Origin of the sequence: Bacteroides sp. LFL-34 (assembly GCF_027257075.1) — a bacterium.
GTDB lineage: Bacteria > Bacteroidota > Bacteroidia > Bacteroidales > Bacteroidaceae > Bacteroides > Bacteroides ovatus.
Map to the genome: position 1 here is coordinate 1 of NZ_JAPQKZ010000025.1, position 100,169 is coordinate 100,169.

The window sequence follows — 100,169 nt, forward strand, 5'->3', positions numbered from 1 at the left end:
TGATGTGGTGTCTTTAAAGTTACTAAAAAGCAAACATATCTACAACTTTTAATAGGATTAAGAAAGAAGAAGACAGTTGAAATAAAAAAGAGATTACCACCAAATTTGACGAAGAACCAGAAAAATGATTTTCATTTCTCATATTCTCATAATTATTTTATAATAATCTTATAACCAGATAATTACTGAATGGGAAACGTTTTGAGAAAGCCTATTTCTCATAGTTTCTTTAGTGAAATAGGCCTCAAAACAGTTATTTCTCATCTATTTTCGGGGTATTTCTCATACTGTTATCCTCTTCGTTCGACTATTTTTTCTTTATATATACCCTGTGTGCTCCTCTTCCTGTGATTTCTATTCCAGAATCCGGTTGATGTCCCCACTGTCTTAGTTCGTTGGTTGCTGCTGTTTGCAACAATCCTGTTAGTTTGCGATATTCCCAAACGGTCAGGAAGGGATGTTCATCCAGATACTTTAGAGCTAATGCCAGTCGTTGTTCCGATGTGAATTTATTAGAGGATCGTTGCTTTTTCCAGGGTGCTCTTTCCAGTTGGCATCTTTCGCTGATATTTCTCACCATTTCTCGGTCTACCCGGAAATTTACACCTCCTATAAAAATACTTTGTGCGTTGCGATGACTCCCCCCTTCTTCCGGATCTTCCCGCTCCTTGTCTCTGCCTAAAGTAAGAGAGGGAGTAAACGTTCCTATTCCGTCTATCTTTACCGAGCGTCCTTCTGCCATCAAATGCGCCATTTCAATGGCGGTCTGAAGTAGTACGCCTTCTATGTCTCCTGCACTGAATCCACTGACGTCACCTACTCGTTGCGCCAACTCTTTTATGCTTGTATTATCTATCCGCGCAAATTTAGGATAAGTAATTCTTTTGCCTGTTTTCTGAAGATCGGGCATCTCCTCTATGATATATCTTGCCATATCATCTATTGTTTAAAGTATTAATAGATAAGTTCTTTTGTATTAGAGGCAAACTTCCTTTCTTCTAATAGTAAAGTTCCTTTTGATTAATTATAAACTATAAATGCAACTTTTGTTTTTATAATTGAAGCTTGCGTTTATAAAAACAAAGCTTTCATTTTTATAATCAAAGCTTGCATTTATAGTTTACTCTTATACAAAGATAAGTTTTCTATTTGACAAAAAGAAGTTTATCCTTAATAAAGAAGAAGTTTTCTATTAATAGTTTGGGAGGGAATGAAGATGATTAAAGAGAAAGGATATAACGGGATTTAATGCTTAATATATTATTTCCTAAAAAGTGGATGCAATGCTTCTGTTAGTTTTTAGAAAAGTGTATATTTGTAATATTATGAGTCATACTAATATCATGCAAGCTGAAGAAAATGATTTGGTAAACATTTTATCTTTGCAAAAGAAATCTTTTATGGTGGTGGCCGAACGAATGAATAAATTCGATCTTCCCCCTTTGTTGCAAAATCAGGATGAGATTTGTGATGAGTATCAGACAGGCATTATTCTAAAATACGTATCAGATGATGGACAGATTGTAGGTTCTGTCAGGGGACGTATGGATGAAAATAGAGTATGTCATATTGGTAAATTGATAGTGCATCCCGATTTTCAGAATAAAGGTATAGGTAGAGAACTTATGACTGAAATAGAACGGTTATTTCCCCACTGTCATACGTTTTCTCTTTTTACAGGCGAAGAGACACCCAATACTTTGCATCTATATAGCAAAGTCGGTTATAATATTGTATGTAGAAAAGAAATGGAGGGTATCAGCATGATTATTATGGAAAAAGAAAAACTTACTTATAGAGATTTTACGTTTGACGATTTAGAAACTGTTTGTAAATTACCTCGAAACAAGCAGGAACTGTTTTTTATGTTTCCTAAAGCTGATTTTCCTTTAACAATCGATCAATTAAAGAATACAATAAAAGATAGATTTGATTCGACTGTTGTTTTATTTAATAATGAAGTAGTAGGGTTTGCAAATTTCTATGAGGTAAGAGAATCTCAATATTGTGCTATTGGAAATGTAATAGTAAGTCCTTGTTTTCGTAATCGTGGCGTTGGCACATTTCTGATAAATGCTATGGAAGATATTGGGAAAAAGAAATATAATGTATCGGAGCTTCATTTGTCTTGTTTTGATGCTAATACGAGTGGGCTTCTGTTATATACTAAATTAGGATATAAACCCTATGAAATAGAGAAGTACATTAATAAGGAAAACGAAGTCTCGGCTTTAATAGAATTGAAAAAAGTGCTGTGATTCGAAATAAATCACTTATTTGATTCTGTTATCTCCTGAAAGTATGATAACTTAAAAAAATGCGAGAAGTATCTATGACTGACTATAACTTACAACGATTTTTAGATGCCCAGCGAGGTGATTATGAACAAGCCCTTGCAGAAGTTAGAAACGGGCGGAAATATTCCCATTGGATTTGGTATATATTTCCTCAACTGAAAGGATTGGGCATGAGTTATAATTCACAGTATTATGGCCTTAGCGGCAAAGAAGAGGCTGAAGCATATCTTGCCCATCCAATTTTGGGAGAAAGACTTCGTGAAATAACGTCTGTTTTTCTTCATTTGAAAAATAAAACGGCGCAGGAAGTTTTCGGTTCGTTAGATGCGATGAAAGTATTGTCATGCATGACGCTTTTTAATGAAGTTGCTTCGGATGATTTGTTTCAGCAAGTGATCGACCATTATTATCAGGGTAAAGTGGATGAGACAACAAAAAGAAAATTGGAATAATAACTAATACTATTTTATATGTGCTGTTTAATGAATCTATTGTGGTTGCTGCTTGGTGGTATCTTTACTGCTGTCGAATACCTCATTTCGAGTTTATTGATGATGCTGACCATTATCGGCATTCCTTTTGGGATGCAAACATTGAAGTTGGCCGGACTTGCTTTATGGCCTTTCGGTAAAGAAGTCAGAAGTGGGAACCGTTCCGGTGGCTGCCTCTATATATTGATGAATATCCTGTGGATATTTCTGGGTGGCATTTGGATCTGTCTGTCACATTTGGTTTTCGGGGCTATATTGTGCATTACCATTATCGGAATCCCTTTTGGATTGCAACACTTCAAGTTGGCATCTTTGGCATTATCGCCTTTTGGGAAAGACATTGTAACAGTGTAAGAGTAGTTGGGAGAGAGTATGCCTATAATTAAAAGTTATAATGCATAATTAGAAACTATTGGTGGGTCTTGATTGTTTACCGTACCTTTGCACCCGGAAAACAATTAAAGATAAAAAGATATGATTTCAACAGCTACAAAAACTTTGCAGGCAAATAATAAGATGATTTATGTTGCACTGCTTTCTACTCTGACTTTCTTTCTTTTTTTAGACTATATTCCGGGATTGGAAGCATGGTCGGCTTGGGTAACTCCTCCGGTTGCTTTGTTCCTCGGACTTATTTTTGCATTGACTTGTGGACAAGCGCATCCTAAGTTTAATAAGAAAACCTCTAAATATCTGTTGCAATATTCAGTTGTAGGATTGGGATTTGGTATGAATCTTCATTCTGCTTTAGCTTCCGGTAAGGAAGGTATGGAGTTTACAGTCATTTCAGTGATCGGAACCTTGGTAATAGGTTGGTTTATCGGACGTAAGTTGTTCAAGATTGACCGTAATACAGCTTATCTTATCAGTTCGGGAACTGCTATCTGTGGTGGTAGTGCCATTGCGGCTGTGGGACCGGTATTGAAAGCGAAAGATAGTGAAATGTCTGTAGCATTGGGTACTATCTTTATCTTGAATGCTATCGCACTTTTCATTTTCCCCGCCATTGGTCATGCATTAAATATGGATCAGCAACAATTCGGAACATGGGCGGCCATTGCCATTCATGATACCAGTTCTGTAGTAGGTGCAGGAGCTGCTTATGGCGAAGAAGCATTGAAAGTGGCAACCACTATTAAACTGACCCGTGCGCTTTGGATTATCCCGATGGCTTTTGCTACTTCCTTTATTTTCAAGAGCAAAGGACAAAAGATAAGTATTCCATGGTTTATCTTCTTCTTCGTGTTGGCATTGGTAGTAAACACTTATTTGCTGGATGGAGTACCACAATTGGGAGCGGCTATTAACGGTATTGCCCGTAAAACTCTGACGATTACCATGTTTTTCATCGGTGCTTCTCTTTCTATTGATGTATTGAAAGCAGTTGGAATAAAGCCTTTGGTTCAAGGGATTTTGCTTTGGGTAATAATCAGCTTGAGCACATTGGCATACATTTATTTTGTATAAGAGGAAAAAAGAGAGAATTATATAAAAGAGAAAAAGGTGGGAGAATGATCGTAGTAAACGATTTTCTCCCACCTTTGTTTATTCAGTTTTAGCCTGTGGATAAAGCAGAATTAAAGCAAATTATTTCTTCTTCAATTCTTCGAAGATCAATCCTTCCAGTTCTTCAGCCAGTTCAGGATTATCCATAATACATTGTTTGGCGGCATCACGTCCTTGTCCTAACTTAGTGTCGTTGTAGCTATACCATGAACCGCTCTTCTTGATGATTCCCAGGTCAGCACCCAAGTCGATGATTTCTCCGGAATGGGAGATGCCTTCACCGAACATGATGTCAAATTCTGCTTTGCGGAAAGGAGGTGCTACTTTATTCTTCACCACTTTCACCTTAGTCAGTTTACCGAGAATTTCTTCGCCATCTTTGATCGGTTGGCTACCACGGATATCCAAACGTACAGAAGCGTAGAACTTCAAAGCGTTACCACCGGTTGTTGTTTCCGGGTTACCGAACATAACACCGATCTTCTCACGCAACTGGTTGATGAAAATACAAGTAGTACGTGTCTTGCTCACAGCAGCTGTCAACTTACGAAGTGCCTGCGACATCAAACGTGCCTGAAGGCCTACTTTGTTGTCACCCATGTCTCCTTCGATTTCCGCTTTAGGAGTCAGTGCAGCTACAGAGTCAATAACGATGATGTCGATAGCAGAAGAACGAATCAGTTGTTCCGCAATCTCCAACGCTTGCTCGCCGTTATCCGGTTGAGAGATATAAAGATCATCGATATTTACGCCCAGTTTAGATGCGTAGAAACGGTCGAAAGCGTGTTCGGCATCAATAAAAGCAGCGATACCGCCGGCCTTTTGTGCTTCAGCAATGGCGTGGATAGCCAATGTTGTTTTACCGGAAGACTCCGGGCCATAGATTTCGATGATTCTACCTCTAGGGTAACCTCCAACGCCAAGTGCCACGTTCAGGGCAATAGAGCCTGTCGGGATCACTTCTACTTGTTCAACACTATCATCACCCATTTTCATGATAGAACCTTTACCGAAGCTCTTTTCTATCTTTTCCATGGCAGCCTGTAAGGCTTTTAGTTTTTCGCTTGATGCCATTTTATTATCTGTTTCAAAATTAAGTTCGTCTTTTTTTGCCATACCTTATTCTTATATAATTAATGGAGTTATTGATTTAAAATCTGTGAGGCATGTTCTTTGGTCTTCACTTCTTTGGGAGTGATAATCCGTTCTACGATTCCCTCTTCATTAATGAGGAAAGTAGTGCGGAAAGTACCCATGTAAGCACGTCCGTACAGTTTCTTTTCTCCCCATACTCCAAATTCTTCTACTAACTTTTTGTCAGTGTCAGCAATCAGAGTGAAAGGAAGATTGTTCTTTTCGATGAATTTCTGGTGCGACTTTTCATTGTCTACGCTGACACCGATTACTTCATAGCCGGCTTTACGTAGTTCGGAATAGTTGTCGCGCAGGTTACACGCTTGTGCGGTGCAACCTGATGTACTGTCCTTTGGGTAGAAGTACAACACAATTTTTTTCCCTTTATAAGCACTTAAACGGATTTCTTCGCCTTTCTCATTGATACCTAAGACTTCCGGTGCTTTATCTCCTACGTTTATCATAACTTTCTTTTAATGAATAGGTGTACGCTTATAATTCCAAATCCTTGTCGAACTCTTCATGCCAGGGAAGACCTTGTTTATTGAGTTGTTCCATGAACGGATCCGGATTGAATTCTTCTACATTGTTTACACCCGGACGATTCCATTCGCCTTTGAAGAACATCATGGCTCCAATCATTGCCGGAACTCCGGTGGTGTAGCTTACTCCCTGCATACCGGTTTCCTGATAAGCTTCCTGGTGACTACAGTTGTTGTATACATAGTAAGTACGTTCCTTACCGTCTTTCAGACCACGGATACGGCAACCGATAGAAGTTTCTCCTTCGTAGTTTTCTCCTAAATCCTGCGGGTTAGGCAATACAGCCTTCAAGAATTGCAATGGTACAATTTTCATTCCGTTGTAATCAACCTCGTCGATTCGTGCCATACCGATGTTTTGGATAACGCGTAAATGAGTTAAATACTCCTGTCCGAAAGTCATCCAGAAACGTGCACGTTTGATAGTCGGATAATGTTTCACTAAAGATTCCAGTTCTTCGTGATAAAGAAGATAAGAGTCACGCGGACCGATGTTCGGGTATGTCAGGTCTTTGTGGATTTCCAGCGGACCGGTAGTCACCCATTTGCCATTTTCATAATAGCGTCCGTTCTGCGTAATCTCGCGAATGTTGATCTCCGGATTGAAGTTTGTAGCAAAAGCCTTATGATGGTTACCTGCATTGCAGTCTACAATGTCCAGATATTGAATCTCATCAAAATAATGTTTAGCTGCATAAGCAGTATAGATACCGCTTACTCCCGGGTCGAATCCGCAGCCGAGGATAGCTGTCAGACCTGCTTCTTTGAAACGATCGTGATAAGCCCACTGCCAGCTGTATTCAAAATGAGCTTCATCTTTCGGCTCATAGTTGGCGGTGTCCAGATAGTTCACTCCGGCTTTCAGACAAGCTTCCATAATCGTCAGATCCTGATAAGGGAGAGCCACATTAATCACCATTTCGGGTTTGAAATCGTTGAATAAGGCTACCAGCTCCTCTACATTGTCTGCGTCAACTTTTGCTGTTTTTATATTGGGGTTACCTATTGCCTCGACGATTTTATCGCATTTCTCTTTCGTACGACTGGCAATCATGATATCTGTAAATACATCGGCATTTTGTGCCACTTTGTGTGCAACGACAGTGCCAACACCGCCTGCACCAATAATAAGAACTCTACCCATTTCTGTATTTAATGAATTATAATTTATGATTTATTGGTTTGGCAAATATACGTGATTATTTTCAGATAATCATTGCGCAGCTACTCCTTTTTATTTGTAACGTTGCAAGGTTCCGTTTTCGAATTCCAGCGTTTTGCCATTGTAGAACCAAGTTTCGAAACGACTGTCTTTTTTCAACTCGATTTCTATCGGATCACCAATGGATAAACGACATTCTACCGTACTCATCCCTGCCTCTAAATCTCCCCGGGAGATAATCTGCCAACGGCTTTCTGTAATGCCCGGATATTTTTTATGTATATCCTCGAATCCGAAAAAGTCCTCGATATAATTATCATTTTTGACAATCACGTCATATTTCAGATCTGTTTCCAATTCGTAGATTGCCCCGTCCCTGTCCGTTAATGACAGAGTAGCCAGGCTGCCGGGAGGAGATAATTTAATCTCTTTTATTTGCAGAACCGTATATCGGGGCAAGTGAACACGTGATTCGGTCTGCTTATCTTCAAAAGATACGATTCTTTTGGCCGACAGCATCTTTTTAGGATAAACGGTCATTCCCAAGTATTTATTTTTCAGGCTTTCAATAGTACCCAGACTCTTATTAGTGAAACTGAATGCATTTGAAAAATATTTCATTCTCTTTTCGCCTTGAAAATCATTCAGGTCCATGCCGGAGTTTGTTCGCGAGAGAGCGACTTCCAGATAATAAGAATGTCCCTGTGTATCTTTGAATACGATTTTCACTGGATATGCCTGACTGCCGACTCCAATAGCGGTAATTGTAGCTTCCGTATTGACAGGAATTGCTATATCCCGATAGCCGGAATAATTGTTGGCATCGTCTACCCGGGCACTTTCAGATTGTATATAGACTGTTTTTCCTACTAACAACTCTTTGGCAGTATCTACATCTTTCAGATAAACCAATCCATTGATACCGGCACGGGGAGCCTTCTCGCAAATCTCGTCCAGCCTCATGTTCTTTATGTCATAATAATATTTTTCTCCCTCACATTCGAATACGAAGCGAGTGGAATAGTTGGTCCCGGTTGATATATTTTGAGCCTTCTCTTCTGTTCCCGTGAAAGTGAGAATCTTGTGCTTCAGCAGGCTGTTGTCTATTCCTTTGTCGGTGTCGTAGCTGGAAAGAGTAGGAAGGAACATGTTCCGTGTAGAAGGAACAAACATAAACTTCATTCCGGGTGTCCATTTACACAGCGGTTGCAGTGGAAAGTTATTCTTGATGAATTGTTCTTCTTCACCTACAGGGATTTCCTGCGTGGAAGGAGTAGTGACAATGTAATCACTTTGAGCTGTGATAGGACACGTGCCACAACAGAATAGAATTAAAGACAGGACAATTATTCTCATATTTGTTTACTTTAAGTGAACTATGTAAATTGTTCGTTTGTTGTATATCTATTGGCAAATGTATATATTTTATGTTGTATTGGATGTTATTTTCCAATCTTTTTGATATCTTTGCCCCCGATTTTAACTTAAACGTTATAACAATATGAAGAAAGTATTTGTTTCAATTTGCATGGCTGGTGCAGCACTTGCAATGTCTTCGTGCCGTTCGGTTGAGAAGGCAATCCCCCTGTCATCTATCAATGGTGAATGGAATATTATAGAAGTCAACGGCTCGAAAATTGCTCCGGGCGAAAGTAGAACCCTTCCTTTTATCGCTTTTGATACAGCGACCGGTCGTGTGTCCGGCAATAGCGGATGTAATCGTATGATGGGCAGTTTCGATGTAAATGCGAAGCCGGGAAGCCTTGAACTTACAGGGATGGCTAGTACCCGAATGATGTGTCCGGATATGACTACTGAAAATAATGTATTGAATGCTTTTGCGCAAGTAAAAGGGTATAAAAAGGCAGGTAAGGACAAAGTGTATCTTTGCAATTCGTCCAACCGTCCGGTTGTCGTTCTACAAAAGAAGGAGGCTGATGTGAAACTTTCGGTTTTGAATGGAGAATGGAAAATAAAAGAAGTGAATGGTGAAGCAATTCCTTCCGGAATGGAAAAACAACCTTTCATTGCTTTTGATGTGAAGAAAAAGACAATTCATGGCAATGCCGGATGTAATTTGATTAATGGCGGTTTTGAAACCAGTACCAGTAATGCCAAATCAATTTCTTTCCCGGGAGTAGCAAGTACAATGATGGCTTGTCCGGACATGGAAACAGAAGGTAAGGTGCTGAAAGCTATCAATGAGGTGAAGTCATTCGATGTGTTGTCCAGTGGCGGCATTGGCTTGTATGATGCAAATGGTGCATTGGTCATCGTGCTGGAAAAGTAATAAATAGATCGATCTATATAATAGGATATGCCTGTGTCTCACATGACGACACAGGCATATTTTTTTCCTTTCATCGAACCAGAGCCGTCTGCATTTGTTTAAAGAAACAGTTGCTGACTGGCTTTGAATATGACTATGTCAGCAGTGTTTATTTATTAAAACTGTCTTTTTGGCAGATATTATGTCATGCATTCGTATAATTTCTTTTTGGCACACGGTTTGCTTTTTAGTAAGCGTCCGTTCGCGACGAGGCTCCTTGATAAGAGCCGGAGAAACAACCGGACAAAAAGAAATCAATGAATAAATAATAAATAAAAAAATAACGATCATGGGAAAAATTATTGGTATTGACTTAGGAACTACAAACTCTTGTGTTGCCGTATTCGAAGGTAACGAACCTGTAGTAATTGCAAACAGTGAAGGTAAACGTACGACTCCTTCTGTTGTCGCTTTCGTAGATGGCGGTGAACGTAAGGTGGGTGATCCTGCAAAACGTCAGGCTATTACGAACCCTACACGTACAATCTTCTCTATCAAACGTTTCATGGGTGAAACTTGGGATCAGGTACAGAAGGAGGTAACTCGTGTTCCTTATAAAGTAGTGAAAGGTGATAATAACACTCCGCGTGTTGACATCGACGGACGTCTGTACACTCCGCAGGAAATTTCTGCAATGATTCTTCAGAAAATGAAGAAAACTGCCGAAGACTATCTCGGTCAGGAAGTAACAGAAGCAGTTATCACCGTTCCTGCATATTTTTCCGACTCTCAACGTCAGGCTACTAAGGAAGCCGGACAGATTGCTGGTCTGGAAGTAAAACGTATTGTAAACGAACCGACAGCCGCAGCTCTTGCTTACGGTCTGGATAAGGCTCACAAAGATATGAAGATTGCTGTATTCGACCTTGGTGGTGGTACATTCGATATCTCTATCCTCGAATTTGGTGGTGGTGTGTTTGAAGTACTTTCTACAAATGGTGACACTCACCTGGGTGGTGATGACTTCGACCAGGTAATCATCAATTGGTTGGTACAGGAATTCAAGAACGACGAAGGTGCTGACTTGACTCAGGATCCGATGGCTTTGCAACGTCTGAAAGAAGCTGCTGAAAAAGCTAAGATTGAGCTTTCCTCTTCTACAAGTACAGAAATCAACTTGCCGTATATCATGCCGGTGGGTGGTGTGCCTAAGCACTTGGTGAAGACTTTGACTCGTGCAAAATTCGAATCTTTGGCTCACGAATTGATTCAGGCTTGTCTTGAACCATGTAAGAAGGCAATGAGCGATGCAGGTTTGAACAATGCTGATATTGATGAAGTAATCCTTGTTGGTGGTTCTTCACGTATTCCGGCTGTTCAGAAATTGGTAGAGGATTTCTTCGGCAAGGCTCCTTCTAAAGGTGTGAATCCGGATGAAGTGGTAGCAATTGGTGCTGCTGTACAAGGTGCTGTTTTGACAGACGAAATCAAAGGTGTGGTATTGTTGGATGTTACTCCGTTGTCAATGGGTATCGAAACACTGGGTGGTGTAATGACTAAGTTGATCGATGCTAACACTACCATTCCGGCTCGTAAGAGTGAAACATTCTCTACTGCTGCTGATAATCAAAGTGAAGTTACGATTCATGTATTGCAGGGAGAACGTCCGATGGCTGCCCAGAATAAATCAATCGGTCAGTTCAATTTGTCTGGTATTGCTCCGGCTCGTCGTGGTGTTCCTCAAATTGAGGTTACATTCGATATCGATGCGAACGGTATCTTGAAAGTATCTGCTAAAGATAAGGCTACCGGTAAAGAACAAGCTATCCGTATCGAAGCATCCAGCGGTTTGAGCAAGGAAGAAATCGAAAAGATGAAGGCTGAAGCTGAAGCTAATGCTGAAGCAGATAAGAAAGAACGTGAAAAAATCGATAAACTGAACCAGGCTGACAGCGTAATCTTCCAGACTGAAAATCAGTTGAAGGAATTAGGTGATAAGTTGCCTGCTGATAAGAAAGCTCCGATTGAAGCTGCTTTGCAGAAATTGAAAGATGCTCACAAGGCACAAGATTTGGCTGCTATTGATACTGCTATGGCAGAAATCAATACTGCTTTCCAGGCTGCAAGTGCTGAAATGTATGCACAGAGCGGTGCGCAAGGTGGAGCACAGGCTGGTCCTGATATGAATGGTGGTGCTGGCCAGCAAGATAACAGCAAGCACGGAGATAACGTTCAGGATGCTGACTTCGAGGAAGTGAAATAAAATCGCTGAATAAGACGATTGAAATAATAGAAAAGGGGCTGAAAGTCATAGACTTTCAACCCCTTTTTATTTTTGAATGACTATTATTCTATATCGGAAAGTTCAAAAAAAAGTCCGTACGTCTTTTTTTTAGGGCGATTTGTCGAATAAATTTTCTGGTAATGAAAATGTAGCTTATCTTTGGTATAACAAAATAACATGTAATGGGTATGAGAACAATTTATTTTCTATTATTTCCCTTGTTTTTGTTTTTTATAGTATCCTGTACTGAAGATGAAGTAGATCCTAACTTCTCGATAGAGAATGTCGGAGATGTCGTGATGGGTTCGGCTAAAGGTTCGCAGGTAACAATCAGTTTTACGAGTACCCGTGAATGGAAGGCGAGTACAGTTGCGGATTGGTTTACAATCGCTCCGGTTTCGGGAGAAGCGGGTACGTGCAATATTACGCTTACTGCTATCAGTGAGAATATAACAGGAAGTGTACGTACGGCAACGCTTACATTAACTTCCGGGACATTGACACAAAACATAATCATAGAGCAGGAGCCGGCAGAATTTGTGAATCTTGAGCAGAATATATATAATGTATCTGTTGAAGGTGGGGAATTGGATATTAGATTCTCTACGAATATAGCTGAAGATGAATTGTTGATTTATGGTTCTTTGGGTACTGGCACTTGGCTGACACAGGAGACAAAGACTCGTGCATCCTCTTCCTACATGCTTAATCTGACTGTATTGCCTAATACTGATGGTGTTTCCCGTACTGCCTATATCTACTTTGTGAAAGTAACTGATATGGAATCAATCGTAGTAGAGATAGTTACTATCATACAAAGGGGGGAAGTGGCTAGTGAATCTACTGATTATTCGTCAGATAAAAAAGTACGTGTTCTGCAAACAGCAAAGTTGGGAAAAGGGCTTCCTATTGTGCTTATGGGCGATGGATTTATAGATACTGAAATTAACGATGGAACTTATGATGCGGTTATGGACAAAACTTTTGAGAATCTTTTTACGGAAGAACCCATCAAGTCACTTCGAGATTATTTTAATGTATATGCAGTAACTGCGGTTTCGAAACACAATATTTTTGGTACAGGATATGAAACAGCGCTTGGTTGTGAACTGGCGGGTGGAAACAGTACGGGGATTTCCGGTGAAGATAATGCTGTACAACGTTATGTACAATGCGTGGATAATATAGATATGAGTGAAACATTGGCTGTTGTAATTCTAAATTCTCCTGCGTATGCAGGAACTACTTATTTTGGTTATACTAATCAGACGAAAGTGGTTGAGTTTGCTATTGCTTATTGCCCGGTGATATACGATTTGCAAAGTGAAAGTTTCAGGCAGGTACTTGTACACGAGGCTGTTGGACATGGTTTTGCCAAATTGGAAGATGAGTATGCTTATCAGGAAAATGGGACTATTTCTTCTAAAGAAATAAAAAATGTACAGTATCTGCAGACATTAGGATGGGCGCAGAATGTTGATTTTACATCCGATCCATCTCAGGTACTTTGGTCTGCTTTCTTGAATGATAATCGGTATGTGTCAGAAAAACTGGGAGTATTTGAAGGGGCATGTACTTATATAAAAGGGGCGTATCGTCCTTCGGAAGAGAGTATGATGAATAGTAATACCGAGGGATTTAATGCTCCTTCCCGTAAAGCGATATATGATAAAATAATGGAAAGAAGTTTGGGTACACAAATGTCTTATGAGGAGTTTGCCGTATTTGATTTGCAGAATAAATCACAAACGCGCAGTGCTAAACCAACTGTAGGACCAAGTAAACCATTCACACGTCCTCACTTTGTAAATAGAATGTTAGATAAGTAAAGCAGATGAGGCTGAACTTCAAATTTAGTTTTGAGTTCAGCCTCATCTGGACTTTATATGTAACGTATTTATTTTGAATCAGAACTTTATTGCAGTATACAGCCTATACAGAAACATTAAAGCTGTTGTATAGTGGGTACTATACTTTTGTATTCCATTCTGGCTTAGATACAAATTACGTTAAGTACAGTATTTCTCTAATCTTTTCCCGGTTGCCTACAATCCAGACGAGATCCCCTAATTGGAAAGTTGTGTCTTTATCCAAGGTAATCAGTTCGTCATTTCGTTCAATGGCTACAACAATACTGTCATGCTTCTCTCCTAAATGAGACTGCGCGATAGTCTGATTTAAAAAGCGGAATTCTTCGTCTACCGTGAAAGAGTGGAGAGTTATCTTTTTATCCACTGCATCTGTATCTGATGTGCTTTTTACATCTTCTATTCTATTTCTAAATTCCTGTAATTGTGTATCTGTACCAACTACTGTCAATTTATCCTGCGGATAGATGTGTTCAGAGCTTTTCGGTATATATATGTTCAGATCGCCACGAGTGATTGCGACGACATTTACTCCAAAATTTTGCCTGAATGAAAGTTCTCCTAAAGACTTGCCGATGTAATCGGAATAAGGCGATACTAGGATAGATGTCAAGTCAAGGTCTTTATCATTGAATTCGCTATTGAAACTTGTTTTTAGCGGGTGCCGTTTTTTAGCTACCTCTTCTCGTCGGTTAAGATTGGCAAGGAATCTTGTTTCCAATCGTGAATATTGCGTGAGGTCTTCCCTAAGAATAAGAATCAATGCTACTACGGCTATGGCAATAATCACACTTATTCCCCAGTTGAGTTTAAAGTAGCTGATGACTACACTAGTGATAAAGAAAAGAGCAACAGATACACGTCCCAGAACCAGGGAAACCAGGCGTCCGTGATTGTAATTCTCGTCTCTCCATAGCTTCAGGAATAATTCCGAAGAGTTGTATTTGTTGGAGATGAGCGCCCATAAAAAAGGAGTCATAAGCAGAAGAGTACCCAGACACATCACCAATTTGATCCATATAGTGATAGGAGTAAACATTTCGCTGATGGCGGGATAAATGATTTGTATCGACAGCAGCCAAATAGCAGTGAGCAGTACGCTATAGATGACAACTCTCCCAATCATGTTTTTTAGTAATTTCTTCCAGTCACTATCGTGGTTCATGGTCTTCTTGCCGGAAGCATAACGATCTAATGTCTCCTGTACTTTAGTAGGCAATATTTTGTAAAGCCATTCGGCAAAAGGATTGGCTAAACGGATAAAGTAAGGAGTCGTGAAAGTGGTAATAACAGATACAGCCACAATGATAGGTGAAATAAACGGATCAAGCACTTTGAGCGAAACACCCAGTCCGGCAATAATGAAAGCAAACTCTCCGATTTGTGCCAGGCTGAATCCGGATTTGATGGAAGTGTTCAGTGGTTCTCCGGATAAGAGTACGCCAAACGAAGAGAAAATGGCTTTGCCGATAATGGTAACCAGTGTAATGATGATGACAGGCCAGGCGTATTCTACCAATACAGCCGGATTCACCAGCATACCGACCGAAACGAAAAAGATAGCTCCGAAGAGATCTTTTACCGGTTGTATGATATGTTCGATATGTTCGGCCTCGATGGTTTCGGCAAGGATAGATCCCATGATAAATGCTCCTAGCGCTGTTGAAAAACCTGTGTAAGTAGCCAATACCACCATTCCCAGACAAAGACCGAGAGAGACAATCAGAAGAGTTTCGTTATTCATCAACTTCTTTGCTTTTTTGAGAAAGGCCGGAATAACGAAGATACCTATGAGAAACCACAGGATTAAAAAGAAAACGACCTTGAGCACACTTATCAGCAAATCTTCACCCACAAAGTCCTGACTCACTGCCATTGTGGAAAGAAGCACCATCATTAAGATAGCAATCAGGTCTTCCACTACCAGAGTACCGAATACGATACCGGTAAAACGTTGGTTACGCAATTCCAGATCATTGAAGGCTTTGATAATGATTGTAGTGGACGACATAGACAACATTCCCCCCAGGAAAATGGAATTCATAGTGCCCCATCCTAATAACTGTCCCACCAAATATCCAATGAGCAACATACTGATTACTTCGGTGATAGCCGTTATAAAAGCTGTGGAACCTACATTCATGAGCTTCTTAAAACTAAACTCCAGTCCGAGTGCAAAGAGCAGGAATATAACACCTATTTCTGCCCATATATTGATATTCTCAATATCTCCTACTGTAGGGAAAATATTAATATAAGGACCTGCCAGCAATCCGGCAATAATGTAACCTAAGACTAAAGGCTGTTTTAGCCATTTGAACAACAAGGTTATGATACTGGCCGATATTAATATCAGCGCAAGGTCGGCAATCAAAGTTGGCAAGTGTGACATTAGATGTGGGTTTATTTATTATAACATTCCTGATAGATAATATGTTTCCATCTATAAAAAGATGGAAACAATATAATAAATAGCTGCAGCTAAGAGTCCACTGACTGGAATTGTAAGAATCCAGGCAGTCATGAGGCTTTTGGTTACTCCCCAACGAACGGCAGAGAGGCGTTTAGTTGCACCTACTCCAATAATCGCTCCTGTGATAGTATGTGTAGTACTAACGGGGATTTTCAACATTTCCGTAATGTAGAGAGTGAAAGCACCTGCTGTTTCGGCAATCACTCCTTCCAATGGGGTTACTTTGGTAATTTTTGTTCCCATTGTTTTCACTATTTTCCAGCCACCGGACATCGTACCGAGTGAAATTGCTGTGAAGCACGAAAAAGCAACCCAGTCGGGAAGGTCATTGATGCTGTTGATACCCATGCCCAATCCCATTGAATGGCCGGCTATCATGGCAGCGGCAATAATACCCATTACTTTCTGTGAATCGTTCAGGCCATGTCCGACGCTGAAGAGGGCGGAGGATACGAGCTGTAACCTCTTGAACCATTGCTCGGCTGTGTGGGGATGTGCGCGTCGGCAGATGTAGAGGACAAACAGAGTGAAACCGAAAGCAATGACCATTCCGATAAAAGGAGCCAGAAAGATAAAGGCTGCAATTTTAAGAATGATGTTAAGCTGAATTGCTTCAAATCCGTTTGCCATAATGGCAGCTCCTGCAAAACCTCCGATAAGGGTGTGTGAGGAAGAAGACGGAATCCCTTTCCACCAGGTAACCAGGTTCCAAGTGATAGCCGCTATAATTCCTGCTAATATAATGGGCAGGGTGATATATTGCTCTACCACAGTCTTGGATACTGTATTGGCGATACCGAATCCACCTATTATATATTTGGCAATGAAAAAGGCTACGAAGTTGAAGAAAGCAGCCCATATTACAGCTTGAAAGGGAGTAAGCACCCTGGTAGATACGATGGTAGCTATTGAGTTTGCTGCATCGTGAAAGCCGTTGATATAATCGAATATCAGAGCCAGAATGATGATAGTCACTAATAATTCCATGTGTTCCGGCTTGCTTTATGCGTACTTTACAATCAGGTTTTTGAGAATCTTACCTACATGCTCTGCGGCATCGGTCGTTTTTTCCAGTTCATGCATGATCTCCTTTATTTTGATAAGTTCAATGCAATCTTTTTCCTCTTCGAAAAGTTTGGTGATAAAGAATTCGTATACATCATCCGCCTGGTTCTCGATTTCATGCAGTTTGGAACAGTATTCACGGAGAAGAGTCGGTTTCTTACGGAATGTTTCGAGTTCGTCCATGGCTTTGCATATATAGATCGCTTCCTCCTGAATCAAACGGCTCAACTCTTTGCCATTCTCTGAAATAGGACGGGGATTGTAAATAGAGATTCGTTTGGCACAACTGTTTATTCCGTCAATGACGTCATCCATGCAGGAAGCTAAGTCATGAATATCTTCGCGGTCGAAAGGAGTGATAAAGGTAGTACCTAATTCATCAAAAATCAGGTGTGTCAGTCTGTCGCCTTCCCGTTCCAGGTCTTTGATTTTTTTGTAGTAGTCCGAACGTTCTGTAGGTGAGTCATGTTGCAAGCTTTCTATTAAAACAACTGATGCTTCGCAGAGCACTTCTGATAGCTGTTTCAGTAAAGGGAAAAATTTGGGCTCCTTTGGAGTAAACCGGCTAAAAAAAGAATTTTTCATAAGTGTAAAAACTTTAAATTGTTTTTTCTTCTCTATTTATATTAGTAACAAATGAATACAGATTATAGTTTGCTGTTTTTAAGATTTTAGTTTGGCACGTACTACCTCTATAATGGCAGGCAATACAGAGATAAATATGATGGCTACAATCAGTAACTTCAGGTTTTCCTGCACAAACGGAAGGTCGCCGAAGAAATAACCAGCATAACAGAATACGGCAACCCAGAGCGCACCACCAACTAAATTATACATCATAAAATAGTAGTAATTCATCTTTCCCATTCCTGCTACGAAAGGTGCAAATGTGCGTACTATCGGGACAAATCTGGCTAGAATAATTGTTTTCCCACCATATTTTTTATAGAACTCGTGTGTTTTCTCCAGATAACTTTGTTTGAATATCCTGGAGTTGGGATTATTAAACAGCTTTCGACCGAAGAAATGTCCTATCATGTAATTGCAGGAATCGCCTAATACGGCAGCGGCAAATAAGATAATGACAAGTATATGCACGCTGATGGGCATATCGGGTAATGTTGAAATGGCTCCTGCAACGAAGAGTAAAGAATCACCGGGAAGAAAAGGAGTGGTCACTAATCCGGTTTCACAGAAGATGATAAAAAACAAGATGGCGTATGTCCAGGCATGATAATCACGCACAATCATCACCATATATTGATCGATATGAAGTATAAAATCCAATAAAAAGTCCATTTTATATACTTTGGTTATTATTGTAATGAAAGAATGTTATAGGCTTCCAGACCATAGTGAATTCTCTTTTCACTCAAATGGTGGAGGCAAACAGAAAGTGGGGCATAAAAGACTTGAATTGTCCTATGCCGAAAAAAGATATAAAATGGCTAAATGAGTATGTGTCCTAATGAATAGATATGATATCTATCGGAATATTTAAAAAGATTGGTATAATATGAAAAACCTGTCCATTGATTTTGAGGAAGTTGAATCTTTAGCGAGCTTAGTATGCGGATAGTGACAGAAGGAATATTGAATCTTAGTATTTTTAAGGGAGAGAGGTGGCGGAAGGAAAATGGATTTAAAACGCCGTTATCGTTATTGTAATTTTGCTTTCCGGCGTATTCTTTTGTCTTGACTAGTTTCTGTTCTTGATCCAGTTGTATAATGCTAGCTTTAGAGGTATATGAATTGGAATAGGTTTGTATGCCGTTACTACCGGCTTCTAACCGGTATGCCTCTTGTGCTTCGTTGAAAATCAGATGGAATCCCCAACACAGAAATACGCCTAATAGTATACAAAATATGTACTTCATCATAACGGCCGCAAAGGTAGAAACTATTTTTATATGAAATACATATTCACAAGCATAATTAACAATTATATCAGTGATTACCGGGAATTATTCTTTGAAGTTGCTTATCGTAAATTTCATCGGAGTATATGTTATCCCATTGGTACATTGTTTCTTATTAATTCTCGGATATAACATTGGAATATGATTTCTTTTTCTTTTTTTTGTAAAAGCTGTAGGGTATTTCCAGTCTGAGCGCTCTTATAAATAGAAACGTAATTTATTTACCTTTAAAAAGCATCAGTATGAAGAATGTAGAAAAACACTTGGTTGGATGGCTGTCAATTTGTTTGCTGCTTTGTAGCTTTCCTGTGTGGGCGCAAGGAGATGCCGGAGATTATCTAACAATCGTTGGTATGGTGAAAGACAAGCAAAATAAAAAAGCTCTGGAGAACGTAAATGTATCTGTGCATGGCAGTAATATCGGCACTGTGACGAATGCGGAAGGAGAATTTGCTTTGAAAATCAAAAAAACAGAAGCGCCGCGCGAACTAGAGATTTCACATATAGGTTATGTAAATAATCATATCTCTCTGGAGAAAGAAACACCCTCTAAGTTGACGGTTTGGCTGACACCTCATGCCAACCTGCTGAATGAAGTGGTGGTGTTTGCTGAAAATCCACGTATGATTGTAGAGAAGGCAATCAGTAAGATTCCTCTAAATTATAGTGATAAGCGTGATATGCTGACGGGATTTTATCGGGAGACTGTACAGAAAGGGCGTCGGTATATCGGTATATCGGAGGCTGTAATTGATGTGTCCAAAACAGCCTACACTAATAGAAATACTAATTATGACAAAGTAAGGGTGGTGAAGGGACGTCGCCTGCTTAGCCAGAAAGCGAGTGATACATTAGCTGTCAAGGTTGTTGGCGGCCCTAACTTGAGCATCACTTTGGATGTTGTGAAGAACAAGGGAGCATTACTCGATATGGAAGAATTGAATAATTATGAGTTCTGGATGGCGGAATCCATGCTTATAGATAACCGTATGCAGTATGTTATTAATTTCCGCCCGAAGGTAATCCTTATGTATGCTCTCTTGTATGGCAAATTATATATCGATCGTGAACGCTTGTCATTTACCCGTATAGAGATGAGTCTGGACATGCAGGATAAATCGAAGGCAACCACTGCCATTCTATATAAAAAGCCTCTCGGTTTAAGATTCAAGCCGCAAGAGCTGTCCTACCTGGTCACTTATAAAGATGTGGATGGAAAAACTTATCTGAATTACATTAGCAACACAATCCGTTTCAAATGTGACTGGAAGAAGAAACTGTTTTCCACAAGCTATACAGTAGCTTCCGAAATGGTCGTGACCGACAAGAGAGAAGGAATGTTGGAGACTATTCCCAACAAAGAAGCCTTCAGCTTGAATCAAATATTCTATGATAAAGTAGACGAATATTGGAGTCCGGACTTTTGGGGAAACTACAATATCATCGAACCTACGGAATCTTTGGAGCACGCAGTGGATAAATTAAAAAAGCAATCGAATTGAAACAGGGATAGTTTTCTTATATTTGAGGTCAATCATAAAGAAAAGCAAGTATGCTGGATGAACTGCTCATACTAAAAAAGATAAAGGGAGGTGACATAAAAGCGTTTGAGGAACTCTTTCGCCGTTACTATTTTCCTCTTTGCTGTTATGCGGCAGGCATTACCGGGCAAATGGAAGTGGCTGAAGAGATTGTGGAGGAACTTTTTTATGTACTTTGGAAAGAAAGGGAGCGCTTACAGATCTTTCAGTCCGTTAAAAGTTACTTGTATAGAGCGACTCGTAATCAATCTTTGCAGTATTGCGAACACGAGGAAGTTCGGAACAGATACCGTGAAACTGTATTGACTACTTCCAACCCAGAGCAGTCAACAGATCCTCATCAACAGATGGAGTATGAGGAATTGGAGAGATTCATAAATGGAACCCTTGAAAAGCTGCCGGTTCGCAGACGGAGGATTTTCGAGATGCATCGTCTGGAAGGGCGGAAATATGTCGAGATAGCGACGCAGCTTTCGCTTTCTGTTAAGACAGTAGAGGCTGAAATGACAAAAGCCCTCCGGACATTACGAGAAGAAGTAGAAATTTATATTCACATGAAGTGATGAAAACAGATATTTATAAAATAAAGACAGATCAGGCGTGGAATCGATTGTATAATCGCTTGGACAATGACCGTTTACTTGCGAAAGTGGATGAAGGCCACCATACACGCAAATATTCACAATGGATCAGGTACGGAGCAGTTGCCGCCGTTTTGATAGGCGTCATTTGGGGAACTTTGTATTGGGTGACCGGTTCTGATAAAGAACTGGTACAGCATCTTCTTACACAGGAAAATCAAGGTGTTTCCACTTTGGCAACGACTCTCGAAGACGGTTCTGTCGTACTCTTGGCAAAAGAAACTTCCCTGTTATATCCGAAACATTTTATTGCTGATAAACGGGAAGTGAGTCTACAGGGAAATGCGTTCTTTGACGTAGCAAAGAAGCAGGGACAACCCTTTTGGATTGACACGGAGCAAGCTAAGATTGAAGTGCTAGGTACTGCTTTTAGTGTGCAAAGTGATGAAAATGCTCCGTTCCGTTTATCCGTACAAAGAGGGATAGTGAAGGTTACTCTAAAAAAAGGAAATCAGGAGTGTTATGTAAAAGCGGGGGAAATGGTAGTAGTGCGATCACAACGATTAGTCGTTTTGGATACAGATAAGGAGAATGAAGAGTGGGGGAGCTTCTTTAAGCATATACGATTTAAAGATGAATCGTTAGCGAACATTCTGAAAGTCATGAATTTGAATTCGGATAGTTTGCAAATACAAGTTGTCTCACCGGCATTGGAGGAACGTCGGCTGACTGTCGAATTCTCTGACGAATCTTCTGAAGTTATAGCTAATCTGATAGCTAATGCGCTCGGTCTGCAATGTATCCGGCAAGGAGATATTCTTTTATTATCGGAATAGAACTCATTAAAGTTGGGAAAAATGAAACAGTCTTATCATTATCTGTCCGTTCTGCTGATACTCTTCTTCTTCGTCGATATGATGAGAGCGGATGGAAGTGATGTGCTGGAACGTATAGTCAGACTTCCCAAGATAAAAGGTACTGTTTATTCATTGTTGAGTGATGTCTCTCAACAGTCGGGATATATGTTTATTTATGATAGTAAAGTCATTGATAATGATGCAGTAGTGAAGATAAAGGGAGGCGAACGTTCCATTCGTCAGGCAGTGTATGACATCGTAGGAAATACCAGTCTGGAGTTTCAAGTGATGGGCACTCACATCCTGATTACTCTCCCTTCGGAGAAAAAGGTACGTGTGCAACAAGATTTTGTTCCGGAACAGATAACAAACTTTGTCATTATCGGTACTTTGCTGGATAAGGAGACAGGAATACCTATCTCTTCTGCTACTGTTGGAGTGCGAGGAACATCTATTGGCAGTATAACGAATCAGAATGGAGATTTTAAACTGTCTTTACCCGATTCTTTGAAAAATGATTCGATTACTTTTTCTCATATAGGTTATCTTTCACAGGACATAGAGTTTGCTTTGCTGATTGGACGGCACAATATACTTAGTCTCGAACCTAAAGTTGTCCCTTTGCAGGAAGTGGTGATTCGTCGAAGTGATCCAAAGAAACTTTTGCGTGAAATGATTGAGCGGCGGAATAAGAATTATTCGCATACTCCGGTATATCTGACTACTTTTTATCGTGAAGGAGTTCAGTTGAAAAACAAATTTCAAAACTTGTCGGAAGCTGTGTTTAAGGTTTATAAGACATCCTCATATTCTTCTGTACCGGATCAGGTGAAGCTGTTGAAGATGAGTCGGCTAAGTAATGTAGAAGCAAAAGACAGCTTGCTTGTAAAAGTAAAATCCGGAATTCAGGCTTGTATCCAGATGGATATCATCAAAGATATGCCCGAGTTCCTGACTCCTAGTGTAGAGAAGGGTATTTATGACTATACTTCAGAAGGAGTAACATTTTTAGAGGACCGATTTGTAAATGTGGTGCATTTTGAGCAGAAAAAGGGAATCAGCGAACCTCTTTTTTGTGGAGAGCTATTTCTTGATTCCGAGACAAGTGCTCTATTGCAAGCCCGTCTGGAAGTTCATCCTGTATATGTGAAGAATGCGGCAGGTATGTTTGTCGAAAGGCGTACGCGTAACGTGCGAATGATTTCTCAAAAGGTGGTATATACAATTTCTTATAAACCGTGGCAAGGGACTTATTACATACACCATATCCGTGGAGATCTTCATTTCAAAGTGAAACGGGTAAAAATGCTGTTCGGCAGCCGGGATCTTCATATCTGGTTTGAGATGATTACTTGCAAGGTGGATACCGAGCAAGTGGTCGTATTTCCCCGTACAGACAGATTGCCCACCCGTACCATCTTCTCTGACACCTATTTCAAATATGATGAGAACTTCTGGAGGGACTTCAACGTGATCCCATTGGAAGAGGAAATCAGTAAACTGATAGAAAAGATCTCTTTGAAGATAGAAGAAATAGGTGATTGATTTGTTTTGTCATTCAATGAGATTGCTGTACCTTTGCATCCGGTTTAAAAGATTGTATGTTATGGAATTACCAAAAGATCCGATGATGTTGTTCAGCGTCATCAATATGAAGTTACGTGATTGTTATTCTTCACTTGACGAACTTTGTGAAGATATGAATGTGGACAAGGATGAATTAGTGAATCAGTTGAAAGCCGTGGGCTTTGAATATAGTGTGGAACACAATAAGTTCTGGTAATCATTTTCTTGTTTACAACTTATAGATAAACTACTAAAAGTGCCTTCATCGCCTTTACAAAGGATATGGAGGCACTTTTTATATCTTATGCGCAGCTTCTCTCTTACTCTTTCTTGTTAATAAAAGCAAAATGCGGATTCCCGTATTTAACTTCCCCGCTCTTCTTCGTTCTAACTAATAAAGCTCAGAAAAAGAATTGATGATAAACGAGAATAAAATTCGTGAAGCTTGTGCCTCGAATCGCGAACGGGGATTCAAGATGTTGATGGACTCTTTTCAGGTACCGATATATAATTATATCCGTAGACTGGTCGTATCTCATGAAGATGCGGAGGATGTGCTTCAGGAAGTCTTTATCCGGGTGTTCCGGTATATCGATCAGTTTCGCGAAGAAAGTTCACTGTCAACCTGGATTTACCGGATTGCCACGAATGAGAGTTTACGCTTGCTGAACGGTCGTAAAGATGAGGGAGTTGTTTCTGCAGAAGATGTTCAGGAAGAGTTGATGGGCAAGTTGAAGGCTTCCGATTATATTGATTATGAAAATGAGCTGGCAGTGAAGTTTCAGGAGGCCATTCTAAGTTTGCCTGAAAAGCAACGGCTTGTATTCAACTTATGTTATTACGATGAACTTGAATATGAAGAGATTGCCCGTGTACTGGATAGCAAAGTGGATACACTAAAAGTGAATTACCACTATGCGAAAGAGAAGATTAAGGAATATATATTAAACAGATAGAATGATGAAAAAGGATTTTGATTTTGACGATATTGGTAAACGGACACCTTACCGTACCCCCGATGGATTCTTCGAGGATGTGCAACGAAAGGTGATGGAACGCGCCGGAGTGAAGCAACAGCGGAAATCTCACATGAAGCTGATTATTTCTACGGTGATTACCATGGCGGCAGTATTGATCGGATTTTTGTTTGTTCCATCTTTGAGACAAACAGATGAGGTGAAAACGTCTTCTTCGAAAGTATTAGCTAATGGTACAGAATCTGTAGATAAATGGATTAAAGAACTATCGGATGAGGAGTTGGAAGAGCTCGTCAGCTTCTCTGAAAATGATATATTTTTGAATTAAGTAACTCAATCAATTATTTTAAACGTGAAGATTATGAAGACTAAATTTATTTATGTAATTATGGCCGTCCTCCTGATGGGAAGCCAGATGACTTTGTCTGCACAGAATACGGATAACAAACAAAAAAAACAGCGTCCTACACCAGAACAAATGGTGCAGATGCAGACTAAACAAATAGTAAAAACATTGATGTTGGATGATGCAACGGCAGCTAAGTTTACTCCGGTATACGAGAAGTATCTGAAAGAATTGCGTGAATGTCGTATGATGACTCATAAGGCGAGAACAGAGAAAACTAAAGGACAAGGCACAGACGCTAAGAAAGAACGGCCGTCCATGACTGATGACGAGATTGCGACCATGTTACGGAACCAGTTTACTCAAAGCCGTAAAATGCTGGATGTTCGTGAAAAGTATTACAATGAATTCAGCAAGATACTTTCGCAGAAGCAGATTTTGAAGATTTATCAGCAGGAGAAGATGAATGCTAATAAGTTTAAGAAAGAGTTTGATCGAAGAAAAGGACAGAAACCGGGACAGGGACATCACCAGGGGCAAAGATCTCGCGCTCCACGTCCGGACCAGAAATAAATATTAGGTTTATTTTATTATAGTTTTATTTTACTAAATCAACACAATTTGAACATAGACAGCCATATTTATTCTTTTCAGTACCGTTTGATTACTTGTTATGTCTTGTTACTGATTAGTTTGACTGTTTTTGCTCAGTCCGGTAAAGAGCGTTTTTCCGGTCGTGTGATTGATACTGAAACCTATCAGCCGGTACCGTTTGCTACGGTCCGGCTTTTAGCTTTACCGGATAGTACATTGTTGGGCGGCGGCGCTACGGATGCTATCGGTAAATTTCAACTTTCCGTTTCCATTCCTAATCATGCAATTAAAGCGAAGTCTTTATTATTACAGGTGTCATATGTCGGATATAAGCAGGTTTTTCATCCCATTTCCAGCAAAAGCTCTTCTTACGAATTGGGGGATATAAATCTGACTCAGGAAAGTTATGCTTTGGATGAAGCAGTGGTAGTAGGGCAGGCTCCAATGGCGGTGACAGAGGGGGATACAACGGTATTCAACGCTTCTGCCTATCGTACTCCCGAAGGCTCAATGCTTGAAGAATTGGTAAAACAGCTTCCGGGAGGTGAAATAGATGCAGACGGTAAGTTGCTAATACATGGCAAGGAAGTAAAAAAGATTTTGGTGGACGGTAAAGAGTTTTTCTCTGATGATCCGAAAGCTGCTCTTAAAAATCTTCCTGTGGAGATGGTGGAGAAGTTAAAAGCGTATGAACGTCAATCGGATTTGGCACGTCTTACGGGAATAGATGACGGAGAGGAAGAGATGATTCTGGACTTGTCTGTGAAAAAAAATATGAAACGGGGCTGGATGGAGAATTTTATGGGAGGATATGGAAGTAAAGACCGTTATGAATTAGCCAATACCTTGAACCGTTTTCGTGAAAACTCTCAATTAACCATTATCGGGAATCTGAATAATACCAATAACCAGGGATTCTCGGAATTACAGAATGAATCTTCCAGTTCAACAGGCAATATCCGTAGCCGGATGGGACTGACTACCTCCCGCTCATTGGGGCTTAATGCGACTTATGATTGGAAGCGCGTTAAATTACGTTCAAATATTCAATATGTCGGCACCGATCGTTTGGAAGATAGCCGTACCACAGTCGACAACTTTCTCCGGGAAGATAAATCAATCAATCTGGGCACGAGTCATAGCCGACAACAGAATCACGAACTGGTAGCCAATGCTTCTCTTGAATGGAAAATGGATTCTGTTACTACATTGATTTTCCGTCCTCAATATCGTTTCTCAGCCAATGACAGAGAGAATAGTGGCTTTCAGGAAGGGTGGGGGAATGATGTCTTGTTGAATGAAAGAGAGTCCTCCGGCACCAATCATAATTCCCGGTATAATCTGACGATGATGTTGCAACTTAGCCGGAAATTGAGTCGTTTGGGGAGAAATGTTGCTTTGAAGGTAGACTATGGTACTAATGCTTCAGCTACAGACCGAAAGAGCCTTTCCACCACCCGGTACTTCAAAAATAATACGAAGAAGATTCAGAATCAGAAAATAGAGGATGATGTTGACGGCTATAATTACCGGGTGCAACTGGTGTATGTAGAACCATTGCCGTGGCGGCATTTCCTGCAACTTCGTTACAGCTATCAGTATAGAGTGAACAATTCGGATCGTTTTGTCTATGACTGGGATAAGGAACTGGAAGAGTTTGCTCCTGACTTTGATGAAGACTCTAGTAACCGTTTTGAAAATCAATACAGTAATCACTTAGTGAACCTTGCCATACGTACTTCACAAAAGAAGTATAATTATAATATTGGTGTTGATTTTGAACCTCAAAAGTCTGTTAGCCATTCATTGTTGAGTGATGCTCCCGAAGATCAGTTGGAAAGATCGGTCATGAATTTTTCGCCTACTGTCAATTTCCGCTATAAGTTTTCAAAACGCACCCGTTTGCAAATTGTGTATAGGGGAAAAGGGAAACAGCCTAATATACGTGATCTCCAACCTGTGACCGACCGTACCAACCCTTTGAATATCCGTGTCGGAAACCCTTCGTTGAAGCCTTCATATATGAATACTTTTACGCTGAATTTCAATTCTTATAATACCAAATATCAGCGAAATATGGTAGCTACCGCTTTGTTCGAGAATACCATTAACAATGTAACTAATCAGGTGACTTATGATAGTGAAACCGGTGTACGAACTACATCTCCGGTCAATATGAATGGTAATTGGCGGGCCATGGGTTCTTTTTCTCTCAATACCCCTTTTAAGAATCGTAACTGGATATTTCGTACTTACTCCTATCTGCAATATCGGAATCAGAATGGCTATACAACCTTGAATAAAGAAGAACCGGTGAAAACTTCCGTACAGCATTTAACGGGACGTGAACGTCTACGGATTACTTATCGTACCCGCCAAATGGAACTTACAGGGCTTGTTGGCCTGACTTATAACAATTCTTATAATGACGTACGGGAGAAACGTACTGAAACTTTTGATTATCAGGCAGGAACCGAATTGCAGCTTTATCTTCCCTGGGGGATGGAGTTATATAATGACCTGACTTATTTTCTTCGTACCGGATATGGTTATGAGGGTTATGCCAAAGCAAATTTCATGTGGAACTGCCAACTGTCAAAAGCCTTTTTGAAGAGGAAACAGTTACTAATCCGCTTCAAAATATATGATATTCTTCATCAGGACATTTCTATGATACGCACGATAACCGCTACTGCCATTCGTGACACTGATTATAATGCGCTAGGTTCTTACTTTATGGTGCATGCTATACTTCGTTTGAATTTGATGGGAAAATAATTAGAAATTAAATCTTCATTAGTTTGAAAACCACAGCAGGGTTTTGATTGTTGTATGTCCTACGTATAAAAACAATGTAAGGCTGGCTGAATGTTTCGACTGATAAAAATGATAAAAGATAAAGGTCGTTGGCGCATTTTTAAACTGAAGTTGATTGATGCCCGACTGTACTTTGTCAGTATCTTCGTAGGATTACTGACAGGACTTGTGGCTGTGCCTTATCATTACCTATTACAGTTTTTCTTTAATCTCCGTCACGATTTCTTTGATTCTCGTCCCAAATGGTATTGGTACATACCTCTTTTTCTTTTGATGTGGGGAATACTTGTATTCGTATCCTGGTTGGTAAAGAAAATGCCGCTTATTACCGGTGGGGGTATTCCGCAAACACGTGGAGTTATCAATGGTAGGGTTGATTATAAACATCCTTTTCTGGAATTGGTGGCAAAGTTTGTAGGTGGAATACTTGCATTAAGTACCGGATTGTCTTTGGGGCGTGAAGGTCCCTCCGTGCAAATAGGTTCGTATGTTGGATATTTGGTATCCAAATGGGGGAGGGTGCTTAGTGGTGAACGGAAACAACTATTGTCTGCCGGCGCCGGTGCCGGGTTAGCTGCTGCTTTTGCTGCCCCATTGGCTTCATCATTGTTGGTGATCGAATCTATCGAGCGGTTCGATGCACCTAAAACAGCTATTACCACTCTTTTGGCAGGAGTAGTGGCAGGTGGAGTTGCCAGTTGGATTTTCCCGATCAATCCTTATTTTCATATTGATGCTATTGTACCGGAGATGACTTTCTGGGGGCAAGTGAAATTGTTTCTTTTGCTGGCAGCAGTGGTTTCTGTCTTTGGAAAGTTCTTTTCTGTCACCACTCTTCAGGTGAAACGTATTTACCCTGCTATTAAGCATCCGGAATACGTGAAGATGTTGTATTTGCTTTTTATCGCTTTTCTGATTTCTATGGCCGAGTTTAATCTGACCGGAGGAGGGGAACAGTTCTTGTTATCACAAGCTATGCATCCGGACACGCATATTCTCTGGATTGTCGGCATGATGTTGTTGCATTTTGTTTTTAGCACTTTTTCTTTTTCTTCGGGTTTACCGGGAGGAAGTTTTATCCCGACGCTGGTGACGGGAGGACTTCTTGGACAAATAGTGGGATTAATTATGGTTCAACAGGGTGTTATTGCTTATGAGAATATTAGTTATATCATGTTGATTTGTATGTCTGCATTCCTTGTTGCAGTAATCCGTACCCCTTTGACAGCTATTGTACTAATAACCGAGATTACGGGGCATTTGGAAGTCTTTTATCCTTCTATTGTTGTAGGAGGATTAACTTATTATTTTACGGAAATGCTTCAAATCAAACCGTTCAATGTTATTTTGTATGACGATATGATTCATTCGCCTGCATTTAAGGAAGAACCGCGTTACACATTGTCTGTAGAAATAATGAGCGGCTCTTATTTAGACGGGAAAATAGTAGATGAACTTCGTTTACCGGAGCGTTGTGTGATAATTAATGTTCATCGTGACCGGAAGAATTTGCCTCCTAAAGGGCAGATATTAATGCCCGGCGATCAGGTGCAAATAGAGATGGATTCGCAGGATATAGAGAAACTGTATGAACCTTTAGTCAGTATGGCGAATATTTATTAATTGTCTGACTCTTATCCTTTGATATATACAAGAATAGCTGAAAGAATCTCTCTTTCAGCTATTCTTGTATTAGTATATTAAGTATTTATTTTTTCTTATACCAATCGGAGTTTGTACCATATTTAGCCCAATCTATAAATTTAGGATAGATTTCATTGATAGGCTTTTTCTCATTTTTATTGAAATTCTTTAATTCTGCAATATCATCAGCGTTGGCATTTGCCAAATAGAATGCAAAAGGATAAATATTCTCTTGATTAGATACATAATAAATACCTTCATTGGGCTTGGAACGGTCATCGTTTTGTCCAAAGAAAGAAGTGTCGACTTTGGAAGTCGGTTTTTGCATTGGGCAATGAATTTCCAAGCGATTACCTTCTTTGCTGGGACGATAAATGAATGCGTCGATTGATGTTTCCTGTTTTTTATTTGAATTTTTATCTCCGTATTTGAACGTTACCTTATATTCGGCATTCGGGTTTGTTTTGACATTATCAGTCAATATGATTGCATTACTTTCACGGGTAAATTTATCAGTTCCCGAAGCTACAGTGAACCCTTTTTCACCTTCTTTCTTAATTAAGTATTCGGTTGACTGTGCATTTCCTGCATTTGAAAGGGTGAAACCTAATCCGTTAGTGAATACTGTATACTTATTATATAAAGTTTTAAACGTAAATGACTCGCTTAAGATTTCATTGTATATATTGAAAACTTTTTGATAAGTATACTGAACCAATACGTCATTCATGTCATAATCACCAGCTTTAGGCCATTCATCTTCAAATGCGTATACACCGGTTTTTTCGATGGTTGTATTCAAGTCTTCATCTACAGGAGGAACATTGGTTATTTCAGGATTAGCTTTTAATGAGAACACAACATCTGTAAAGTTTTGGTCGTCCATGAAATCTTCAAAAGCAATAGCAATGTTGTTGTTTTTATCTCTAAACATAGCTGTACGTACATCTATACCGCTATTAACTTTTGTGCTGAATCCTTTTGTGGAGCAAGCATAAAATCCATAGGTTAGAGTATGGCTATTGAAACCTGTAAAATAAGTGTTCCATGCGTTGCATGCGAGAACAAAACCGATACTATATCCTTTGGGAAAGTTCGTCCCCTCCGGGTGTTCAGGATCATCAAAATATTTTAGTTGTACAGCTGTACCTTCTTCTATACCTTGAGGAGAAGCTTTGAGGCTCCCGTTATTCCACGTCATTTGGGTATTGGGGAATATAGCATATACCTTTACGTCTTTCAGGCTAGTAGGAAGCTGATCAGCTCGGTAATAGTAGTAGCCTAATGAGCTGTTCCAACATGTCCAACCTTTCAATGCTGTTAATACTACGGCTGTTTCATCTTTCTCTACATATAAATCTGCTTGAGTACGATAATCTTCAGGACAATCTTTAAAAGTATTCAATACTTTATTTACAGTAGTACGTAATTCATTCATTTCAGATTTACTCAATGTGAGTTTAGGGTCCTTACCTTTATAAGCGTAATAAATGACTCCACTGTACTCATCGTATTTACCTAGATTCGTCTTCCATCCTAGATTATCAAATCTATTCTCATCAAATTTTGTGGATTCTCTGTAGGATGCTCTAGTCGTAGGTTGCTCATCTGTGTCTGATACTTTCAAAACACCATTAACAATTTTCCCAGGTATTGCTCGTCTGGCGAAAGGTGATGTAGAAACGATATATACATCAGATACATAAGCTGGCAAATCAACCGTTGCGGTAAATTTACCTTGTTCGTCTGTCCATGCACCGTCTAATGCCTGAACATTTTCTTTTAAGGCAATAGTGTTTTCACCTTCAATTAATGGATTTCCATCATAAATGGAGAAAGGGACTCTTGATTCAGAATCGGAATAGTCAATTTCTACTTGTACTTTTTGTACGGTAGAGAAACTAGAGGGATTAGTACCAGTTCCTGGATCTTCCTGGTATAAGTCTTTGTCACTGTCTACACAACTGCTTACACCCATTGCAATAATCATTGTACATGCTAACCAAAACTTCTTCATATGCGTTGTTTTTTGTTTATGCGATAATTTAAGTCTGTTTTGTGTTTTAAAATAAACCCGTAAGTTCTTTGGAGGTCAAAGGCTTACGGGCACAAAGATATATATATTATTCAACACAATCATCGAAAAGTTGAATAATTTTTCGAAAATGTATTCTATAACTTGTATTTTTTATTCTTTTGTCTCATTATTCCATACTTCTTAGCCATGTAATTTCTTCTTTCCATTTACTTTCATCCGGAGTTTCGAGTATCAACGGTATATTATCAAATCTGGAATCTTGCATTAATCTTTCAAAAAAAGCTTTGCCAATCAATCCTTTACCAATGCTGTCGTGGCGGTCAACATGGGTGCCTAATGCTTTTTTAGAATCATTCAAGTGCATACCACGGAGGTAGTTGAATCCGACTTCTTTATCAAATTCATCAAATACTTTATCATATTCATTGACAATATCGTAACCAGCGGTATAGGTATGGCAGGTATCGAGACAAACACCTACCCGGTTCTTATCGTTTACCCGATCAATGATATATTTCAATTGCCAGAATTCGCTTCCTAAATTACTGCCTTGCCCGGCTGTGTTTTCAATAACAGCTGTTACTCCTTTTGTTTTTTCTAAAGCGAGATTAATGCTTTCTGCAATAAGCGACAGGCAATCTTCTGTTGATATTTTATTGAGAGAGCTACCGGGGTGGAAATTTAAAAGCTTCAATCCAAGTTGCTCACAACGTTGCATTTCATCCAGAAAAGCGGCACGACTTTTTTGAAGTCCCTCTTCCTCCGGATGCCCCAGATTGATAAGGTAACTGTCATGTGGAAGGATATATTCCGGTTGGAAAACATATTTCTCACAATTCTCTTTGAAGAGACTGATACTTTCTTCTGTTAGAGGTTTACTTACCCATTGACGTTGATTCTTGGTGAATAACGCAAAAGCATTTGCTCCTATTTCGTGCGCATTAATGGGTGCGAACTCTACGCCACCAGAGGCGCTAACATGTGCTCCGATATATTTCATTGTTCTTTCTTAATTTATTTTACTCTGCAAATATAACGTTTTTAAAGGAGTATATGTTTGTAGAGAGAACTCTTCTTGGTTACAATTCATAGGATCATGTACTTTATACTCTGTTCTTTATCTTTTATTCTCTATAAAAAATATCCCGTTATTCAATTTTCTATAAATTGAATAACGGGACAGTTTTTTGGGGGGAGAGATTAAATCTCAAAATCCGGTAAATAGTCTGTCAGGACTTTATTAACCTGTTTCCCTTTTACCTGATCTGTTACCGTCGTTGCACCTTCCTTTTTACCGGCATCGTAGTTTAAGGAAACTTTCTCCACTTTATTACTAACGTGAATAGCGGCTTTTCCTTTTTCCGTAAGGTTGCAAGTGATAGTCCAGTCACCTACTTGAATGATATTGCCTTTGCGAACTACCTGCATATCCGGACGGTTGTCTCCATGTGTATCCATCACAGTCAGGAAACGGGCGGTTTTGCAAGGAACAGTTGTAGAAGAGAAATGCCAGTGATTAGGATATTTCACTGCTTTTCCTTGTGCATTCGTCACATTTTTCCAGTTGGTCGGAGCACAGAAGAAAGTATCTACCATTGCCTGTTCCGTTTTTGCCGAACTGAAAAGATGGGCAACAGAGATACCGCCAGCTTTATTCCTTCCGGTTACTTTCACCTCATCGGTCAGTTCCTGTATTTCCATCGGTAATTCTACAGTATGTAAAAGGTAACTCCATGTAACAGCCTCCTTTCCTTCCAGTTCATCATAAATCACGAAAACTCCGGTACTTCCCAGTTGGATGATATGACGGCGGAACATATTCAGTTTGTTCTCATCCCATCCTTTTTCAGGCGTATATTGCGTACCGGATAGTTCTCCACGTTTCAGCCATAGGGGAGAAGTCACTTTACCATAAGCATTGGAAGCATCTCCTACCATATAAGCGATTTTTTCTCCTTCATACCAACGCGGAATCCAGCCATATCCTTCCGTTCCAATCTTTTGAGTCATTCCATTTACCAAAATGCTGTTGTGTGCACGGGTGTTACGGTAAGAATACATACAATGATCGTCCGTAAAACCTGTACGATGTCCGCTGCTGTAAAAAATGGCTTTACCTCCATAGAATGTATTAAAAGCATTCTGATTGGCCAGTGCATGGGAAGTGGAACCATAAGAACTGGAGCGGAACGATAACATGGCATTCTTATCTATATCTCCCAAAGAGGTATTCATCGTACCGATTCCCGTTTCATTGAATACTTTCGCCATGGGTAGTTCGGCAAGAGTATGTCCTTCTTTGGGGAGAACTTTCTTGGTTGTACAACGATACCAGGTCAAGTCTCCAGATTTTCCGAGGAAAGTTTTTTCCATGATATCCGGTTCCTTTTGCAGAATGGTACGTACATAAGCAGCCGCCCACGGATTATTACATTCACGTGCCAAGGCATCCGCATAACCTACTCGTGTACCGTTCGGCTTCATTTTGCTTTCATGTGAATTGCCTTGTCCTGCAGATTTTGAGAATGGAGGCTGCTGGTAGATGACGTAAAATGCATTGTTGTTATACCACGGATCGGCGAAGAAATCGAATCCGCTGATACGGGAGTAGAAAGCGGGAACTTCAATCAATGTGCGAAGATTGACCTGGAAATAAGAATCACCATTGTGCCATCCTCCATCCGCGTTGAGGCCCGGCAGACGGGATACCCATTCATTGTAGCAATAATCCACCCAGGTGGAAGCCATCGGGAGTTCGCCATACGTAGCAAATGCCGCCATATTCAAGATACGGAAAGTCATTTGCCAGACATGATTATCAGCAATGCGGTTTTCCAAGTGATTGACATATTCATGATAGAACTTCTTTCCATTGTCACGAATCGTTCTTAGGAGTAGTTTTCTCTCATTCGGAGTCAACAGATTGTACCATGCATCATACGCTGAAGTGCTCATGGACAGAATAGTAGAACGATTGAAATCTCCAGCAAAGTACTTACTTTTTTTCCAGGAAAGAATTTCGGAAAGACGCTTAATGCCTTCTTTGTAGTATACCTCATCTTTCGTTAGCAGGTAAGCGCGTACCATGGCTTCGATATTTGCTTCTTCACGGTCTACAATCTTACGACTTTCCCGAATCAGGGCAGAACGATATTGAACAATATTTGTCAACTTGACAACCTGGGTTGTATCAATTTCTTCTTCCAGATGTTTCAGCGGGTGGTTCAGGCATTTATCGGCTTTTCGGATATAAGCCTGTGCCTCCGGATTGTTTTTATTCCGTTCGATGATATTATCCCAATCTTCGGCATCAAGCAAGATGCGGGGATGAGTCTTGGGCAATTTGGTTAATACTTCCTGTAGAGAAGGAGGGTTGAATGTACGTATGTGTTCGTCTATATAAAAATGATAAACAGGTGACCATTCTTCTTTTCCTTCTTTGTTAACGTAGGCATGTTGCCAATACCATTTCCCTTTTTCAAAGAGTTTGAATGGGTTGAAAAATGCCCATTTTCTTTCGGCGGTAATCACTTCCGATTTAAATTCGGGGTCGCGTGCAATACGGATGCGGTAGGTTACTTCGGGTTTGTAGTCCTCTTCTTCAACTCCGTCCAATACAGCACCGAGGTGCGGGAACTTATCCGGCCACATAAAACGTGGGGGATTGACAGTAATATGCTGTCCGTTCAGGGGCGAAGGCGTTTCGCGGACCTCGTGCATCAATGTCTGTTGAGTCAGACGCATGATTCCTTTTTGCGCATACCCATTGGTGGATAGCAGAATACCGAGCAAAAGAGAAAATATAGACGTTCGTTGTTTCATCATCTTATTTTAATATTTATTATTCATCATGTATCATTCAGCGTTTATCGCTGTTTGAACAATTCTTTCAGACGGATGGTCTTGTTATTAATTAGTGGACGTGCCCAAAAACCGATAAAGGTTATGTAGCCTACGAAAACCAAGATAAATAACATTCCTGTGCGGAGCGATGTAGCATCTGCCAGTGTACTCACAATCATCGGACCACCCGCACCACCTACTATTGCAGAACATAGAATACCCGCAAAGGAGCCGTGATGTTGTGAGGCGGAGTTCAGTGCCAATGAGAATACGATGGAATACATCATTGAGATGCTGAATCCGACAGCGGGAAAGGCAATGATAGATACTTCTTTGCTTCCGAACAAAGCAGATAATAGTAGGATGATGGTCAATATTCCGGAGATTTGTAACAACCGTTTGCTGTCAATCAGCTTGAGTAGAATCATACCTACCAGACAACCGGCTGTCATCAGCCCCCAGAAGTAGCTTACAGCTTGTGCACCTTCAGTTTGCGGATTTACTCCATGATATTGTTCGAGGAATGTACTCATAAAAATAGAAGTTCCCTGTTCCGTACTTACATAACAGAAGATTCCCAAGAAAAACAACCATACATATTTCTGTTTAAACAAAGCGAGGTATGAATCTTTTGACCCGCTTTTTTCATCTTCTTTCAGTTCGATCTTGGGAAAGCGGGAGACACCGACGGCAATCAGCATTACTAATAATAGGATGGTGAATACCCAGTAAAGAGATACCCACGGCATTTCCCGTGGAGTGACATCGGCCAACAGGTCGATAAAGAAACCTTTACCTGCTGTATATGTTGCCGGATCAAGTTCACGAATCAGATAAGTATATACCAGAGGACTTAGGAAAGAAGCAATGCCAAACATGAACTGTGCCAGTTCGGCGATAAATGCATAGTTTTCTTCTCCTCCTACGGTACGTTGGAGCGGATTCAATACCGTTTGTAACATGGCCATTCCCAGTCCGATGATGAAAGAAGAAGCCAATAACATCGGATACGTGTGCATGCAGGCAAATAAGATGGTGCCGATGAACGGCATCAGAAATCCACCGAATAATACCGGCTTTTCACCGAAACGGTCGATGAGCAATCCGGCAGGGATAGACATGATAGCATAGGCCAGGAAAAAAGAGGTCGGGATAAATCCCGCCATTGCCAGGTCACTTAGATTGAAGTTGTGGATAATGTCCGGAATGAGTGGTCCCAGAATATTAGTAATAAAAGAGATGGTGAACCAAAACGCCATAATCAGCGTCAGCATTCCTAAATTCTTTTTCATAATTTAATCAGGTTTGGAGCAGATAATTGAGTAAATACAAGTGACGCAGCTCCAATACTTCCAGCCTTGTTTCCAAGAGCGGCAGCTATGATTTGGGTATTCACGGCACAGTCGGGGATGGCATAACTACGCGCTTTTTCGCTTACTTTCTGAATGTAAAAATCTCCGGCTTCGGAGAGTCCTCCGCCGATCACAATCTTTTGAGGACTAAAGATATTGATAAAGCCTGCAATTCCATGTCCTAAAAAGTCACAGTGTTCTTCCAGTGATACTTTTGCAATCTGATCCCCTTGTTTGTAAAGGCGGACAATCAATTCTCCGTTAATCTCCTCATTCGGGTAGGAGATACCTGCGTCTGCTATTCGTTGACTGAAGCGGCGTACCAAAGCGGAAGTGGAAGCATAGTGTTCCAGGCAGCCGACAGAACCGCAAGCACAAGGTTCACCATTGGCAATGAGAGGTACGTGTCCCAGTTCCGTTCCCCGGTTGGCATAACCGTTGAACAATTTGCCGTCGATGACTACTGCACCGCCAATACCCGTTCCTACTGTCAGGAAGACAACATGAGTAGCTCCCTGACCGGCCCCATACATTGTTTCTCCCAGTCCCATTAGATTGGCATCATTTCCCAATAAAGCAGAAAGTCCGGTTTCTGTTTCAATGTGGTCTGCCAAGTGAATGTTTTCCCAACCGTTGATGTTTTCCGCACCTCCTAAAACAACACGGTTCGTACAATCTACGATACCCGGTGTTCCGATTCCTATACCATCAATTTTGTAGCCTTTTTCTTGTGCAAAGGCTTTCGCTTCATTGATAGCAGTAACCAACTGTCCGATGACAGCTTCTGCTGATTCATCGGCTTTCGACGGTAACTTTCCTTGAAAGTAAAATACGCCTTCATTATCAATAAGGGCGTATTTTACTGAAGTTCCGCCAAGGTCAATTCCTATAGCGTATTCTTTTTCCATTTCTATTTAAGTACTAGATTATTCATTGCTTTTACTGTTTAACTACACTCTTTCCGCCCAAATCGGTGAACTCCAAGCCCATTGTCCGTCACGTTGGCGAACGCGTACATAGTAGTAATCCGTATCACGTTGCGGGTCTTTATCTTCCATGTAGTGTTCCAGAGTGAAACAGCTTTCCGGCATAGCACGATTGAAAAGGATCGCCTCGCTCAACCAACCGATCATGAAGTGTGAACGTGAACCTTCGAGCAACTCGCCCAACGTATGTTCAAACTTCTTGCCATTGAATTCGGCAATGATCTTACCGTCTTTGGGCATTTCCACATCCAGAATGACGGCTTGCATGGCTGCTGTAGTCGTATTCGGATTTTTGCTGCTATACATATCCAGTTCGGTTTCCTTGTTGCCAACGGATACGATACGGTTGACATGCGTGTGGAATTCAGTTTCACCTTCTTGCGGAGAAGTGAACGCTGCGCCACGGAAACAAGGAGTTACACTATGGATCTGTCCTTTGTCCACGGACAGTTTACCCTGCCAATGTACGTATTTCTCTTCACGATTCCAACCAAAATCAACTTTAACTTTGCAACGTACCGTATCACCTTCCGGGGCAATCGGAGTCAGCGGGCCATTCATGCGAGCTAAAATCTGTCCGTTCTTGACAATATCTACATAGTCGATACAGCTTTCACCTGTAACGTTCAGATAGATACGGCGGCTGTTACCGCGAACCACGTCACCCATGAAAGCGTCGTTGAGGCGGAAGTCGATAATAATTTTATCACCGGTTGCGGCACATACATGGCGGGTGCGGAGAGCTTCCCAAATAGCGTCGCGAGTCAATGACGGAGCCATGACACCGATACGACCGTCGCCATAGCTTCCCGGATAACCGGAATGTTGATCGGTAGAAGCCATGATACCGAATTTGTTGCCTAATTCAAGACCATATTGAATGGTTCCTTCCCATTGGCGCGGACCCATATCGTGTAGATAAGGATAATCTCCCTGATCGCTTTCTGCCAGACCATGACGGGAATACATTTCTACGAATGGGGTAATATCTCCTTCGGTAAAGCATTTCCAGTTGTAACCGCGATAGCCGCCCTGGTAACCCATGTGATGTGGAGTAATAAATACTTTGTGTCCTTTTGCCTTCTGTTTCCAGTCTTCGATAGAAGTACATTCTACAAGCGGTGCGTCAAGATCATAATTCAATGCAACATGGTCACCATGTTCCATACTGTGGGCCTCGTATCCGACAAAAGTAAGGAACTCACCTTCTTTATTATATTCATTCGTCATTTTTACGTACTTCTCATAACCGCCTTCACGCAAACGTTTGAAAGCTCCTGTGTGATAATCAATCACCCATTTCAGGCGGGGATCATCTGCTCCGGGAATATCCGGCCACATAGCATGAGGAGTGACACTGACAAAATCTAATTGTCCTTTCGCTGCTTCAAAAGCGTCGCGCATGTCGCCGTGTCCGTATGTGATGTTGCAATGGTTATGTAAGTCGCCCCAGTACATTTTGAGGTTACTGGCTGACGGCATAATCTTTTTTGCTTCTTTGCTTCCAGCTGCGCAAGAACCCAGCAAACTGCCTGAAGCTGCCAATCCGAGGAAAGACCAGCCTGTGTTTTTTAAAAACTTTCTTCTATCCATGGTTTTATCTAATTTATTCGGTTATTAGGCACGGATTACACGGATTTCACGGTTTTTAGAATGATGATGGGTAAAGCAACAGCGTTCATCCGTGTAATCCGTGCCTAATTTTATTATATAACTAACTATAAAGCATATTGGGGACACCTTGCCCTCTTAGCGGTTTTGCATTTGCCGGCGATCACCTTTAAAGAGGACTTTTTCCTTTTCATCCGGGTCAGTATCTTTGTACTGTTTTTGAGTGTCCTGAAGTAGCTCCATCAGTTCTTTTTGTACTTTAGCATACTCCGGTTTGCCGAAGACGCTGTTCATTTCTCTCGGATCAGCTTTCATGTCATACATTTCCCATTCGTCAATATCGTTGTAGAAATGAATCAGTTTGAAATCTTGTGTACGGATACCATAGTGACGTTTTACAGAGTGTTCTGCAGGGTACTCGTAATAATGGTAATAAGCAGCTTTACGCCAGTCGGCCGGGGTTTTGCCTTCGTTGACCAATATCGGTTTCAAAGAAGCTCCTTGAATATCTGACGGGATATCTACTCCGGCAAAGTCGAGGAAGGTAGGAGCAAAGTCTACATTCATGCTGATTGCATTACTGGTACTTCCTGCTTTGATTGCTTTCGGGTAACGGATGATAAGAGGCATGCGCTGACATTCTTCATACATGAAGCGTTTGTCAAACCAGCCATGTTCGCCAAGGAAGAAACCCTGGTCGGAGGTGTAGACAATGATTGTATTGTCCAGTTCACCAATCTTTTCGAGATAATTCAGTAGTCGGCCGATATTTTCGTCTACTGCCAGAACCGTAGCCAGATAATCGCGCATATATTGTTGATATTTCCAGCTGATTAAAGATTTGCCTTTCAAGTCACCTTTGCGGTATTCGGCAATGCGCCCGGCGTATACAGAATCCCATTTATCCTGAACTTCAATAGGCATACGTTTATATACACTATAAAGACGGTTGGTTGTATCTTTCAGCATCTCTTCACGAGTCATCAATTTGAGATCCCAGTCGTTTGTCAACGTGTGCTCGATAGACATATCCTGCTCGCGAGCAGCTCTTCCACGACCTTCGTAGTCGTCGAACAGATTAGCCGGTTCTGGGAAAGTTGTATTATTGAATATGCCTAAATGACGGGGAGCGGGCATCCAGTTACGGTGTGGGGCTTTCTGGTGATACATCATGCAGAACGGTTTGTTCTTGTCCCGTCCTTCAAGGAATTTAATTGCTTTGTCGGTAATAATATCCGTAGCATATCCTTTTTCTACGATATGTTTTCCGTCTTCCCAGAAATCAGGATCGTAATAGTCACCTTGCTCATGTTGGCCGCTAAGGATACTCCAATGGTCGAAACCTTGCGGTTCGCTGATGAGATGCCATTTGCCAATCATGGCAGTCTGGTATCCGGCTTGCTGAAGAAGTTTGGGGAATGTCTGCTGATCGCCGTTGAATGTACTTGCATTATCGGTAAAACCATTCTCGTGACTGAACTTGCCGGTGAGGATGCAAGCGCGTGAAGGTCCCGAAAGAGCATTGACAGCGTAACAATTATCAAAGCGAATACCTTCATTGGCAATCCGGTCCATATTAGGAGTTTGGATCAGATTTCCTCCATAACAGGACATTGCTTGAGTGGTGTGATCATCCGTCATCATGAAGATGATGTTCGGCTGTCTGACTTCTTCTTTCTTTTGGCTGTTGCAAGAAACGAGGCTTAGTGCTGCCAATGGGAGGAGTAGGGTAGAGGAGGTGTAATAGTTTTCCATAATGATAAGAAGCCTCTCCCAAGAAAAGGGGCAGGGAGAGGCTTTGAGGCTTTTTATAGTTTGTATTTTAATGACTGTTTCTTTCCGTTTACTTTCACTTCTACTTCCAGACCGTTTTCATCGAACGCTTTGTTCTTGAATTTAGCGTCAAATTTAGGGGCATCTGCGCTTTTCTTAACCGGGTAGATAACAGTGATGTAACGTACAGCTTCTTCGCCGTCTTTTCTCACGTTGAACGATACATTCATACGTTTGTAGCGTTTGCGATAAGCTGTTGAACACCATCCTGGTTCTTTTTTCATACTCATGCCAGCAGGGCCAAAGCATTGCAGTTTCATATTGCTTCCATCCTCAAACTGTGTCAGGAACGTCATGTCTTCGCGGCTGTTGGCAATTTCTCCTTTCGGCATCTGATAGTGAAGATTGATAGAACCTTTACCGCTACCTGCCATTTCATCTACAATGACAAAGTAAGTGTTATCAACGAAGAAAACAGAACGACGGTGTTTCAGATTCTTGTAACTCGGATTTTCAGTCACTAAAGTCTGGATAGCACCTTCCGGTTGCCATAACTTAGTAACAGATTCTGTTGTCTCGAGATTTTTGTTGTCCAAGGTTACTGTGTTGTGAACACAAGTCTGACGGTGCCAGTTGCGTTGTTCCATTACTTCGCCTTCACCGGCGTATACATACGAACCTGAATCCGGGAACAAATTCTTGCCGTTGAACCAAAGTTCAAATGTACCATTATCCGGCTGACAGTGCCAAAAAGCTTTCGGACCTGCCTTTACTACCATTTGGGTAGCATCCATTCCCCATGAATTACGGAATACAAAGAAGCCTGATTTCAGGAAACCTTTAGACATATAATCCGGCAATGCACCTTCTTTTCCTTCTGTGGCAAAGTATTTGATTGCCTGGTTCTTTGGGAACAGTTTGCTCCATGCTTTGTAGTTTTTCACCATTTCTTTCTTTGTTGTCAACTTGGCATCGCTGAAACATGGATTGGTGTAATCAGGGAAAGAAATGTTTGCGTAGAACATAATCATGCTTTCGATTGTATCCAGATAATCTTGAGGGAATTCCTTACGGAATCCGTTGGCATCTGCGATACCTAAAGCTTTACAGAAAATGTTAATAGCTGCCAGATGATAATGTGGGTCAAGTTCGAACTGTCCGCCATCTTCGTATACCTGTACGTGGATTTCACGGTTCAGAATGTCGATACCACTTTTTCTCCAAGCCGGAGCATCTTTGAATTCAGGGAAAAAGGCACCTGCATAAATCATGCGTTGAGCTTCAAACAGTAAATGGTTGCCTTGATCCGAGTAATTAGCAAGGATATGTACAGCATGTTTGTAATAGTTCACCAGGAATTCTGTCAGGAAGTCCGGAGTGAAAGAAGGGGAGGGAAGGAATAACTGGAACTGTGAAGTCTGGTCTTGCAGACGATTACTAACTTCCAGCGGGCGCCATGCAAAACGTACGTTTTCTACTTCGCCTTTGATTTTTCCATCACTAACCAGCTCATATTCTTTCTTGTCCATCTTCACCAACGGATTCTTTTTAATCCAGTCGATATACTGATGTGCCCATTCTTTAGCATATTTCTCGTCACCGGATATGCGATAAGCCTTTCCCATCGGAGTGAACCATTTGTGACGGTGCAACTGCCAGCGGAGCTCATTGTCTTTCACCGGCCAGTATTGCCAGTTGATGTCTTCTCCGTAGTTGTAAGAAGGCTGATAACCTTTATGTACGAAGAATGTATGTTTCAATCCGTCATCGGCCCATTGCTGTTCTTCTTTGCTGATAGTCACTTTGTTCAGATTGATATCCGGAGTTTTTACGTTGGTACGTGCACGGTAATAGTCCAGTAATGCTTTGGCAGCATCCTCATCTTTACCCTCCTGATGCAAAGCTTTTACTTTCTCCAGTCCCGGATAGTCCAGGTTAAGAAGAGAAAAGACTTCGCTTTTCAGTTCTTGGGCGTAACCCTTGCTTACGAAACATGCGATTGCAAGCAAAATGATGTACTTTAAAGTTTTATTCATGATATAATTTACGATTTTACGATTTACTATTTACGATTGAAAAGACTCTTGCTTTTGTATTATTGGATCACTCTCAACTCTCCATTCTCAACTTTCAACTTCTTCAATTCCATGAATCTCTTCAATGCTTCCAGATAATAGTAGTCAGCATAGTTCAGTGGAGTATCGATTTCAGAGCCGTTAGGCAGTGAACCGACAGAATGCATCAGAATGAAGCCCTGATTGTCACCCACTTTTGCAAGATATGCGTCGCTTGACAAACTCTTCAGAATCTTTTCCGCATAATCCAGATATTTCTGTCCGTCGGGAACCATGGTGCTTAGTTCGATCATGGCAGAAGCAGTGACAGAGGCAGCAGATACATCGCGCGGAGTTTCTTTAGTTACAGGAGCATCATAATCCCAGTAAGGAATGGCATCCTCCGTTTTTACGCGGTCCATAATCATATTGGCTATATCCTTTGCAAAGTTCAGGAAAATGCTGTCATTTGTTTCACGGAAGCAAGCGGTATATCCATATATAGCCCATGCTTGTCCGCGTGCCCATGAAGAATCATCGTTCTTTCCTTGGAAAGTTTGTTTGCTTTCCACTGTACCGTCGTTGTTATAGCTTATTACATGCCAGCAGGTATAATCCGGACGGAAGTGATTATGCATGGTGGTCATAGCATGTTTGATAGCAATGTCTTTGTATTTATTGTCACCTGTCGCTTTTGCTACATTAAACAGAAGATCGAGGTTCATCATATTGTCGATAATAACCGGGAAGTTCCATGTTCCGAAATCCCATGAACGGATAGCACCGATAGAGTCGTTGAAACGACCGCAGAGGTTATCGGCAGTTTCTCTCATCACAGCAGCGATGGTATCGTTAGGTGAAAGACGTTCTGCATTGCCATAGCTGCAGTTGACCATGAATCCCAAATCATGCGTACCTTTATAATAGCGTACCGGATTCAGAAGATTGGTATATTCGATTGCTTGAGTTTTCAGTGTATCGTTTCCTGTCAGTTCGTATGCATACCATAATGAACCGGGGAAGAAACCACTTGTCCAGTCATAAACGTTGCAGAGACGGCGTTTGCCTAGCTGGTCAGCAGTAGGTTGTGCGCGTAGCGAATCTTTGAATGTTAATGAATCTCTTTCCAACTGACGGCAAAGGAAATCCATGTCATAACCTGTACGGATGGAGCGTGGCAGCATTCCTGTACCACTAACTTCTTCAGCAGAAAGTTGTAATTGGGCGGAAGCTACATCCAGTCCTTTTTTTATCCAACTGTAGTCTTCCTTTGGAGCTGTCTGGCACGACGCGAGTGCAATACTAACCGAAGCAAAGAGAACAAGTTTCATTTTCATGTTATTCATTTTAAGTGATTGTTTTTAGAAGTTTTGTAACTGATGCAAAAGTAACCGAAAGGCAAAACTTTCCGTTGCAGGATTGTCCAAAAGGAGTTCGAACTCTGCTTTTCAAGTTTTGATTTTGTTGAAAAAGGTTTTAATTTTCTCCAATATGCCCTAATTAAGGCATATTGGAGAGAATGAGGACTATTCCCAATTCGGATTTTGATTAAATTTAATCATCAAGTCCATGTCTCTTTGTGGAATGGGAAATAGTTCATGCTTACCTTTTACAGTATGTCTGTAAACAACATAATTAAATTCAGTTTCCGCAGTCCACCAGTTAAGCAAATCATTGTATGTTTTTTGAATAGTTTCATAATATATTCCCCAGCGGATTAAATCCATGCGGCGGTGTCCTTCAAAAGCCAGCTCATAAGCTCTTTCTTGATAGACTGCTTTACGAAAATCTTCTTCATTTAAATCTTTTAAATCACAAATACTCGTCTTACTAGGATTACCAAATCCACGACGGCGCACCATATTGATCGCTTCATAAGCTTCATCAGTAGGTCCATGTTTCCATTCATTCAAAGCCTCTGCGTAAAGTAAAAGTACATCTGCATAACGTAGGAAATACCAATTAACATTCGATTTATCGTTATTGATTAATTTACTGGTGGTTACATATTTTTCAATGTCCCATTTAGCAGGTGTATAATTTTGTTTTTCTTTTTGTCCTTTACTGGGGTCTTTGTCTTTTTCTTTAGCAGAATAATCTGTATCATTTTTTCCTTTTGTCCAAAGTACTTTATCATCATCGTATTTATAATTGGCAACGGAAAGATCGCAACGCAAGTCTTGAGGATGTTCACGCCATTCTGTTACGAAAGTATGCACCACTTTCACATTTCCTGCGCAACTTCCACGCTGTCCTGCGATTGATGTGGTTTTAACTCCATTCCATTTTCCAATACGGCCTACAGGATCACTGTTTCCTGAAACGGTAGGGGAGTAAAATGATATTTCGATCAAGCTTTCTGTTGGGTCCCAAACCCCGTTACAAGTGTTTTTCCATAATTGTTCGTAATCAGATAGAAGAGCATGTTTGCCGGATTCTATTAAAGTACGGGCGGTTTTAGCGGCTTCTTCCCATTTTGACTCATCATATATAGGATATCCTGCCCATGTGGCGTAAACTTTTGATAATAAGCCTAGAGCAGCTCCCCTGGAAAAACGATAGCTGTTATCGATGCGGTATTGGTCATCTTGTGCATAGGGCAGTATTCTACTAGCGTAAAGCAGGTCATCTTCGATGAATTCATACACTTTTTCCGGTTTTACTTGAACAAATGTTCTTGGATCTTGTTTCGACATTTCTGTATTGGTCATAAGAGCAATATTACCATATCTGCGCACTAATTCAAAGTAAAACATAGCTCTTAAAGCTCTTGCTTCAGCTATATATAAAGTGGCCAATTGCCGGTCGGTATCTGAGTATGTATTTATTTTGCTTGAGATTCTTTCTAGAAAATCATTCGCATTATAAACACCGGCATACAAAGATGACCAGGTAGTTTGTACTTCCGATTGAGTGGTAGGAAATGCATTGGCTGGTATGATACGATAGTTTTCCGTACTATTTCCTTCTGCCTGCTCCATATCTGTTCCTAAATTGAACAATATAGATAAATGATAGCCATATTGTCCATCTTCTATGGTTGAACGATAAACGCCTTGTAATACAATCTCTGCCTCTTTAGCATCTCGCATAAAGTTTTTCTTTTCTACATCGGTGCTGGTTTCTTCGTCTAATGTGCAAGAATTAAAAGGTAATGCACATATTACTGATATTGCTATATAGTATAGAATCTTTTTCATTGTACTTAATTTATTATTAAAATTGAATATCAAGCCCAAAAGTAAATACTTTACTCTTTGGATATGCACCCCAATCTAGTCCAGGAGTCATCGGATTGCTCCCTGCTGTACTTACTTCCGGATCATAACCACTATATCCTGTAACACAGAATAAGTTTTGTCCTGTAGCATAAACACGAAGTCTGGATACATAGAATTTACTTGTCCATTTTTTAGGTAAAGTATAACCTAATGTTATATTTTTCAAACGAAGGAATGAACCGTCTTCTACAAAACGTGAATAGACATCATTGGTAATGTATCCATTATATAAAGGTACTTTATTGGATGCATTGGTCGGACTCCAGCGATCCGCTACTTCAGCCAGCATATTTCTACGTCCGCTTCTTGATTGAGTTGAATATAGACGGGTTGCATTATAAACGTCATTGCCGTAATTGAATTGTAGCATGAAACTGAAGTCAATCCCTTTATAATTTAGTGTATTGGTGATACCTCCATACCATTTGGGGATTGCAGAACCGATGACAGTACGGTCTTTGGTTGTAATTTTACCATCTCCGTCTTGATCTTTATATTTTACTACACCCGGTCTTAAAGGCTCTTTTGTACTATAGCGCGGGTCATTAACGACTCCGTCTTTTAAATACAATGTAGGATCGCCTGGTTTTGTGTAAAAATCAGAACTTTGGTAGATCCCATCAAACTCATATCCATAGATCAATCCTAAAGATTCACCGACTTTGGCTATGTAATCATATGCGGTGAAGTTGCTGTCGAATCCGGAACGTGCATACATCGCATCTACACCGGAAGCAAGTGACTTTAATGTATTTTTGATAAATGATATATTAAAGTTCGTATTCCAAGTAAAATCTCTTGTTTGTATGTTAATACTGTTCACATTTAATTCAAATCCTTTATTTTGGATCTTACCAATGTTCTGCATTTGTGAGTTAAAACCTGTAATGTGTGCAAGTGACTGAGCTAGCAAGAGGTCTTTTGTGTTTTTGATAAAGAAGTCTGCTGTAATATTTAGGCGACTATCAAAGAACCCAAGATCTACACCTAAGTTCACAGTATTGGAACCTTCCCATTTCAGGTTAGCGTTTTTGAGTTGTTTCGGTGTCAATACCGTTACTGTATTATTACCTACTCCATATTTACTGGCTTCATATAAATCTAATGATAAATAGTTTGAAATACGGTCATTACCGACAGTACCCCAACCGAAGCGAACTTTAAAGTTTGACAACCATTTTATATCTTTCATGAATGCTTCTTCAGAAACACGCCAAGCAGCTGAGAAAGAGGGAAAGTAACCCCATTTATTCTTTTGGGAGAATACAGTAGAACCATCTGCACGTATTGTCGCTGTTAATAAATAGCGATTGTCATAATTATAGTTACCACGGGCGAAGAAGGATAGTAGCATCTTGTCACTATAGCTGGAGCTCACTTTACTAGGAGTAGCTCCGATGCCTAAATTGTCATTGCCCAGATTATCAAATGGGAAATCCATCGCTTCTCCTAATAGATATTCGCTGCTTTTGAATGAAACTTCATGGCCTAACATCACATCATAAGTATGTTTTTTAATTTTTTGTTTCCATGTGATGTTATTATAATTAGTCCAACGTACGTCGCGTCCCATTTGAGTTCGGCCATACGGTTTTTCTCCATTACGATATGCTTCTTTAGAACCAGTTTTGTAAAAAATGTCAGTTCTGCTGTCAGTTGTATTATAAGTACCAGCTGTCTTAAATGTTAATCCTTTAATAATTTGCCAGGTAACAGATGCATTGGCTGACCACATTTCTCCACGTTTATCATTAGTAACGGATTCGGTTTGCATGACAGGATTGACTTGCGCAAGGCTTTCTCCAGTCTCTAGCATTTCAGGGTCAATAGCAGAATTTAATAATTCTTCATCTGTCAGCTTCAGACCACCTGTTGGACGTGCACTTAGAATTTGTGCTAACATATTAAAACGTCCGGAGTCTGCGGAAGTTCCCACGCCTTTACGGTTCGTTTGTGCGTAATTAACAGTTGTATCAAAAGTGATGTTTTTTGTTATCTTTTGATTAAAGCGAATTTTACCTGTCGTTTTATCAAATCCACTATTCTTAAAAATACCATTTTCAATATAACGGGAAAATGAAGCTGTATATTTGGTATTATCACTACCGCCTGAGATGGATAGATTATGGTCTTGTGACCATGTCGGATTGAAAGTCTCTTCTTGCCAGTCTACTCCTTTCATTCCGATATAATCTTCCGCTGATTGATAAAGATAAGGAATTCCATTATCATCATTTCCTGATTTATAGTAGGAATTTGCATATTCGGGTTTTATTTCTCCTTGCAATTTAACGAATTCATAAGGAGAAAGTACATCTAACATTTTTGAAATCTTACGATAACTTGCAGAGCCGTTGTAGTTAATTACAGGGCGTCCTACTTTACCTGACTTGGTGGAAACCATAACCACTCCATTGGCTGCGCGCGCACCGTAGATAGCGGCAGAAGAGGCATCTTTTAAAACTTCTATAGATTCAATATCGGAGTTCGATAAATAATCGATATTATCTACTTGAAAACCATCTACGATATAAAGTGGAGAAGCATCTCCTGTTAAAGTACCTACACCACGGATGTTGATATTAAATCCAGCTCCCGGTGTACCGTCGGTTTGGGTAATTTGTACTCCGGCAATTTGTCCTCCTAAAGCTCCCATAACAGAACTGCTTTTATAGCCTTCAATGTCTTTGGAAGCGACGGATGCAACAGAACCTGTCAAATCACCTCGCTTCATGGAACCATATCCGACAACAACAACTTCGTCTAAAGTTTTATTATCTGGTACCATTTTAACATTCATAGGAGATTGTCCGGTATATTTAATCTCCTGGGTTTTATATCCAATATATGAGAAAGATATTATTGAACCTTTTGAAGTTGTTAACGTAAAGTTTCCGTCGAAGTCAGTAATAGCACCAGTAGATGCACCTTTTACCATAACTGTTGCTCCGATAAGCGGAGTGTCTGTTTCATCTACAACAACACCTTTTACAGTTATGTTCTGGGCTTGTAAGCTGATTGTGAAAATCAGTGCTAAGAGGGTGATATACCCTCTTAGTTTTATTGATTTAGTGATTGTATTATACATAGTTAATGATGTTTTGCTCATTATTTAATAAATTTTTTGTCAAACCATATGATGATAGGTGCTATTTTCTTTCCATTTTTTAATGATTCTCCGGTTTCTGTTGTATCAACGGTGACATTTGTAAGGAAAGTCATTTCTCCAACCATAATTCCATTAGCATATTCTCCATTACTATTTTTCCAGATATTCGGACTGATATGTATAGTCAGGTCATTAGGAACTACATAGGCTAATGCTACGGATAGTCTATCCGATTGATTAGGTAATTTCTTACTATGGCTCATGTCGTATACGCTGCCGTAATATGACATCGGATTCCTAGACCCGGTTGATAGTTTTATATCCATAGCTTTATAATATGTAGTCCATAGTTCATTTAAGAATGAACCGGCAGTTCCGGGTGCTCCTTTTACTAAAGTGCCTTCTGTGGGATAGTAGTTAAATGAACGGCGGTAATCTAATGCGAAATTAGAAGTTGTAGTTATTCCGTTAACTGTAACCAACGGAACTGTTGAATTACCACCATTTTTCGGATCAGCTTGGAAGACAAAAGGATTATAATGGATATGTACTCCATTATTTGCTTTTAAGTCATAATGAATAAATACAAGAGTTGTTTGAGATATCTGGCTATCTTTATCTGTTCCGGCTGTTGCTGTAACATAACAAAATCCTATTGTATTTGCTTTGACTTCATTTTTATCTGCGGGCCATGTAGCTTCTTGATTGAAACTGATTTTTCCTGTATTGCTATCGATTGTTAAGTTGTCACAATTATTTCCGTTCTTGATGCTCCATGCGACCGATACATTCCCTTTAAGCCCTGTTTGTGGACTTGGGAAAGTGAAGCTTTTTAATGTAGCATCCGCATTAGCTTCATTATCTTCTGTAATTCTAAATTGATTAGCATTATTTTCTTCTGGTACATCAATGTTGTTTCCATAACGAATATCAGTGAAGTAATTAGGATTCTCAATGATATTCAGAGTAAATGTTGCATCTGCAGGATTTTCTGCGTTTTTAGAGTTAGTCGCTCTCACGGTAAGAGGATAATTTCCTTGTGGAATAGTATTCCCTTTTTCTACAGAAATTGTTCCGGTTTGGGCGTCAAATTCTATCTGCCCCTTTAATGCATCCGGTTCATTAATCAAGCTGAATTGGATATTATCTCCTTTCAACCCTTCCTTAGGACTAATGGTGAACTTTGAATATTGATATTTATCAATACTTGTTTCATATTCGAATCCTGAAATTGGCTCAATGTATTCTACGACTTGTAGTGTAAATGCATTATTGAAATCTTCTTCTCCAAAATTGTTTTTAACATGTATTGAGATGACATAGTTATTTCCACTTTGCAATCCGTGGTCTTTGTCAACGGAAAGAACTCCGGTAGTTGGATCTATTTTAATTTTATCTGTTGTAGGGGTAATATTTTTTATAGAATATTCTATTCCTTCTAATGAACCTTTAAGTGCAGGCGCATTACTCTGAAATGAGGTCTTTCCACTTTTGTCGTTTTCAGCTTCTAGCATATCTTCGTTAGGAGTGTACTCCAAACCAAAAGGTGCTGACGTGACATTTATTTCTAGTGCATTCTCAAATATTCCTTCATCTTCAGAAGAAGCTCCGGTTGTTAGTTTTAATGAGATGTTATAAATACCGGGAAGAAGTGCTGTGCTACCTTTGATAATACTTATTTTTCCACTTTTAGTGATGTCGAAGTATTTTGAATAGTCACTTTTGGCAATCTCATATTTGGTAATGGTTACATGATCTCCATCTGTCTTGACTTGCGCTGTTGGTAGTTCTACTTCACTTGTTTCATCAATAATATCATTATATTTGACTTGGAGTTTGTTGGGTTCCACTGTAATTCCATCGGGGACGGCCTTCAAAAAGTTTATTTCTACAATATCTTTAAATTCATAATAATTCCCTCCGGATATGCATGATATGGATAATTTATATAGGCCAACTTGCATATCTTTGGTGCTATTTATAGATATGAATCCATCATTCGGGTCGATAGTAAAACAATCTCCGGAATAGGCTTCACCTTTTAAAGTAACTTTGGTTATAGCAAAGTCAGAAGGTGTATTTCCTTTATAAGTTGGGCTACTAATTCTTCCACTCATCGAAGGACCTATATCAGTCATGCCTGAGTAGAATATTGTGAATTTAGTAGAATCGGTAGTTTCTGTATCATCACAAGATGTATAAACTACACCCATTATAACTATCATCAGACTCATTATAAGCCTTGATTTGGTTTTTAATAATGTATGTTTCATTTCTTAGATATATTAATTAAGTGTGTATGACAAATTATATTCTTTATTATCAATAATTACTTTTACTGATGTTCCATTTGCATGGAATGTTCCAGCGACCTCATCATCTGCTATATCTGTAAATGTGGCTGTCATATTGATGTTTGCTGCTTCCGTACCTTCATTAATTGGGTATATTATACTGATGAATCTTGCAGCACCATTTTCTATTTTAGGTTTGCGTATGGTAACTTGATAACCTTTACGTTCGGTTTTTTGTCCTATATCATTAGAAGTATTAGTCGTTTTTACGGATGCGCTATAATTGTTGGCTGTTTCAACAAAGGTTCTAAGCATGATATTATTATTGTCGCTAAAAGCCGTATGTGCACCGTAAATATGGCTGTCTTTTTGTCCTTCGTCTATTACAACATCGCTTGATGCGTTTTCAATAGGACATAAATGAAAATTCACATTGATGTTACTGTTATGGTCTGCTGTGGTATCATATCCTTCATCTACTATAACAAAGAACTTTTGATTAACAAAAAATACAGAACGGCGATGGGTCAAATTCAGATGTTTTTCAGCTGAAACAGTATATGTCGGATTTTCAGTAACCAAGACATCATAGGATGTTGATTCATCCGTCTTTGTTGTTAATTGAAGCAATTTTCCTTTCATACTATCGTCAGGTATTGTTTTACTCATTATGGTTAACGTGTTATGTCTGGCTGTTTCGCGATAGCTCTCTCTATCGCTCCCACTGTATGCGTATGACCCTGCGTCAGGGAAGAAATTACGTCCTCCTTTATATAAACTAAATGTACCGTTATCTGGTTGACAGTGATATTTTTTATTAGTATTGTTGTTTTTTAGTATCATCATCATAGATTGGTCATCCCATTTATTACGCAGAATATAATACCCTCCATTCGTATAAGCTTTTTGTAAATAAGTAGGTGTGGATCCACTTAGTCTTTCTGAAGCCACCCATTGTATTTCTTGATCATCTGGGAACATTTCTGCATACTTTTTGAAATTTTTAATGAGTACACTTTTTCCTAAACGACTGGAACGGGTATCATTAAAGTTTTCTACACTGTAATTGGGATAAGTGATATCCATGACAAAATGAGCTGGTAATTTTAACTTCTCAAGGTATCCTGCCGGAAATCCGCCGGCTTTATTATTTAATTGAGCTATTCTGTAAGTTTCATAAAAATCAGAGATGGCACCAACGTGGTAGCTAATATCAAATTCGTAATGTACTCCATCTGCAAGGAACTGTTTATCTATTTGTTCTCCTAGTTTCTGAGAACCTTCTGATAGCCATTCATTAGCATTCTTGAACTCAGGCATGAGTATGCCTGCCATTGCTACAGCTTGTGCTTGGGTAACCAGAATGTTACCTTCTTTATAATAATTCAAACGAATACATTCTACTTCTTTGGCAAATGCTGTCAAGAAGACAGAGAGCCATTCTGGCGTGAAATTTTTAGATTGAATGAAATAAGTCATGATATCTATTTGTGAGATAACTCTTTCAGCTACCTGTAAACCTTTCCATTGATAATCAACATCATTCTCTTGTCCTCCTTCTTCGGGGAATGTTGTTCCTTCTTCATAAGGAAAAGTCTTAAGCCAATCCGAGTAAACATTGATCCATGATTCTGCATATTTTTCATCACGACTTGTGCGATAGGCTTTTGCTTGTGGGAGCATCCATTGATGGCGATGAATCTGATATTTAAATTCTTGGTCAGTGACTTTACTGGGAATGAACGACCAGTCTATTTTATTATCTTTAGTAAAAGAATAATAGATCTCTTTTCCATCTTCGACTCGCTCTGCAAAACCTCTAACATAAAATCTGTTTTCTAATGCTTGGTCAGCTATATTTAGTTCAGATGCCGTAATTGGTGTGTTCATCAGTTGGATATTAGGGTTGATGACACTTGTTCGATTTCTGTAATACTCTAATAATTCATTTACTGCATAGTAGTATTTCCCTGAATTATAAAATTCTTTGGCTTTTTCCAGTCCTGGATAATCAAGATTGATAACTGCAAATAGTTTTTCATCGATCACATCATTAGGCTGATTAGGAGGAAGCATATCTATGTCTATATTGCCTCCGGTCAATATTTCCTCCTCGTTGTCTGAGCATCCGGCAAATGCTAGCAGACCGAACACACAAATAAAGAAGATGTTCTTCATACTTTATTAGGTTTTAATTATTAAAAGTTATATTTTACTGTTTGCAAATGTAATCTGTTTATTTAGAAATGATGATTTGTCTTGTTCACACTTTGTTCAAAAAATGATTTTTTGATATTAATATTGTTGAATCATATATTAATAATGTTTAGAAGAACGGTTTTTAGGCTGATATTAAGCTTTTTATACATCATAATGTAACTTTCATCCTATTCTTTTATGAAATGAACTAATTCATTTTGATACGGAAGGGAAACGGTACGGAGACGAACTAAACGCTAGTTGTCAATAAGAGATAAGCTGTCTTAATACTGTGTTTAGTTTCCTATCTTCTATAAATAATAATTAGCTCTACATTCTAGTTTGTGTTCCACTTAAGTCGAACTATCGCTCTACTTAAGTGGAACGCAAATTTATTAGGGAACGAAGAAAATAATAGCTCCAAGAAGAATTATTAAAAAGACTATTGTGCTAGATTAATCCTTGTAACTATGAATTTAGCTCAAAACCCTACTGAAAAAAAGAAAAGTACTGTTTTATACATTGGGGTTGTTTGTTATGTATAAACTCTCTTCCAATCCAAAAATATTATGATTTTTATGGATTGGATTCCGTAAAAATCATAATATTTTTGGATTTACCTCTCTAGTTGTTTATCCCTTTGCCTTCTTAATATACTCTGTAGGCAAACATCCGAAATACTTTTTGAAACTCGTAGCAAAGTAAGACGGCGTATTAAATCCTACCATTGTGCTGACTTCTGCTATTGTATAACGGCCATCCTTCAGTAATTTTGCCGCTTCATTGAAACGAATCTTGCGTATAAAGTCGATAGTCGATTCACCTGTGATAGCTTTCAATTTGAGGTGCAGATTAGAACGGCTCATATTCATTTCTCTGGCGAACTCGTCGGTAGAGAATTCAATATTATCCATATTCTTTTCTACGATGGCAACGGCACGTTTCAACAAAGCTTCATCCATGGCATTGAACGTAATCTTTTCCGGTTCCACTTCCAGAGATTTGGAATACCGTTCAAGCATACGCCTGCGGGTACGCATCATATTCTGTATCTTCGTAGTCAGGATAGCCAGCGAGAATGGTTTCGGGATATAATCATCTGCGCCCATTTGCAGGCCTTCCATCTGATCTTTGGTTTCGCTTTTGGCAGACAGGATAATCACAGGAATGTGACAGGTACGGATATTCTGCTTCACATTCTTGCATAGCTTGATACCATCCATCACAGGCATCATGACATCAGTCACAATAATGTCCACTTCATTCTCTTTCAGCTTTTCCAGGGCTTCTTCACCATTTCCGGCTTCCAGTGTATTGAAAAGTTCGGCAAGTCCGCTACTTAGATAATGGCGAATTTCATTATTGTCTTCTACGATAAGAATCGTACCACGTTTCTTGTCACCGGTTTCGATCGTTTCGTTTTCTACTTTTTCCGTATCAATGAAATACATCTCTTTCGAGTTGGTAGAATAAACTTGGTCCTCCTCATTTTTAGCGTCATTAGAAGCTAATTCGGAAGATTTATAGATGTTTATATCCTGTGGCAGATAAACAGAGAAAGTACTGCCTTTGCCTTCTTCACTGTCTAACTCAATACGTCCGTGATGCAGTTCCACCAAACGTTGTACCAATGACAGCCCGATGCCACTTCCTACGTGCTCACTCTCTATCTGATAGAAACGTTCGAATATTTTTCCCTGCTTGTTGATAGGAATACCAATACCGGTGTCACTAACTTGCAGTACCAGCCAATTGTTTTCCTCTTTCAACGTAACAGTAATGCTTTGCCCGCTTTCTGTATATTTGAAAGCATTTGAAAGCAGGTTATTAACGATCAGTTCCAGATAATTCGGATCGAAAAGTTCCTCTTTTTCTTCCAGTTCGGAGTGGAGAGTATAAGTAATCTTCTTGTGGCGTGCCAGTTTATCGTAGAACAAGAAATTATCCTGTATCAGTTGATGCGCATTCTCTTTCTTTACTTTCAGCTCAAAAACTCCCAATTCGGCACGGCGATAATCCATCAACTGGTTGACAAGATGCAACAGACGATTGGCGTTGCGTTGGATATATTCCAGTTGGTTACGAGTCCAGCGATCACTAATCTTATTGATTATTTCTTGTAAAGGAGCTAAGATGAGAGTTAACGGCGTGCGAAGCTCGTGCGAAATATTGATGAAGAAACGCATCTTCATCTGGTTGATTTCTTCTTGATGCTCCTTGTCCCTGCGTTCAAGTTCCAGTTCCGCTTCCATACTCTTACGCATCCAGAAGAAGCGGAAGACGAAAGTGATAAACCCGATAAAAGTGGCGAGGAAAATCATGATTGCCCACCAGGTCTTGTACCAGATAGGGAGAACTATGATTTCCAACATTGTAGGTACAGTATTCCATTTTCCGTCACTATTGGCAGCTTTTACCAAAAAGTGATAAGTGCCTTGTGGCAGGTTGGAGTAGGAGACAGTACGTTTATCTGTCAGATAATACCACTCTTTGTCATATCCTTCCAGTTTATAAGCGAAAGTATTATGTTGTCCGGAAATATAATTGGATACTACAAATTCAATCGTGAAAGCAGTTTGCCATGATTTCAGGGTGATACTTTCTGTCTCATTGATATTCTTAGTCAGGATACCGGTTTCATCATCCGGGCGAACTGTCTTGTTAAACAGTTGAAGTTTAGTGATAACTACCGGAGGCGTATAAGGGTTATCCAGCAACAGTTCCGGGCGGAAAGTAGTGATCCCGTTGATACCTCCGAAATACATCTGACCGCTCGAAGTACGGCAGAACGAAGAAGTATTAAACTGATTACTCTGTAATCCGTCGGATTCCGTAAAATTACGGAACCTCTCTGTTTCCGGATTGAAACAGGAAATACCACGGTTGGTACTTACCCAAAGACGTCCGAAAGTATCTTCCAGAATACCATATACCACATTGTTAGGCAAACCGTTAGCCGTAGTATATCGTTTGATTTTCTTTTCTTTTTCATTAAAACAGTAGAAGCCTTCACGCGTACCTACCCAGATGATACCGTTGGCAGCCTCGTAAATGCAATTGGTAAACGTCTTTGTTACAGATGATTCCGGCAGAATAGGCACCTTTTCTATCTCGATTCCTTCCTGCTGAAAGACAGATATACCTTCCTCACCCCCGACCCAAAGCCGTTTATGGGAATCTCTGAACAGGATTGTGATTCGTTGTGAAGTAAATGGAGTACCGTCCTTTTCCTTATCAATGGTGGTAAAACTCTTTTTTTCCGGGTTAAAACTAACCAGAGCACTTAATGTCCCCAATAAGAGATTTCCCCCTTTATCAGGAAGAATTGCATATACATTCTCATTCACCAACTGGCTGTTCAGCTGATTGAAACTTTCCATTTTTCCACTGTTTCGATGGAGAACAGTCAGTCCGCCGGCATGTGTCCCTATATATACAAGTGATTTTTGTTCATCTACATATACGGCTTTGATATTGTTGGAACCAATACCGATTTCCCGTTCGTCTTCCTGTAAGATATAGTGCGTAAACTGTTGTGTCTTTGTATTATACAGATTCAAACCACCATCATTCGTTCCTATCCATAAGTTCTTATCCTTATCTTCCGTAATGCAGCTGACTACGTTATCGCTTAGAGAATTCTTATAGGGAATACGCTGGATATTCTTGAATCTGTTGCGGATAGGATGGTAATAGTTCAATCCCCCGAAATAGGTTCCAAGCCACATACCTCCTTGCGAATCCATAAAGATACTGCGAACCGAACGTTGTGACAAACTGCCGTTTTCTACCGGACTGCTACTGTAGGAAACGAAAGAATCGCTTCCTTCATGATAAATGTTTAGATCATTGAACGTTCCTATCCATAAGCGATTTTGCGAATCCAGTGCCAGAGAGCGGATATAATTGGAACTGATACTTTTAGGATTGGAAGAAGAATGATGATAAGCCTTGACCTCTTTCGTTTTCGGATTGAGCAGAAGCAGACCGGCTCCTTCGGTAGCTACCCATATACGGGTAGGAGATTGCTGCAAAATGGCTTGAATCTGTTTTGTTTCCGTTATCGGAGTAATCTTTTCCAGTTTCTTTTGAGGAATGGAATAGCTGTAAAGCCCGTCGACCGGGGTACCGATATAGATAATATCCCCCTGTCTGTAAAGAGCTGAAGCTATAAGCTTGTGCATAGCGGTACTAAAAGAATCATCAACGAATCGTGATTCTTTAATATCGAACATAGTCAGACCTTCTTGTGTGCTTATAAGCAACTGTTCCGGTGAGATTTCTGCAATACCATTGATTTGTTGCCGTTTGCCTTTTTTCTCGTAGAAGAAATTTCTGAATTTGTCTTTTTCTTCGTCATAATATGACAAACCATCCCGCGTACCGATCCAGACACGTCCCTGACTGTCAGTTTTTACGATTCGTGAAATGTCATTAGCAATACTGTTCGGATCCTCTTCATTATGTTGATAAACTGTAAATGAATACCCGTCATACTTGTTTACTCCATCATAGGTCGCGAACCACATATTACCTCTTTGGTCCTGATCGATAGAAAATACGGTGCTTTGTGACAATCCTTCGTTAATAGAAATATAAGAGAAGTTAATTTGCTCCGGAACTTCAGAAAAAACGCAATTAACCCCTATACATAGAAAGAGTAGACAGATTGTTGTTTTTTTAAGGCTGTTCATTATTAGTTCATAAGATTAATAATGGCATCAAAGATAGCAAAATCTTTTATATGGAGGTATTCAATAGAGAGAAAGTAAATATAGGGAATGAAAAAATACCACCGATTATACAGATTAGCACGGATTTTTATATCGACAATCTTCGAATTACAATTAAATCTGTGTTAATCTGTGTAATCGGTGGTGAAACTTGAAACTGGTAGGTAATTTATTTAGCTAAATCTCCTATCTCGTCTAAATTCTTCTGAATATCTTCGTCATTCAATGTATAATTCACCAGATCACCGGCCAAATACTTATCATAAGAAGCCATATCGATCAGACCATGACCCGAAAGATTGAAAAGAATCACTTTCTCTTCTCCTGTCTCCTTACATTTGTTAGCTTCGCGGATAGCCGCCGCAATAGCGTGGCTGGATTCGGGAGCCGGAATAATACCTTCAGACTGCGCAAACAGACAACCGGCTTCGAAAGACTCCAATTGCTGTATATCTACCGCTTCCATCAGATTATCTTTGAGTAACTGTGAAACGATTACACCTGCGCCGTGATAACGAAGTCCACCGGCATGGATATGAGCAGGAGCAAAATTATGTCCCAAAGTAAACATAGGTAGCAACGGGGTATATCCGGCTTCATCACCGAAGTCATACTGGAACTTACCACGTGTCAGTTTCGGACAAGAAGCAGGTTCGGCAGCAACGAAACGAGTCTTTTTCCCTTCCTGTATGGTGTGGCGCATGAACGGGAAAGAGATACCTCCGAAGTTGGAACCACCTCCGAAACAACCGATCACGATATCCGGATATTCGCCTGCCATTTCCATTTGTTTTTCAGCTTCCAGTCCGATAATAGTCTGGTGGAGAGTCACGTGGCTAAGTACGGAACCGAGCGTATATTTACAGTTGGGAGTCATTTGTGCCAGTTCGATAGCTTCCGAAATAGCAGTTCCCAATGAACCTTGATAAGTGGGGTGTTTCGTCAGAATATCCTTACCGGCACGGGTAGACATAGATGGAGAAGGAGTGACCTGTGCTCCGAAAGTCTGCATGATGCTGCGGCGGTATGGTTTTTGTTCATAACTGATTTTTACCTGATAAACGGCAGCTTCCAGGCCGAAAACCTTGGCTGCGTAAGAAAGAGCGGCTCCCCATTGTCCGGCACCAGTTTCAGTGGTAATGTTGGTAACTCCTTCTTCTTTACAATAATAAGCTTGTGCCAATGCAGAGTTCAACTTATGCGAACCGATAGGGCTTACGCTTTCGTTCTTAAAATAGATATGAGCCGGAGTGCCGAGTGCTTTTTCCAAACCATAAGCACGAACCAGCGGAGTGCTGCGGTAGTACTTGTACATTTCACGCACTTCTTCCGGTATTTCGATCCATGCATCCGTCTGATTTAGCTCCTGATGACACAGCTTTTTTGCGAAAATCGGATATAAATCTTCTGCTTTCAGCGGTTGTTTGGTTCCCGGGTGCAACGGAGGCATAGGCTTGTTCACCATATCGGCCTGAATGTTGTACCAGTAATGTGGAATTTCTTCTTCCGGTAGAATATACCGTTTTCTTTTTTCACTCATAATATTGTAGTTTTTTAGTTTTCTGTTGCCAAAAGTAGTCAAATTTTTAATATTCAGAAAATTTTGTCAACAAAGAATCGTGTTTGATCGTTATTTTAGTTAAGTTTGCACGACCCTGTTAAAAAAGATGATATGAAGATTTATCATAAGTTTTTATTGTATCAGAATAAACTCCTAAAACCCTATGTGCGTATCTTGTTAGGGCTGGTAGAAGCACTCACCTATCTGGCGTCATTATTATTGATTGTCGGAGTAGTATATGAACATGGCTTTCCCTTGTCTATTGATGAAGTGGCGAATTTACAGACATTGTATAAAACTGTCTGGATCATCTTTCTGATTGATGTAACTTTACATATCTCGCTGGAATACCGGAATACCAAAAAACAATACCGGCGATTAGCTTGGATCTTGAGTGGATTGTTATATTTCACGTTAGTACCTGTTATATTCCATCGTCCGGAAGAAGAAGGAGCTATTTTGCATATTTGGGAATTCTTACATGGGAAGTTTTATCATCTTTTGTTATTGTTAGTCCTTTCTTTCCTCAATCTGTCCAATGGGCTGGTGCGTCTGTTAGGACGGCGTACCAATCCGTCTTTGATATTGGCAGTCAGTTTTATGGCTATTATTCTGATTGGAGCAGGCTTGTTGATGCTTCCGCGCTGCACGGTAAATGGTATCACCTGGGTAGACTCTTTATTTACCGCTACCAGTGCCGTATGCGTTACAGGCTTGGTACCGGTAGACGTGTCTACTACATTCACCACTTCAGGATTAGTTGTCATTATCCTGCTGATTCAGATTGGCGGATTGGGAGTGATGACATTAACCAGTTTCTTCGCCATGTTCTTCATGGGGAATACCTCCATTTACAACCAGCTTGTTGTGCGTGATATGGTTAGTTCCAATTCATTAGGTTCTTTGCTGTCTACTTTATTATATATATTAGGCTTCACTTTAGTGATTGAAGGGATCGGTATGGTTTCGATTTGGTTTAGTATTCACGGAACGTTGGGAATGACTCTGGAAGGAGAGTTGGGTTTTGCTGCTTTCCATTCTATTTCAGCTTTTTGCAATGCGGGCTTTTCTACGCTTTCCGGCAATTTAGGAAATCCGATGGTGATGACTAACCACAATTGGCTGTTTATTACCGTTTCTCTATTGATTATATTTGGTGGTATCGGTTTCCCCATCCTTGTCAATTTCAAGGATATTGTATTGTATCACCTCCGTCGTTTCTGGAAATTGATTCGTACCCGCAAACTGGATCGGCATAAAATGCAGCACCTCTATAACCTGAATACGAAAATCGTGTTAATCATGACTTTTCTGCTTTTATTAATCGGCACATTGGCTATTGCTGCTTTTGAGTGGAATGGTTCTTTTGCCGGTATGCCTGTGGCAGATAAGTGGACACAAGCTTTCTTTAATGCCACTTGTCCGCGAACAGCCGGTTTCAGCAGTGTCGACCTGGCATCATTGAGCGTGCAGACATTGTTGGTTTATCTATTCCTGATGTGGGTGGGCGGTGGATCACAGTCCACGGCAGGTGGTGTGAAAGTGAATGCTTTTGCGGTCGTAGTTCTGAATCTTGTAGCCGTATTGCGTGGCACTGAACGAGTGGAAGTGTTCGGCAGGGAATTGTCTTACGATTCAATCCGGCGTTCCAATGCAACAGTAGTCATGTCATTGGGAGTCTTATTCATTTTTATTTTCACATTGAGCATACTCGAACCGGGTGTTTCCATTATGGCATTGACTTTCGAATGTGTCTCTGCGCTTAGTACCGTGGGTTCCAGTTTGAACCTGACCCCTCATTTGTGTGACGCGAGCAAACTATTGGTGTCTTTGTTGATGTTTATTGGTCGTGTGGGGTTAATAACATTGATGTTGGGAATCGTCAAACAGAAAAAGAATACAAAATACCGTTATCCAAGTGATAACATCATAATAAACTAAAGCTATGAAGTATATTATTATTGGTTTAGGAAATTACGGCCATGTGTTGGCGGAAGAACTGTCCGCCTTGGGACACGAAATTATAGGTGCGGATATAAGCGAAAGTCGTGTAGACTCCATCAAAGATAAGGTTGCTACAGCTTTTGTCATTGATGCCACTGACGAACAATCATTATCAGTGTTGCCATTGAATAGTGTGGATATAGTTATTGTAGCGATTGGAGAGAATTTTGGTGCGTCGATACGAGTCGTTGCCCTGTTGAAGCAGAAAAAGGTTCCCCGTATTTTTGCCCGTGCTATTGATGCCGTGCATAAAGCGGTGCTTGAGGCCTTTGATCTGGAAAGAATCCTGACTCCGGAAGAAGACGCAGCCCGTAGTCTGGTGCAACTGCTCGACTTCGGCACAAACATGGAAGGGTTCCGCATCGATCAGGATTATTATGTTGTGAAGTTTACGGTTCCGAAGAAATTTGTAGGATATTTTGTAAATGAGTTAAACTTGGATGAAGAGTTTCATTTAAAAATGATAGGCTTGAAACGGGCGAATAAGATCACCAACTGCCTGGGTATTTCTCTGACCGAGCTTCATGTGAAGAATGAATTACCGGAGAATGAGAAAGTGGAAGAAGGAGATGAACTGGTTTGTTACGGCAGATACCGAGATTTCCAAACTTTCTGGAAAGCTATTTAATTTATTGGATTTCCGGTTTGCATTGATGGATCGTTACGGGATGCGCTTTAACTTTGCATGCCGTAGATGTAAAATTGAGTTGCACAATCTGGCTTTGTGATGTTTCCGGTTTTCGTTGGTCGAATACAAAGTTGCCCAGACTATAAAAGATGGGCTTACCATTGAAATATTCCTCTTTCTGAATGACGTGCGGATGATGTCCGATGATAGCATCCGCACCTGCACGAACGAGTCGGTGTGCTCCCTTTCTTTGGTTCATAGTAGGAGAGGATTGGTACTCGATTCCCCAATGGAGAATAACGACCACATAACTTTCGGGATTCTCTTGCTTGAAGTTCTTAATTTCCTCTTCTATTTCTTCCGTGGTTTGCTGGCAAATACCGGGATCATTTTCTAAATATACCCAATTCTCCAAAGGAAGTGTAACTGAATTGAAGAGTGCTACTTTAATTTTTCCTTTCTTTATCACTACGGGTTGGCAACTCTCGGAAGAAGTATTACCATATCCTATCGGAGTGATTCCTGCCGATAAGAGATGCTGATAAGTATCTGTCAATCCGCTTCGTCCCTGATCCATAGTATGATTATTCGCTAAAGCCGCATGACTGATGCCGGCTTTAACCAATTCTTCCATCCATCTTGGTTCCGCGTGAAAAATATATTTCTTGTGTAGCGGCGAACGAACGGAAGTGACGGGACATTCCAGATTGATTACCGTAGCGTCCATTTGATGAAAGAGAGGAGCTACTGACGCAAATAAATCTTCGACACCTCCCCGTTGAATCTGTTGGCGTACCCCTCTGTCCAGAAGAACATCTCCGGTGAAAGCGATAGAGAGACATTCTTCTGACGGGTGCTGGCAGGCAGTAAGCAGTAACAGACCTATACTACCTATAATCCGGTTAATTCGGGAAAAGGATATTAGCATCCTGAACTATAAAAAACTCTGTCATCTACTTTCGGTTCTTTCTCCAGCAGGATCTTTTTCATCCATTCCGGGACGGCAGGTGCTTTCTTTTCTTCCAGCATTTTCTGCCACTCTTCGTCCGTGAGCCGGGTATCCAGTGGCTGGACAAACTCGTAGTAACTAAATGTGGCACCACGGGTAAGATAGAGATTACCCTCTATTTCTACTACCACATAGATATTGTTGGCATTTCCTGTTGCCACATGCAGTACTCCATTCTTATCACATCCACTCACGTTGCGGGTATAAATATCAGCCACTACAGCTATCGACTTGTCCGGACCTTGCACTAATGACCAGTTATCCAGATGTAAATCCGGATCGAGCACAGACAGAGTGAAATATTCTATACTACTTCCCATATACTCAAGAGTGCGATATTCCTGTTCGGTCAGTTTTTCTCCCCGCAGTTCCTTTTCAGTTACTTGAATCAGAAAGCTGACATAGTCTTGCAACTGCTCTGTTTTTCCTTTCAAGTCATCCGTCAGGCAATTGCTTTGTTGCAGAACCAGTTGGGTGGCTTGCAGAATTCCTGACATTTTCTTCCAGAAAGGAAGATTCGGTTCTACATATCCCACTACGATCGGATCAGGAGGGCCGGCACCTCCACATTCTGCAGCCATGGGCTGTTCTCCGTAAAGGATCGCGTCATGCTTCAATTCAGCCCAAGATGCCAAAGCTGTATTCAGGTTCTTGTATCCCCATTCGGGTGTTTGCATAAATCCCGGCTGGCTCTTATCCGTTTTCTGCATGGTGAACAGACTTTTCATCCATAATTCGTAGACAGATACTTGCGCAGGCTGGGAAGCTTTGAATTTATCTTTCAGTTTTTGTAATTCTCCGGTATACTGGTTCCAGTTGCCCGGTTCTTTGTAAAAATCAGTCAGTAAAGTCTCGGCGGAGTTTACTCCGAAAGCGGCAAAGACATCCAATCCTTTCGGATAAGCACGTTTGCTGTTTGGGGTGACGTCTACCAATTCCTGAAGAACTTCATTATCTGCCAGATATCTTTGTGGCATAAAGTTGATTTTGTCCCGGCAGGAGATTTCTATTTTAGGTTTGATCCTGTTCTTGCTTTTTGCCAGTTCAATGAGCGCTTGATTCACCTTTTCTATTTGAACCGGAGTCAATGCATCTTCAGTATATTCTGCTTTATTTTTCTTCAGAATCTGTGCAATATCGAGAAGAGAAAGATTATCAGTCTCACCCATCAGGAAGGTAAGTGGTGTATAGACGCGTTGGTATAGTTCCATTAGTGGTGTCTCGGCCATATCCTTATAAGTGGATAGTACGGTAGCTTGAAAGATTGCTTGTTTGAGCTGTTCTTGTTGTTCTCTGCAAAAGCAGGCAGTTTGAAGCCACATCATAGCCTGAAAGTATGCCTGTAATTGGGGTTCACGGGTATAATGTCCGCGTGGTTTGAAAAGACTGTATGGGAAGTATGCCTCTTTGTATGAAAGAAATTCCGAGAAATCATCTTCTTGTGCATTAATATGTTCTATTTCCTGTTGATATGCTTTTTGATACTTAGCAGGGAGATTGGGCGTTTCCTTTGTCAGCAAATAATAAGGGATAGCATAGAAAGTAGCGGCATATTCTGCCATATCTTTCAGAGATTCGTCTTCTGTCTGGCGGGAGATGCTTATGCAAGTTGCGTTGAGTGATAGACATAGTCTTTCCAAAGTAGGAATGATGTGTTGTTTCTCCAGACTTTTCAGTACATAAGAGAAATACATGTGAAATGCCTGTAAATATAAGTCAGTGGTGATGAAATTGGGCACTTGGCGATAATCATTCTCTTCGTAAGCATGAAACAACTGTAAGTTACTTCCCTCTGTAATGGCAAAGTTGTTCTGTTGCAACTTGGCTAGTAATGCCTCGTCTATATCTTTGAATTGGAACAGGTTGACTATATTATTTGCATTTCCTAAATAATAAGAGTCTCGTTGAGTAAACTGTTGCTGACGCATTTCTGCCATGCGAGCATCGATGCGTTCTACAAAAGCCTTTTCTTCAGCCGTCAGTTTGACTTCATCATAGTTTTCCGGAAATTTATTCTCTCCGTTTGCCTCCGATTCTTCCCATAACTTCCAGACAAGATCATTATACCATTTCGTATTGGCCGAGAAGAAAGCATTGATGTCCGCTTCCATAAAATGATAACCGTGTATAGCGTATGGATAACTACGTAATAAACGTAACTCCTGAAAAGAGTAACGACTGATATCCTGCTTCAAATCAATAGATTGAGGTAGAACCGTATCGGTCAATAATGAAGTGGCAGTCGTAACAGTATCTTGTGCCAATGCCGTTGAGGTGTTTTTATTCTTGTTCTTGCATCCGCAAAGAATAAGAACTAGTGTACAGGACAGTAATAATAGTCGTCTCATGTTTTTCATTATTCTATAAATTGCCATATATAAATGATAGTATCTAACGTTAACGTTCAAGAATGCGTTTGGCCTCCTTTTCTTCTGTCTCGCGTTTCAGATATCCCTTAAAATCCAGACCAAAACCTCTCCATGCATATTCCGCTATCAGATATTTTCCACTTCGTTCCCGTTCCATGGTGCGTATCAACACAGAAGTATGTTCACGAATCACTCTGAAATCTTCCAAAGGTTGTGCTACCCTCGAACCTAACCAAAGTGGGCGGATATACGCTTCATCTGCAATCCGGTAAATGAATAACCGCTTGTCAGGTTTGGGATCGAATCGGGTAGGCTTGATAACCCCCACAATGATTTCCGGCATCCCGTCTCCTGTAACATCTCCATAATCAAACTGATAGACTGGATAAGGCAATTTCCAAACAGAGTGGGAGGGTTGGTCTGTATTCAAATGAATGACATAGAGCGAATCAGATTCTTTGTTCAGAGATACTTCCATGTGTCTTTGATTAACTTGCCATTCAAACCTGTTTTCTTTCCGGCATGAACAGAACATCAGTGAAAGACCTGTAAAAATAAGGAAGTGAATCCTGTGTGACATATCTGTAACGTTTTCTTTGGCAAAGATAGATATTAACCTGTATTTACCTGCTTCTTTTCTCGTAAAAAATGAACAGTTCATTATTAGTTATAGATGCATTATTCATAGGATAACGCTTCCACCAATTTTAACCGCATAGCCAGATGGGCCGGATACCATATTCCTGATATAATCATAATTGCCATGAGTAGATAAGTGACAAATATACTGGTCAGAAAACGAACGGCTGTAAAGTCCATCCAATATGTGTCGATCAGTTCTGCCAGACAAATGTTGAAACACATGATGGTAGCAGGAATAGTTATAATCGTAAGCAGAAGGACCCCTTCACCAATTAATAAGATGTGTAAATTGTTACGATTAGCTCCAAAAGCCATCAGGATTCCTAATTCTTCGTGACGATGTTGTGTGCGATGCCAGAATACTCCGGAGATTCCCAAAAAGATATTTACTAACAGAAAAAACAACATCAGTAGCCGGGGGCGGAATTTACTAGTCATCGGACTGATAATTGTTTTTCGTATAACAGAGGTAGGAAGTACATCAATGACATATAAATTTCCAATATTAGTTTGCCATGTCAAATCATTTAGAAAGCAGGACGGAAATTCTGCATTGTCTTTTTCCGGTTTTACCCGTATGCATAGTTCCATCTCTCCCAGATTATTTGAATTTAGTTCAGAAGCAATATGTTCGTCTTGCAAAAGTATATAAAAACAAGGCTCCGCTTTGAAATATTCAGTATTACGTATCGGCGAACAAATGGCGGTGATTTGTCGGGATAAAGCATCCTTGTCAATATTTACCCATTTCCCAATGCCGGATGAACCTGGAATCAATCTTTTTTCTCCTTCTTGTGACAATATAATAGTTTGCGGAGACAGATTCTTTTCTAATTTTTCGATGCTTCCGGCTTGGGCACTTATCCTGAATACTCTGAAAAACGATGGTGAAATTTCGTATCGTTGCATAAATACCGACGAATCATTCAGGTGAATCTGACTGAATTTTCTTTTATTAGTATATTGTGTAGCAGCGTATGGTTGTGAATATTTAGAGATGGAAACGGCTTCTATATCCGGATGGAGACGGATATTCTTTTGTAAATTAAGTAAATCTTCACCGATAGTAGTATGCTTATTTTCAGATGAGATGTATTGTGCATTATCCGATGTATATTCATTTAGTGTCAGCTTATATGTATGCTCGATGTTGAATCCCACAGGTTGTCGGCGGATATACAGGTAAGTCCCCGTATAGTCTACTATGTACCATAGGCAAATAAATACAACTAATAGCTCAATGAGGATCCAAAGATAATTTTTGCGCTGATTTTTTATAATTGTGAGTATATGTTTTACCATGTTTTTATCTTTAAGTGTTTTTTAATGACTCGACAATAGGTTGGGATGTGATTCTCCATGCTGGTATTGCAGTACTCAACAGATTCAGAAGGGTGCAAAATAGAAAAGCAATGATGAATGTTCCCGGGTTGATGAGGACTTTAGTAGGGATATCTGGGTCAATATTCAAGCTAAAATAAGTAGTAGAGGTGAATACCCACTCTCTCACTATATACATGCCGAAATAGGATATGATCAGTCCGATCAACCCTCCTATCAGTGAAAGAATCATGTTTTCAAGAAGAATTTGTTTGATAATATTCCATCGAGTTCCACCAAATGCTTTTCGTATACCTAATTCTCCCATGCGATCTTTCAGACGGGAGGACGTCAGACCTGAAAGGTTAAGGGCCGGCACTAATAAAATAACCATTAGGGTGACAGCTAACTCAATATATTTCTCGCGCATGTGGGGATATCCTGATCCGAAACGCATTTCTTCTACATATTTTGTGTCCGGTTGGCGGTATAAAGTTATTTCATTTTCAGTAAGAGATGAGTTGTGCCTGTTTATTTGTTGTTGTACTTCCTTTCGTATTTTTTCAAAATCATTGGAAGAGTGAGCGACAATCATACATTTATAATTACCGGTTATGTTTTCCGGGTCAGTGGGGGGCGCCGGAGGAACTGAAGTGAAAGGAACCCAGGCATTGGCAAATGAATAGGTGGCTCGAGTGGTTACATCTTTCACTATACCGCATATTGTATAGGGAATATGGTTGAACTCAATCGTGCTGCCTACAATGTTTTCCACAGTCCCGAAAAGGCTTAAGCAAAGACTCTCTCCAATAACTGTTTTTCGAATACCTGCATCAAATTCGGCTTTTGTATAAGGGATTCCATCTATGAACTTAAAATCCATAATTTTCCAGAACACATCATCTGTGAATAATATAAAACTTTTTTTTTGGAGGCCATTCTTGATAGAGCTTAATTCTAGCTTGATAGGAGAGATTATGCATATATTCTCGGCTGTTTTCAAAGATTGGAAACACTCACGTATTGTTTTCAGCGATAAATAACCATCTCCGACATGATGACCAGTTTCTTTGTTTATCATACCCACCCATTTTACATAAAGAGTACGCTCTCTGTTTACTTCAGGCTCGATATTGATCATAAAAGAACGATGTGCCATTACATACATCATGATCAGTGTTATGGCAAATGCCGTACCAAATATAGATACAAAACATAAATATGGTTTTGTTTTACATTCTTGAAAAAATTGCCTGATGTAAGTTGTATTCATAGCTTATCCAACGTTTGTTTTATTATTTATTTGCTGATGTTGTCACAAATAATATGCCAAAGGACTAATTGGTTGATAATTAGTAGTATATGCTACAATTACTTTGTCCGGTATCGAACAGGTTGTTCGTTTATATGATGAATTGGCAGTTCATTAAAATAAAATGCACTGTGACGACATAGCTGCCGTTACAGTGCAATCACGTTTTTAAATCTTATGACTTAATTACTATAATATGATTATATCTTTTATAATAGTAATAATTCCTATATGTCTTGATATAGAAGCCTTATTTCGTCTGAATACGGATATTTCCGGCTTTCACTCCGTTTGCTTTTGCTGTAAATACAATCTCTCCGGCAGTTTCACCGGCTTGCAGGATAGCTGTCAACATACCGTTGAAAGCATGCATTTTCGGAAGATGGAATTGTTCAAGGTTCGTCGGATCGCCATTGGCGGCGGCACGATATTTACCCGTTCCCTTTACCGAGAAATTTATCTGACGATTATCGGCTGGGCAGAGGTTACCGTCTTTGTCTACTACTTTAACAGTCACATAAGCCAGGTCTTTTCCGTCTGCAGTCAGTTCGTTACGGTTGCTTACCAGTTCGATGTGATGAGGCTTTCCGGCAGTACGGACTACTTTTTCAGCTACCGCTTTTCCGTTTTTGTCGTAGGCTACTACTTTCACTTCACCCGGTTCGTACTTTGTATCCATCCACATCAGGCGATAGCGGTTCTTTAGCGAACTATTATTCTTGCTTTGTTTTCCATAACTTTTGCCATTGATAAACAATTCGGCAGTAGGATAATTAGTGTACACAAAAATGGGAGTCACTTCACCTTCACGTCCCGGCCAGGTCCAGTGAGGCAGGATATGCAAGGTTTCCGCTTCCTTGTTCCATACGCTACGGTAAAGATAATAGCGGTCTTTTGGTAAACTGGCAAGGTCGATGATACCAAACATTGAACTGTGGTTAGGCCATGAATCCGTATCGTATGGTGACGGTTCGCCCAGATAATCGAATCCGGTCCATACGAACTGTCCGATGGTCCAATGATGATCGTCAGCTAATGCAAAATCCTCGTCCGGAATATTCGACCAGGGACAAACCTCCACATCGTATGAAGAGCATTGATGATCTTCATATTTTGCCCCTTTCTTATCCTCCACCGGGAACTTGTATACGCCACGTGAACTGACAGTAGAAGCCGTTTCGCTTCCCAGAATCAGATTCTGCGGGAGTTGGTCGTATGACTCCTTATAGCGTTGCGTACGGTAATTGAGTCCCAGAATGTCAATCATTGCTGCAAATCCGTTGGCAAGTACACAAGTCACCTGATCCATTCCGCAAGTGACAGGGCGGGTCGGATCTTCACGATGGCAGATATCCTGCAGGAATTTGGCCACTTTATAACCGACAGGACTGCATTGAGTCGGTACTTCGTTACCGATACTCCACATCACGACGCAAGGGTTATTCCGGTAATTATGAAGCATATTTTTCATATCACGTTCCGCCCATTCATCGAAGTAGCGGTGATAACCATTTTCACATTTGGCGATGTCCCATTCGTCGAACGGTTCGATCATCATCATAAATCCCATTTCGTCACACAACGCAACGAGTTCGGGAGTCGGCATATTATGAGAAGTACGGATCGCGTCGCATCCCATATCTTTCAATAGCGTAAGCTGATGACGCAGTGCTGCTACATTGATAGCGGCGCCCAACGGACCTAAATCGTGGTGATTACATACACCCTGGAATTTGCGGTGCTCCCCGTTCAGGTAGAACCCTTTGTCGGCAATGTATTCAATGCTGCGGATACCGAAACGTGTGGTGTAAGTATCTACCAGTTTATCATCCGCATAAATTTTAGAGACAGCCTTGTAAAGCGACGGACTTTCCGGCGACCAGAGTTCGGGCGCGTTTACAATAAAGTTTTGTTCGAAAGGCTGTTCGTGATTGATGCGGCTTGTATTCTCTTTGCGGGTCACAACTTTACCTTCCGGAGAAAGAATTTCCGTCTCTACACGGATGGCTGTTTTCTCATCGGCGTTGTCTATCTTCGTTTGGAGACGTACTGCTGCAAAATCCTTGCTGACGTGAGGAGTCGTGATTTGCGTTCCCCATACAGGCACATGGATTTTGTCGGTCACAATCAGGTGTACATTGCGATACAAACCTGCACCCGGATACCAGCGCGAAGATTGCGGACGGTTTTCCAAACGCACGGCAAGCGTATTGTTTTTACCGTCTTTATTCAATAAAGAAGTCACATTACAGTGAAAAGAATTGTAGCCGAAAGGCCAGAAACAAGCTTCTTTTCCGTTGATGTAGACACGCGCTTCACTCATGGCACCGTCAAAAAGTAGTGTCACTTCTTTGTCGGCAGGAGCATCAAAACTGGTTCGATACCATCCAGTGCCTACATAAGGGAGCCCACCGGTACGTCCTGTCTTTAAGGAAGCTTTTTTCTCAAAGTTCTGTGTCACTGCCACGTTTTGGAGGTCATTGTTCATGTCGAATGGACCGAAAATCGCCCAGTCGTGTGGAATAACAACCGACTCCCATTGATTGTCATTAAACTCCGGCTGGCTAGCCTCTTTAAAATCTCCTTTACTGAATTTCCAGTTTTTCTCCAGCAGTGTCTCACTGCGTTGCGCTTGCATGGTGCAGGCGGCACCCATCAAAAGTACAGCTAATAACTGTTTTTGGTGTTTCATGTTCATTTTTACTTTTCAGGTATAAAATATTTTGGATTCGGCGTAAAGTTATAAAAAAGGATTCAATAATCTTATCTCTTGAAAGCATTAAATGCGCTGGTGGGTTTACCACTATCGTCAAACATGCCCTTTCCATAGTTCTTCCAACCACCATAACTCTGCGGTTCCCAGGAGAATACACCAAGACATTGTTCCACTTGTTTGGCTTTCGTCATAAAGTCTGTGAAAAAGTCTTCAGCTTCGGAATAGTCCCAGGGAATACCAATTTCGCACATCATCACCGGAGTGTTGTATTTGGCAATCAGACTTTTCATATTGGCAATACATTTGTTGTTCATATCTTCCCAATCATCGGCTGCTCCCTCTGTCGGGTACATATCCGGATAAAGAGACATACCGATGACGTCCCATTTGGCATTGTTGTCATGCAAATAACCGAAAATCCGGTTGTATAGATTGGCATCATTTCCCTGGTCGAGGTGTACAATCACTTTCGCATTCGGATAAATCTCTTTAACAGCATTGTAGCCGGAGTTAATGAATTTCGCAAAGTTTTTAATACCGTCACTACTCGTTGTTTGTCCAGTGGGGAATAGCATTCCCTGATGAGTTTCATTGCCTACTTGCACCCATTCCACATCAATGCCCATCTCTTTGATTGCACCGAGTACATCTTTGGTATGGTCGGCAATCGCCTGCTCCAGTTCTTCTACCGTATAGTTTTCCCAGGCTTTGGGTTTGGCTTGCTGAACAGGATCGGCCCATCTGTCACTGTAATGGAAGTCGATCATCAGGCGATAGCCCAAATTATGCGCTCTCCATGCTTTGAGCAATACGTCACCCTTATTGCACCAGCCTTTTACATCTTCCGTGTCATTTTCCGGGTTCACCCATACACGTAGACGAATTGCATTTATACCCAGGTCGCGAAGCAGAGACATACATTCCTGTTCTTTTCCATCGGAGGTATAGAATTTATATCCGGAACTTTCCATTTCCGACAGCCAACTGACATCAGCTCCCCGGGCGAAGCCGGACATATCATAAGTGGTTTCCGTCTTTTCCGGAAAAGTCGGAGTATCATTATCATCATCACAAGCGGTGAAGATGCTTCCGCAAAGTAGTGCGGAAGCTATCATTATATATTTTCGTATCATAGTGATTCTGTTGAAATTAATAATCATGTTGTTGAACTTAGAATGTTATTCAGTGATTTCAGTCATTGTAAATTCCATCTTGTTGAGATCCAGCGTAATGCGATATTTACCCTCCTTGGCGGGTTTAATGTTATCACCATTCTGATCACTTAGATAGAGCCCACTTTCAGAAGTATAGTACAATCTCCAGTCCCAGTTAATCTGATCGGGATCCGTATTCATGAGGAAGTAGAATCCGTCACCGATGGTGGTGATATCGCATTCTGCGCTCCATATTCCGGTTTCCTCATCATATATCATCAGGTCTTTAGCCGTTGACCAGCCATTGAAAGTTCCATATACATTGATTTGTTTGATTTCAGTAGGCTTCCAGGTTAAGTTGACATAATCTACTTCGATTGTATAACTTTTCTTGCCGGAACCATCGAACCAGATGTTGTAATGCTCTCCTGTTGTAAGAGCAAGGCTATAAAGATTGTTGGGATCAGAGCCATACCATGTGTCTGTTGATGGGTCTACTATCTGGAAGTTTTCATTGCTGACGGTTTGGAATACAGTGCGATAAGTTCCCGCAGTTTTACCGGGTTCAAGTTTGCGGTATAACTTTCCCCACCATGAGTCGGCACCTTGCATTTCCAGATAAGAGGGATAAGTCGGTTCTACACTTCCTCCTTCCGTCACTTCCACTTTCCATGCTTGCGGGTCGTTCAGGTCAATAATCAATGTACATTCTCCGGCTGCTGGTACGTTTACTGTAATATTTCCGGCAGAAACATTTGTTCCGGTATTGAATGTCAATTCATTAGCAGAACCATTAAAGGCGAAAGGAGTATCTTTGGCTTTCGTATCATCAATGCTGTTATCAGCTCCGCTGACGCTGGTGTTATCATATAGTTTACCTGTTCCATTCATCTGAATATTGATAGTGCCGGCTCCTGTAGCAGTAAATATGCCCTGCCATTGATTCTTGTCACGTTTGTATTCCATTGTGATACCTCCGTCGATGCCACTTACATTGAGTGTTGGCATCCATAAAGCAGTCCATAGTTTTTTGGTGGTATTGACATTCGTATAGTAACAGCCTGATTGACCGGGGAACCACAAATCCCACGTTCCTTCAGCAGCATCAGTTGTCAGGAAGAACGGAGTAGCCGTACTGCCTGATTTGGCTGTGTGCCAAACAGTACCATCGGCTTCCTGTAGATAGAAACCCTCCCAAGAAGTGGCTCCCATAAAGCCGATATAGTTGCCATCCGCATTGGCTGCATACAGATCTTTTCCTGAATCCTTACCGTCTCCCTTATTGATAATATTGGCAAATCGCATATCAATTTCATAAGGAGTAACCATGACTTTTACCACATTACTGTATACAGGAGCGATGTTACTTCCGTTTCTTCCGGCAAGCCGGAAATAGAGCGGTGCTTCTTCTTCGGGAGTAGCTTTCAACTGATAAGCGACGATATTTAAAGCGGAGACAGAGTACGTCTTTGATACTCCACTTTCGGTCGTTTCCAGAATCTGCCCGGAGAAATCTTCCGTGCGTGAAACCTGTACGGAAGTTTGTACACCGGTGGTAGGCTGGTATCTTGAATCGCTCACTTGCAGCGTCTGGTCAGTCCAGGCAAGCGACAGAGCATAAAACTTAGCTGTCTCCTTTGTCAGTACGACAGAATTGGCAGAAGCTATCAATTCGTTCTCTTCCGGGCTGGAGAGAAAATAGGTATCCCCATCTTTCTCGCAAGCACCTAGTAATAGGAGGGCGGAAAGTAAAGTGAATAGATTATTTAGTTTTTTCATATCGTTGTTCCGTATTAATATGATTAATAGTTTTCATTGTATAAGTTTGGATTGGCCGTCAGTTCGGTAGCAGGTATCGGATAGATATTGTATTTGCTCTCTACTGCCTTACCGTCTTTTACGCCACCTTTCCATTGCCATACATAGCTGTTGGTTGTAAATTGATTGAAGCGGATCAAGTCCGTACGGCGATACCCCTCCCAATACAGCTCACGGGCACGTTCGTTGATGATAAACAGTTCGTTGATTTCAGACTCGCTTTTGTTATGAGTGTTGTCGCCGAAAGCACGTTCCTGTAGCTCATTGATATAAGGCAGTACATTTGCCAGAGTTGCTTCCGTTCCTCCACGTACCACAGCTTCTGCCATCATTAAATATACATCGGCCAGACGGAATAGGGGATAATCTGTATTTACACCACCGTCTGCGGTGTTGGAAGCAGTCTGTCCGGCATCAGTCAGGTTAGTCCATTTTTCTACGAAATAGCCATTGCTTTGGTCATCTATCTTTTCCAGGTCCCGGGTTTGTCCGTCGGTAAAGAACATATATCGCTGGTCGGCTTCTTCGTTACCTGAGAAAAGTTGAGGAATTTCTCCGCGTACACGGAACATACCCCATCCTGATTTTACACCGTAATCTTCCGGTATCTGTTTTTCGGACGTGTTGCTCACTGCGCCACAAACAATGTAAGTGGATGATCCCCATGACACGAGATTGGTTGCGTCTACCGGGAGGGTGAAGATTATTTCGTTCGTACGTTTGTCATTGTCGGCATTAAACAGCTTGTAATAATCGCTTTCCAGTTGATAACCCTGTTCGATAACCTTTTTACAGGCTTTGATACATTCGTTGTATTTGGAAGTCTGGGTATAAACTTCCGCATTCAGATATAATTTGGCAAGTAATGTATATGCAGCTCCTTGGGAAGCGCGTCCGTAAGGACAGTTCGCTTTATTTAGCATTTCATCTTTAATGGCATTCAGTTCACTTTCAATATAATCGAAAATCTGTTGGGCTGTATAGCGGGGAGGTAGATATCCGACTAGCGGGTCATTTTCCGTCACAAACGGGATATTGCGGAACAGATCGAGTGCGTGATAGTAGAATAAAGCACGCATGAAACGGGCTTCGGCACGATAAATACGAATTTCAGTCTGCTCCTGGTCCGTGAACTGTGCTATCTTTTCATCGGTGGCATTGCGGAGAAACTCATTACATAAAGCAATGTTGTAATAGATACGGTAATACATATCCGATACCCAAGGATCATTAGCATCCCAACTCAAATACGTCAGTCCCGTCACGTTGTCACCGGACAGCCAGGTAGAAGCCACTTCATCCGTTCCACATTCCTGCAAGTTGAAGAAACAGCGCATATAATCCTGTCCGCTGTTACTACTCAAATCGTTGTCACCATTCTTTTCCTGTCCGGTGGTCACCATGGCTGCATAGATTTTTCCCAGAACGGCTTTATAGTTTGCAGCACTGGTATATATGGTAGAAGATGTTTCTTCTTCGTGTGGATATTGGTCCAAGTCGCCTATGCAGGAACTCATCAGGAGTGCGCTGCAAAAATAAAGGGCTGTATAAAATATCTTTTTCATAATCGATGCTTTTAGTAATTAGAAGTTAATACCTATGTTGAGAGAGAAAGTACGTGGGCGTGGATAAAACGAATTGTCCACACCGTCGGGAACTTCCGGGTCAACACCGCTGTATTTGGTGATACAGAATACATTTTGCACCATGGCACTCACATTCAGACTGCATCCTTTATAAATAGTGCCGAAGTTGTAACCCAATGAGAGATTATCCATTTTCAGGAAAGAAGCATTCTCTACATAGTAGTCAGAGAGATATTGACGTGTCTGGAATCCTGTTTTCAGATAGGTTGATGACAGGTTGTTTAGCTGATAAGAGTTATAGCTGACAGTTTCCCAGGCACCGCTGTTCATAGCCATCGCATTATAGACATAGTTTCCGATATTGGCACGCAGGCTGGTGCTCAATGTCCACTTCTTGTAACGCAATGAGGTACTGAAACCGAGGATATAGTCGGGAGCCGGAGAGTGGTAGCGGTACAAGTCGTTCGAGTTGATTTGTCCGTCTCCGTCAAGGTCTACGTAAGCTCCTTCTATCGGTTTGCCGGTTTTTTCATCATACAGCTGATGGTAAACGTAGAACATATAAGGAGCATATCCCTCGCTCAATGTCTGTACCTGATAACTGTCGATATACGGACCTACAGAAGTGTTGGTGGCAGGCGTACCGACTGTCAGTGATAAGTTTTTCACTTTCATCTTCTGCCATGTCATGTTGAAACTCAAGTCCCAGTTCCAGTCCTTGGTCTGTATGGGCGTTGCGTTCAGACTGAATTCCACACCCTGACTGTCCACATTTCCGACATTGGTCGTGATGTTACGATCGAATGTAGTACCGGCAGCAGCAGGTACGGTGGCAATCAGGTCTTTGGTCTGACGGGTGTAGTAGTCGAAACTACCAGTGATGCGGTCTTTGAGAAAACCGAAGTCAAAACCCACATTCCATGAAGTGGTTGTTTCCCATTTCAGGTTGGGTACATACGCTTTGGGGCGGTAAGTAGGAGTCGGAGTGCCACCGATAAGAGAGCCGGCACCACTTTGACTGATCGTATAGATAGGGAGGTAGTTGTAGTTGCCTATACCGTCTTGCTGCCCGGTGACACCATAACTGGCACGCACTTTCAGCGTACTGATGACTTTATTGTCTTTCAGGAATGATTCTTCTGTCACTCTCCATCCTAATGCTACTGACGGGAACGTACCCCAACGTACATTTTTAGCGAAGCGCGAAGTGGCATCGCGACGTACAGTAGTAGTCAGCATATAGCGGGAGTTGAACGAGTAGTTCAAACGGCCATAATAAGAGAGTAATACATGGCGTTCGTCAGAGGCTTTCGATGTTTTCTGTATTTCTCCCAACGTGTTCATTTCGCTATAAAGCGGAGTCGTGGATTTCCAGTACTGATAATCGTAACCGGCTGTTACATCAAAACTACTCTTAATGGATTCCACCAATTTGTTGTAGTTGGCATACAGAGTCAACAGACGGTTTTCTTTTTTCTGTGGGCCATAGCTGTAATCCAAACCGGAAGTGGTGTAATTCTGTGCAGCTTCTGCCGGAACATATACACTTCCTTTACCTTGTGCATAGTCATAACCTAACGTAGCATGCAACTTCAAATCGGGGAAGAAGTGAAGACGATAGTCTGCATCAATGTTTCCGATAAAACGTTTTACTGTACTTTGTGAGTCATTCATATTGAGAAGTCCCACCGGATTCATGACTGCTCCGTTCACAGGAGCACCGGTGTTGTCAATCGCTTCCGTATATCCGCCGAATGTGTCTAGACCCGAATATACTGGAATGGTAGGATTCATGGTCGAAGCAGCCCAAATGGCACTTGTATTGGCAAATGTGTTCTTATTGATAGAACCTTTAGCATTGATATTCAGTTTTAAGTGGTCTTTAAAGAAAGACGGATTCAATGTAATGCTTCCGGTGTAACGCTCCGCGTTGTCAGTACGTAATAAACCACTCTGGTTGTAGTAACCGATAGATGCACGGAAAGGTAAGTTTTTGGTAATCTTTCCAGCAACACTTAGATTATTATCCGTACCGAAGGCATTTTGATAAATCTCATCGTTCCAGTCCGTATGTGTCGTGCCGAGTAACGCCCGTTGTGCATCGGTTCCTTTGCTTTGGATGGTATTGACAAATTCATCGTAACTCAACATATCTGCCAATTTGGTGCGGGTTTGTACAGAGTTGGTCGTACTGAAAGTAAATTTCAGTTTATCCGAACTACCTTTCTTGGTAGTAATCAGAATAACCCCGTTGGATGCACGCGAACCGTAAATGGCAGTCGAAGAAGCATCTTTCAGAATGGTCATACTTTCGATATCGTTCGGGTTGATGAGGCTAAGGAAGTTCCCGTCATTACCGCTGATGCCTCCCTGTTCCAAAGGAACACCGTCCAGTACGATCAAAGGGTCATTACTAGCGTTCAGTGAAGCACCACCACGCACACGGATCGTACTTCCCGCAGTGGGAGAACCACTGTTGGACATGATTTGCACACCGGAAATCTTACCATTAATCAGTTGCTCGGGAGAGCTGACCAACCCCATGTTGAAGTCCTTGCTGCTGACGTTAGTTACCGAACCTGTCAGGTCGCTTTTACGCTGCGTACCATAGCCGATTACTACAACGTCGCTCAATACCTGTGAATCACTTTTCAACTGGACATTCAAAGTAGTACTGTTGGCAGGAACTGGTACTACCTTTGTTTCATATCCTACATAAGAGAATTGCAACTCTTTGCTGCCCTGTGGCACATTGAGTGTATAATTACCGTCGAAATCGGTCACTGTTCCGGTAGAAGTACCGACAATGAGGATACTTACTCCGATCATCGGTTCCTTGTTCTCGTCAATCACTTGTCCGGTGATTTTCTTGCCTCCTTGTTGGGCGAAGGCAGGAATGGTGCCTCCTAAAAAGGCTGTACACAACATAAGTAGTACAGTCAGATGGCGTAGATTTAAGATATTCCTGTTCATAATTACTGTGTTATTGATAATAGATTTATTTTTACTTTTTATTTAAAAATCAGCAGCTTTTCCCTTTCTGTCTCTTCCGTTTGCTACCCCCTTTCAGAAGGCTTCAGACGTGGTTCAGACGAAAGATTTGTTCCTCACCGAGGAAGACCTTGTTCCTCACCGATGAACGACCCTTTCCTCACCGAGGAACGAAGGCTTCGACAACGGGGAACTTTAAGAACGATTATTCCAGCCAGATATTTCCTAGTTCAATCTCAACTAAACCTTTCTTGTTTCCTGACATTGATAGCTCCAGCTTTTCAATCCTTTCCGGTAAAAATGCGATTTCCGTTTCCGGATGGAAATACTGTTTCAAGAAGGTCGGATAAGCTATCGGCAGCAGTGCCGTGTCTGTCTGGCGTAAATCTTTCAACGGTATCCGTATGATTCCCTCCGATGATGGAGCAGGACAAGGGCTTTTATAAGTATATCCGTCTGACGTTACGAAACCGGCACTGAATCCTTCCGGAAGTGTTTTCGTGCGATTTACCCGGATACAGAGAACGCTACAATCCTTTACTCTTTCTTTTCTTTCTTCAATCAGGTTCTTTACGAACGTGCGGAGGAAATAGTGCGGATTTTCTCCTTTAGGAGTAAACCGGAACCGGAGCAAAGGTTTTTCCACCGGAGAAGAATCAACCAAAGTACGTTGGAGATCATTCCATTCGGGAAGCGTGTATGCTTCTATCCGGCTATCTGCGTCCGTAATAGTCAATAGTGGTATCGCACTATCTGGGGCAACAACACGAGTAGTCCAATAGGCTCCGGAAGTATAATTCCAGTCCAGTGGATTTCCCTTTATTCCCGATGATGAATTCCTGTAACCGGAATTTCCTGTGGGATAAGTGCGAGTGCTGTTGCCCCGGCATACGATGATGTTATACCTGAAACAATCATCCTTTATTTCTGTAGCGGGTATCGTTGCTTGATAGGTATATCCGCCTGTACGTTTCATCTTGATATATGGATTATGCTCATTCCAAAAAGATATCTTATCGGTGTAGATAATCACAGAATCCGGGAATTCGGTTCCTACCACCTGTGCACTAATCGTCAAATCCTTATTTGCTTCAGTGGTTGCCGATGGAGTATGAACGACTTTATAATCCGTCACACGTGGAGCAGGAGCCACATACTCTCCGATGCGGATGGAATTCCATTGAGAGTCTGCCTGCCAGTTCTGTTTGGGCGTACAGTTTTTATGTTTCAGCAGATAGGTACCCGGACGAAGTCCGCGGATAATCCCGTCTGTCACATCTCCTTTCTGCTGATTTCCTTGATTGAGGGCCGTAAAGGTAAATTCCATCCCTAAATCAGGTATTTGCAAAGCCATGTCCCAAGCACCATAAGCGATGGTAACCACTTCTTTATCGAGTGACGGTTTGGCAAACGGATCGTTCACTACTACCGCGTCCGGCATCACTTCCAGTCTCCAGACTCCCGGTTCGAGGCAATCCATGAAATAAGCACCTGTTCCCTCATAATGAATGATCGGAGAACTGCCACAACCGGCAATGGAAACAAGTTGTGACGCATCTTTGGGCTGGGTGTTGGTATGATTGGAATAATAGAATTTCTTTCCATTATTTAATTCGCTCAAGTCCTCTGTATAACTGACACGAAAACCGTCACCAAATAAAGTGTCCTGTGGATAACTGCCGTATGATTCACCTCTTTTCAGACTGCGTGCAGCTTCGGCAGCTATCTTCATACTGATGGCTTTATGAGGCGTATAGGCAAGATTCAAGAAATGAGTCTGATATTCCGTATTGGCATAAGCGATATCCATCGGATCATACGCAAACTGGGTAATCCATTGAAAACCTGCTGTACGGAAAGTGCGTACCATGGCCGGATACATATAAGAATACATGATATCTGCCGGATCGAACTCATATACCATCCGTGTTTTCTTATCGAATCCTTTCACTTTATCGGAAAAGGGAATATCATAGCGGTCTATATAGGGAAGGAAATTTCCCTGCTGTGTCTGTCCGGATACCAGTCCGATGGGATACCATTGATAAGTAGTTCCCTGAATGGCAGTTTTGTAATAAGCCTCTACTACATATCCGTTGTGGCTTACATTATAGAATACAGGTTTGCGGTTTCCTGTTTTATTGATCGCTTTCAGCATCCGGTTGATATAGGCTTTTACCTCTTTCTTCGTACCGGAATGACAAGGTTCATTATTGATTTCGAACCCAACAATGGAGGGATCGTCTTTATAAGCTAACCCCGTATATGGATTGACGTGCTTCACCAAACCATGAAGATAGGTTTCTTGTGCAGCGATAGCTTCCGGGTGAGAGTGCATATCGCATTTATCATATTTATAGGAGAAGCCGCCCGTCTGTATGTTTCGTTCGGGATATCCGTTCCCGAAGTTGGTCTGCGCGGTAATCACAATATGAATATTGCGTTCTTTGAGTTTGGCAATCAGGTAGTCCATCAAGTCGAGATGCTCGTTTTCGAGGAGATTTCCCTGTCCGTCTGTCAGTTCCACATCCCATAAATGAATACGGTAAGCATTCAGTCCCAGACGGGAGATATGATATACATCTTTGTCTATAGCAGCTTTGCGGTCCAGTTCCAAATATCCAATGGCACGGTAAGCATGGGCGAAAGGCAGCGTATAATTAACACCGAAAAAGGAAGCCTCCCGGCGGGTGTCACTCCAACGCATCACCCCATTTCCATCTATATATATAATAGGTGTAGAGGATGATTTGCCTTGCACTTTGACAAAGGCAGATATCAAACAAATAAAGGTAAGGATCAACAGTCTTTTCATGCTATCAAATTTATCGGTTTATTGACAGCAACAAAAGTAATTTATTGGTCATTTCAATAAAAGCACAGATTGGACATATAAGGATAAAAATAGGACGAAATGCCCCAAAATGCCTCTACAGGTCTTCATTAAGGTACTGGCGTGGCGTTTTTCCGAATTCTGCCTGAAAACATTTGGAGAAGTAAGAGTGATTGGAAAAGCCTACCATGTACATCACTTCGGCAATGGTAAATTTCTTTTGTTGCAACAACATGGCCGCCTTTTTCATCCGGATCGATTTGATGTATTCCACTGGAGACATTCCGGTCAGCTGTTTGATTTTCCGGTAAATCTGCTTATTGCTGATACCGGATAATTCACAAAGTGCATTTACATTCAATTCCGATTCAGAAAGATGGTCCTCAATCAGGCGGATAATGTTCGACAGAAATTTCTCATCTTGAGATTCTGCTTCGATTGGTTTAAGAACAGGCAACGATTCCAACTGCTTTTTCACCTGTGTTGCCGGAATCTCTTCTTTCTCTACGGCGATGACAGGGATATTCAGGCCAATGGAAGTTCCTTTTCCTTCGTTCGAGGTGACTCCGTTGATGTGACCGCCATGAAGTTCCGTATAAGTCTTGACCAGATAAAGTCCGATACCTGTACCTTCCTTATTGCCGGAATGTGGAGACTGGAAAAAGCGCTGGAAGATATATGGAATATCTTGTTGCGGGATTCCGCTTCCTGTATCTGAAACACAGATATCCAACAATCCCGTTTCTTCACGATAGAAAAGAGACAGACGGACGCTTCCGCCATCCGGGGTGAATTTGACGGCATTTGAAAGCAGATTATCTAAAATCACTCCAAGTTTGATGGCATCCATATCAGCATAAATCTTGGCTTTATTCGTCTCGAAATGGAATGTGATCTGTTTGTTTTCCTCATAGACAGAAAACAGGCTACGGCTGAATGACACAAGTTCGATACGCGACAAAATCAGCAGCGAATCTTTATTATCCTCTATCCGGTTGAAGTTTAATACCTGATGAATCAATGAGTTTATTTTCATTGCATTACGCTGCACCTCCTCCAGTGTCTGTTTCTCATGCACTTCTTCTGCAACGGGGAGCAATTGACTGACAGGAGCGATGATCCGGCTAAGCGGTGTCTTTAATTCATTAGACAAATGGGTAAAGAAAGCCATTTTCTGGCGTGATTGCTCCAGAATCTTCTCTTTTTCCATCCGTTCCATTTTCAGACGGTTCTTGACACGGAAAAAGTTGATAACCCAGGCAATGAGGCTCAAGAATAAAAGAATGTAGGCTATCTTTGCCCAAAGTGTGTAATACCATGGAGGGAGAATTTTAATATTCAGGATATATGGATGCTCGGAAGGAGAACCGCTCTTTTCTACTTTGCTGATTACTAGCTGATAATCCCCATAACCCAAATTACTGTACGTAATGCGATTCGTGTTGGATTGCAGGAAATTCCATTCTTTGTCCATACCTTCCAGCCGGTAGACGAATTCATGTTTTTCTTCCAGCGAGTAGGGCAGGTCTGAAAGTTCGAAAGCCAGGTTGTTCTGGTCGTATTTTAGTTCGATAGCATCGGTATAGCGGATGTTGGGAATATCCTCTCCGGTATGCGGAGACATCAGTTGATTGTTGATATATAAGGCAGTCAGTAAAATGGAGTGTTCCGGCTGACTCATGGCTTGTATTTCGGGACGGGATATGCCGAACCCGTCTGCACCTCCCAGATAGATATTTCCATCTTCCGGATCAAACATGAGACTGGTGAAACGTTTATCCGTCAGGCTTTGCTGGCGGGCATCCATTGTTCTCCGGTCGATGATCCAAAGTCCGTTAGTGGTGGAAACCCAGATATGTTCTTTTACAGAGGTCATAGACAGAATCTCGTTATTGCTGAAATTGCCGAAAGAGATACTTTGCTGACTCGAGTCTTTGGGATTGATACGCATCACCCCTCCGTGAAATCCTACCCAAAGCATGCCGTCTTCATCCCGTAAAAGGTAGTTCGGGCTCTTCTCGCCACTTAATTCATCGGCAAACAGCTTTGTCACTTGCCGCGTACGGGCATTGATTTTGTCTATTCCTTTGCTGTTGTATAACAATACCCATACATTACCTTCCGCATCAGGGACAATCTGATTAATGAACATCCCCGACAGCCCATTATGAATGGAATAATTTTGATCGGCCACATACGATCTTCCGGCAGATTGTATCAGTTTATGTTTGTCCACAACAAAGATACCTCCGAGACAGGTGGCGATCCAAAGCTTCCCGTCAGTATCTTCAAACAGGTAATAAGCCCAGTTGGTATTATAAGTTCCTGTACTGTCTACGATGTTGTAGTGTACAAATTGATGGGTATTATAGTCATAGCGGTTGATACTTCCGTCTGTGGCTATCCATAACTGCTGTTCTCTATCCTCGTAGATGTGTCGTATCCGGTTGTGGGATAACGGATGGTTTTTATCCCCCATTCTATACCAGATAGCATCGTGTTTATTGCCTGCAGGATGGGTGAACCGGATCACTCCGTTTGTACCTCCGAACCAATAGAATCCTTTGGAATCCCGGAACAGGGAATAGAACTGATTTCCGTCTCCTGTGCCTGTGATTTGAGAAATCGGTACAAATTGCAGCGCACTGTTATAGCGTGACAGGGAAATGCCATAATCTGTTCCCAGCCAGATATTATGTTCCTGATCCGAGAATATGTTCCAGATAATATTGTTGGTTAGTGACTGGATATTGCGTGAATCGTGAATGATATGCTGCAAAGGTTCTTTGTCATTCTGGTACACATAAAGCCCGTTGTCTGTACCTGCCAGCAAATTTTCATCTCCGTCCAGTGCCAGTGATTTGATGGAGTTGTTATGAAATACCTCTATCGCCTTCATCTCTCCTATAGTGGGATTGTATTGGAAGAGATAACCTTCCATCCCGATCCAGATACATTGTCGGGTGGTGTCTTCCAACAGAGAATTGACAAACAAATTGCTGCCTCCCCGGTTAACGGGCAAAAGGATGTTTTCAAATTTTCCACTTGCCTGCACATAGCGGCATAATCCGTTGTAAGTACCTATATAAATTTGATTATCTTTTGTATGAATGATGGAATAGATGGTGTTATGAGGCAATCCGGTCTGTTTGCTGTCGAAATGATTCAGTTGACGGCTTTTTAACTGATAAGTATATAATCCGTTCAACGAACCTATCCACAATGTATCTCCCTGGAGTACCATGGTACGGACATCCGTTGGAAAATCAGTATCCGGTTGCTCATATTTGTCTGTTCGATAGTTATAAACAAGAATCCCGTTATCTGTTCCCAGATATAAATAAGTGTTATCTGCTATAATACCGCAGTAGATACGTGTGTTAGTACGTTCTCCATACGTGAAATGCTGTTGTGTGGAATAACCGTCATAACTGAATAACCCCTTGTTGGAACCCACCCATATCAGTCCCTCGCTATCTTGCAGGAAGCAACTAATCACCGAAGCTTCGGCCCCGAGATAGATGTTGTCGAATTGCTGATAATTTACTTTTTGCCCATACACATTGCCACTGCTACAGTAGGCAAGGATGAGAAAAAGAATTGTTGTAATTCGTTCGCGCATGGTGTTAGGTTTGCAGGTTTTTAAATCTGTAATTGTTGTAAAAGTATTCCTTCTTTCCTGCAAATGTAGGAAAAATGTCGGTTACACTTGTAAATATCCCGCTCTTTTTGTTCCTTTGCTATCTATTTATAAACAGAAAACTTACGTATGAGAAAACTAATTTATTGGCTTTTATTGCCGTTGGCAGTGGCTGTGAGTGCATGTGGCGGTAAAAAAGGATCTTCAGATAATACGTCGACATTGGCGATGATAGACAGTGTGGATGCTCACGGATTGCAGCGTATGCAGACGTCTAAGAGCGAAACCGACTTTAAATTTAAGGGGAAAGATTATCATTCCCTCGTTTCGCGTACTCCGGATGAAAATCTGCCCCATGTGACAAACGAGCTGGGAGATACCTATGTCGACAATAAAATAGTGTTGCACCTGACTCGTGGTAATGAAACCGTGTTGAACAAGACCTTTACCAAGAATGATTTTTCATCGGTAGTCGATGCGAACTTCCTATCTAAGTCTATATTGGAAGGCATTGTATATGACAAGACCACTCCGCAGGGGATTGTCTATGCCGCAAGTGTTTGTTATCCGCAGACAGATTTGTATATGCCGCTTTCCATAACGATCACTGCCGATGGAAAAATGAGTATACAGAAAGTAGATATACTTGAAGAAGATTATGACGATGAAGCCCCCAATTAAGTTTGTAGGCGGGTGTTGACAGTAAAATTACACAAATGTGAGAACATTTGAGACAAAAGAAAGGCAGCCGATGAGGTTGCCTTTCGTATTTTTGCACCGTCAACAAACTTAATACCGAATAGAATGAAGAAAAACATTTTTGCTATCTGTGTGGTAGCAGTAGGATGTACGGCACTGACCGCTCAAACCAAAGATACACAAACGTTGGTTCCGCTTACGGAACGGGTAAACGTGCAGGCGGATTCGGCACGCGTCAATCAAATTATAGACGATTGCTGGGTAGCAGTAGGGACTAAAAAGCCTCATGCAATTCAACGCGACTTTACACGTATGTTCAACGGTAAGCCTTCCTATCGTTTTGAATTGAAGGAAGATGATAACACCCTGTCAGGATATGCCAAAGGGGAAACAAAAGGGCGTGCGGAATTTTCTTATTGTTATGCAACTTCCGATGATTTCAAAGGCCTGCCTGCCGATGTTTATCAGAAAGCACAGATTACCAAAACTGTATATCATCATGGGAAAGGTATTTGTCCGCAAGGAGCTTCCCGCGACTATGAGTTTGCCGTATATATTCCTTCTTCATTGGGTAGCGATGTCTCGACAATTTTTGCCCAATGGCATGGGATGCCGGATCGTACATTGGTACAAACTCCACAGGGCGAAGTGAAGAAACTGACGATTGACGAGTTCGTTGAACTGGAAAAGACTACGATCTTTAAAAAGAATGAAGGGCACGAGAAAGTAGCCAAGCTGGATAAACAAGGTAATCCGGTGAAAGACAAACAAGGAAATCCTGTATATCAGGCCGGAAAGGCCAACGGATGGCTCGTGGAACAAGGAGGCTATCCTCCATTGGCGTTCGGGTTCTCCGGTGGATGGTTCTATATCAAAGCAAATTCCGACCGTAAGTGGCTGACGGATAAAGACGACCGTTGCAACGCAAATCCCGAAAAAACACCGATCATGAAACCTGTAACATCAGACTATAAAGCATCGACCATTGCTTACAAAATGCCTTATGCCGATTTTCCGAAAGACTGCTGGATTACATTCCGCATTCATATCGACTGGACAGTCTATGGCAAAGAGGCGGAAACGATTGTAAAACCAGGTATGCTCGATGTGCAGATGGACTATCAGGAAAAAGGGAAAAAGGTTAGTAAACACATTGTAGACAATGAAAAAATCATGATTGGACGTAACGACGATGATGGTTATTACTTCAAGTTCGGTATTTACCGTGTAGGTAATAGCACTAAGCCGGTATGTTACAATCTGGCAAACTATTCAGAAAGGTAATTAGTCAGAAGGTAAAAAGAGAGTGATATCCGGATGTTCTTTTTGTGCGCATCCGGATATTTTTTTAGTTCTTTTACCGTTTATTTGTCAGCGCAGCAATGATAGTGATACCATTTTTACTGTCATAATTTGCTGATTGTAATAAAGTTAAAAATGATAAAAAATAGGACTGCATCTAGTAAGTACGTGTCAGGTATGCAAAAAGATTTGTTTTTTTGCCGCTTGCCAAATGGCATATATAAAATAACTAGTGATGCAAATGATGAACAAAAATGGGTTTAGCCGATGTGCAGAGTTCTACATCGGTCGTTTGCGAAAGGAAGGAAGGCATTCTACAGCGCATGTCTATAAGAATGCTATCTTCTCTTTTAGCAAATTTTGTGGCACGTCCAATGTGTCGTTCAGACAGGTCACCCGCGAGCGTTTACGACGTTACGGGCAGTATCTTTATGAGTGTGGCTTGAAGCCTAATACGATTTCTACGTATATGCGTATGCTTCGTTGTATTTATAATCGAGGAGTGGAAGCAGGTAGTGCACCTTACGTACCCCGATTGTTTCATGATGTTTATACGGGAGTAGATGTTCGCCAAAAGAAAGCTTTGCCTATCGGTGAATTACGTAGACTTTTGTATGAGGATCCCAAATCGGAGCGTTTGCGTCGTACGCAGGCTATTGCTGCCTTGATGTTTCAATTCTGTGGAATGTCATTCGCGGATTTAGCTCATCTGGAGAAATCAGCTTTAGATCAGAATGTGTTACGGTATAACCGTATCAAGACTAAAACTCCGATGAGTGTGGAAATACTTGATACTGCAAAGGAAATGATTAACCGGCTTCGTAGTAATCAGGATTCTCATCCGGATTCTCCGGATTATCTGTTTGATATTCTTAGTAGTGATAAGAAACGGACGGATGAAAGGGCTTATCGGGAATACCAGTCTGCCCTTCGTCGATTTAACAACCGTTTAAAGGACTTAGCGAGAGCTTTACGTTTGAAGTCTCCTGTCACTTCTTACACACTTCGTCATTCTTGGGCAACGACAGCGAAGTATCGGGGAGTATCGATTGAAATGATTAGTGAATCATTGGGACACAAATCTATAAAAACCACACAAATCTATTTGAAAGGCTTCGGACTTAAAGAACGTACGGAGGTGAATAAAGGGAATTTATCTTACGTGAGAAACTGTTGTGTAGACAGATGGTAGATATATAAAATATTGATAATCAGAAGTAAAATGTGTGTGTTACTTCTTAGGTAACAGAACTTAAATTTGACGCAAAGATAGACAAAAACACGAATAGTAAGCAAATATTCTTCCACTTTTTTTCGTTTTATCTGAAACATAGAGCAAAAAACTGTCTGAACATGAAATAATCTTATTTCCATGCTCTATACTTTTTCATTGCCTAATTCAATAGTTTTCTTATTGAATATTAGGCTTTTCCATTTTCTACGCCTTTGTCATGTATGTGATTTCTATTTTCACTGTAGTATGCGTTTCGTGTATGTATTGTCTGTTACCTAAGAAGTAACGGATGAACATGGGGTAAAAAAATATGATTTTAACGAAACCGAAATCAGTAAATGCCGGGCCTAGTAGTGGGACAGGGGAAGGCGTAGCACACTCAAAACGCTGGTATGTAGCACTCGTTCGAATGCACCACGAGAAGAAAGTTGCCGAGCGTTTATCTAAGATGGGAATTGATTCTTTTGTTCCCGTTCAGCAGGAAATTCATCAATGGAGCGACCGTCGTAAGATAGTTGAATCTGTTCTTCTTCCAATGATGGTATTTGTTCATGCTGATCCATCTGAACGTAAAGAAGTTCTAAGCTTTTCTACAGTGAGCCGTTATATGGTGATGCGTGGAGAAAGTACTCCAGCAGTGATTCCTGATGAACAGATGGCTCGTTTCCGTTTTATGCTTGATTATTCAGAAGAAGCTATTTGTATGAATAGTTCTCCATTGGCACGTGGTGAAAAAGTTCGTGTCGTGAAAGGACCTTTGACTGGACTGGTTGGTGAATTGGTCAGTGTTGATGGTAAAAGTAAAATAGCAGTTCGGTTAAATATGCTTGGCTGTGCCTGTGTAGATATGCCTATTGGTTATGTTGAATCTGCAGACATTCATGTGGGCTAATTTTTCTAATTTGAATTGATCGATGAAAATACAAACGCTTTTTCGGACTCTTCTTCTATTTTTGATACTGGGAGTTTTTTCTCCCTTAATGGCTCAAAATATGAGCGACTCTCAAGTTCTTGAATATGTAAAGGATGGTATTCGCCAGGGTAAAGAGCAGAAACAACTAGCCTCTGAACTGGCACGTAGGGGTGTGACCAAAGAACAGGCAACTCGTGTGAAGCAACTATATGAACAACAAAACAATGTTAATGCTTCCAATGCAACGGGTACCGATGTCAATGAATCACGCCTTCGTGAGGAAATGAAAGAAAACACCTCCGATATGCTGGAAGACCATCCGAGCACTCAAGACCTCGCACGTGGGAACCAGGTTTTCGGACGAAACATCTTCAATACCCGTAACCTGACTTTTGAACCGAGCGTCAACATCGCCACTCCCTTGAACTATCGTCTGGGTCCCGGTGATGAAGTGATTATTGATATCTGGGGAGCCAGCCAGAACACTATCCGCCAACAGATTTCTCCTGACGGCACGATCAACATTCAGAAAATAGGTCCTGTCAACCTGAACGGACTAACTATTGCTGAAGCCAATGACTATCTCAAAAAGACATTAAACAAGATATATAATGGTCTTAATAATGCGAATGATCCCACCTCTGACATCCGTCTGACTTTGGGCAGCATACGTACTATCCAGATCAATGTAATGGGTGAGGTTGTCCAACCGGGTACTTACTCCCTCTCTTCTTTTGCTACAGTCTTCCATGCACTTTACCGTGCGGGTGGAGTCAGTGACATAGGAAGCCTTCGCAATGTACAGCTGGTACGTAACGGCAAAAATATCGCCACGATCGACGTCTACCAATTTATCATGAAAGGAAACATTCAGGATGACATCCGGCTTCAGGAAGGCGATGTAGTAATAGTCCCTGCCTATGACGTATTGGTTAAGATCGACGGAAAAGTGAAACGCCCAATGCGTTTCGAAATGAAAAAGGATGAGAGTCTATCCACTCTTATCAGTTATGCCGGTGGCTTTGAAGCCGACGCCTACACCCGTTCCTTACGTGTCGTACGCCAGAATGGACAGGAATATGAAGTAAACACAGTCAAAGACCTTGACTATAGTGTCTATAAAATGCGAAACGGTGATGTTGTGACCGCCGAAGCCATCCTTAACCGCTTCATCAACAAACTTGAAATCCGTGGAGCTGTTTATCGTCCCGGCATCTACCAGTTGAATGGAAAACTGAATACAGTCCGTGAACTGGTAAACGAAGCTCAAGGCCTGACCGGTGATGCCTTCTTGAACCGTGCCGTTCTCTACCGCCAGCGTGAGGACTTGACTACCGAAGTTGTTCCAGTAGACATTAAAGCTATCATGGACGGTACTTCCCAAAACATCATCCTGATGAAAAACGATATCCTTTATATTCCTAGTATTCATGACCTGGAAGACAGAGGCAACGTCGTAATCCATGGTGAAGTAGCCAAACCGGATTCTTATCCTTATGCGGATAACATGACCCTTGAAGACTTGATTATTCAGGCGGGTGGATTGCGTGAAGCCGCTTCTGTAGTTCGTGTAGATGTATCCCGTAGAATTAAGAATCCTCGCAGTACAGTAGATAATGATACTATCGGCCAGATATATACATTCTCCCTAAAAGAAGGTTTTATTGTAGATGGAACTCCCGGCTTTGTCCTTCAACCTTATGATGAAGTTTATGTACGTCGTAGTCCGGGGTATCAGGCTCAACAGAATGTGGTTGTTGAAGGTGAAATTCTGTTCGGAGGCTCTTATGCAATGACCAGTCGTGAAGAACGTCTTTCGGACTTGATCAATAAAGCTGGAGGTGCAACGAACTATGCCTACTTACGTGGTGCCAAATTGACTCGTGTGGCCAATGCAAGTGAAAAGAAACGCATGAGTGATGTGATCCGCTTGATGAGCAGACAGTTGGGTGAGGCTATGATGGACTCTTTGGGTGTTCGTGTGGAAGATACCTTTAGTGTTGGTATTGACTTGGAAAAGGCATTAACCAATCCTGGAAGTACAGCAGATATTGTTTTGCGTGAAGGTGATGTGATTTCTATTCCGAAAAATAATAATACAGTAACGATCAATGGTGCCGTAATGGTTCCGAATACAGTTTCTTATATAGAGGGTGAGAATATAGATTATTATCTGAATCAGGCTGGTGGTTATTCTGAAAATGCGAAGAAGAGTAAGAAATTCATCGTTTATATGAATGGTCAGGTGACTAAGGTTAAAGGTAGTGGTAAGAAACAGATCGAACCGGGTTGTGAGATAATTGTTCCCAGTAAATCAAAGAAGCGTACTAATATAGGTAATATTTTAGGTTATGCTACTACGTTTAGTACTTTGGGAATGATGGTTGCTTCTATTGCTAACTTAATAAAGAAATAACTAAAGTCGACAACACTGTCTCTATCTCCTTTCTGTGGAAGGAGGGGGCCCTTTAGGGGGAGGTGGTAGGTAAAGAAATTTAAAATACAATGGACGAAAATCAATCCAACTCAATCGAAAATCCCAACTCAGCTGAAATGGAAATCGATTTGATGGGAATTCTTCATAAAATCATAGCTATTCGTAAAGTCATCTATAAAGCAGCTGGTATTGGATTAGTTATAGGTGTTATTGTCGCTATCAGCATTCCAAAACAATATACAGTTGAAGTAACTTTATCTCCAGAAATGGGTACTGCAAAAAGTAGTGGTTTATCAGGTTTAGCCGCCTCTTTTTTAGGAAGTGGAATGACTATGGGTGATGATATCGATGCCTTGAACACCTCACTTTCTGCTGATATTGTATCTTCCACTCCTTTTCTGTTAGAACTGAAAGAACTGAAAGTGAACGAAGGAAATACTACTTTGGATACTTATTTAGATTCTCAATCTTCTCCTTGGTGGAGCTATGTGATAGGTGCGCCTGGAATTATGATTGAAGGAGTAAAGTCCATTTTTAATGATGAAGAAGAGGTGAGTGCCGTTGGAAGAGAGAAACGAGGCACTATTGAGCTTACCCAAAAAGAAGCTGCTAAGATCAATCATTTGAAAAAGTCTATTACCGCTTCTATCGATAAGAAAACATCTATGACTACCGTCTCCGTGACTTTTCAGAATCCTAAAGTGGCAGCTACGGTTGCCGATTCGGTAATAAGAAAATTGCAAGAGTACATTATTAATTACCGTACTTCCAAAGCCAAAGAAGATTGTATATATTGGGAAAAACTATTTAAAGAACGCCAGCAGGAATACTATGCTGCTCAGAAGAAATATGCCAGCTATATTGATTCACATGATAATGTAATTCTTCAAAGCGTGCGTACCGAACAGGAACGTTTGCAGAATGACATGGGGCTGGCTTATCAGGTGTATAGTCAGGTGGCTACGCAGTTGCAGATGGCGCGGGCGAAGGTGCAGGAGGAGAAACCTGTGTTTGCGGTGGTGGAGCCGGCGGTGGTACCACTGAAGCCTTCTGGTAAAGGGTTGCTTATTTATACTACTATTTTTATATTCTTATCGGTAGTCGGCACTATCGGTTGGCAACTATTCGGTAAAGAATTTAGCCATAGGTTTAAGATAGAAATGTAAAATTAATAATGATGGAATACGATGAGAGATTTATTCCGGATGGAATGAATGGATTTGAACGGAATGTAAAACGAATAGTGGATTGTATGATTGCAGTAATTTTAATGATTTTATTTTCGCCTCTATTTTTAATTTGTTATTTGGCAGTGAAGAGTGAAGATGGTGGACCAGCTATTTTTAAGCAGGAGCGCATTGGGCGCTTTGGTCGCCCATTCTACATTTATAAGTTTCGTAGTATGCGCCTAGATGCAGAGAAGCATGGTCCGGCTCTTTATGCCGGTGGTAAAGATGGCCGTCTTACAAGGATTGGTAAATTTCTCCGTGAACATCACTTAGATGAACTTCCTCAATTATGGAACGTTTTCTGTGGCGATATGGCTTTTATTGGTCCTCGTCCCGAACGCCAATTCTTTATTGACCAGATTATGAAGGAAGATCCTCGTTATCGTTTTTTGTTTCAGATACGTCCGGGGGTTACTTCGTATGCTACGCTTTATAACGGCTATACCGATACTTTAGAGAAGATGGTGCGCCGTCTGCGTTACGATCTGTTTTATTTGGAACATCGTTCTTGGGGATTTGATTTCAAGATACTCTTCATGACGTTTATGAGTATTGTGTTTGGAAAGAAGTTCTAGTATACTTCTTGGAAAGTAGGGAATAAGACATTTACGCGATTAAACTTATGAATGGGAGCTCTCGTAGCATTGCTATAAAGAAAAATATTATAGCTTCATTATTTCTGAAAGGTATCAGTATATTGGTTTCTTTACAGGTTGTTCCTCTAACGATTAATTATATCAATCCTACTCGATATGGTATTTGGCTCACCTTAAGTTCTATTGTAGCTTGGCTCTCTTATTTTGATTTGGGATTTGCGCATGGCTTTCGCAATCGTTTTGCCGAGGCTGTAGCCAAGGGGGATATGCAGTTGGCCAGAGAATATGTCAGTACTACTTATGTAGTTTTGTCTCTGCTTTTTTCCAGCGTATTTTTGATAGCAATAGTCGTCAATCATTTTGTCGATTGGAGTGCAATCTTGAATGTTGATGCCGCTTATTCTTCTGAACTGAATATCGTATTCGGAATATTGGCCTTCTTTTTCTGCCTGAACATCGTAGCGAGCATTTTTACCACTATGCTGACAGCCAACCAAAAGCCTGCATTGGCATCGCTGATACAAACATTAGGGCAAGTATTTGGCTTTATCTGTATCTATATTCTGACAAAAACCGTTCCCGGCAACTTGGATGTTTTGGCATTTGCTTTTTCTGGTGTACCATGTTTTCTGCTGATAATAATCTCTATTGGTATGTTCTTGAGTGGTAGATACAGACATCTTTCACCGTCATTCCATTTCGTACATTTTTCTTTGACCAAAAAGATAGTAGGATTGGGCGGACAGTTTTTTATTATTATGATTTCCATGCTTTTTGTATTCCAGCTCATTAATATTGTTATTTCACGAGTAGCAGGGCCAATGGCTGTTACTCAATATAACATTGCATATAAATATTTTAATGTCTTGGTGATGTCTGTAAATATAGTTTTTACTCCTTTCTGGTCTGCTTTTACCGATGCCTACGTGAAACAGGAATATACATGGATGAAGAATGCGAGGAATAAGTTGGAGATCATGGGACTGCTATGTATTCCTGTAGCTGTTCTGATGGTGTTGTTGTCTAATTTCTTATATACATATTGGATAGGTTCTGAAGTCGACATTCCCATTTCGCTATCTGCTGCTCTTGCTATTTTTGCGATAGCGCAAACTTTTGGGGGGATTTATGTGACTCTCCTTAATGGAACTGGTAAAGTAAGAATCCAGATGTTGGCATATTTGTTTTCATCGTTTGTCGCATTACCTGCGATGTATGTATCTTATTACTGGTTCGGACTTGAGGGAATAGTATTATTCCCAAGTATTGTTTGTTTTCTTCAAGCTATTTTAGGGCGTGTTCAGCTAAAAAGGATTATAAATAATACAGCGTGTGGCATTTGGAATAAATAGGACGATAAATTGGAATATAGATGAAGAAAATACTAAAACGGATTTTGAATAATTATTGGAAGATTCAGTTATTATTGTTCAAGTTCATAGACAGTAATGGGTTTCGTATAATAGGTAGTTTGTGCAATGCTTTTTACCATATCTATCCTAATTATTGCAGCTATCGACTGTACCCTTTGAGCACAAAGAAGTATGTTGATACAAAAGTACGTTCTACTACTTCTAAAGGCGAATTGGCGATTGTGCTTCAAGGTATTGTTGCTATTCAAGATGATTGTACGCTGGAGACGGTTAGACTTTATAAGAAAATATTTCCGAGTGCTATTATTATTCTCAGTACGTGGGACTTTACTTCCGATGAGCTGTTGCAAAAATTCAGAGAGGAAGGGTGTGAGATCGTTCTCTGCAAGACATTTAAGCCCTGTGGGTTTGGCAATGTCAATTATCAGGTATATACATCTCTGCAAGGTGCTCGACGAGCTAAGGAGTTAGGTGCTAAATATGTGCTTAAGAACCGTAGCGATTTGAGAATCTATAAAGAGTTTTCTTTTGAATATCTCAAATCACTGTTAGGTGCTTATCCAGTATTAGGAACGAAAGTCCCTTTGAAAGGTAGAATCGTCACTTTTGTGGGGGCAACCGGTCAGTTGTTCCTGCCTTATTGGTTACAAGACTTTTTATATTTTGGTTATACGGATGATATCATAAACTTATTCGATATAAAGCAGAATGAACGTGATATTGCCAATGCTCCTGCCTATTTCAAGAGGGAATATAAATATTGTACCGGAGAAGATATGTGTAGAGAAGTTGTACCAGAAATCTATATAACCAAGATGTTTCTTTCGAAATATATAAATATTGACGATTCTGTTAAAGGTTTCTGGGAGTGCATAAAGAATTATTTTATGATTGTTGATTGGGAAGATTTAAGTGCAGTCCTTTTTAAATATGATTCCTATAATCGAAACGATGGAGATACAAATGGAATCTTGAATTGGAAAGAGTCTCATCGAATGATTTCTCATTCTATTTGTGTAAGCATAATCAATGGATATCTCAAATATGGAGACTGGATGGAAAAGGAACGTTTTAATTATATACTGCATGGAAAGAAAGAATAATATGATGAGACCATTACATATAATAATGCCGATGGCTGGTGAGGGTTCACGTTTTCGTAAAGAAGGGTGGACTACCCCCAAACCTCTTATCGAACTAAACGAAATGCCCTTATTTGTAAGAGCGATACAGAGTGTAGCAATTTCTGATGTCCGAATGAAATATTCCTTTATAGTCCGTCAGGAGCATATTGATGAATATGAAATTGATAAACAGATTAAGGGTATTCTACCGGAGGCAAATCTGTTCTCTGTAGAGAAAACTACCAGAGGAGCTGTTGAAACCTGTCTGCTTGCAGAATCTGCAATAGACAGAAAAGATGCTGTAATCATTATGGATTGTGATTTGGAGTTTAGAAGCACCTCATTCTTATCTACTATTCGTAATGTATTGTCACGCCCAGCGACAGAAGTAGATGGGGGAGCCTTGGTTTCATTTGAATCGTGCAATCCTAAATATAGTTATGCTGAAGTTGATGAGAATAATAGGGTAATTTGCACAGCAGAAAAGAAGGTTATATCCAATCATGCTTTGTGCGGGGCCTATTTTTTCTCGGTAGCAAGTGGATTTCTGAAGGCAGCACATCGACTTTTGAATGATACGGCGTTCACAGAGCCGGAATACTACGTATCACTTCTCTATAATGACCTATTGAAAAACGACGAAACGGTTTTGCTTTGCAATATGGAAAAATATTACTCTTATGGTACACCTGAAGAGCTGAAACAATACCTGCAATGTTAGGAACAGAGATTGAATTATTGATAAGCGATTTTGACGGTACTTTGGTCGATACCTTTTCAGCCAATTACATGGCTTATCAAAAAGCCTTTGCTGAACAGGGACTGTGTTTGTCGGAGAGTCAATATAGAGCGTGTTTTGGTTTTCGTTTTGACGAATTTATGAAAGAAGTCGGCGTTGTCGACGTGAACATATCCAGCCGTATCCGAGAGCTGAAAAGTGTGTATTATCCATTCTTCTTTGATTATCTCAATGTCAATAAACCATTATTACACTTTATTGAAATGTTTCATGTGGCTGGCGGAAAGACTGCCATTGCATCTACTGCCCGTAAGAAGAATCTTATAAATGCATTGGCTCATATTGGTGTACTGGATACTTTCGATTATGTACTTGCCGGTGAGGATGTTGACAAAGGAAAACCTTCTCCAGAGATATATCAGAATATCCTGAGACATTTTGAATGTCATCCGTCCGAGGCTGTCGTTTTTGAAGATTCTGAAGTAGGAGTGAAAGCGGCGATAGATGCAGGAATCAATTACATTCTTATAAAAAAAGAGTTCTATGGAGATTGAAGTAAAAGGACATTCGGGTTGTGCCATTGAGATAATAAAGGAGAATGATGACTTGTGCATATTGAAAAGCACTGATGACAAGAAATACTTTTCCCGCTTGGTGCAGCAGGCAAAAAAGCAACAGACTGCTTATGGACGTGAATACCAGCATATAAGAATACCACAAATTTATGAAATTAAAGAGGAAACCGATAGAGTTTCCATTAAAATGGAATATGTGTATTCCAAGAATTTTATAGGGTACTTTGAAACAGCTGGATTTGAACAAATTTCTTATTTTGTAAAGGCTTTTATCTTGTTTATAGAAAAGGAGTTACAGGTTTCTCCTTTGCAATGTATTCCGGCAGATGTATTGAGACAGAAATATCGTGATGTACAGGATAAAATCGAAGCAAACCCCTTATTGGCAGATGATAAGGATATCAAAACCATCATAAAAAGATCAACTAAGATATTTTCTATGACCAATGATATATTGATGCCGGTTGGAATCTGCCATGGTGATTTGACTTTTTCCAATATGTTGTTTAATGGTAATAATTATTATTTGATAGACTTTTTAGACTCCTTTGTTGAATCTCCGTTACTTGATATTGTTAAACTCAGGCAGGACTCTGCCTATCTTTGGTCACAGCTGATGTATATACATGACTATGATAAGATACGTTTAAAAGTTATCAGTGAGAGTATAGATAAAAGAATAGATACTTACTTTGGCCGTTATACTTGGTATAGAGAGTACTATACAACTTTCCAACTGATGAATTTTCTTCGTATTCTTCAATATGCACATGAGGAAATAGTAATATATTATTTAAAAGATGTACTAAAAAAGATTATAAATGAGTTTTAGTTTAATAATACCTGCGGCAGCAGATACAGAGGAATCCCAAACAGAAATGCCTTATATTTTTAGCCTTGACCACGAAGGAATCATGCTTTGTGTCCGGGCTATTATGGGCTTGCCTTTGTCTAAATATGATGCTGTTTATTTCACGATTTTGCAATCTCACGATGAAAAATATTACTTAAGTGCACTATTGAGTCTGCAATTTAAAAGACTTGAGTTCAACTTATAAATGCAACTTTTTGGGTGCGGATAATAAGCAATAAAAACATTTATTTTTCAGAGAGGAAAGAGAGACAATGTCCCCCTTTCTCTCACTCTGAATGGATAAAG

69 protein-coding genes are annotated in these 100,169 nt (G+C 40.7%); 32 read left to right on the forward strand and 37 right to left on the reverse strand.

Features of this window, described 5'->3' with window-relative positions; genetic code table 11:
• Positions 1 to 307 precede the first annotated feature (307 nt).
• Positions 308 to 934, reverse strand: a complete 627-nt coding sequence (locus N5O98_RS15475) for an HU family DNA-binding protein (RefSeq protein WP_004302073.1) — start codon at positions 932 to 934, stop codon at positions 308 to 310.
• Between the two features lie 409 nt (positions 935 to 1,343).
• Here N5O98_RS15475 and N5O98_RS15480 point away from each other — a divergent pair, with 409 nt between their 5' ends.
• The 4 genes from N5O98_RS15480 to N5O98_RS15495 all read left to right on the forward strand — a co-directional run bounded on the left by N5O98_RS15480 (position 1,344) and on the right by N5O98_RS15495 (position 4,255).
• Entirely contained in the window at positions 1,344 to 2,258 is a 915-nt protein-coding gene (locus N5O98_RS15480) for a GNAT family N-acetyltransferase (RefSeq protein WP_224262864.1), read from the forward strand.
• 59 nt (positions 2,259 to 2,317) lie between these two features.
• Entirely contained in the window at positions 2,318 to 2,749 is a 432-nt protein-coding gene (locus tag N5O98_RS15485; protein WP_004312519.1) for a DUF1810 domain-containing protein, read from the forward strand.
• A gap of 18 nt (positions 2,750 to 2,767) precedes the next feature.
• Complete coding sequence (locus tag N5O98_RS15490; protein WP_004312518.1) at positions 2,768 to 3,142, forward strand: YccF domain-containing protein; 375 nt, start codon at positions 2,768 to 2,770, stop codon at positions 3,140 to 3,142.
• 120 nt (positions 3,143 to 3,262) lie between these two features.
• Entirely contained in the window at positions 3,263 to 4,255 is a 993-nt protein-coding gene (locus tag N5O98_RS15495; RefSeq protein ID WP_004312517.1) for a YeiH family protein, read from the forward strand.
• 120 nt (positions 4,256 to 4,375) lie between these two features.
• Here N5O98_RS15495 and recA read toward each other — a convergent pair whose 3' ends face one another.
• The 4 genes from recA to N5O98_RS15515 form a co-directional block, all read right to left on the reverse strand.
• Positions 4,376 to 5,410 carry a recombinase RecA gene (gene recA / locus N5O98_RS15500; protein WP_004312516.1) on the reverse strand — a complete coding sequence of 345 codons (1,035 nt, stop codon included), beginning with the start codon at positions 5,408 to 5,410 and terminating at the stop codon, positions 4,376 to 4,378.
• Between the two features lie 26 nt (positions 5,411 to 5,436).
• Entirely contained in the window at positions 5,437 to 5,892 is a 456-nt protein-coding gene (gene bcp, locus N5O98_RS15505) for a thioredoxin-dependent thiol peroxidase (protein WP_004312515.1), read from the reverse strand.
• Positions 5,893 to 5,920: 28 nt separating this feature from the next.
• Complete coding sequence (locus N5O98_RS15510; RefSeq protein ID WP_004312514.1) at positions 5,921 to 7,114, reverse strand: saccharopine dehydrogenase family protein; 1,194 nt, start codon at positions 7,112 to 7,114, stop codon at positions 5,921 to 5,923.
• A 90-nt stretch (positions 7,115 to 7,204) separates the two neighbouring features.
• The gene (locus tag N5O98_RS15515; RefSeq protein WP_022199909.1) at positions 7,205 to 8,488 is read right to left on the reverse strand and encodes a hypothetical protein; all 1,284 of its coding nucleotides are present in this window, start codon (positions 8,486 to 8,488) and stop codon (positions 7,205 to 7,207) included.
• Positions 8,489 to 8,633: 145 nt separating this feature from the next.
• Here N5O98_RS15515 and N5O98_RS15520 point away from each other — a divergent pair, with 145 nt between their 5' ends.
• From N5O98_RS15520 to N5O98_RS15530, 3 genes are all read left to right on the forward strand, one after another.
• The gene (locus N5O98_RS15520; protein WP_022199908.1) at positions 8,634 to 9,422 is read left to right on the forward strand and encodes an META domain-containing protein; all 789 of its coding nucleotides are present in this window, start codon (positions 8,634 to 8,636) and stop codon (positions 9,420 to 9,422) included.
• Positions 9,423 to 9,750: 328 nt separating this feature from the next.
• Complete coding sequence (dnaK, locus tag N5O98_RS15525; RefSeq protein WP_118161573.1) at positions 9,751 to 11,664, forward strand: molecular chaperone DnaK; 1,914 nt, start codon at positions 9,751 to 9,753, stop codon at positions 11,662 to 11,664.
• A gap of 203 nt (positions 11,665 to 11,867) precedes the next feature.
• Positions 11,868 to 13,514 carry a M64 family metallopeptidase gene (locus N5O98_RS15530; RefSeq protein ID WP_061447627.1) on the forward strand — a complete coding sequence of 549 codons (1,647 nt, stop codon included), beginning with the start codon at positions 11,868 to 11,870 and terminating at the stop codon, positions 13,512 to 13,514.
• A 175-nt stretch (positions 13,515 to 13,689) separates the two neighbouring features.
• Here the strand turns inward: N5O98_RS15530 and N5O98_RS15535 are convergent, their stop codons facing one another.
• The 5 genes from N5O98_RS15535 to N5O98_RS15555 form a co-directional block, all read right to left on the reverse strand.
• Entirely contained in the window at positions 13,690 to 15,945 is a 2,256-nt protein-coding gene (locus tag N5O98_RS15535; protein WP_004312493.1) for a cation:proton antiporter, read from the reverse strand.
• A 51-nt stretch (positions 15,946 to 15,996) separates the two neighbouring features.
• Positions 15,997 to 17,013: an inorganic phosphate transporter gene (locus tag N5O98_RS15540; protein WP_004312492.1), complete on the reverse strand. Its 1,017-nt coding sequence runs from the start codon at positions 17,011 to 17,013 to the stop codon at positions 15,997 to 15,999.
• 15 nt (positions 17,014 to 17,028) lie between these two features.
• Positions 17,029 to 17,676 carry a DUF47 domain-containing protein gene (locus N5O98_RS15545; RefSeq protein ID WP_004325331.1) on the reverse strand — a complete coding sequence of 216 codons (648 nt, stop codon included), beginning with the start codon at positions 17,674 to 17,676 and terminating at the stop codon, positions 17,029 to 17,031.
• Positions 17,677 to 17,754: 78 nt separating this feature from the next.
• The gene (locus tag N5O98_RS15550) at positions 17,755 to 18,390 is read right to left on the reverse strand and encodes a DedA family protein (protein WP_022199052.1); all 636 of its coding nucleotides are present in this window, start codon (positions 18,388 to 18,390) and stop codon (positions 17,755 to 17,757) included.
• Positions 18,391 to 18,539: 149 nt separating this feature from the next.
• Positions 18,540 to 18,971, reverse strand: coding sequence for a hypothetical protein (locus N5O98_RS15555; protein ID WP_022199053.1), 432 nt, complete (start codon positions 18,969 to 18,971; stop codon positions 18,540 to 18,542).
• 281 nt (positions 18,972 to 19,252) lie between these two features.
• On the opposite strand from N5O98_RS15555, the gene N5O98_RS15560 reads away from it, so the two are divergent.
• The 10 genes from N5O98_RS15560 to N5O98_RS15605 all read left to right on the forward strand — a co-directional run bounded on the left by N5O98_RS15560 (position 19,253) and on the right by N5O98_RS15605 (position 29,912).
• Positions 19,253 to 20,512, forward strand: coding sequence for a carboxypeptidase-like regulatory domain-containing protein (locus N5O98_RS15560; RefSeq protein ID WP_004312490.1), 1,260 nt, complete (start codon positions 19,253 to 19,255; stop codon positions 20,510 to 20,512).
• A 50-nt stretch (positions 20,513 to 20,562) separates the two neighbouring features.
• Positions 20,563 to 21,114, forward strand: coding sequence for an RNA polymerase sigma-70 factor (locus N5O98_RS15565; protein ID WP_004305689.1), 552 nt, complete (start codon positions 20,563 to 20,565; stop codon positions 21,112 to 21,114).
• Positions 21,114 to 21,968, forward strand: a complete 855-nt coding sequence (locus N5O98_RS15570) for a FecR family protein (protein WP_022199054.1) — start codon at positions 21,114 to 21,116, stop codon at positions 21,966 to 21,968. Before N5O98_RS15565 ends, N5O98_RS15570 begins: the two co-directional genes overlap by 1 nt.
• Positions 21,969 to 21,989: 21 nt before the next feature.
• Positions 21,990 to 23,534, forward strand: coding sequence for a carboxypeptidase-like regulatory domain-containing protein (locus tag N5O98_RS15575; RefSeq protein ID WP_022199055.1), 1,545 nt, complete (start codon positions 21,990 to 21,992; stop codon positions 23,532 to 23,534).
• 61 nt (positions 23,535 to 23,595) lie between these two features.
• Complete coding sequence (locus N5O98_RS15580) at positions 23,596 to 23,772, forward strand: DUF4250 domain-containing protein (protein WP_004302174.1); 177 nt, start codon at positions 23,596 to 23,598, stop codon at positions 23,770 to 23,772.
• A gap of 199 nt (positions 23,773 to 23,971) precedes the next feature.
• A complete protein-coding gene (locus tag N5O98_RS15585; RefSeq protein ID WP_118161236.1) occupies positions 23,972 to 24,511 on the forward strand; it encodes an RNA polymerase sigma factor in 540 nt (179 codons plus the stop codon).
• 4 nt (positions 24,512 to 24,515) lie between these two features.
• Positions 24,516 to 24,860 carry a hypothetical protein gene (locus tag N5O98_RS15590; RefSeq protein WP_022199057.1) on the forward strand — a complete coding sequence of 115 codons (345 nt, stop codon included), beginning with the start codon at positions 24,516 to 24,518 and terminating at the stop codon, positions 24,858 to 24,860.
• 33 nt (positions 24,861 to 24,893) lie between these two features.
• Positions 24,894 to 25,451 (forward strand): hypothetical protein, encoded by a 558-nt coding sequence (locus N5O98_RS15595; RefSeq protein ID WP_004305707.1) that lies wholly within the window; start codon positions 24,894 to 24,896, stop codon positions 25,449 to 25,451.
• A 48-nt stretch (positions 25,452 to 25,499) separates the two neighbouring features.
• Positions 25,500 to 28,250 carry an outer membrane beta-barrel protein gene (locus tag N5O98_RS15600; RefSeq protein WP_022199058.1) on the forward strand — a complete coding sequence of 917 codons (2,751 nt, stop codon included), beginning with the start codon at positions 25,500 to 25,502 and terminating at the stop codon, positions 28,248 to 28,250.
• A gap of 90 nt (positions 28,251 to 28,340) precedes the next feature.
• Positions 28,341 to 29,912, forward strand: a complete 1,572-nt coding sequence (locus N5O98_RS15605; protein ID WP_022199059.1) for a ClC family H(+)/Cl(-) exchange transporter — start codon at positions 28,341 to 28,343, stop codon at positions 29,910 to 29,912.
• 85 nt (positions 29,913 to 29,997) lie between these two features.
• Here the strand turns inward: N5O98_RS15605 and N5O98_RS15610 are convergent, their stop codons facing one another.
• From N5O98_RS15610 to N5O98_RS15680, 15 genes are all read right to left on the reverse strand, one after another.
• On the reverse strand, positions 29,998 to 31,950 hold the full coding sequence (locus N5O98_RS15610) for an LruC domain-containing protein (RefSeq protein ID WP_004312484.1): 1,953 nt from the start codon (positions 31,948 to 31,950) through the stop codon (positions 29,998 to 30,000).
• A gap of 187 nt (positions 31,951 to 32,137) precedes the next feature.
• Complete coding sequence (gene nfo, locus N5O98_RS15615; protein ID WP_004312483.1) at positions 32,138 to 32,971, reverse strand: deoxyribonuclease IV; 834 nt, start codon at positions 32,969 to 32,971, stop codon at positions 32,138 to 32,140.
• A 200-nt stretch (positions 32,972 to 33,171) separates the two neighbouring features.
• Positions 33,172 to 35,796 (reverse strand): DUF4962 domain-containing protein, encoded by a 2,625-nt coding sequence (locus N5O98_RS15620; protein ID WP_004312482.1) that lies wholly within the window; start codon positions 35,794 to 35,796, stop codon positions 33,172 to 33,174.
• Between the two features lie 41 nt (positions 35,797 to 35,837).
• The gene (locus N5O98_RS15625) at positions 35,838 to 37,106 is read right to left on the reverse strand and encodes a sugar MFS transporter (RefSeq protein ID WP_004319860.1); all 1,269 of its coding nucleotides are present in this window, start codon (positions 37,104 to 37,106) and stop codon (positions 35,838 to 35,840) included.
• Positions 37,103 to 38,074 (reverse strand): ROK family protein, encoded by a 972-nt coding sequence (locus N5O98_RS15630; RefSeq protein ID WP_004312480.1) that lies wholly within the window; start codon positions 38,072 to 38,074, stop codon positions 37,103 to 37,105. Before N5O98_RS15630 ends, N5O98_RS15625 begins: the two co-directional genes overlap by 4 nt.
• Positions 38,075 to 38,116: 42 nt before the next feature.
• Complete coding sequence (locus N5O98_RS15635) at positions 38,117 to 39,745, reverse strand: Tat pathway signal sequence (RefSeq protein ID WP_004312479.1); 1,629 nt, start codon at positions 39,743 to 39,745, stop codon at positions 38,117 to 38,119.
• Between the two features lie 156 nt (positions 39,746 to 39,901).
• Positions 39,902 to 41,518: a sulfatase family protein gene (locus N5O98_RS15640; RefSeq protein WP_004312478.1), complete on the reverse strand. Its 1,617-nt coding sequence runs from the start codon at positions 41,516 to 41,518 to the stop codon at positions 39,902 to 39,904.
• Between the two features lie 53 nt (positions 41,519 to 41,571).
• Positions 41,572 to 43,572: a heparin-sulfate lyase HepC gene (gene hepC / locus N5O98_RS15645; RefSeq protein ID WP_004312476.1), complete on the reverse strand. Its 2,001-nt coding sequence runs from the start codon at positions 43,570 to 43,572 to the stop codon at positions 41,572 to 41,574.
• Positions 43,573 to 43,631: 59 nt separating this feature from the next.
• On the reverse strand, positions 43,632 to 44,936 hold the full coding sequence (locus N5O98_RS15650; RefSeq protein ID WP_004302188.1) for a DUF4995 domain-containing protein: 1,305 nt from the start codon (positions 44,934 to 44,936) through the stop codon (positions 43,632 to 43,634).
• Positions 44,937 to 45,116: 180 nt separating this feature from the next.
• A complete protein-coding gene (locus N5O98_RS15655; protein ID WP_004312475.1) occupies positions 45,117 to 46,790 on the reverse strand; it encodes a RagB/SusD family nutrient uptake outer membrane protein in 1,674 nt (557 codons plus the stop codon).
• Positions 46,791 to 46,806: 16 nt separating this feature from the next.
• Positions 46,807 to 49,980 (reverse strand): SusC/RagA family TonB-linked outer membrane protein, encoded by a 3,174-nt coding sequence (locus tag N5O98_RS15660; protein WP_022199931.1) that lies wholly within the window; start codon positions 49,978 to 49,980, stop codon positions 46,807 to 46,809.
• Positions 49,980 to 52,253, reverse strand: a complete 2,274-nt coding sequence (locus N5O98_RS15665) for a surface glycan-binding family protein (RefSeq protein WP_022199930.1) — start codon at positions 52,251 to 52,253, stop codon at positions 49,980 to 49,982. The genes N5O98_RS15660 and N5O98_RS15665 overlap by 1 nt, the downstream gene beginning before the upstream one ends.
• Positions 52,254 to 52,265: 12 nt before the next feature.
• A complete protein-coding gene (gene hepC, locus N5O98_RS15670) occupies positions 52,266 to 54,452 on the reverse strand; it encodes a heparin-sulfate lyase HepC (RefSeq protein ID WP_269495816.1) in 2,187 nt (728 codons plus the stop codon).
• A gap of 653 nt (positions 54,453 to 55,105) precedes the next feature.
• The gene (locus N5O98_RS15675; protein ID WP_004312470.1) at positions 55,106 to 59,167 is read right to left on the reverse strand and encodes a hybrid sensor histidine kinase/response regulator transcription factor; all 4,062 of its coding nucleotides are present in this window, start codon (positions 59,165 to 59,167) and stop codon (positions 55,106 to 55,108) included.
• 208 nt (positions 59,168 to 59,375) lie between these two features.
• Positions 59,376 to 60,746: a TrpB-like pyridoxal phosphate-dependent enzyme gene (locus tag N5O98_RS15680; RefSeq protein ID WP_004312469.1), complete on the reverse strand. Its 1,371-nt coding sequence runs from the start codon at positions 60,744 to 60,746 to the stop codon at positions 59,376 to 59,378.
• Between the two features lie 132 nt (positions 60,747 to 60,878).
• Between N5O98_RS15680 and N5O98_RS15685 the strand changes: the two genes are divergently transcribed.
• Positions 60,879 to 62,708, forward strand: coding sequence for a TrkH family potassium uptake protein (locus N5O98_RS15685; protein ID WP_004312468.1), 1,830 nt, complete (start codon positions 60,879 to 60,881; stop codon positions 62,706 to 62,708).
• Positions 62,709 to 62,712: 4 nt separating this feature from the next.
• Complete coding sequence (locus N5O98_RS15690; protein WP_004312467.1) at positions 62,713 to 63,399, forward strand: potassium channel family protein; 687 nt, start codon at positions 62,713 to 62,715, stop codon at positions 63,397 to 63,399.
• 1 nt (position 63,400) lies between these two features.
• Here the strand turns inward: N5O98_RS15690 and N5O98_RS15695 are convergent, their stop codons facing one another.
• The 12 genes from N5O98_RS15695 to N5O98_RS15750 all read right to left on the reverse strand — a co-directional run bounded on the left by N5O98_RS15695 (position 63,401) and on the right by N5O98_RS15750 (position 86,771).
• The gene (locus N5O98_RS15695) at positions 63,401 to 64,327 is read right to left on the reverse strand and encodes a CapA family protein (protein ID WP_004302198.1); all 927 of its coding nucleotides are present in this window, start codon (positions 64,325 to 64,327) and stop codon (positions 63,401 to 63,403) included.
• Positions 64,321 to 66,756, reverse strand: coding sequence for a DUF3160 domain-containing protein (locus tag N5O98_RS15700; RefSeq protein ID WP_022199929.1), 2,436 nt, complete (start codon positions 66,754 to 66,756; stop codon positions 64,321 to 64,323). Before N5O98_RS15700 ends, N5O98_RS15695 begins: the two co-directional genes overlap by 7 nt.
• A gap of 49 nt (positions 66,757 to 66,805) precedes the next feature.
• Positions 66,806 to 67,255 (reverse strand): hypothetical protein, encoded by a 450-nt coding sequence (locus N5O98_RS15705; RefSeq protein WP_004302200.1) that lies wholly within the window; start codon positions 67,253 to 67,255, stop codon positions 66,806 to 66,808.
• Between the two features lie 200 nt (positions 67,256 to 67,455).
• Positions 67,456 to 68,721 (reverse strand): ABC transporter permease, encoded by a 1,266-nt coding sequence (locus N5O98_RS15710; protein ID WP_195664434.1) that lies wholly within the window; start codon positions 68,719 to 68,721, stop codon positions 67,456 to 67,458.
• A gap of 10 nt (positions 68,722 to 68,731) precedes the next feature.
• Positions 68,732 to 70,012 carry an ABC transporter permease gene (locus N5O98_RS15715; protein WP_022199927.1) on the reverse strand — a complete coding sequence of 427 codons (1,281 nt, stop codon included), beginning with the start codon at positions 70,010 to 70,012 and terminating at the stop codon, positions 68,732 to 68,734.
• A 289-nt stretch (positions 70,013 to 70,301) separates the two neighbouring features.
• Positions 70,302 to 72,749, reverse strand: a complete 2,448-nt coding sequence (gene galB, locus N5O98_RS15720; protein ID WP_004312462.1) for a beta-galactosidase GalB — start codon at positions 72,747 to 72,749, stop codon at positions 70,302 to 70,304.
• A gap of 65 nt (positions 72,750 to 72,814) precedes the next feature.
• Positions 72,815 to 73,900: a glycoside hydrolase family 53 protein gene (locus N5O98_RS15725; RefSeq protein ID WP_004312461.1), complete on the reverse strand. Its 1,086-nt coding sequence runs from the start codon at positions 73,898 to 73,900 to the stop codon at positions 72,815 to 72,817.
• Positions 73,901 to 73,945: 45 nt separating this feature from the next.
• Positions 73,946 to 75,700 carry a DUF5114 domain-containing protein gene (locus N5O98_RS15730; RefSeq protein ID WP_004312460.1) on the reverse strand — a complete coding sequence of 585 codons (1,755 nt, stop codon included), beginning with the start codon at positions 75,698 to 75,700 and terminating at the stop codon, positions 73,946 to 73,948.
• A 23-nt stretch (positions 75,701 to 75,723) separates the two neighbouring features.
• Positions 75,724 to 77,304 (reverse strand): RagB/SusD family nutrient uptake outer membrane protein, encoded by a 1,581-nt coding sequence (locus tag N5O98_RS15735; protein ID WP_004302204.1) that lies wholly within the window; start codon positions 77,302 to 77,304, stop codon positions 75,724 to 75,726.
• An 18-nt stretch (positions 77,305 to 77,322) separates the two neighbouring features.
• Positions 77,323 to 80,298, reverse strand: a complete 2,976-nt coding sequence (locus N5O98_RS15740) for a SusC/RagA family TonB-linked outer membrane protein (RefSeq protein WP_022199924.1) — start codon at positions 80,296 to 80,298, stop codon at positions 77,323 to 77,325.
• A 223-nt stretch (positions 80,299 to 80,521) separates the two neighbouring features.
• Entirely contained in the window at positions 80,522 to 83,131 is a 2,610-nt protein-coding gene (locus N5O98_RS15745) for a cellulase family glycosylhydrolase (protein WP_022199923.1), read from the reverse strand.
• A 115-nt stretch (positions 83,132 to 83,246) separates the two neighbouring features.
• Positions 83,247 to 86,771, reverse strand: a complete 3,525-nt coding sequence (locus N5O98_RS15750) for a two-component regulator propeller domain-containing protein (protein WP_022199922.1) — start codon at positions 86,769 to 86,771, stop codon at positions 83,247 to 83,249.
• Between the two features lie 147 nt (positions 86,772 to 86,918).
• Here N5O98_RS15750 and N5O98_RS15755 point away from each other — a divergent pair, with 147 nt between their 5' ends.
• The 13 genes from N5O98_RS15755 to N5O98_RS15815 all read left to right on the forward strand — a co-directional run bounded on the left by N5O98_RS15755 (position 86,919) and on the right by N5O98_RS15815 (position 100,068).
• Positions 86,919 to 87,470, forward strand: a complete 552-nt coding sequence (locus N5O98_RS15755) for a DUF4738 domain-containing protein (RefSeq protein WP_004312456.1) — start codon at positions 86,919 to 86,921, stop codon at positions 87,468 to 87,470.
• Positions 87,471 to 87,593: 123 nt separating this feature from the next.
• Positions 87,594 to 88,772, forward strand: a complete 1,179-nt coding sequence (locus N5O98_RS15760) for a heparin lyase I family protein (protein WP_004312455.1) — start codon at positions 87,594 to 87,596, stop codon at positions 88,770 to 88,772.
• A gap of 259 nt (positions 88,773 to 89,031) precedes the next feature.
• A complete protein-coding gene (locus N5O98_RS15765) occupies positions 89,032 to 89,982 on the forward strand; it encodes a tyrosine-type DNA invertase cluster 3b (protein ID WP_004325372.1) in 951 nt (316 codons plus the stop codon).
• 352 nt (positions 89,983 to 90,334) lie between these two features.
• Positions 90,335 to 90,916: a UpxY family transcription antiterminator gene (locus tag N5O98_RS15770; protein WP_022199920.1), complete on the forward strand. Its 582-nt coding sequence runs from the start codon at positions 90,335 to 90,337 to the stop codon at positions 90,914 to 90,916.
• A 22-nt stretch (positions 90,917 to 90,938) separates the two neighbouring features.
• Positions 90,939 to 93,353, forward strand: coding sequence for an SLBB domain-containing protein (locus tag N5O98_RS15775; RefSeq protein ID WP_215667640.1), 2,415 nt, complete (start codon positions 90,939 to 90,941; stop codon positions 93,351 to 93,353).
• Positions 93,354 to 93,442: 89 nt separating this feature from the next.
• Positions 93,443 to 94,540, forward strand: a complete 1,098-nt coding sequence (locus tag N5O98_RS15780) for a chain-length determining protein (RefSeq protein WP_004305754.1) — start codon at positions 93,443 to 93,445, stop codon at positions 94,538 to 94,540.
• A gap of 11 nt (positions 94,541 to 94,551) precedes the next feature.
• Positions 94,552 to 95,178 carry a sugar transferase gene (locus N5O98_RS15785; RefSeq protein ID WP_004305755.1) on the forward strand — a complete coding sequence of 209 codons (627 nt, stop codon included), beginning with the start codon at positions 94,552 to 94,554 and terminating at the stop codon, positions 95,176 to 95,178.
• A 47-nt stretch (positions 95,179 to 95,225) separates the two neighbouring features.
• A complete protein-coding gene (locus tag N5O98_RS15790; protein ID WP_004305756.1) occupies positions 95,226 to 96,551 on the forward strand; it encodes an oligosaccharide flippase family protein in 1,326 nt (441 codons plus the stop codon).
• A gap of 20 nt (positions 96,552 to 96,571) precedes the next feature.
• Positions 96,572 to 97,675 carry a WavE lipopolysaccharide synthesis family protein gene (locus N5O98_RS15795; RefSeq protein WP_004305757.1) on the forward strand — a complete coding sequence of 368 codons (1,104 nt, stop codon included), beginning with the start codon at positions 96,572 to 96,574 and terminating at the stop codon, positions 97,673 to 97,675.
• A gap of 1 nt (position 97,676) precedes the next feature.
• Positions 97,677 to 98,417: a glycosyltransferase family 2 protein gene (locus N5O98_RS15800; RefSeq protein WP_229065849.1), complete on the forward strand. Its 741-nt coding sequence runs from the start codon at positions 97,677 to 97,679 to the stop codon at positions 98,415 to 98,417.
• Positions 98,411 to 98,989, forward strand: a complete 579-nt coding sequence (locus tag N5O98_RS15805) for an HAD family hydrolase (RefSeq protein ID WP_004305759.1) — start codon at positions 98,411 to 98,413, stop codon at positions 98,987 to 98,989. Before N5O98_RS15800 ends, N5O98_RS15805 begins: the two co-directional genes overlap by 7 nt.
• Positions 98,979 to 99,842: a phosphotransferase gene (locus N5O98_RS15810; protein ID WP_004305760.1), complete on the forward strand. Its 864-nt coding sequence runs from the start codon at positions 98,979 to 98,981 to the stop codon at positions 99,840 to 99,842. The genes N5O98_RS15805 and N5O98_RS15810 overlap by 11 nt, the downstream gene beginning before the upstream one ends.
• Complete coding sequence (locus N5O98_RS15815) at positions 99,832 to 100,068, forward strand: hypothetical protein (protein ID WP_269495819.1); 237 nt, start codon at positions 99,832 to 99,834, stop codon at positions 100,066 to 100,068. The genes N5O98_RS15810 and N5O98_RS15815 overlap by 11 nt, the downstream gene beginning before the upstream one ends.
• Positions 100,069 to 100,169: the final 101 nt, after the last annotated feature.

Coding starts and splice junctions, on each gene's coding strand:
- N5O98_RS15550 (WP_022199052.1), bottom strand. CDS start 18,390: ATGGACTTTTTATTGGATTTTATACTTCATATCGATCAATATATGGTG.
- N5O98_RS15685 (WP_004312468.1), top strand. CDS start 60,879: ATGAAGATTTATCATAAGTTTTTATTGTATCAGAATAAACTCCTAAAA.
- N5O98_RS15750 (WP_022199922.1), bottom strand. CDS start 86,771: ATGCGCGAACGAATTACAACAATTCTTTTTCTCATCCTTGCCTACTGT.
- recA (WP_004312516.1), bottom strand. CDS start 5,410: ATGGCAAAAAAAGACGAACTTAATTTTGAAACAGATAATAAAATGGCA.
- N5O98_RS15515 (WP_022199909.1), bottom strand. CDS start 8,488: ATGAGAATAATTGTCCTGTCTTTAATTCTATTCTGTTGTGGCACGTGT.
- N5O98_RS15520 (WP_022199908.1), top strand. CDS start 8,634: ATGAAGAAAGTATTTGTTTCAATTTGCATGGCTGGTGCAGCACTTGCA.
- N5O98_RS15540 (WP_004312492.1), bottom strand. CDS start 17,013: ATGGAATTATTAGTGACTATCATCATTCTGGCTCTGATATTCGATTAT.
- N5O98_RS15805 (WP_004305759.1), top strand. CDS start 98,411: ATGTTAGGAACAGAGATTGAATTATTGATAAGCGATTTTGACGGTACT.
- N5O98_RS15485 (WP_004312519.1), top strand. CDS start 2,318: ATGCGAGAAGTATCTATGACTGACTATAACTTACAACGATTTTTAGAT.
- N5O98_RS15700 (WP_022199929.1), bottom strand. CDS start 66,756: ATGAGACGACTATTATTACTGTCCTGTACACTAGTTCTTATTCTTTGC.
- N5O98_RS15640 (WP_004312478.1), bottom strand. CDS start 41,518: ATGGAAAACTATTACACCTCCTCTACCCTACTCCTCCCATTGGCAGCA.
- hepC (WP_004312476.1), bottom strand. CDS start 43,572: ATGAATAAAACTTTAAAGTACATCATTTTGCTTGCAATCGCATGTTTC.
- N5O98_RS15730 (WP_004312460.1), bottom strand. CDS start 75,700: ATGAAAAAACTAAATAATCTATTCACTTTACTTTCCGCCCTCCTATTA.
- N5O98_RS15800 (WP_229065849.1), top strand. CDS start 97,677: ATGATGAGACCATTACATATAATAATGCCGATGGCTGGTGAGGGTTCA.
- hepC (WP_269495816.1), bottom strand. CDS start 54,452: ATGAAGAACATCTTCTTTATTTGTGTGTTCGGTCTGCTAGCATTTGCC.
- N5O98_RS15785 (WP_004305755.1), top strand. CDS start 94,552: ATGGAATACGATGAGAGATTTATTCCGGATGGAATGAATGGATTTGAA.
- nfo (WP_004312483.1), bottom strand. CDS start 32,971: ATGAAATATATCGGAGCACATGTTAGCGCCTCTGGTGGCGTAGAGTTC.
- N5O98_RS15570 (WP_022199054.1), top strand. CDS start 21,114: ATGAAAACAGATATTTATAAAATAAAGACAGATCAGGCGTGGAATCGA.
- N5O98_RS15790 (WP_004305756.1), top strand. CDS start 95,226: ATGAATGGGAGCTCTCGTAGCATTGCTATAAAGAAAAATATTATAGCT.
- dnaK (WP_118161573.1), top strand. CDS start 9,751: ATGGGAAAAATTATTGGTATTGACTTAGGAACTACAAACTCTTGTGTT.
- N5O98_RS15655 (WP_004312475.1), bottom strand. CDS start 46,790: ATGAAAAAGATTCTATACTATATAGCAATATCAGTAATATGTGCATTA.
- N5O98_RS15725 (WP_004312461.1), bottom strand. CDS start 73,900: ATGATACGAAAATATATAATGATAGCTTCCGCACTACTTTGCGGAAGC.
- N5O98_RS15780 (WP_004305754.1), top strand. CDS start 93,443: ATGGACGAAAATCAATCCAACTCAATCGAAAATCCCAACTCAGCTGAA.
- N5O98_RS15630 (WP_004312480.1), bottom strand. CDS start 38,074: ATGGAAAAAGAATACGCTATAGGAATTGACCTTGGCGGAACTTCAGTA.
- N5O98_RS15795 (WP_004305757.1), top strand. CDS start 96,572: ATGAAGAAAATACTAAAACGGATTTTGAATAATTATTGGAAGATTCAG.
- N5O98_RS15755 (WP_004312456.1), top strand. CDS start 86,919: ATGAGAAAACTAATTTATTGGCTTTTATTGCCGTTGGCAGTGGCTGTG.
- N5O98_RS15715 (WP_022199927.1), bottom strand. CDS start 70,012: ATGAATACAACTTACATCAGGCAATTTTTTCAAGAATGTAAAACAAAA.
- N5O98_RS15775 (WP_215667640.1), top strand. CDS start 90,939: ATGAAAATACAAACGCTTTTTCGGACTCTTCTTCTATTTTTGATACTG.
- N5O98_RS15620 (WP_004312482.1), bottom strand. CDS start 35,796: ATGATGAAACAACGAACGTCTATATTTTCTCTTTTGCTCGGTATTCTG.
- N5O98_RS15545 (WP_004325331.1), bottom strand. CDS start 17,676: ATGAAAAATTCTTTTTTTAGCCGGTTTACTCCAAAGGAGCCCAAATTT.
- N5O98_RS15705 (WP_004302200.1), bottom strand. CDS start 67,255: ATGGAAGTATCTCTGAACAAAGAATCTGATTCGCTCTATGTCATTCAT.
- N5O98_RS15495 (WP_004312517.1), top strand. CDS start 3,263: ATGATTTCAACAGCTACAAAAACTTTGCAGGCAAATAATAAGATGATT.
- N5O98_RS15475 (WP_004302073.1), bottom strand. CDS start 934: ATGGCAAGATATATCATAGAGGAGATGCCCGATCTTCAGAAAACAGGC.
- N5O98_RS15680 (WP_004312469.1), bottom strand. CDS start 60,746: ATGAGTGAAAAAAGAAAACGGTATATTCTACCGGAAGAAGAAATTCCA.
- N5O98_RS15565 (WP_004305689.1), top strand. CDS start 20,563: ATGCTGGATGAACTGCTCATACTAAAAAAGATAAAGGGAGGTGACATA.
- N5O98_RS15740 (WP_022199924.1), bottom strand. CDS start 80,298: ATGAACAGGAATATCTTAAATCTACGCCATCTGACTGTACTACTTATG.
- N5O98_RS15575 (WP_022199055.1), top strand. CDS start 21,990: ATGAAACAGTCTTATCATTATCTGTCCGTTCTGCTGATACTCTTCTTC.
- N5O98_RS15480 (WP_224262864.1), top strand. CDS start 1,344: ATGCAAGCTGAAGAAAATGATTTGGTAAACATTTTATCTTTGCAAAAG.
- N5O98_RS15590 (WP_022199057.1), top strand. CDS start 24,516: ATGAAAAAGGATTTTGATTTTGACGATATTGGTAAACGGACACCTTAC.
- N5O98_RS15610 (WP_004312484.1), bottom strand. CDS start 31,950: ATGAAGAAGTTTTGGTTAGCATGTACAATGATTATTGCAATGGGTGTA.
- N5O98_RS15665 (WP_022199930.1), bottom strand. CDS start 52,253: ATGAAACATACATTATTAAAAACCAAATCAAGGCTTATAATGAGTCTG.
- N5O98_RS15660 (WP_022199931.1), bottom strand. CDS start 49,980: ATGAGCAAAACATCATTAACTATGTATAATACAATCACTAAATCAATA.
- N5O98_RS15695 (WP_004302198.1), bottom strand. CDS start 64,327: ATGCTAATATCCTTTTCCCGAATTAACCGGATTATAGGTAGTATAGGT.
- N5O98_RS15690 (WP_004312467.1), top strand. CDS start 62,713: ATGAAGTATATTATTATTGGTTTAGGAAATTACGGCCATGTGTTGGCG.
- N5O98_RS15555 (WP_022199053.1), bottom strand. CDS start 18,971: ATGATGAAGTACATATTTTGTATACTATTAGGCGTATTTCTGTGTTGG.
- N5O98_RS15710 (WP_195664434.1), bottom strand. CDS start 68,721: ATGGTAAAACATATACTCACAATTATAAAAAATCAGCGCAAAAATTAT.
- N5O98_RS15510 (WP_004312514.1), bottom strand. CDS start 7,114: ATGGGTAGAGTTCTTATTATTGGTGCAGGCGGTGTTGGCACTGTCGTT.
- N5O98_RS15625 (WP_004319860.1), bottom strand. CDS start 37,106: ATGAAAAAGAATTTAGGAATGCTGACGCTGATTATGGCGTTTTGGTTC.
- N5O98_RS15560 (WP_004312490.1), top strand. CDS start 19,253: ATGAAGAATGTAGAAAAACACTTGGTTGGATGGCTGTCAATTTGTTTG.
- N5O98_RS15735 (WP_004302204.1), bottom strand. CDS start 77,304: ATGAAAAAGATATTTTATACAGCCCTTTATTTTTGCAGCGCACTCCTG.
- bcp (WP_004312515.1), bottom strand. CDS start 5,892: ATGATAAACGTAGGAGATAAAGCACCGGAAGTCTTAGGTATCAATGAG.
- N5O98_RS15650 (WP_004302188.1), bottom strand. CDS start 44,936: ATGAATAACATGAAAATGAAACTTGTTCTCTTTGCTTCGGTTAGTATT.
- N5O98_RS15815 (WP_269495819.1), top strand. CDS start 99,832: ATGAGTTTTAGTTTAATAATACCTGCGGCAGCAGATACAGAGGAATCC.
- N5O98_RS15635 (WP_004312479.1), bottom strand. CDS start 39,745: ATGGATAGAAGAAAGTTTTTAAAAAACACAGGCTGGTCTTTCCTCGGA.
- N5O98_RS15770 (WP_022199920.1), top strand. CDS start 90,335: ATGATTTTAACGAAACCGAAATCAGTAAATGCCGGGCCTAGTAGTGGG.
- N5O98_RS15530 (WP_061447627.1), top strand. CDS start 11,868: ATGGGTATGAGAACAATTTATTTTCTATTATTTCCCTTGTTTTTGTTT.
- N5O98_RS15580 (WP_004302174.1), top strand. CDS start 23,596: ATGGAATTACCAAAAGATCCGATGATGTTGTTCAGCGTCATCAATATG.
- N5O98_RS15605 (WP_022199059.1), top strand. CDS start 28,341: ATGTTTCGACTGATAAAAATGATAAAAGATAAAGGTCGTTGGCGCATT.
- N5O98_RS15760 (WP_004312455.1), top strand. CDS start 87,594: ATGAAGAAAAACATTTTTGCTATCTGTGTGGTAGCAGTAGGATGTACG.
- N5O98_RS15490 (WP_004312518.1), top strand. CDS start 2,768: ATGTGCTGTTTAATGAATCTATTGTGGTTGCTGCTTGGTGGTATCTTT.
- N5O98_RS15765 (WP_004325372.1), top strand. CDS start 89,032: ATGATGAACAAAAATGGGTTTAGCCGATGTGCAGAGTTCTACATCGGT.
- N5O98_RS15535 (WP_004312493.1), bottom strand. CDS start 15,945: ATGTCACACTTGCCAACTTTGATTGCCGACCTTGCGCTGATATTAATA.
- N5O98_RS15810 (WP_004305760.1), top strand. CDS start 98,979: ATGGAGATTGAAGTAAAAGGACATTCGGGTTGTGCCATTGAGATAATA.
- galB (WP_004312462.1), bottom strand. CDS start 72,749: ATGAACATGAAACACCAAAAACAGTTATTAGCTGTACTTTTGATGGGT.
- N5O98_RS15585 (WP_118161236.1), top strand. CDS start 23,972: ATGATAAACGAGAATAAAATTCGTGAAGCTTGTGCCTCGAATCGCGAA.
- N5O98_RS15745 (WP_022199923.1), bottom strand. CDS start 83,131: ATGAAAAGACTGTTGATCCTTACCTTTATTTGTTTGATATCTGCCTTT.
- N5O98_RS15675 (WP_004312470.1), bottom strand. CDS start 59,167: ATGAACAGCCTTAAAAAAACAACAATCTGTCTACTCTTTCTATGTATA.
- N5O98_RS15595 (WP_004305707.1), top strand. CDS start 24,894: ATGAAGACTAAATTTATTTATGTAATTATGGCCGTCCTCCTGATGGGA.